This window comes from Escherichia sp. MR (assembly GCF_005280595.1).
In the GTDB taxonomy this organism is placed as follows: Bacteria; Pseudomonadota; Gammaproteobacteria; order Enterobacterales; family Enterobacteriaceae; genus Escherichia; species Escherichia ruysiae.
Genome location: NZ_SZVK01000012.1, coordinates 1 through 108,446 on the forward strand (window position 1 = coordinate 1; position 108,446 = coordinate 108,446).

Annotated in this window: 92 protein-coding genes and 2 pseudogenes; 28 read left to right on the forward strand and 66 right to left on the reverse strand. The window is 50.3% G+C overall.

From position 1 onward, the window contains the following. Window positions 1-5 precede the first annotated feature (5 nt). Complete coding sequence (locus tag FC814_RS23455) at window positions 6-62, forward strand: IS1 family transposase (protein ID WP_003032489.1); 57 nt, start codon at window positions 6-8, stop codon at window positions 60-62. Here the strand turns inward: FC814_RS23455 and FC814_RS07425 are convergent. The 9 genes and pseudogenes from FC814_RS07425 to tssB all read right to left on the reverse strand — a co-directional run bounded on the left by FC814_RS07425 (window position 56) and on the right by tssB (window position 12,154). Next, on the reverse strand, window positions 56-259 hold the full coding sequence (locus FC814_RS07425; protein ID WP_301546358.1) for a hypothetical protein: 204 nt from the start codon (window positions 257-259) through the stop codon (window positions 56-58). The genes FC814_RS23455 and FC814_RS07425 overlap by 7 nt on opposite strands. 2 nt (window positions 260-261) lie before the next feature. Further along, a complete protein-coding gene (locus FC814_RS07430; protein WP_137325744.1) occupies window positions 262-2,802 on the reverse strand; it encodes a type VI secretion system Vgr family protein in 2,541 nt (846 codons plus the stop codon). A gap of 236 nt (window positions 2,803-3,038) precedes the next feature. Beyond that, window positions 3,039-5,654 carry a type VI secretion system ATPase TssH gene (gene tssH, locus FC814_RS07435; RefSeq protein WP_137325745.1) on the reverse strand — a complete coding sequence of 872 codons (2,616 nt, stop codon included), beginning with the start codon at window positions 5,652-5,654 and terminating at the stop codon, window positions 3,039-3,041. A 177-nt stretch (window positions 5,655-5,831) separates the two neighbouring features. Continuing rightward, window positions 5,832-6,323, reverse strand: a complete 492-nt coding sequence (gene hcp, locus FC814_RS07440) for a type VI secretion system effector Hcp (RefSeq protein ID WP_001007319.1) — start codon at window positions 6,321-6,323, stop codon at window positions 5,832-5,834. Window positions 6,324-6,327: 4 nt separating this feature from the next. Continuing rightward, complete coding sequence (locus FC814_RS07445) at window positions 6,328-8,064, reverse strand: OmpA family protein (RefSeq protein ID WP_137325746.1); 1,737 nt, start codon at window positions 8,062-8,064, stop codon at window positions 6,328-6,330. Window positions 8,065-8,067: 3 nt separating this feature from the next. Continuing rightward, a pseudogene (gene tssL, locus FC814_RS07450) lies at window positions 8,068-8,723 on the reverse strand (type VI secretion system protein TssL, short form). Then, complete coding sequence (gene tssK / locus FC814_RS07455; RefSeq protein WP_137325747.1) at window positions 8,720-10,057, reverse strand: type VI secretion system baseplate subunit TssK; 1,338 nt, start codon at window positions 10,055-10,057, stop codon at window positions 8,720-8,722. The pseudogene tssL and the gene tssK overlap by 4 nt, the downstream one beginning before the upstream one ends. A gap of 18 nt (window positions 10,058-10,075) precedes the next feature. Beyond that, window positions 10,076-11,623: a type VI secretion system contractile sheath large subunit gene (gene tssC / locus FC814_RS07460; RefSeq protein ID WP_000930188.1), complete on the reverse strand. Its 1,548-nt coding sequence runs from the start codon at window positions 11,621-11,623 to the stop codon at window positions 10,076-10,078. Between the two features lie 33 nt (window positions 11,624-11,656). Continuing rightward, window positions 11,657-12,154, reverse strand: a complete 498-nt coding sequence (tssB, locus tag FC814_RS07465; RefSeq protein WP_001283990.1) for a type VI secretion system contractile sheath small subunit — start codon at window positions 12,152-12,154, stop codon at window positions 11,657-11,659. 593 nt (window positions 12,155-12,747) lie between these two features. Between tssB and FC814_RS07470 the strand changes: the two genes are divergently transcribed. From FC814_RS07470 to FC814_RS07505, 8 genes are all read left to right on the forward strand, one after another. Continuing rightward, window positions 12,748-13,221 (forward strand): hypothetical protein, encoded by a 474-nt coding sequence (locus FC814_RS07470; RefSeq protein ID WP_105289839.1) that lies wholly within the window; start codon window positions 12,748-12,750, stop codon window positions 13,219-13,221. After that, window positions 13,218-13,553, forward strand: a complete 336-nt coding sequence (locus FC814_RS07475; RefSeq protein WP_000789901.1) for a lysozyme inhibitor LprI family protein — start codon at window positions 13,218-13,220, stop codon at window positions 13,551-13,553. The genes FC814_RS07470 and FC814_RS07475 overlap by 4 nt, the downstream gene beginning before the upstream one ends. A gap of 809 nt (window positions 13,554-14,362) precedes the next feature. Next, complete coding sequence (locus FC814_RS07480; protein ID WP_137325748.1) at window positions 14,363-15,346, forward strand: SIS domain-containing protein; 984 nt, start codon at window positions 14,363-14,365, stop codon at window positions 15,344-15,346. 71 nt (window positions 15,347-15,417) lie between these two features. Further along, window positions 15,418-16,566, forward strand: coding sequence for a capsule polysaccharide export inner-membrane protein kpsE (locus FC814_RS07485; protein WP_000905918.1), 1,149 nt, complete (start codon window positions 15,418-15,420; stop codon window positions 16,564-16,566). Window positions 16,567-16,589: 23 nt separating this feature from the next. Beyond that, window positions 16,590-18,266, forward strand: coding sequence for a polysaccharide biosynthesis/export family protein (locus tag FC814_RS07490; RefSeq protein ID WP_137325749.1), 1,677 nt, complete (start codon window positions 16,590-16,592; stop codon window positions 18,264-18,266). Between the two features lie 9 nt (window positions 18,267-18,275). Next, window positions 18,276-19,016, forward strand: a complete 741-nt coding sequence (gene kdsB, locus FC814_RS07495) for a 3-deoxy-manno-octulosonate cytidylyltransferase (RefSeq protein ID WP_032256273.1) — start codon at window positions 18,276-18,278, stop codon at window positions 19,014-19,016. Then, the gene (locus FC814_RS07500; protein WP_032256276.1) at window positions 19,013-21,040 is read left to right on the forward strand and encodes a capsular polysaccharide biosynthesis protein; all 2,028 of its coding nucleotides are present in this window, start codon (window positions 19,013-19,015) and stop codon (window positions 21,038-21,040) included. Before kdsB ends, FC814_RS07500 begins: the two co-directional genes overlap by 4 nt. Window positions 21,041-21,074: 34 nt before the next feature. Beyond that, entirely contained in the window at window positions 21,075-22,322 is a 1,248-nt protein-coding gene (locus tag FC814_RS07505; protein ID WP_105906543.1) for a capsule biosynthesis protein, read from the forward strand. Window positions 22,323-22,432: 110 nt separating this feature from the next. Here the strand turns inward: FC814_RS07505 and FC814_RS07510 are convergent, their stop codons facing one another. From FC814_RS07510 to glcD, 25 genes are all read right to left on the reverse strand, one after another. Then, window positions 22,433-24,025: a WcbI family polysaccharide biosynthesis putative acetyltransferase gene (locus FC814_RS07510; protein WP_105906542.1), complete on the reverse strand. Its 1,593-nt coding sequence runs from the start codon at window positions 24,023-24,025 to the stop codon at window positions 22,433-22,435. A 162-nt stretch (window positions 24,026-24,187) separates the two neighbouring features. After that, window positions 24,188-27,529: a capsule biosynthesis protein CapA gene (locus FC814_RS07515; RefSeq protein WP_105906541.1), complete on the reverse strand. Its 3,342-nt coding sequence runs from the start codon at window positions 27,527-27,529 to the stop codon at window positions 24,188-24,190. 160 nt (window positions 27,530-27,689) lie between these two features. Then, on the reverse strand, window positions 27,690-28,385 hold the full coding sequence (locus FC814_RS07520; protein ID WP_105906540.1) for a CMP-N-acetylneuraminic acid synthetase: 696 nt from the start codon (window positions 28,383-28,385) through the stop codon (window positions 27,690-27,692). Window positions 28,386-28,478: 93 nt separating this feature from the next. Next, the gene (locus FC814_RS07525) at window positions 28,479-29,150 is read right to left on the reverse strand and encodes an ABC transporter ATP-binding protein (RefSeq protein WP_137325750.1); all 672 of its coding nucleotides are present in this window, start codon (window positions 29,148-29,150) and stop codon (window positions 28,479-28,481) included. Continuing rightward, a complete protein-coding gene (locus tag FC814_RS07530; RefSeq protein WP_000124281.1) occupies window positions 29,147-29,923 on the reverse strand; it encodes an ABC transporter permease in 777 nt (258 codons plus the stop codon). Before FC814_RS07530 ends, FC814_RS07525 begins: the two co-directional genes overlap by 4 nt. Before the next feature lie 1,143 nt (window positions 29,924-31,066). Continuing rightward, on the reverse strand, window positions 31,067-31,603 hold the full coding sequence (gene yghD, locus FC814_RS07535) for a GspM family type II secretion system protein YghD (RefSeq protein WP_137325751.1): 537 nt from the start codon (window positions 31,601-31,603) through the stop codon (window positions 31,067-31,069). 1 nt (window position 31,604) lies between these two features. Next, the gene (gspL, locus tag FC814_RS07540; protein ID WP_137325752.1) at window positions 31,605-32,783 is read right to left on the reverse strand and encodes a type II secretion system protein GspL; all 1,179 of its coding nucleotides are present in this window, start codon (window positions 32,781-32,783) and stop codon (window positions 31,605-31,607) included. Continuing rightward, a complete protein-coding gene (gspK, locus tag FC814_RS07545) occupies window positions 32,780-33,757 on the reverse strand; it encodes a type II secretion system minor pseudopilin GspK (protein ID WP_137325753.1) in 978 nt (325 codons plus the stop codon). The genes gspL and gspK overlap by 4 nt, the downstream gene beginning before the upstream one ends. Continuing rightward, complete coding sequence (gspJ, locus tag FC814_RS07550) at window positions 33,754-34,359, reverse strand: type II secretion system minor pseudopilin GspJ (RefSeq protein ID WP_137325754.1); 606 nt, start codon at window positions 34,357-34,359, stop codon at window positions 33,754-33,756. The genes gspK and gspJ overlap by 4 nt, the downstream gene beginning before the upstream one ends. After that, window positions 34,356-34,727, reverse strand: coding sequence for a type II secretion system minor pseudopilin GspI (gene gspI, locus FC814_RS07555; RefSeq protein ID WP_137325755.1), 372 nt, complete (start codon window positions 34,725-34,727; stop codon window positions 34,356-34,358). The genes gspJ and gspI overlap by 4 nt, the downstream gene beginning before the upstream one ends. After that, on the reverse strand, window positions 34,724-35,287 hold the full coding sequence (gene gspH, locus FC814_RS07560; RefSeq protein WP_105290624.1) for a type II secretion system minor pseudopilin GspH: 564 nt from the start codon (window positions 35,285-35,287) through the stop codon (window positions 34,724-34,726). Before gspH ends, gspI begins: the two co-directional genes overlap by 4 nt. A 3-nt stretch (window positions 35,288-35,290) precedes the next feature. Then, window positions 35,291-35,746, reverse strand: coding sequence for a type II secretion system major pseudopilin GspG (gspG, locus tag FC814_RS07565; protein ID WP_001087291.1), 456 nt, complete (start codon window positions 35,744-35,746; stop codon window positions 35,291-35,293). Between the two features lie 16 nt (window positions 35,747-35,762). Next, window positions 35,763-36,986 (reverse strand): type II secretion system inner membrane protein GspF, encoded by a 1,224-nt coding sequence (gene gspF, locus FC814_RS07570; RefSeq protein ID WP_137325756.1) that lies wholly within the window; start codon window positions 36,984-36,986, stop codon window positions 35,763-35,765. Further along, the gene (gene gspE / locus FC814_RS07575; protein WP_137325757.1) at window positions 36,986-38,479 is read right to left on the reverse strand and encodes a type II secretion system ATPase GspE; all 1,494 of its coding nucleotides are present in this window, start codon (window positions 38,477-38,479) and stop codon (window positions 36,986-36,988) included. Before gspE ends, gspF begins: the two co-directional genes overlap by 1 nt. After that, a complete protein-coding gene (gspD, locus tag FC814_RS07580; protein WP_000498820.1) occupies window positions 38,479-40,539 on the reverse strand; it encodes a type II secretion system secretin GspD in 2,061 nt (686 codons plus the stop codon). The genes gspE and gspD overlap by 1 nt, the downstream gene beginning before the upstream one ends. A 29-nt stretch (window positions 40,540-40,568) precedes the next feature. Next, a complete protein-coding gene (gene gspC / locus FC814_RS07585; RefSeq protein WP_137325758.1) occupies window positions 40,569-41,528 on the reverse strand; it encodes a type II secretion system protein GspC in 960 nt (319 codons plus the stop codon). Window positions 41,529-41,543: 15 nt separating this feature from the next. Next, window positions 41,544-41,954, reverse strand: a complete 411-nt coding sequence (gspS2, locus tag FC814_RS07590) for a type II secretion system pilot lipoprotein GspS-beta (protein WP_024165221.1) — start codon at window positions 41,952-41,954, stop codon at window positions 41,544-41,546. Between the two features lie 65 nt (window positions 41,955-42,019). Further along, on the reverse strand, window positions 42,020-42,829 hold the full coding sequence (gene pppA, locus FC814_RS07595) for a prepilin peptidase PppA (protein WP_137325759.1): 810 nt from the start codon (window positions 42,827-42,829) through the stop codon (window positions 42,020-42,022). 325 nt (window positions 42,830-43,154) lie between these two features. After that, window positions 43,155-47,717: a lipoprotein metalloprotease SslE gene (gene sslE, locus FC814_RS07605; protein WP_137325760.1), complete on the reverse strand. Its 4,563-nt coding sequence runs from the start codon at window positions 47,715-47,717 to the stop codon at window positions 43,155-43,157. Between the two features lie 495 nt (window positions 47,718-48,212). After that, window positions 48,213-49,895: a glycolate permease GlcA gene (glcA, locus tag FC814_RS07610; protein WP_000259282.1), complete on the reverse strand. Its 1,683-nt coding sequence runs from the start codon at window positions 49,893-49,895 to the stop codon at window positions 48,213-48,215. A 355-nt stretch (window positions 49,896-50,250) separates the two neighbouring features. Next, entirely contained in the window at window positions 50,251-52,422 is a 2,172-nt protein-coding gene (gene glcB, locus FC814_RS07615) for a malate synthase G (RefSeq protein ID WP_000005026.1), read from the reverse strand. A 21-nt stretch (window positions 52,423-52,443) separates the two neighbouring features. Beyond that, window positions 52,444-52,848, reverse strand: a complete 405-nt coding sequence (locus tag FC814_RS07620) for a GlcG family protein (RefSeq protein ID WP_000853256.1) — start codon at window positions 52,846-52,848, stop codon at window positions 52,444-52,446. A 4-nt stretch (window positions 52,849-52,852) separates the two neighbouring features. Continuing rightward, window positions 52,853-54,076 (reverse strand): glycolate oxidase subunit GlcF, encoded by a 1,224-nt coding sequence (gene glcF, locus FC814_RS07625; RefSeq protein ID WP_001194819.1) that lies wholly within the window; start codon window positions 54,074-54,076, stop codon window positions 52,853-52,855. 10 nt (window positions 54,077-54,086) lie between these two features. Further along, window positions 54,087-55,139: a glycolate oxidase subunit GlcE gene (gene glcE, locus FC814_RS07630; protein WP_137325761.1), complete on the reverse strand. Its 1,053-nt coding sequence runs from the start codon at window positions 55,137-55,139 to the stop codon at window positions 54,087-54,089. Then, on the reverse strand, window positions 55,139-56,638 hold the full coding sequence (gene glcD / locus FC814_RS07635) for a glycolate oxidase subunit GlcD (protein WP_137325762.1): 1,500 nt from the start codon (window positions 56,636-56,638) through the stop codon (window positions 55,139-55,141). The genes glcE and glcD overlap by 1 nt, the downstream gene beginning before the upstream one ends. 250 nt (window positions 56,639-56,888) lie before the next feature. Here glcD and glcC point away from each other — a divergent pair, with 250 nt between their 5' ends. Then, window positions 56,889-57,653, forward strand: coding sequence for a transcriptional regulator GlcC (glcC, locus tag FC814_RS07640; RefSeq protein ID WP_038808944.1), 765 nt, complete (start codon window positions 56,889-56,891; stop codon window positions 57,651-57,653). 82 nt (window positions 57,654-57,735) lie between these two features. Here glcC and yghO read toward each other — a convergent pair whose 3' ends face one another. Further along, the gene (gene yghO / locus FC814_RS07645; RefSeq protein WP_137325763.1) at window positions 57,736-58,860 is read right to left on the reverse strand and encodes a protein YghO; all 1,125 of its coding nucleotides are present in this window, start codon (window positions 58,858-58,860) and stop codon (window positions 57,736-57,738) included. 379 nt (window positions 58,861-59,239) lie between these two features. On the opposite strand from yghO, the gene FC814_RS07650 reads away from it, so the two are divergent. Genes FC814_RS07650 through FC814_RS07665 form a run of 4 tightly spaced genes read left to right on the forward strand, consistent with a single transcriptional unit; the run spans window position 59,240 to window position 63,324 of the window. Beyond that, the gene (locus tag FC814_RS07650; protein WP_301546359.1) at window positions 59,240-60,961 is read left to right on the forward strand and encodes a fatty acyl-AMP ligase; all 1,722 of its coding nucleotides are present in this window, start codon (window positions 59,240-59,242) and stop codon (window positions 60,959-60,961) included. Then, window positions 60,958-61,872 (forward strand): NAD(P)-dependent oxidoreductase, encoded by a 915-nt coding sequence (locus FC814_RS07655; protein ID WP_137325765.1) that lies wholly within the window; start codon window positions 60,958-60,960, stop codon window positions 61,870-61,872. The genes FC814_RS07650 and FC814_RS07655 overlap by 4 nt, the downstream gene beginning before the upstream one ends. Window positions 61,873-61,903: 31 nt before the next feature. After that, window positions 61,904-62,152 (forward strand): acyl carrier protein, encoded by a 249-nt coding sequence (locus tag FC814_RS07660; protein WP_000248097.1) that lies wholly within the window; start codon window positions 61,904-61,906, stop codon window positions 62,150-62,152. Then, on the forward strand, window positions 62,152-63,324 hold the full coding sequence (locus FC814_RS07665) for an aminotransferase class I/II-fold pyridoxal phosphate-dependent enzyme (RefSeq protein ID WP_137325766.1): 1,173 nt from the start codon (window positions 62,152-62,154) through the stop codon (window positions 63,322-63,324). Before FC814_RS07660 ends, FC814_RS07665 begins: the two co-directional genes overlap by 1 nt. Window positions 63,325-63,358: 34 nt before the next feature. On the opposite strand, the gene lptG is transcribed toward FC814_RS07665, so the two are convergent. Genes lptG through FC814_RS07700 form a run of 7 tightly spaced genes read right to left on the reverse strand, consistent with a single transcriptional unit; the run spans window position 63,359 to window position 69,827 of the window. After that, window positions 63,359-64,438: an LPS export ABC transporter permease LptG gene (gene lptG, locus FC814_RS07670; protein WP_137325767.1), complete on the reverse strand. Its 1,080-nt coding sequence runs from the start codon at window positions 64,436-64,438 to the stop codon at window positions 63,359-63,361. Next, window positions 64,435-65,505: an LPS export ABC transporter permease LptF gene (lptF, locus tag FC814_RS07675; protein ID WP_000779663.1), complete on the reverse strand. Its 1,071-nt coding sequence runs from the start codon at window positions 65,503-65,505 to the stop codon at window positions 64,435-64,437. Before lptF ends, lptG begins: the two co-directional genes overlap by 4 nt. 30 nt (window positions 65,506-65,535) lie before the next feature. Beyond that, window positions 65,536-66,093, reverse strand: a complete 558-nt coding sequence (locus FC814_RS07680; RefSeq protein WP_137325768.1) for a YtfJ family protein — start codon at window positions 66,091-66,093, stop codon at window positions 65,536-65,538. Next, complete coding sequence (locus FC814_RS07685; RefSeq protein ID WP_137325769.1) at window positions 66,093-66,929, reverse strand: hypothetical protein; 837 nt, start codon at window positions 66,927-66,929, stop codon at window positions 66,093-66,095. Before FC814_RS07685 ends, FC814_RS07680 begins: the two co-directional genes overlap by 1 nt. Next, window positions 66,929-68,278: a lipopolysaccharide biosynthesis protein gene (locus FC814_RS07690; RefSeq protein ID WP_137325770.1), complete on the reverse strand. Its 1,350-nt coding sequence runs from the start codon at window positions 68,276-68,278 to the stop codon at window positions 66,929-66,931. Before FC814_RS07690 ends, FC814_RS07685 begins: the two co-directional genes overlap by 1 nt. 45 nt (window positions 68,279-68,323) lie before the next feature. After that, a complete protein-coding gene (locus FC814_RS07695) occupies window positions 68,324-69,082 on the reverse strand; it encodes a hypothetical protein (protein ID WP_137325779.1) in 759 nt (252 codons plus the stop codon). A 31-nt stretch (window positions 69,083-69,113) separates the two neighbouring features. Further along, the gene (locus FC814_RS07700) at window positions 69,114-69,827 is read right to left on the reverse strand and encodes a dTMP kinase (protein ID WP_137325771.1); all 714 of its coding nucleotides are present in this window, start codon (window positions 69,825-69,827) and stop codon (window positions 69,114-69,116) included. 173 nt (window positions 69,828-70,000) lie between these two features. Here FC814_RS07700 and FC814_RS07705 point away from each other — a divergent pair, with 173 nt between their 5' ends. Then, window positions 70,001-70,693 carry a dTMP kinase gene (locus FC814_RS07705; protein ID WP_001190761.1) on the forward strand — a complete coding sequence of 231 codons (693 nt, stop codon included), beginning with the start codon at window positions 70,001-70,003 and terminating at the stop codon, window positions 70,691-70,693. Between the two features lie 48 nt (window positions 70,694-70,741). On the opposite strand, the gene pitB is transcribed toward FC814_RS07705, so the two are convergent. Both pitB and gss read right to left on the reverse strand, forming a co-directional pair. Continuing rightward, window positions 70,742-72,241: an inorganic phosphate transporter PitB gene (pitB, locus tag FC814_RS07710; protein WP_000933309.1), complete on the reverse strand. Its 1,500-nt coding sequence runs from the start codon at window positions 72,239-72,241 to the stop codon at window positions 70,742-70,744. Between the two features lie 290 nt (window positions 72,242-72,531). Next, entirely contained in the window at window positions 72,532-74,391 is a 1,860-nt protein-coding gene (gene gss / locus FC814_RS07715) for a bifunctional glutathionylspermidine amidase/synthase (protein WP_010347796.1), read from the reverse strand. 204 nt (window positions 74,392-74,595) lie between these two features. Between gss and yghU the strand changes: the two genes are divergently transcribed. After that, complete coding sequence (yghU, locus tag FC814_RS07720; protein WP_137325772.1) at window positions 74,596-75,462, forward strand: glutathione-dependent disulfide-bond oxidoreductase; 867 nt, start codon at window positions 74,596-74,598, stop codon at window positions 75,460-75,462. 132 nt (window positions 75,463-75,594) lie between these two features. On the opposite strand, the gene hybG is transcribed toward yghU, so the two are convergent. The 10 genes from hybG to yghX all read right to left on the reverse strand — a co-directional run bounded on the left by hybG (window position 75,595) and on the right by yghX (window position 83,740). Then, the gene (gene hybG / locus FC814_RS07725) at window positions 75,595-75,843 is read right to left on the reverse strand and encodes a hydrogenase maturation factor HybG (RefSeq protein ID WP_000334896.1); all 249 of its coding nucleotides are present in this window, start codon (window positions 75,841-75,843) and stop codon (window positions 75,595-75,597) included. A gap of 128 nt (window positions 75,844-75,971) precedes the next feature. Further along, a complete protein-coding gene (gene hypA, locus FC814_RS07730) occupies window positions 75,972-76,313 on the reverse strand; it encodes a hydrogenase maturation nickel metallochaperone HypA (protein ID WP_000544957.1) in 342 nt (113 codons plus the stop codon). Next, entirely contained in the window at window positions 76,306-76,794 is a 489-nt protein-coding gene (gene hybE / locus FC814_RS07735) for a hydrogenase-2 assembly chaperone (RefSeq protein WP_000134014.1), read from the reverse strand. The genes hypA and hybE overlap by 8 nt, the downstream gene beginning before the upstream one ends. Then, window positions 76,787-77,281, reverse strand: a complete 495-nt coding sequence (locus FC814_RS07740) for a HyaD/HybD family hydrogenase maturation endopeptidase (RefSeq protein WP_001221938.1) — start codon at window positions 77,279-77,281, stop codon at window positions 76,787-76,789. Before FC814_RS07740 ends, hybE begins: the two co-directional genes overlap by 8 nt. Beyond that, a complete protein-coding gene (gene hybC / locus FC814_RS07745; RefSeq protein ID WP_137325773.1) occupies window positions 77,281-78,984 on the reverse strand; it encodes a hydrogenase 2 large subunit in 1,704 nt (567 codons plus the stop codon). Before hybC ends, FC814_RS07740 begins: the two co-directional genes overlap by 1 nt. Further along, window positions 78,981-80,159, reverse strand: coding sequence for a Ni/Fe-hydrogenase cytochrome b subunit (gene hybB, locus FC814_RS07750; protein WP_000017694.1), 1,179 nt, complete (start codon window positions 80,157-80,159; stop codon window positions 78,981-78,983). The genes hybC and hybB overlap by 4 nt, the downstream gene beginning before the upstream one ends. Then, window positions 80,149-81,135: a hydrogenase 2 operon protein HybA gene (hybA, locus tag FC814_RS07755; protein ID WP_085461189.1), complete on the reverse strand. Its 987-nt coding sequence runs from the start codon at window positions 81,133-81,135 to the stop codon at window positions 80,149-80,151. Before hybA ends, hybB begins: the two co-directional genes overlap by 11 nt. 2 nt (window positions 81,136-81,137) lie before the next feature. Next, window positions 81,138-82,256, reverse strand: a complete 1,119-nt coding sequence (gene hybO / locus FC814_RS07760; RefSeq protein ID WP_000145410.1) for a hydrogenase 2 small subunit — start codon at window positions 82,254-82,256, stop codon at window positions 81,138-81,140. A 188-nt stretch (window positions 82,257-82,444) separates the two neighbouring features. Then, a complete protein-coding gene (gene yghW, locus FC814_RS07765; protein ID WP_001059138.1) occupies window positions 82,445-82,732 on the reverse strand; it encodes a DUF2623 family protein YghW in 288 nt (95 codons plus the stop codon). A gap of 120 nt (window positions 82,733-82,852) precedes the next feature. Further along, the gene (gene yghX, locus FC814_RS07770) at window positions 82,853-83,740 is read right to left on the reverse strand and encodes a YghX family hydrolase (RefSeq protein WP_137325774.1); all 888 of its coding nucleotides are present in this window, start codon (window positions 83,738-83,740) and stop codon (window positions 82,853-82,855) included. A 156-nt stretch (window positions 83,741-83,896) separates the two neighbouring features. Here yghX and gpr point away from each other — a divergent pair, with 156 nt between their 5' ends. Further along, on the forward strand, window positions 83,897-84,937 hold the full coding sequence (gene gpr, locus FC814_RS07775) for an L-glyceraldehyde 3-phosphate reductase (RefSeq protein WP_137325775.1): 1,041 nt from the start codon (window positions 83,897-83,899) through the stop codon (window positions 84,935-84,937). A 39-nt stretch (window positions 84,938-84,976) separates the two neighbouring features. Here gpr and FC814_RS07780 read toward each other — a convergent pair whose 3' ends face one another. Further along, a complete protein-coding gene (locus FC814_RS07780) occupies window positions 84,977-85,471 on the reverse strand; it encodes a TIGR00645 family protein (RefSeq protein WP_000439331.1) in 495 nt (164 codons plus the stop codon). A 190-nt stretch (window positions 85,472-85,661) separates the two neighbouring features. Here FC814_RS07780 and yghA point away from each other — a divergent pair, with 190 nt between their 5' ends. Continuing rightward, entirely contained in the window at window positions 85,662-86,546 is an 885-nt protein-coding gene (yghA, locus tag FC814_RS07785; RefSeq protein WP_000018751.1) for an NADP(+)-dependent aldehyde reductase, read from the forward strand. A 279-nt stretch (window positions 86,547-86,825) separates the two neighbouring features. Here yghA and exbD read toward each other — a convergent pair whose 3' ends face one another. Further along, window positions 86,826-87,251: a TonB system transport protein ExbD gene (exbD, locus tag FC814_RS07790; RefSeq protein ID WP_001240714.1), complete on the reverse strand. Its 426-nt coding sequence runs from the start codon at window positions 87,249-87,251 to the stop codon at window positions 86,826-86,828. 6 nt (window positions 87,252-87,257) lie between these two features. Next, window positions 87,258-87,992, reverse strand: a complete 735-nt coding sequence (gene exbB / locus FC814_RS07795; protein WP_000527844.1) for a tol-pal system-associated acyl-CoA thioesterase — start codon at window positions 87,990-87,992, stop codon at window positions 87,258-87,260. Between the two features lie 251 nt (window positions 87,993-88,243). On the opposite strand from exbB, the gene metC reads away from it, so the two are divergent. Beyond that, entirely contained in the window at window positions 88,244-89,431 is a 1,188-nt protein-coding gene (gene metC / locus FC814_RS07800) for a cystathionine beta-lyase (RefSeq protein WP_010347810.1), read from the forward strand. Between the two features lie 139 nt (window positions 89,432-89,570). Beyond that, window positions 89,571-90,230 carry a DedA family general envelope maintenance protein YghB gene (yghB, locus tag FC814_RS07805; RefSeq protein WP_000268433.1) on the forward strand — a complete coding sequence of 220 codons (660 nt, stop codon included), beginning with the start codon at window positions 89,571-89,573 and terminating at the stop codon, window positions 90,228-90,230. 39 nt (window positions 90,231-90,269) lie between these two features. Here yghB and yqhC read toward each other — a convergent pair whose 3' ends face one another. Next, window positions 90,270-91,169 carry a DNA-binding transcriptional regulator YqhC gene (gene yqhC / locus FC814_RS07810; RefSeq protein ID WP_000817719.1) on the reverse strand — a complete coding sequence of 300 codons (900 nt, stop codon included), beginning with the start codon at window positions 91,167-91,169 and terminating at the stop codon, window positions 90,270-90,272. A 193-nt stretch (window positions 91,170-91,362) separates the two neighbouring features. Here yqhC and yqhD point away from each other — a divergent pair, with 193 nt between their 5' ends. The 4 genes from yqhD to yqhH all read left to right on the forward strand — a co-directional run bounded on the left by yqhD (window position 91,363) and on the right by yqhH (window position 94,893). Next, window positions 91,363-92,526: an alcohol dehydrogenase gene (gene yqhD / locus FC814_RS07815; RefSeq protein ID WP_001058817.1), complete on the forward strand. Its 1,164-nt coding sequence runs from the start codon at window positions 91,363-91,365 to the stop codon at window positions 92,524-92,526. Window positions 92,527-92,631: 105 nt separating this feature from the next. After that, window positions 92,632-93,459, forward strand: a complete 828-nt coding sequence (gene dkgA, locus FC814_RS07820; RefSeq protein ID WP_000013137.1) for a 2,5-didehydrogluconate reductase DkgA — start codon at window positions 92,632-92,634, stop codon at window positions 93,457-93,459. Between the two features lie 199 nt (window positions 93,460-93,658). Then, window positions 93,659-94,585 (forward strand): YbjP/YqhG family protein, encoded by a 927-nt coding sequence (locus FC814_RS07825; protein ID WP_137325776.1) that lies wholly within the window; start codon window positions 93,659-93,661, stop codon window positions 94,583-94,585. A 50-nt stretch (window positions 94,586-94,635) separates the two neighbouring features. After that, complete coding sequence (gene yqhH / locus FC814_RS07830; RefSeq protein ID WP_000848539.1) at window positions 94,636-94,893, forward strand: lipoprotein YqhH; 258 nt, start codon at window positions 94,636-94,638, stop codon at window positions 94,891-94,893. A 42-nt stretch (window positions 94,894-94,935) separates the two neighbouring features. Here the strand turns inward: yqhH and FC814_RS07835 are convergent, their stop codons facing one another. The 7 genes from FC814_RS07835 to ygiW form a co-directional block, all read right to left on the reverse strand. Beyond that, window positions 94,936-97,155 (reverse strand): YgiQ family radical SAM protein, encoded by a 2,220-nt coding sequence (locus FC814_RS07835; protein WP_000095183.1) that lies wholly within the window; start codon window positions 97,153-97,155, stop codon window positions 94,936-94,938. Window positions 97,156-97,265: 110 nt separating this feature from the next. Beyond that, window positions 97,266-98,678 (reverse strand): cell division protein FtsP, encoded by a 1,413-nt coding sequence (gene ftsP / locus FC814_RS07840; protein WP_000059392.1) that lies wholly within the window; start codon window positions 98,676-98,678, stop codon window positions 97,266-97,268. A 72-nt stretch (window positions 98,679-98,750) separates the two neighbouring features. Further along, window positions 98,751-99,488 carry a 1-acylglycerol-3-phosphate O-acyltransferase gene (gene plsC / locus FC814_RS07845; protein ID WP_000965724.1) on the reverse strand — a complete coding sequence of 246 codons (738 nt, stop codon included), beginning with the start codon at window positions 99,486-99,488 and terminating at the stop codon, window positions 98,751-98,753. A 229-nt stretch (window positions 99,489-99,717) separates the two neighbouring features. Continuing rightward, window positions 99,718-101,976: a DNA topoisomerase IV subunit A gene (gene parC, locus FC814_RS07850; RefSeq protein ID WP_032226284.1), complete on the reverse strand. Its 2,259-nt coding sequence runs from the start codon at window positions 101,974-101,976 to the stop codon at window positions 99,718-99,720. Between the two features lie 137 nt (window positions 101,977-102,113). Next, entirely contained in the window at window positions 102,114-103,721 is a 1,608-nt protein-coding gene (locus FC814_RS07855; protein WP_137325777.1) for an ABC transporter substrate-binding protein, read from the reverse strand. Between the two features lie 109 nt (window positions 103,722-103,830). Then, complete coding sequence (locus FC814_RS07860; RefSeq protein WP_000183516.1) at window positions 103,831-104,313, reverse strand: GyrI-like domain-containing protein; 483 nt, start codon at window positions 104,311-104,313, stop codon at window positions 103,831-103,833. A gap of 52 nt (window positions 104,314-104,365) precedes the next feature. Continuing rightward, a complete protein-coding gene (gene ygiW / locus FC814_RS07865) occupies window positions 104,366-104,758 on the reverse strand; it encodes an OB fold stress tolerance protein YgiW (RefSeq protein ID WP_010347824.1) in 393 nt (130 codons plus the stop codon). Between the two features lie 150 nt (window positions 104,759-104,908). Between ygiW and qseB the strand changes: the two genes are divergently transcribed. The 4 genes from qseB to FC814_RS07885 all read left to right on the forward strand — a co-directional run bounded on the left by qseB (window position 104,909) and on the right by FC814_RS07885 (window position 107,950). Beyond that, window positions 104,909-105,568 (forward strand): quorum sensing response regulator transcription factor QseB, encoded by a 660-nt coding sequence (gene qseB / locus FC814_RS07870; RefSeq protein WP_137325778.1) that lies wholly within the window; start codon window positions 104,909-104,911, stop codon window positions 105,566-105,568. Next, entirely contained in the window at window positions 105,565-106,914 is a 1,350-nt protein-coding gene (gene qseC / locus FC814_RS07875) for a quorum sensing histidine kinase QseC (protein WP_085461195.1), read from the forward strand. The genes qseB and qseC overlap by 4 nt, the downstream gene beginning before the upstream one ends. A gap of 109 nt (window positions 106,915-107,023) precedes the next feature. Further along, the gene (gene mdaB / locus FC814_RS07880) at window positions 107,024-107,605 is read left to right on the forward strand and encodes an NADPH:quinone oxidoreductase MdaB (protein ID WP_000065430.1); all 582 of its coding nucleotides are present in this window, start codon (window positions 107,024-107,026) and stop codon (window positions 107,603-107,605) included. A 30-nt stretch (window positions 107,606-107,635) separates the two neighbouring features. After that, entirely contained in the window at window positions 107,636-107,950 is a 315-nt protein-coding gene (locus FC814_RS07885; protein ID WP_000958592.1) for a putative quinol monooxygenase, read from the forward strand. A gap of 216 nt (window positions 107,951-108,166) precedes the next feature. Here FC814_RS07885 and FC814_RS07890 read toward each other — a convergent pair. Beyond that, window positions 108,167-108,367, reverse strand: a pseudogene (locus FC814_RS07890) (MFS transporter); the annotation flags it as partial. Window positions 108,368-108,446: the final 79 nt, after the last annotated feature.

A 108,446-nucleotide genomic window follows, 5' to 3' on the forward strand; every position in this document is an offset into this window, starting at 1 on the left:
AATCGGTGGAGCTGCATGACAAAGTCATCGGGCATTATCTGAACATAAAACACTATCAATAAGTTAGAGTCATTACCCAAGTACTCAGCAAGCGTTTATCGATGTTAAAGACGTTATTCCCTGTACCATCAAAAAACATCCCGATAGTAATCGTAATACCTGGTACAGGTTTACGCTTACAGATAACTGTTTTCTCTGACACATTCACATCAGTAAAGTGCTCGCACTCACTGGCTTCCCAAGCATGGAAATCACTCATGCTTATTTGCTTCCTGCCGCAGAATTACCGGTTCCAAGGATCTCAATGTTTAATTTGCTGGGCATTGAGGTATAAATTGGCAACGTTTTACCATTGTCATCTGAAATACCATGAAACACCTGCCCGTCAGCTGTCGTCACTTTATACTCAGTCTGTGAGATAATATTCCCGTTTTCATCAGTCAGAGAATAAATACCACCGTATCCTTTCGGAAATTCAGGGGCTGGCGTATTCAGCGAAGCGGCTCCCATTTTCTGAGCATTAACACATTTCCACAGAATATTACCTTCACAGCCCAGAATAATATTTTTACCCTGCAACTGAATGAACGACCCGTCCAGATTTTTCAGCACGACACCTTTCGCGGCGGTGATTTCAACCCCTCCCTCTGTACTGGTCACGGTCACATCTTTTTTCGCTGCCGCTTCCAGCGCATCATCCTGCGCCTGGATTTCAACCTTTCCCTTCGCGGCGAACAGTTTCATCCCCGTCTTACAGGCCAGCATACTGATGGCTTCACCCGCTGCCACCGTAAAACGTTTCAGTGCACTGATATCGGTATTCTGTCGGGACATTATCCCCACGCTGGCACTGCCCGAGGAAACGCGCACACTTTCCGGACTGCTGATGCTGATGCCTTGCGGTGCATTCAGGACCATCCCCGGCTGTGCCAGGTCCGTCAGGGCATCCGTCAGCATTTTCTGACTCCGGATATCCGCCGGATACGCCTGCGCTGTTTCTGCCGCATCTGACAGACTCCGGGCAATACTCAGGGCATTTTCCAGCTGGGCAATTGCCTCCTGCATTGACAGCATCCTGTCGCCGGCAAATGCCTGTTTATCGGCGGTGATAAATACCCCTGCCCCACCACGAATGGATATATGCCTGTCCGTGCGCAGCTCTGCCCCTTCCCCGCGCAGTTCACGGGAGGCATCCACGTTATGCCCCAGATTCAGCTGCGTCTTTCCCCCGTACTCCGTACTGAGCTTGATATGCTCCTCACCGCACCTGTCCTCCATCCGCAGTTTGTTCAGGCCGGCTGTGCGGATTACATTGCGCGTGTTGTTGGCTTCGGTGACGGGGTCTGCGTGGCGCGAGTCGTGCAGCGCATGGGCGATATACGGCCGGTCCGGGTCGCCTTCATGGAACGCGATGGCAACCTCCGTCCCCTGTATCAGCGGGAAGTGAAAACCGTATTTATCCCCGCCGTACGGTCTGGCAAAGCGCACCGGCATACTTTCCATGCCCTGACCTTTGTCGTCACGGTCGGCATCGAACTTCACCCGGTACATCCCCGACGCATCCTGCCACGCGTGGATATCGTTGTCCCTGGCGCTGGTCACCCGCGCCGTCATTGTCCCGCTCACCACCGGCCGTTTTTTAGCCGCCGGGCGCCAGCAGCGGTTTTCGTAATACGGCATCCCTTCCCACGTCACGGTCAGGGCATCCTTACGGCTCGCACTGTAAACCGTGCGGATAATCACAATACCGTTGTCCGTTTCTGACGGCAGGGTCGGCGGAACAGCCCGTTCACTGATGGTCAGCACCTGAGCCGGGGAAAGCCGGGCATCATTACTGCTGCCGCTGACCATTGTCTGCCCGGACAGAAAGCGTTCATGCTCAAGCCGCGCCCAGAAATTGCCGGTTTCCGCCGCCGGGGTGATTTTGTCGCCCCGTTCAAGATGACGCGGCAGGTAATGGTACACATCACCGTAGGTGTTCCCTTCCCCGTCGCCACGGGTCATGTCCGCCGGCACCGACGTCAGGATGTTCTGCGCTTCACGGTGATTGTAATCATCCGCCGTCACTGAACGCGCCACCACATGATGCCGGACGTTAATCCCCCACACCGAATCCGCGCCATTGTCACTCATCCCCGACGGACTGCTGAGCGCCAGCGTTTTACCGAAGGTCCAGGCGCTCTGCCTGTCGGCAAAGTGCACCACTTCCGTCAGGGTGTCCGGCTGCAGGGTGAAAAAATAAAATATCCCCACTTCAGCCAGCAGGCGCTCAATAAACGCCAGGTCACTTTCCCGGTACTGGTTTATCTGCTCACGCTTCGGATAACCGGCTTTAAGAGTGAACTCATACTCCCAGCCTCTGAGACCATGCTCCTGCAGGACTTCGGTGACCACTTCCGGTACAGATTTATTGACGAAAAAACGGTGGGTGCGGTACTGCCTGCCCAGCAGGGACAGAAACGGCTCAATAATTATCCGGTACGTCGCCTGGTCACGTGAACCGCTGACACGACTGAAATCTGTCACCACCCCGTGCACCACTTTCTGCCCGCTCAGCCCCGTCAGTGGCCCTGTTCCCATGGTCAGCGTCGCCGGTTTACTCAGTAACTGCGATGCACTGATGTTCAGGTCACTGCTGGTAAACAGAACGGTGTACTGATACAGCCCGCTCATGCACTCCTCACCCCTGAAGGCCTCCACATCCGGCGATGCGGTACAGGACGGAATATCCAGACGGTAGCGGTTCAGCCCGCCTTCAGTTAATGCAGACAGGGCGTTATTCAGCGTATCTGTCAGACTCATAATATTGACTCCATGGGATAACCCGTTGTCCATGACGCTGTTACCGACGGGCAGGTTGCGGGATTAAATAAGGGATTCAGCCGGTAAGAAAAAGAGTGATTATGGCTCCAGCCCAACGGCACTAATAATGACCTTTAATAACAACAGTCTCATTTCAAAATACCCAAATTTTTGCAGTACAAAATTATCAGCAATAATCCGTGCCTGCTGTTCCATCGGATAATCACTTAACTCCTTTAGCCAGGTTTAAACTCCAGTCCAATCCCTTCATCATCATTCCAGCCCAGCGTCAGCGAAATCGGCTTTTGTTTCGCCGCCATATGAACCAGCAATTGCTGACTCAGTACCGGCAAAATTTGCTGGTTGAGCAGGTTGTCGATATTGCGCGCTCCGGTGTCCGGTAGCAGGCAGGCACTGGTCAAAGCGTCATACAGACTCTCGTCAACATATGTGGTCAGGCCATAGTGGCGATGCAAGCGCGTGCTGACCTGTAAGAGTTTCATTGCCACGATGGCACGCATCGCCGCTTCCGTTAGCGGGCGATAAATCACCGTCTGGAAGCGGGCAAGCAGCGCAGGCTGGAAGTGTTCGCGCAGGATCGGGCGCAGCAGTTCGTGCAGGTCGCCTTCACTGGCATCTGGCTGTTCATCAAGCAACTGCATTACATAGTCGCTGCCAAGGTTTGAGGTCATCAGAATGACCGTATTGCGAAAATCGATTTCACGGCCTTCGCCATCGCGCATAAAGCCCCGATCAAAAACCTGATAGAACAGATTCATCACGTCACGATGCGCTTTTTCGACTTCATCGAGCAGCACCACGCTGTACGGGCGCTTGCGCACCGCTTCGGTGAGGATGCCCCCCTGCCCGTAGCCGACGTAGCCCGGAGGAGAGCCTTTCAGTTGGGAGACGGTGTGCGGCTCCTGATACTCGGACAGGTTGATGGTAATCAGTGATTTTTCACCGCCGTACATGACGTCAGCCAGCGCCAGCGCCGTTTCGGTTTTCCCTACACCACTTGGGCCAACCAGCAGGAACACACCCTGTGGGCCATTCTCAGATGTGAGGCCTGTTTTCGCGGCACGCAGGCGCCGGGAGATGGCTTCAAGCGCCACATTCTGCCCGACTACGCGTTTGCCGATTTCGTTTTCCAGCGTCAGCAGTTCGATCTGCTCGTCTTTCATCAGCGACGACAGCGGGACGCCCGTCCAGTCAGCAATCACGGTAGCAACGGTACGCACATCCACATCGACTGAAAGTAACGGGTTGTTGTGCTGCATACCGTTCAACTCCTGTTGCAGTGAGTACGTTTTACTCTGACGGGAAATGTCCTGGCGGCTTTCCAGCAGTTGTTCGGTAAGTTTCAGCTCCTGACCGTACCGGGTTTCCAGTTCGTTGAGTTCAACGCTGAAGGTGTTCTTTTCCTGTTCTATTGCCGTCAGGCGTTCACCGTAGTTTTGACTACCGACAGCCATGTCTTCCTGTAGTGCCTGCCTCTCCATTTCAAGAGCGGTGATCCGGGAACGGATACGGGTCAGTTGTTCAGGCACGGTGTCGAGACTCATGCGCACACGGGCGCTTGCGGTGTCGAGCAGGTCAACGGCTTTGTCCGGTAGCTGGCGGCCTGTGAGATAACGTCGGGAAAGCGTAACGGCAGCGCGAACCGCATCGTCGGTGATATGCACATTATGGTGTCCGGCGTAGCGAGATTTCAGGCCACGCAGCATCAGGCAGGCGGTGTCATCGTCGGGCTCGTCCACTTTCACCATCTGAAAGCGGCGCTCAAGTGCGGCATCGCGTTCGAAAAATTGTTTGTATTCAGACCAGGTTGTAGCGGCGATGGTTCGTAATTCACCACGCGCCAGTGCCGGTTTCAACAGGTTGGCGGCATCCGCACCACCAGCCTGGTTACCCGCGCCAATGATAGTGTGCGCTTCATCGATAAACAGCAAAACTGGTACTGGTGACTGCTGCACTGCATCAATCACGTTTTTCAGACGCTGTTCAAATTCCCCCTTCACACCCGCTCCTGCCTGCAGCAGACCGAGATCAAGAGTGCGTAGCACGACAGATTTGAGCGACTCCGGCACATTGCCTTCAGCGATTCTGAGCGCCAGCCCTTCTACCAGTGCCGTTTTACCGACACCCGGCTCACCGACCAGAATCGGGTTATTTTTTCGGCGGCGAGAAAGAATATCCACCATCTGGCGGATTTCAGTATCACGCCCAAATACTGGATCGATTTTGCCTTCGCGGGCTTTGGCAGTGACGTCGAGGGTAAACTTATCCAGCACGTTTTGCAGTGCCGGGCTGAGTTCTCCCTCTTTTATCTCCGCGACAACGGGACTTCCAACAAACGCCAGCTCCGCTTCCTGTTGCACTTCAGGACGCTCGTCTGACTGAGCATCCAGTAACGGACGCAGGCGTTCCAACTGACTCAGACCCAGGGTCAATAATGGCCACAGACCATCGCAACGCACCAGGTTCTGCTTATCAACCAGTGCCATCATCAGGTGATGACTTCGGATCTGTGCCTCACCCGCCAGTGAGGCAATCAGCCAGGCTTCTTGCATCAGCGTCTGGATGTTTTCTGAAAGCTGTGGACGACGGCGCACTGAGCGCGGTTGTTTGTCGAGCCAGCCAAGCAAATCCTGCCAGAGGCTGTCCATGTCCCACTCGTAGCGACGAGCCAGCACAGTGAGATCGCCCTCGCCCTGCTCCAGCAATTTCAGCAGCCAGTGCTCCGGCAGAATTTCCGTATGCGCACGGGTCTGGCAGAGCGAAGCCGCCCCTTCCATCGCACGGGCACAGTAAGGGTTCAAACGTCGCAGCAGGATGGCTGGATTTTCCATGAATTTCTCTCTTTGTCGGTTCCTGGACACGCTACCGCCCCTCGCTGTTTCCCAGGAAGGAGACCAAAGCGCATACGATCAGGCTGGCAGATTGTGGGTTCTTTGCTGAAAGCCCGTTGACTTCAGACGTTCAGCAAAAACGAAAAAGCGGACAGAGAAGCTCTGCCCGCTCGTGACTTACGCGGTCGCGCGTTCGTTCCATGAATCGGAATGAATGATGTTGCCGTCTTTGTAGGTCCAGGTGATTTTTTCGTAGCGCAGTTCGATCTGCTCAAGGTGGTTGTGCTTCTCGAAAGAAGGATCTTTGATGTCGTGCATTACAGGGTTCACCTTCACCACTTTCACGTTCTCAAGTTTGGTGTTGAAGTACTCGACCTCCTGACCCGCATCGTTAATTTTGTACCACTTGAATTCTGCAGACTTGAGGGTCTGTCCGGTGGTCACCGCCTTGTACAGATATGGGCTGGAGGAATCGATTTCCTTGGTAAACAGGAACGGAGTGTGGATTCGGGTGCCGGTCAGCTTGCCTGTGTTGTTATCGGTCGGGATGTACAGGTTGTGTTCCTGAGCCACCACTTCGATGCTGCCTTCACGATCCTGAACGTCCACAGACCCTTTGATGTCCGCGCCGCCATCGTCCTTCAGCCAAAGATAAACAGGAATTGCCATGGAATTACTCTCTATTATGTTGTGATGCGCCATCATCCTGCGATGACGCCAGGGTGTGACCTGGTATCTGACAGGCATTAGCCTGTGATACCAGACTGATTTCGACACGGCGGTTTAGCGCACGGCCTTCCGGGGTGTCATTGGTTGCGAGCGGGCGACTTGCACCATAGCCCTGCACCGCAAAACAGCTTTCCGGCACGTCACCGGTGTCATGCATCCAGTCGCGCACCGCTTCGGCACGTTTCTGAGAAAGCGTCTGATTTCGTTGTGCGTTGCCGGTGTTATCTGTGTGACCGGCGACCACAATCAGCCAGCCAGGCCTTGCCTTGACGCCCACCAGCGAATTAACCAGCATTTTGGTGGACCCGGCTTTCAGCGCCGATTTGCCGGAATCGAACAGCGACATGCTGTCAAGGCGGATAGTCTTCGGCTCCTGTACGATTTTTTTGATAACCGTCTGCGGTGACGGTGATAGTGATGGTGGTAGCGGCAAGTCATTCACGGCGGCTTCAACAGCAGGTATCAGACGCCCCCCCTGATACAACCCGAAGCGATAACGCAGAGGTTCACCGCGCCGCTGCCAGTCTTCCAGCAGTGCGCCATCAGCGCGCAGACGCTGCTGTGCCTGGAGTTTAGGCGTGAGAGGGGCGTCGGAGAGACGGTGGTATAAGGCAAGATGGTCGCCGACATTGCGGATCAGACGCTGATTGTTAACCCAGGACGCCAGCATCGCCAGTGCAAGAAAAATGCCCCCCAGCAGCCCGGCATAGCGCCAGAACACCATCCGACGACTGACGCCACGACGACGCGGCAGCGCCGACAGCAGTAGTTCAGGCAACGGCAAAAGCTCACCGCTCTCCAACGTATCAGGCGGCAGCGCAGTAACAGAGGCAATGTGTTGTTGCCAGAGATTGCCGGCGAGACCGCTCACGGGAGCCATGCACAGCCCTTGTATACAGGGCTTCAGAGCTGGCAGTTCTCCCTGACGCTCCGACAGCAGACTGTTAACTGCGGTATTCAGCCAGGCAAGTCCACTGTCCAGCCATAGCACCTGGCTCAGGCGGGACAGCCACTCACCCGAAGTTGTTTCTTGAGCCCAGTCGGTCAGTGACAAATTCCCCTGACCAGGTTGATATACCTGGAGTCCTGCCCGTTGGCTGACAGTAGTAAACCAGACCGGCTCAGCTTCAACACAAGCGACTGGCGGTGACAGCCAGATAACGATCCACTGCGGCGGGAGTTGACCAAGTGAGATATGGCATTGCGCAGCAGCACGCTGCCAACCACGCAGACTCTGGGTTAACTCCGCATCCGAGGTGTGGCGTTCGGGTAAGATAGCCAACAATATCGAGATCTGTGACACCAGAGCCGAACGAATCTGACTCAGGTGTTGAGCCAACAATGGCAACTGCTCTGCATCTTTTACCCACAGATACCAGCCCTGACGGGTTTCACGATGCCGTGTCCCCGCAGCAAATAATGCGCTGTTATCGCCACACACCAGAATGACTGCACCCTGAAAATCTTCCGGTGGCAGAGACTCAACCACAATATCTCTGAGCGCCGGTGCCCGTATCAGTAATGTCCGATACTGACGCCAGAGCATTCCCCCACAGACCAAAATAATCAGCAGGCTGAATGCCGCACGGCTCCCGACCGACGGTGACCAGAATCCCAGGATAAGCCACAGTGCCAGTACGCCCGCCAGGACGGTTAACAGACTCCGGTAAACATCACGCATCCTTTACCCCGGCCTGACCGTCTGACTCACCAGTTCGGTGAGGGAGGAAGAGAAGAAGTACCACAGCGCAGCCAGTACTGCCGCCCCGATAATCCAGGAAAGCCAGTACAGTCGGCGACCGCTGCGCAGACTGGATACCCTGGCGACAATCGGCGCATCCTGAGCAAGCGTAAAAGCGGGCACTCGTTCCCCCAGCGCACGCACCACGTCTTCACGACGTTCGTCATTCTGCGCCCGGTACTGTCCGACAAATCCCAGTTGTAAAGTACGGTACATACAGGTCAGCACGGCCATGTCCGGTGCGGACTCTTTCAACAGGTTGCGGATACGCTCCCATAACACCTCACCTGCGTTCAAAGTACCGAAGAAATGCGCCTGCAACGGATCACGGCGCCAGGCCAGATAACCATCGTCAGAAGTGCCCCGATTGAGAACGCTTTCATCCAGCAAGGCGCACAGCGCGTATACCATGTGCTCCTGGCTGCTATCACTGTAGCCCGCATCCGAAAGCGATTTGCGCGCTTCCTGAACCAGACGACAGGCCCGGCGATAAAGCCCTTTTCCCCGTTCCGAACTTCTTGCCCGCCGCGTAGCTGGCTGGCCATCAACCAGCCTGGATAGAAAATCTGTTCAATCTGGCTGAGACTGGAATTATTCATGCGCGTAACACCGCAAACAGTTCAAGTTTCACCTCCCCCAGCGAGCACGGGGTGTAAAAGGTACAGCTACCCGCCTCCAGCATCGCCCGCGCCGCATCGGTACTCAGATCCAGAGAGAAGAACTGGTTTTCAAGGCGCAGAGGGATCGCCGCAGGCACATGGCTGAGTGGTTTTATAACCATGCCACTCAGCGCCACGTTCACGACATCTGAAACGTCATCGAGACTGCCCGCCTTACAAAGCTGCGGGAATTTCACTTGCAGTTCGTGATTCGGCATGGAGGAGCGAACGGAAAGATAGTAATCAGCCCCTTCACGCAAGCGGGCATCATGCAGCGATCCCTTCCAGAACTGATCGGCATGATCCAGTTGAATACTGATAACCCGGGAGGGCAGACTGGCTTCCAGCAATTTATCGAGCAGAGCCAGCAACGGCGGGAACACTCGTTCAGGCGTATCATGCTGATAAACAGGAATATCACTGGCATCGTGCTCCAGTGAAAACGTCAGCAGGCTGCCTGCCAGGCGGGTCAATTCACGGTAGAGCAACTCCGGGTGACGTCCCGGAGTCTGCATCAGTTCGGTCAGCACGGGCTCGGCGCTATTCAGGGCATTGAGTAGCCAGAACAGAGAAACATCAGCCACCGCAAAATCGGCCAGACGCTCGTTGCTTTCGCGACGCATCGCCATCAGACGCTTACGTCGTGCCTGCAGACGAACCAACAGATCGCTCAGTTCAGCCACAAGCAAAGGGCTTGCCGCAATCGAGAGCATCGGCGGGATAAAAGACGGATCACGATTCCACTGTCCCTGCGCATTACGTGCCAGACGAGCCACCGGACAAGTCAGGTAAGCGATATTTTCCTGCGTAGATAAACGAAGCGTGACGGCATTACGCAAAATGGCCAGTTCACCACTTTCATGCCCGGCAAGCTCCTGAACCACTAGGCGTTCAGATTTCCAGCGACGCGGGCGCTCACTGTCCTGACCATTATCCAGATTGCCACCACTGGCACTCAGCAAAGGCAGCGCCACAACGACTTCAACAACCTCAGAACCGTTTGCGACGGATAAATCACAGACCGGTGGAAGATTATCCGCCAGGTCAGTATCAACCATCGTGCCGTCCTGAAAACGTACCACCAGACGGGTAGCATTCAGGCGTGACAATACAAGGGCTGCGGTATCGAATTCAGCATTCACCACGCCCCAGGGATGGGAAATTCCCATTCCTGCAACAGTGTCGGCAATATGTTCGTCCCAGCGAGCCTGCTGCTGGAACTGTTGTGGGGCCAGCGCGGCCCCATCCTCCCAAAGTGGGCGAAAAATTTTCATCCCTGATTTCCCCTCGCCTTACGACTTGGCTTTCGGCATCTGGGAAACCAGTGAGAGATTGATGTCCATCCCTTCCACCTGAAAGTGCGGTACGGCGTAGAGTTTCACGCGGAAGAAGCCCGGATTATCATCAATGTCCTCCACCACAACTTTCGCATCACGCAGCGGGTGAGATGCCTGCAACTCATCACCCGGGTCGGTCATTTCAGTCACAAGACCACGAACCCAGGTGTTAAGCTCCAGTTCCAGCAACCGGCGATCCTTGGTGGTGCCAATGTTTTCACGTTGAATCAGCTTCAGGTAATGAGCGATGCGCGACAGCAGGAAGATGTAAGGCAGACGCGCATTGATGCGGCTGTTGGCAGTAGCATCCGCAGTATCGTAGAGAGCGGGTTTTTGCGTGGAGTTCGCCGAGAAGAAACACGCATAATCGCGATTTTTGTAGTACGACAGGGGAATGAAACCAAGATTCGCGAACTCGAACTCGCGGGTTTCCGGGATCATCACCTCTGAGGGGATTTTTACCTGGTTTCCGGTGCCAAGATCATACAGGTGAATTGGCAGATCCTGCACCGCACCACCCGCCTGTGGACCACGGATTTGTACACACCAACCGTTATTGATGAAGCTTTTCACCATGTTGGCCGCAAAAGCAAAGGTGGCATTGGTCCACAGGTATTTATCGTGATCCGGGCCTTTCACCTCTTCAACATAATTAAAACTACGCACCGGTACAGTGTCCGGGCCATACGGCAGGCGACCCAGCACGCGTGGCATAACCAGCCCCAGATAACGGGAATCGTCCGTATCCCTGAAACTTTTCCATTTAATGTACTCGGCGCGGTCAAAGTAGTTACCGATATCTTTGATGGCCGCAACGTCTTCCATTGACTCTTTCAGGAAAAATTTCGGACCTGCAGAACCGATAAATGGCATATGAGCCGCTGCGGACACTTTTGATAAATTACGCATCAGCGCCACATCCTGCGCAGATGCATCAAACTCATAAGCGGAAATCAGCGCGGCAATTGGCTCGCCACCCGGCGTGTCATACTCATCAATGTAGGTATGTTTGTACAAACCACTCTGGATAATTTCCGGGCTATCTTCAAAGTCCTGACGCAGGTCTTCTTTAGATATATCCAGCAGTTCAATTTTCACGTTCTGGCGGAAATCTGTTTTATCGACCAGCGATTTCACGCCGCGCCACAGACTTTCTACCGCCTGAAAGTCCTCATGATGCATAACGGCATCAAGCTGACGGCTGATCTGGTAATCCAGTTCAGCGATATGGTGGTCAATCAGATTTTTGTCGAGCTTTTCGACTTTCGATCCCGATTTTGTCAGACACTCCAGGAACACCTGCATCCCGGCCGTTAAACGTTCATCCGCAGTGGCATCCGACATCGCCTGTGCGTCCTGCCAGATATCCAGAGAACTCAGCTCAGAGACCGGGTTGAGATTAATTTTTTCAAACAGGGAAGCATAAACTCCAGCGGCAGCAGGATGTTCAAGCACCACACTCTCGCCACCAGCGGCATTCTCATTTTTTACAGACATCAACATTTTCCTTATTAATCCGTTAAATCGTCATGACCGTTACGGCTGTTTAGGTGCCAGAGCGGAAAGTTCTGCTCTGAGTTCTGCACTTAATGCCGGGTCCAGCAAAATGTTTTCCAGTTCTTTACGGAAAGTCTGGTTATCCAGAAGGTTCGCTTTTAAATCACGAAGTAAATTACGCATGGAAAGCATGGCTTTTAGCTGTGGTATTTGTCGGGAGACCTGTTCCGGGGAGAAATCCTTTATGCTCTGGAATGTTAACCTGATGCTGTCTTCACTACCGTCATCAGCAAGTGTGTTATTAACGATAAGATTTACTTTTGGGGAATATTCAGAAAGGACTGCATCAAAATTATTTTTGTTAAGATTAACTTTTTTACGTTCAGATAATGGCGCGGATTCCTGACCATTACTAAAATCACCCGCAACCAGTAACTTCAGGGGTAATTCTGTTTTCTTACTTGCTCCCCCGGTGTGCAGATCTAATTTCAGATTAATACGGGCCTTCGGTATCTCCCGCTGGAAGCTGTCACTCATAGTTCCCTCTCGTAATTCAATTAAAGTCAAATTAATCACAATACTTCATTAACTCGATGCTAAGGCAATATGGAAATAAAAAAAGCAATGTAGATCAACATATTGAGAATAAAAAATAATGGGAAAATTGCCTGACAATAAAAATAATCGCAGCCATATCAATTGATTAAAAACGTCTTTATAAATATTCCTAATTATATTTTTATTATGTTATTTTGTTTTTTATTTACCACAACATCTCTTAATAGACAGGCTATACATAGTGCAAAATACTGACTTACCCGCGCCTATGCCACAGATACTGTTATCTGATAGTTATGCCCATGTTGCCTAAGTAATTCATAAGTATTCGCCGTGTAATGACATTAAATTCTTGTCCGGCAATCAGGTCATCCCCGTATCCACAGGTCTCAATATCGGCGAGGAGATTTTATTTTAGGCAAGCGGAAATTTGCATTACAGCATATTCAGGCCTACACCCGAACGACCTGATTAACCATAAAAAATTGATTCAGCGCAGCATGTTAATTATTCCTGGATCTTACATTGTCATTGCACAGTAAATGTAGAAACTTATGCGTAACGGAGTATTTATGAGTTTTAAACGTTTGGTTATAATTACCGCAATATCCTGTATGTATACCGGATTTGCATTTGCAGCGAACGTCACATTGAACCCTGCCCAGGTAGAACACCTGAATAACGTCATTAATCACGAGGTAAAAGGGAAAGATGACCGTAATTTTGTCTATACCAACTGGACAGAAGCTCAACGTGTGGCCGAATTTATTTGCCGACCACTCGCACTGAAAGAACTACAGAAGCGGTATACCGACGTAGATAAGGTTATTTTCGATCAGGGAAAACATAATATGCAGCGTCTGATCTCACCTGCACTGCTGACAGGTAATGGTCAGTACCGTAGGGGGATTAACTGGACGACCTTTCACTTCGCCTGTGAACTGTCAGTGAAAACCGGAGAGGCGATGGCTTTCAGGTTGTTGAGAAATAAAACCCTGACCATGGCTCCGGGGCCCGTTATTCGCTCCGGGGAGATCGGCCAGTGAAAAATATTCTTACCGCGTTTCTCATCATCACTCTCCCTGCTTTCTCCGCCACGGCAGCCAGTTTTGACTGCCGCCAGTCCCGCAGTGCGGATGAAAAAGCAATTTGCTCATCACATAGCCTCAACGATTTGGATGTGGAGATGAGTGTTAAGTATCAATTTCTTCATGGGCTTTACGCGATGGGAGCCGCCGGGGAACTGCATGACTCACAGGTACTATGGCTGGCTGAACGTCGCCAGTGTGGTGGCGATACAACCTGCCTGACGAAAGCATACAAGCAGCGCCTGAAAACGTTGAACCATCTTTATGACGCGATTAATAAACCACTCTGAGTCTGGAGTGAACTGGTGGTTGTCGGAGACGCCTTCATACAAGGCACCTCCTTACCGGCGCGTGTAACGCAAAAAGAGCCTGATGATTGTTCTTCCATCGGCTCTTTCTCTGAAGTTAAGGAAGGCTCCGGACGGACGTACTCGCTGGCATATGTGGCTCCAGCTCAACCAATAATAATCACTATCGTTATTTTTTATTTAATAATAATCTCCTGAAAAATAGATATGGCCAAAATTCAATCCTGCCTGGTTTAATTCCGCATCAACCACCAGAAATAATCAATATCTCAACTATCATATCGTTTAATATTCACCGCCAAAATTTTATTATTTTCTTCTGCTTTACAGGGAAATTGTCAATCTGTTTATTATGCATGACTTAAATAGTTAATCGAAAAACATCATCACCATTACTGACGTGTTTTATTTATTGATAACAGTGTCATACGTTCTTTTTTTTACAATAAAACAATCAATTGCTAAATTGTTTTTTAACTCAATAGTTAAGCGCGAAACGTTTTAATAAATGATAAAAATCCTAAATTCCTTGTTCATAATGTAGGGGTGTGTTAAATAGGTGGGCAAAATTTGGTTCCCCCTTCTCGCCTGTAATATTGCAGCATCTTCGCACTCCTATGAGACATTGCGACTTAATAAGAAGGTGATAAGCCCTGCATAAGCGCATGGGCTGACCATGATTTTATATTCATAAAAATATTTCGTTATAACCCATTGATTTAATATCAATAATTTATTGTGGGTTCGGGTTTGTTGTGACTGTGGCATTATTTCCGTGCAAAGGAGCTGATATGTCTGAAAGACATTTACCTGATGACCAGAGCAGTACTATCGATCCATATTTAATTACCTCTGTTCGCCAGACCCTGGCAGAACAAGGCGCAGCATTACAAAACTTGTCTAAACAACTGGATTCCGGGCAGTACCAGCGTGTCCTTAATTTGATAATGAACTGTAAAGGGCACGTTATTCTTTCGGGAATGGGTAAATCGGGGCATGTCGGTCGTAAAATGTCAGCGACGCTGGCCTCTACCGGTACACCGAGTTTCTTTATTCATCCGGCAGAAGCATTCCATGGCGATCTGGGTATGATTACGCCCTACGATCTCCTGATCCTTATTTCCGCCAGCGGCGAAACGGATGAAATCCTCAAGCTGGTTCCTTCACTGAAAAATTTCGGCAACCGAATTATCGCCATTACTAATAATGGAAATTCCACGCTGGCGAAAAATGCTGATGCCGTGCTGGAACTCCATATGGCGAATGAAACCTGCCCGAATAATCTTGCACCAACAACGTCCACCACGCTGACCATGGCGATCGGCGATGCGCTGGCTATTGCCATGATCCATCAGCGCAAATTTATGCCAAATGATTTTGCACGTTATCACCCGGGTGGCTCATTAGGCCGTCGCCTGCTGACCCGCGTTGCGGATGTCATGCAGCATAATGTTCCTGCGGTGCAACTGGATGCGTCATTTAAAACCGTGATTCAACGTATCACCAGCGGATGCCAGGGAATGGTGATGGTAGAAGACGCAGAAGGCGGACTGGCGGGCATTATCACCGACGGTGACCTGCGTCGCTTTATGGAAAAAGAGGATTCTCTGACGTCCGCCACGGCGGCGCAGATGATGACGCGTGAACCGCTGACGCTACCGGAAGACACCATGATCATTGAAGCGGAAGAAAAAATGCAAAAGCACCGCGTCTCAACGTTATTGGTGACCAACAAGGCAAATAAAGTCACTGGCCTTGTGCGCATTTTCGACTAATTAAGCAACGGGGTGCGAGAGTTTAGTCTCTCATTGAGTTTGCGCCCCACCGAAACTTTGATAATCGTTACATGTTGATAAAAGTGAAGTCTGCCGTATCCTGGATGCGTGCTCGTCTGTCTGCCATCTCACTGGCAGATATCCAAAAACACCTGGCGAAAATCATCATTCTGGCACCGATGGCGGTGCTGCTGATCTATCTGGCTATCTTCAGCCAGCCTCGCTATATGAGCGAATCGAAAGTCGCCATTAAACGCTCAGATGATTTAAACAGCGGCAGCCTGAATTTTGGTCTGCTTCTGGGCGCCTCTAACCCCAGTTCCGCAGAAGATGCGCTGTATCTGAAAGAGTACATCAACTCGCCGGATATGCTGGCGGCGCTGGATAAGCAACTGAATTTTCGTGAAGCGTTTAGCCACAGCGGGCTCGATTTTCTTAATCATCTCAGCAAGGATGAAACCGCAGAAGGCTTCCTCAAGTACTACAAGGATCGTATCAACGTTTCGTATGACGATAAGACCGGATTGCTGAATATTCAGACGCAGGGCTTTAGCCCGGAGTTTGCGCTTAAATTTAACCAGACCGTGTTGAAAGAGTCAGAACGCTTTATCAATGAGATGTCGCATCGCATTGCGCGCGATCAGCTTGCCTTTGCAGAAAGCGAGATGGAAAAAGCGCGCCAGCGTCTGGATGCCAGCAAAGCGGAACTGCTCTCTTATCAGGACAGCAACAACGTCCTGGATCCACAAGCCCAGGCGGAGGCGGCGAGCACATTAGTCAATACGCTGATGGGTCAGAAGATCCAGATGGAAGCGGATCTGCGTAACTTGCTGACATATCTGCGTGAAGATGCACCACAAGTGGTGAGCGCGCGTAATGCGATTCAGTCATTGCAGGCACAAATCGATGAAGAAAAAAGCAAAATCACGGCGCCACAAGGTGACAAATTAAACCGCATGGCAGTGGATTTTGAAGAAATCAAATCAAAAGTAGAGTTCAACAGCGAGCTGTACAAACTGACCCTGACCTCCATTGAAAAGACCCGTGTAGAAGCGGCTCGTAAGCTCAAGGTGCTGTCGGTTATCAGTTCGCCACAGTTGCCGCAGGAATCGTCTTTTCCAAACATCCCTTATTTGATCGCCTGTTGGTTGCTGGTGTGCTGCCTGCTGTTTGGCACCCTGAAACTGTTGCTGGCTGTTATTGAAGATCACCGAGATTAACGCTGTCGCTGAATGAGTTTGTGATGAAATTATTTAAATCAATTTTACTGATTGCCGCCTGTCACGCGGCGCAGGCCAGCGCGGCCATTGATATTAACGCTGACCCAAACCTGACAGGAGCAGCGCCACTGCCCGGTATTCTGAACGGGCAGCAGTCGGATACGCAAAACATGAGCGGCTTCGATAATACCCCACCGCCAGCGCCGCCGGTGGTGATGAGTCGTATGTTTGGTGCTCAACTTTTCAACGGCACCAGCGCGGATAGCGGTGCGACAATGGGATTCAACCCTGACTATATTCTGAATCCGGGCGATAGCATTCAGGTTCGTTTATGGGGGGCGTTTACCTTTGATGGTGCCTTACAGATTGATCCCAAAGGCAATATTTTCCTGCCGAACGTTGGTCCAGTGAAAGTTGCTGGGGTTAGCAATAGCCAGTTGAACACTCTGGTTACATCAAAAGTGAAGGAGGTGTACCAGTCCAACGTCAACGTCTACGCCTCCTTATTACAGGCGCAGCCAGTAAAAGTGTACGTGACCGGCTTTGTGCGTAATCCCGGTCTGTACGGCGGCGTGACGTCTGATTCTTTACTGAATTATCTGATCAAGGCTGGCGGCGTTGATCCAGAGCGTGGGAGCTACGTTGATATTGTGGTCAAGCGCGGCAACCGCGTGCGCTCCAACGTCAACCTGTACGACTTCCTGCTGAACGGTAAACTGGGGCTTTCGCAGTTCGCCGATGGTGACACCATCATCGTTGGGCCTCGTCAACATACGTTCAGCGTTCAGGGCGATGTCTTCAACAGCTACGACTTTGAGTTCCGTGAAAGCAGCATTCCCGTAACGGAAGCATTGAGCTGGGCGCGCCCTAAGCCTGGTGCGACTCACATTACGATTATGCGTAAACAGGGGCTGCAAAAACGTAGCGAATACTATCCGATCAGTTCTGCGCCAGGCCGTATGTTGCAGAACGGCGATACCTTAATTGTGAGCACTGACCGCTATGCCGGCACCATTCAGGTGCGGGTTGAAGGCGCGCACTCCGGTGAACACGCCATGGTGCTGCCTTATGGTTCAACCATGCGTGCGGTTCTGGAAAAAGTCCGCCCGAACAGCATGTCGCAGATGAACGCGGTTCAGCTTTATCGCCCATCAGTGGCTCAGCGTCAGAAAGAGATGCTGAATCTCTCGCTGCAAAAGCTGGAGGAAGCGTCACTTTCTGCCCAGTCCTCCACCAAAGAAGAAGCCAGCCTGCGAATGCAGGAAGCGCAACTGATCAGCCGCTTCGTGGCGAAAGCGCGCACCGTGGTTCCGAAAGGTGAAGTGATCCTCAACGAGTCCAATATTGATTCTGTTCTGCTTGAAGATGGCGACGTCATCAATATTCCGGAGAAAACATCGCTGGTTATGGTTCATGGCGAGGTGCTGTTCCCGAACGCGGTGAGCTGGCAGAAGGGAATGACCACCGAGGATTACATCGAGAAATGTGGTGGCCTGACGCAAAAATCGGGTAACGCCAGAATTATCGTCATTCGTCAGAACGGTGCAGCCGTCAACGCGGAAGATGTGGATTCACTCAAACCGGGCGATGAGATTATGGTTCTGCCGAAATATGAATCGAAAAACATTGAAGTTACCCGTGGTATTTCCACCATCCTCTATCAGCTGGCGGTGGGTGCAAAAGTAATTCTGTCGTTGTAAGGAGTTGAAATGAGCAAAGCAGTTATTGTCATTCCGGCTCGTTATGGCTCATCGCGCCTGCCGGGTAAGCCGCTACTTGATATTGTTGGCAAACCGATGATCCAGCATGTTTACGAGCGTGCGTTGCAGGTGGCGGGCGTCGCAGAAGTTTGGGTGGCAACTGACGACCCGCGTGTTGAACAGGCCGTACAGGCGTTTGGCGGGAAAGCCATTATGACGCGTACCGATCATGAATCCGGCACCGATCGGCTGGTCGAAGTGATGCATAAAGTCGATGCAGATATCTACATTAACCTGCAGGGCGACGAACCTATGATTCGCCCGCAGGATGTAGAAACGCTGCTGCAAGGAATGCGTGACGATCCCGCGTTGCCGGTGGCAACGCTATGCCACGTGATATCTGCCGAAGAGGCGACTGAACCCAGCACAGTAAAAGTGGTTGTGAATACCCGCCACGATGCACTTTATTTCAGCCGTTCGCCGATTCCGTATCCGCGTAATGCTGAAAAAGCACGCTATCTGAAACACGTCGGTATTTACGCTTATCGTCGCGATGTGCTGCAAAACTACAGCCAGTTACCAAGGACGGCATTAAGTCAAATCGAGGAACTGGAGCAGCTACGGTTAATGAACGCGGGGATCAACATTCGCACGTTTGAGATTGCCGCAACCGGTCCGGGCGTTGACACCCCTGCATGTCTTGAAAAAGTGCGCGCTCTGATGGCACATAAACTGGCTGAAAACGCATGATTGGCATTTTCTCGTCTGGCATCTGGCGTATTCCAAATCTGGAGAAATTTCTGGCGCAACCGTGCCAGAAACTTTCTCTGCTGCGCCCTGTTCCGCAAGAAGTTGATGCTATCGCCGTGTGGGGACATCGCCCCAGCGCGGCGAAACCAGTCGCCATCGCCAAAGCAGCGGGAAAACCGGTCATCCGTCTGGAAGATGGATTTGTGCGCTCGCTGGATCTTGGTGTCAATGGTGCGCCGCCGCTTTCTCTGGTGGTGGATGATTGCGGCATTTACTACGATGCCAGCAAACCTTCGGCGCTGGAGAAACTGGTACAGGATAAAGCTGGAAATGCGGCATTGGCAGATCAGGCCAGAGAAGCGATGCACACCATCGTGACCGAAGATTTGTCGAAATATAACCTGGCACCTGCGTTTGTGGCTGATGAGTCAGAACATTCAGACATCGTTCTGGTTGTCGATCAGACATTTAATGATATGTCAGTGACGTATGGTAATGCGGGTCAGAATGAGTTTGCCGCCATGCTAGAGGCCGCGATGGCGGAAAATCCTCAAGCGGCAATTTGGGTGAAGGTGCACCCAGATGTACTGGAAGGAAAGAAAACAGGTTATTTCGCCGATCTGCGCGCCACGCAACGAGTACGTTTGATTGCGGAGAATGTCAGTCCGCAATCGCTGTTGCGACACGTTTCCAGGGTTTACGTCGTGACCTCCCAGTACGGCTTTGAAGCCTTGCTGGCAGGAAAACCGGTGACATGCTTCGGTCAGCCCTGGTATGCAGGCTGGGGCTTAACGGACGATCGTCATCCGCAGTCCGCTTTGTTATCTGCCCGACGCGGTTCTGCCACGCTGGAAGAACTTTTTGCCGCTGCATACCTGCGTTACTGTCGCTATATCGATCCGCAAACGGGAGCAGTAAGCGATCTGTTTACTGTGTTGCAATGGCTGCAATTACAACGCCGACATCTGCAACAGCGTAATGGCTATCTATGGGCGCCAGGCTTAACGCTGTGGAAGTCGGCGATCCTGAAACCTTTCTTACGAACGGCGACAAACCGGCTGAGTTTTTCACGTCGCTGTACTGCGGCAAGCGCCTGCGTGGTATGGGGTGTAAAGGGAGAACAGCAATGGCGAGCCGAAGCGCAGCGAAACTCACTGCCATTATGGCGAATGGAAGATGGTTTTCTGCGTTCATCCGGACTTGGCTCTGACCTGCTGCCGCCGTTATCGCTGGTGCTGGATAAACGCGGTATTTACTATGACGCCACGCGCCCCAACGATCTGGAAGTGCTGCTGAATCATAGCCAGCTAACGCTGGCGCAGAAGATACGAGCTGAAAAATTACGCCAGCGACTGGTTGAAAGCAAACTGAGCAAGTACAACCTGGGAGCCGATTTCTCTCTACCAGCCGAAGCCAAAGATAAAAAAGTTATCCTGGTGCCGGGTCAGGTAGAGGACGATGCCTCTATTAAAACAGGCACTGTCTCGATTAAGAGCAACCTTGAGTTATTACGCACAGTACGCGAGCGTAATCCGCACGCCTACATTATTTATAAACCGCACCCGGATGTACTGGTGGGGAATCGCAAGGGCGATATTCCGGCAGAAATGATTGCTGAACTTGCTGATTATCAGGCACTGGACGCAGATATTATTCAATGCATTCAGCGCGCAGATGAAGTGCATACCATGACGTCACTGTCGGGATTTGAAGCGTTATTACATGGCAAGCACGTACATTGTTACGGCCTGCCCTTCTATTCCGGTTGGGGTTTAACCGTTGATGAACATCGCTGCCCGCGTCGCGAGCGAGAATTAACGTTAGCGGATCTGCTATATCAGGCGCTAATTGCTTATCCAACCTATATCCACCCAACACGGCTACAACCTATTACGGTTGAAGAGGCGGCGGAATATTTGATCCAGACTCCGCGCAAGCCGATGTTTATTACCAGAAAAAAAGCGGGGCGAGTAATACGTTATTACCGCAAATTAATTATGTTCTGCAAGGTCAGATTTGGCTAAACAATTTCATAGTTGACTATTACACAAATTATTTATGCAAGGTAATGCACTAACCGTTTTATTATCCGGTAAAAAATATCTGTTATTGCAGGGACCGATGGGACCCTTTTTCAGTGATGTTGCCGAGTGGCTAGAGTCATTAGGCCGTAACGCTGTGAATGTAGTATTCAACGGCGGGGATCGTTTTTACTGCCGCCATCGACATTATCTGGCTTACTTCCAGACACCGAAAGAGTTTCCCGGATGGTTGCGAGATCTCCACCGGCAATATGACTTTGACACTATCCTCTGCTTTGGCGACTGCCGCCCATTGCATAAAGAAGCAAAACGCTGGGCAAAGTCGAAAGGTATCCGCTTCCTGGCATTTGAAGAAGGATATTTACGCCCGCAATTTATTACTGTTGAAGAAGGCGGAGTGAACGCATATTCATCGCTACCGCGCGATCCGGATTTTTATCGTAAGTTACCAGATATGCCTGCGCCGCATGTTGAGAACTTAATACCTTCAACAATGAAACGTATTGGCCATGCGATGTGGTATTACCTGATGGGCTGGCATTACCGTCATGAGTTCCCTCGCTACCGCCACCACAAATCATTTTCCCCCTGGTATGAAGCACGTTGCTGGGTTCGTGCATACTGGCGCAAGCAACTTTACAAGGTAACACAGCGTAAGGTATTACCGAGGTTAATGAACGAGTTGGATCAACGTTATTATCTTGCCGTTTTGCAGGTATATAACGATAGCCAGATTCGTAACCACAGCAGTTATAACGATGTACGTGACTATATTAATGAAGTCATGTACTCATTTTCGCGTAAAGCGCCGAAAGAAAGTTATTTGGTGATCAAACATCATCCGATGGATCGTGGTCACAGACTCTATCGACCATTAATTAAACGGTTGAGTAAGGAATATGGCTTAGGTGAGCGCGTCATTTATGTGCACGATCTCTCGATGCCGGAATTATTACGACATGCAAAAGCGGTGGTAACAATTAACAGTACGGCGGGGATCTCTGCGCTGATTCATAACAAACCACTCAAAGTGATGGGCAATGCCCTGTACGACATCAAGGGCTTGACGTATCAAGGGCATTTGCACCAGTTCTGGCAGGCCGATTTTAAACCGGATATGAAACTGTTTAAGAAGTTTCGGGGGTATTTATTGATGAAGACGCAGGTTAATATGGTTTATTATGGGGGAGTAAGCATTGGAGAAAAAAATAGGTATGAAAGTGATTACTCCTATTATTCAAAGAAACCGCATCATAATGACTAATAATCAGATAATCTACTAATTTTTTAATCAAAAAAATAATTATGTAAAACTAACTATATGGATTAATGTGTTCATTAGCTTTAGTTGCTAAAAATTAGCAAGTTATATATTTATTTACATCTATAATTTTCGGGTGATGACATTGCCCAGGTTACTCCAGAAGATATGGTGTTTGCCGGCGCCCCGGATATAACCTGATTAGATGTAAAAAATTTATTTTCCACAATACAACCGGCAGACACATAACATTCATCAGAAATATGTGTTCCTTTTAGCAACATCACACGTGGCCCAATCCAAACCCTATCCCCTATATTTATAGGTTGGCCCGGATTTAATAAGTAGCCATTGCTATCAAGAAGGGAATGCTCGTCCTGACAACAAATATTAACATCGCTACCTATAACGCAACCATCTCCTATTTTACAACAATTATCGCCATTCAAATAAATATCTAGCTGCTTATCAATAATGCATGAATTTCCAATAAATACTTTTCCACCAATATTATTATTCAATATTGATAAGTTATTATATTTTGAATTTCCTAAATGAACATAACCTCCACTATTTAATAAAATTGTAGAATCCTTGAAAGTGGCTCCATCTTCAATTACCACCATATTATTAACACCACTGAATTTCAACATTAAACCAGGAACAGATTGATATGTACCATCTGATGCATACTCTATTTTATTTCCATATATAATTGTATTCTTATTAACTTTAAAATCTTTATACTTATGAAATAATGAATATAACTCTTTAATTTTAGATTCAGATTTTGAACATTGCAAAAGTTTAATATCACCTGTAGAAATCTTGTTTATTTTTTCAATCCCAATGGAATCTTTCCCATAAATATCATATCCAGTTGCATGATCTATATATCGTTTTACGTACTCTTCAAAGTTTATAGACTCATTATAAAATGAATAACAATGATCAGCTTTGATAAAGTTAAGGTTCAAATGTTTTATTACACTAGGGTATAAGGGAACGTGAATATGATTTTTAGAAAAAGGATATATATCAATATTTCTTTTTTTATTAATTCCCAAACAATCAAGAATGCTATTTGTTAACCATAAAAAATAATCGTTTGTTGGGTGATTTACTGTCACCGACATATAATTACTGTAAATGGCATTTTTTAAATATGGTACTGACGGTATATCAACTTTATTTAAATTTTCGCGTTGATTTAGATCGTTAAGTGTTTTTGTTAAATTATCTGTTATTGTTTTTTCATCATAAAAGTCAGGATCAGAAACTATTTTTATGATATTTTCTGTGCGAACATTTGCTGACAGCAAAGAATTTATATTATTATCGCCATATGGAAATAATCCTGAAGGGGCTATTGAGTATTTCCTATTTGGTCTAATTACAGGGTTTTTTGCGTGCTGAGGGAAGTAAGCAGAGAGCCAAAAATTAGGAATTGATATCCGAATGCAATCCGGACGCAATTTACTACAAATATGATCTGTGCAAAAAAAAGGATCAAATGCTGGCGATACATGTTGATATATAAAAAGATCAATTTTGGATAATGTATCATCATCCAAATAAGATTTATCCTTTAGATACACATCTTTGACCTTAACCAAGTTGAAATAATTTATAAAGTCAGTTTGTTCAAGAAAATTTTGTAGATGTGTATGCTGGCAATTTCCATAAATCATACATAATTTTTTCATAATGCACCGCCTATATAATACTCATTACGTTTTTCCATACAATCCATCTCATATTTAAGGGAAGGACAAATAAGTTGTTTACTGTAGTTGCCCCCCCATAAATCTAATTACATCATTTTATATTTCATGGAGCCTTTAATACTTTAAACAACAACATTAGAATTAATTTAGACGTTTCAAATATAATTCACGACCCTTATCCCAAATCCGTTTTGTAATTTCATTTTTATAAAACTTACGTTTGAAATAGATAAAGGCATTTCTCTTCAAATCAACATCTTTTGGAGTTGACTCAGGAACAGGATTAGATATTTTTTTACTATTCTCTTTATTTGGAGCGATTTTTTTTACTGACTTCGTAGCAGTAACCGGCTTTTTAAGTGGTGGATAAATTACAGGGACATGTTTATCCTCATATAAGGGATCATCCGCAACATACTGATTTAATAACAATTGATCTGTAGTGTTACTGCAAAGATAAGATAATGGATATACAAATACATCCCGGGTTTGAGAGTTGATATATCCCCATTTATCTTTAAATAAAGAAATGTAATCTTTACAGAACTCCTTCATATATACTTGCGATTTTAGAGTTAAAAGAGAAGTTGCTGTAAGCTCAGACGGAAAAACAATTGGTTTTACTTCCGATTCTGATTTCTCATAGCCGTAGCAAGTGGATGTTAAGGCATCTGATAATAGGAGCTCATAAAACGATGGCATAAATACCCGGCGCCCCCGTCTAAAGGGGTTAAATGTATCTACTAAGTAGCTATTTATGTCATTTTCACATTTATGTTTCTTTTCTCTAAACATAAATAAAGGTATATCAACTCCCATAAGATCAGATAATATATCACGGCTAGTTCCTCTTGCCCCCAAGTCAAATACAGCAAATTTCTTATTTTCGGTGATACTAGTAATATATTCAATCAAATGCTTATTTTTTTTATTTACTTCATTATTACATTCAGCAAAATCATAATATTTATGTATGAAGTGAGAAATTTCATTTTTACTTTTATTACTATCAGAAGATAAATTCAATTTCAACTCTTGCACTAAGTTTTTAGCTATTTTGTCATTTGAAACGTCTATATTAAATACGTAATCTAAAAAACTTTTGACATTTAACTTTGAATTATAAAGAGACAGCAACGTACCTCTTAATGCTTTATTTTTATATGCTGATAATGTAGCTGTTCTGGATATATAAAAGTATATGCCTTTAGGTAACTGCTGATTATAAATCTCTTCATTTATATAATTATAGACATCAAAAATAACTCTCGAATCTCTTGATGAAAAAAGTATTTTTTCATAATTACTATTTTTGGTATTTTGTATAAGCCAGTGAGTTAAACTTAAAACTAATGGCCCGAAAATATAATAACCAAGAAGTGCACTTGAATTATTGATAGATGTTTTATGATCAAATGGAACAAATGGATTATCAAATAGCTTGTTAGCGATCATTCCTAGATGGAATAAAAAGTTCTCTTTGTAGACAAAACCTAATACATCAGGCTTAAACAGATTATTTTTCTTAAACTCATCGATGGCTTTAGGATAATGCTCTGCCAGTAATCCATTATCGACAGCTCGCTGAACATCAGATCTTAAGTTATCACCAATGAATAGAGTTTTAGACGCATCAAAACCTTCTTTCCATAATATGAGTTTGAATAAGGAACCATTATGTTTTACTTTATTATACTCACATGAAATGTAAACTGGCACTTTTTCGATTTCATACCCATTACTTATTAAAATATCTTTTAATAAGGCTTCTGGCAAGTACATATCCGAAGCAATGAATACATTTTTATGATGAATTTTAGCCAGTGAAAAATATTCTAACATCGTTTCTCTTGGAGTGAGTAACTGACGTTCCATTTCACATTCAATATTTTTTATTTTACTTATTACATCATCTGTAAATCCTGTACTTTCCTGTAACTTATTATATATATCATCTAGCGTTACTTCTATTTTACCTTGTCTAGCCAAGCTTTCAGCATGAATTCTTGTTGTCGCAAAACTAAAGCTCCTCAACTTTGTTATTTTATATACATCTTCTTCTATTAGATAGAATAAATCTGTTGGTTTAACCAACGGACGGCATAACAACGTATCAAAAATATCAAACCCAACATTTTTGATATTATCATTAATTAAATAACCAAGAATTTTTTCTAATTTGGTTTGTTCGTAATTTATACGTGGCGTATTATTCTGAAAAAGAAGTTGCTGTGACAATCTTGTTTTATATCCACGAATTGTCCCTAATTGCGGCAAATAGTTAATATAATCATTATCTTTAATATTTTTAATTATACTTTTTAAATATAAAAAACTATTTTTTTCATTGCGTAAGAAACGTATATTAACTTTATGTGTCAATACATACTTTATTAACTTATTACTGATATCAATATAATTAGATGGAAGAGTTACATTCGTAGATAAATAATCGTATATGTGGTCAATTGTATTAATTGAAAATTTGGCATTAGGACTATTTCCATAGCTGAAAATTGGTTTTCCTAAAAGCATGGCTGGCATATATATATTTGAATACACATTTACGACAGCGTCAACATAAGGAAGTATCCGTATAGAAATATCATTATCGATAGATGAAAGCTTATCGATATCGATTATTCTTTCATTATGATTGATGTAATGATCATTTTCCGACTTGTCTAACGAATGTTTTGAATAAACTATTGCACAGTCATTTGGGATTCGCTCTAAAAGAAATTGTAAAAAAGCCGAATTAGACGAGAAACCAGAATATTTTTTAAATCGTAAAGAAGGGAAATTTCCCGGATAAAAGATTAAATATTTAAACTTATTTTCAGGATCGAGAGTTTTTCTATTTATCTGAGTTTCGAATACAATATTATTTTGATAATATTTTTTTAAGTTTTGTATATCAACAATATCCTCCGGCGATACTTCAATTTTTTTTATAGACTCAAAAAATACATCTTCATATTTCTCATTTTTTGTCGATACATTAAATAATACATCAGGATTTTTATTTTCTAATCGCCAGAAACCAGTGTGCGACCCCTCAAGAAAAATACTATCTTTAAAAAGCTCAGAAAAAATATCAGAGCAATACTCCCAGTAAATGATAACATCAGGATTTAAGTTTCCTAGCTTATTCCTAAAAAATTCAGTCAGATGTTCTTTCAGCTTTGTTGAAATGTTATTATTAATAATCATTTCAACCGTTGTATCATAGTAATCCAATATATGTTTTATTTCTGAATCTGAAATATTAATTACTGTCACATTATTCTTTGTTAAATTCTGTCTTATTTCTCTTTTTTCCAAAACAGAATCCAGTGCTAAATAAGTGACTTTTAGGTCTTTTTCTTTTTTTGCATATCGCCCAAGAAAGTCAGCATTAAGATCAAACTTTGCTACAAAACTTCTTTCATCAATGCTTTTATCTAAATCGATAAAAACATCCATATAATAAAGAATCTGCATCTTATATCTCTCAATTATTTAATTAATACAAAGAAATGTGAATGCTATATAAAATTTACACATTCATTTGATAAGAAATGACTCAGCCTATTAAACACTCTATTAAAATCACTTTCAAGAGTTAATTATCCTCGCTGCGCTGCATTTGATTACAGTTATTTTAAAGTTTATAACCGTTATCTTTCTCATATTTTTTTCTAATAGAGTAAATTTCTGCAGCCAACTGGAAATCATCAACAGTATCAATATCGACCGTAGCCGTATTAGAAACATACAAATAAGGGTTTACGCCTATATGGTACTTATATGTTTCAATTGTTTCTCTTTTAAGTATAAAACAAGACCATAATACCTCATACCATGATGGTAAGTTTTGTGAGACTTTATGCCAATACCCGAAAGAATAATTTAATGGATTCCCTGACGCATCTATTAAATGACCTTTATATTTTTTAACTGCGACCATAGAATCAAACTCATTCCTAATTGATTCCCATTCGTTTATCATGCAGGAAAACTCATTAAACAATGGATTAGTCACTTGAACCCACATAATATCATCATTATCATTGCTATTTTTATTTATATCGTTAAGGATACCTCCGATTAATTCTGGTTGTTTAATCTCATTACCAGTTAATCTTTTGTCTCGAAGTAAAAAGTTCACGCCTTTCTCATCACACATACTTTTAACTTCTTGAGCTTCAGATGATATATATATTGTTTCTGGTTTAATACCAGAATTAAGAAGCTGTTCTATTTTTATATCAAACAAAGACTTTCCATTATAAAATGGAGTTATGTTTTTCTTTGGTACGCGTGTCGAGCATGTTTGGAGTGGGATAATTACTTTCATTTCTAATCCTTTTTGCTTTTTCTATTCAACTATTAATAACATTAATAAATTTTTATATTCTGTTAATTGTTTACGCTAACTATTTCTACATTTTTAAACGAAGATATTTTGATCTTTTTTATACTCCTCTACCCCCTCCTGAACATCATCAAAAAACCCAACCGCATTATCGTCTTTAAACACAATCGCCACATCACAAAACTCTTTCAATGAATTCAAGCTATGTGAAACCATCAAAAAACTAGACTCTTTATGCCTTTCTTTAAATAAATGAGCGCACTTCTCTTTAAACCTGGCATCACCGACTGCGGTTACTTCATCGACGATATAATAATCAAACTTAAATGCCATGCTTAAACCAAAACCCAGGCGAGATCGCATACCTGAGGAGTAAGTTTTGATCGGCATATCAAAGTACTTACCGAGTTCGGCAAATTCTTCAACAAACTCTATTTTCTCTTTCAGTTCTTCTTGCTTCGCGTATAACCGCGCAACAAATTTTACGTTTTCGCGTCCGGTTAAACTTCCCTGAAATCCACCGGCGAGGCCGACTGGCCATGATATCGTTTTATTGGTGATGATCTTTCCGCTATCGGGGCGGTCGATGCCACCAATCATTCTCAGTAACGTTGATTTACCTGCACCATTACGACCAATAAAGGCAACGCTTTTTCCTGAAGGGATTTCGATGTTTAAATCCTTAAACACATAGTGTCGCCCCGTTGGCGTGCGATATGACTTCGTCAAATTCTCAATCTTAATCATGATGTCAGCATTGCCTCCTCACGAGTTCGGTATAACGCCAGACCAATGAACAGGGTTATCAATGTGAACATTGCCAGGTAGTTCAGACTCACACCTTCGCTTATATAGCCAGGCATAACGGCCTCACGGCTTAGCTCCACCACATGTACTAATGGGTTCCAGAGTAGATAAGACCAATATTGCTTAGGAATTGAGTGCAGAGGGAACATGATGCAGGAGATGAAATAAAGAGGCTTAAGAAGTATCGGTAGAACCTTTTGCATTTCGGGGAAGGTTTTACCAACGACCATGAATATTAAGCCAATGCTGCATGAAAGTATGATCAGCAGACTCCAGGTAGCCACAAGTTGTAAAAAATTTGTTATCTCGAAATATTCGCCTGCCATCCTGACAATGAGCATAAGCAGAATATAAACAGCAACGTAAATCAGTGTCTCAAGCAGTGCACGTGCAATGATCGTATCGATGGGTTTTACTGGACGATAATTAAACAGCCCCTGGTTCGCTTCAATAGCGCCGACAGAACGTTTGCTGATACTGCTAAAGATAAAAAAGGGAATCAGGCCATTAAGTAAGAACACCGGGAACGAGATATCTGGCATCGTGCGGTGCATAATGTAACCAAAAATGCCCAACAGTATCAGCAAATGCGCAGAGGGTTCGAGAATCGCCCACAAATACCCCAGACGAAACTTACCAAAACGTGTTCGTATTTCTCGTAGAAATAATGCCTCTACGGTGACTTTCTGGACTTCAAATCCACTTCTTGCCATTTGATGATGTGATCCTAATCTCTTCAGGTACGCTACCGCCCTTGGCTTAACAGCTACCAATACACTGGAGGTAATACTTGTTTGTAATTGGATAAAATACGTTCAGACGGTTTGACTTTTTAATAACCGCAAACAATTTCAGCAGAAATTATTTCCGCAGGGATAAATTGATCTATTTCCGTCTCATTTTTTCTAATCCATTCTTCAGGCATGAATGTATTCGGTCTTCTGGTAATTTCAGAAAACTGGCCGTTTTAGAATGTAGAGTTAATTTCTCAGGAAATTATGCGTAACTCTTTTTGCTTAGCCTGTATGGGTAAAAAAGACGTAAAGCACCATGCATTCTGGATTACTCCGGAACACACTTATTCAAAATGAGCTTTTAATTTCGCAAGAAATTATTTTTGCTTTTACTGTTAACTACTGGATTATAACACCACCTATAAATTTTATGCGTAGCAACACCTGCAATCTGTTTCACACCAGAACGCACGAATTTATTACCAATCAATTGTTTACCGAGAAACTATTTCCCTATTTAAAATTCACTCATGTACTTCTTATTTATATCTTCAGTCCCATCTTTGCGGTCATATTTGTGATATTCATCACATTTAAACAATGTTATTTAAGTCGCAGGAATAATTCCGGCAGCAATTATTGTTGTCGATTAAAATATATGCCTTGATTATTTAGCGCGTTTATTTTAACCAGTGTTACAGCCAGCACTATCCCTCAGTAGATATACCTGAGCAGACATTGTTTCAAATCGACGGATAGTTTCTGTGGAAATTATTTTACTTACTTAAAATTTCCTTTCTGATTGTCTCCAGGAATTTTAGTAATTTCCAGGCTACACAAAATACAGATCACACAAGAATTATCCTATATGTTTTGACCTATCGATTGCCACCCAATGATTCATTACATCTATTAATGGTCATGATGTATTGCCACACTTAAGCATATTTATAGGACGCTGGGCTGTTTCAGGAGAGAACTCGTATCTGTTGTTTTGCAGAACATTCAGTGATGAGAGGAATGGGATATTTCTTATTGCAAAAATATTCAATTCGGTGAGTGGATAAGAAGATTATACACTCACCTTTCGGGCTGAATTTCACAGGGAATTTACTGGAACACTTATCCTCTTATCAACTCCAGTCGCTGCACATTCACCATCCCTGGCTTCTCACCTGCGCTGACGTCAATTTGTGTCACCCGCAGCGCATACTTTTCATCCAGCGCGTTTAACCAGTTCAGCAGGTCATTAAACACCACAGGATCTATCCAGACCTGAATATTCTCCCCGCGCTCAGCTATCCGCTTAATGACCACTGAATGCGCCGAAGCACTGTCACTAATGACCCGCGATACCTGCGCAGGCGTTGTTGTGGCGGATTTTCGCGCTGCGATAATATCCGGCGCGGCGCTCTTCAGTCGCGCGTTCATCGCCACCAGCTGCTGCAACATCGTCTCCTGTTGCTCAATCCGTTCGCTCAAAGGCTGCCAGATGAAGACGTAATATCCGGCGCTAAACAGAAACACCGCCGCAGCCAGTAACATGCCCTTTTCGCGCGGCGAACGCCCCGCGAGATGTTGAGCCAGCCAGTGTTCACCACGGCTTAACTGGCGCTCACGCCATTGCTGAAAATAGTGAATAAATTTATCGCGTAACATGTTATTTCCTCCGCAACGTTACGCCGCCGGAAACCGCCTCACCCTCTTTCTGTAACGCGTCCTGTTGCACAACATAATCTGCCGCCAGCGCGCTACGCAGTTTGTCGAAACTGGCAAAGTTTGCGGCCCGCAACTGGAGATGAAGCGTCTGGCGTTTTTGATCAAAGGTGAAACCACGCATCTCGATGTCGGAAAGTGACGCAGATTTCAGGGTGCTGGCTATCGCTGACAACTCTGCGAGCAGCCGGGTATCGTCGGCCTGCGGGCGATATTTTTTCAACGCCATCGTGACCTGAGAGCGTAAGTTCACAATCCGCTTCTGCTCCGGGAACAGTGTTAAGAACTGTTTTTCCGCCTGGGTGCGGCTTTGCGCCACCTGCTCGCTGACACTCCATAACGTCACGCCCCGTTCCACTGCCAGCGTAACCAGAATCAGCAATATCGGCATAACCATCACCCGCCAACGCGCCCACTGTTTTCGGTAGCTGACGCGAGGCTGCCACTGGCCGCTTAGCAAATTCCCTTCTGGTTCTCCGAATGTGGTAATGGCTGGCAGTGCCGTGATTGTCAGGCGTTCTGCGTCCGCATCAGCCCATGTAGATAGCTCTTCCGGCGCAATACCGACCACGGTCAACGAAAGCGGTAAATCCTGCTCATTGAGCTGTGCGCGTAACATGACCGGAGCCAGCGCCCGCCCGGCGCTCCATCCCCGGCACTCATTGATGCGGCAGATAACCCGTTGCGCATCGCCAGCCATATAACCACAAGGAATAGACATCCAGTCCGGCGCGACAGTAGCGCGGGTGATACCGTTTTCCTGCAACCATTGCGCAATGTTGCGCATATGCTGTTGGTGAATCACTGCCACGGTTGCCAGTTGCTGGTCGATTTTCAACGGCGCAAAATGCAGTTCGTCGATATCCTGGTTCAGTTCTTCTTCCAGTAAGGCGGGCAGAATAGTGGGTATCTGCTTGCGAGGGACATCAGGCAGTTCAACCTGCCAGACGCTGATCCATTCGCCGGGAATGTAGAGTCGAATCGCATCGGTTTGCAGCCATTGCTGAAGCTGTTCATTGTCGACGTCAGGCCAGATACCGCACTCCACGTCGGCGGTACGGCGCTGCCAGCGGATGGGGTCGGTGGCGCAAAGCGGGAAAAAAATCTCAAGCATGGAACTCACTCACTTTCTCCTGTCTGATGCCAGAGAACAGAAAAGTGTTGTGGCCCCATGCGGACAATTAACGAGTTCATCGTCAGTTCAATCTCATTCACGGTGATATCCGAACGCAGCCAGAAGTAATTGCTGTCCACGCTCAGGACGGTTTTTAGCTGTTTTTTAGTACGCTCATCGACGTCAGCAAGTAGCGGCTGCGCAAGAAACTGATCGACATCTTCCCAACCCTTTGCCGGACGTTGTTGTAATAACGCCCGCGCCTGAACAGGGCTTAACCACGGGTCAAACAGCGCCTCAAGAATCACGCTTTGCGTGACGTCTAATGTGTTGATGTTGATTTGCCGGCGGGTCATCGGCAGCGCACAAACCAGCGGTTTCAGTTTTTGATAGAGTCCGGCGTCCATTCCCTGCACCACGCGCATTTCGCTGATATCAGCCAGCGGTTGATTCGCGGCATAGAACGGCACCGAGCGGGCGAGATACTCGCTGTCTTCACGCCCCAGCCGCGTCTGCACGCTGCGATCCTCGTCAATAAACTCCCACAGGCTTTCGGCTATCAGTTCAGCTCGATAAGCTGGCACATCCAGGCGCGAGATCAGGGCAATCAACTGTTGTACCGCGAGCGGACGCGATGCCGTCGTCGGCTGAGCTAGAACATTCAGGTTAAAGCAGGCCTGTGCGTCACGCAGAGTGACGGCGATTTGCCCCTGCGGCAGTGGGAAAAAACGAGGGCCGGAAGCCCACGGCTGCGCCAGATGCACGCGCTTTTCATTTTTCAGGCTCAGACTGAGTGCGCTCAGCGCCAGGCTTTCAGCACTGGCGCTGTACCACAGCGCCTGCTGGTACTCCTGCTGGCTGCGCGTTCGCCCAAGTTGTTGCTGCATCCGCCCGGAAAGCGTGATGGTTACCAGCATTATGACCGCCAGCAATATCAGCACCACGACCAGTGCCATTCCGCGTTTTGGTGGTGAGGTGATCATGATAATTGCGGCCCGCGTAACAACCAGATGCGTTCAATCTCGCCCCATTGTGGCGAATGCAGGGTCATGCGCACCGCCACAGGGATCGCCTGCCCTGACGACCAGCTCTCCTGCCAGCGCGTGCCGTCGTAGAACTGCAAACGGAGCGAATCCGCCGGGATTAATTTTTGCGTTGTTGGCTTCACACTGCCTGCTGCATCGGTCAGCGGCCAGGCTAGCCGTTCGAGATAACCGTCATGAATGCGGTAACCGACGGTGAGCAGATTACTGCGCGGCAGGCGCATCAACGGATTAACCACACCGCCACGCACAAAGCGTATCCCTTCACTCTCAGACGCCAGCACGCCAGCGCCAGCCAGTAACGCCGGTTCCCGCTGCCCCTGCTCGCCTCTTACCGGGCGTGGCATCATTTGCGTCAGATCGTGGGTCAGAAAACTCATCGTTTGCTGCATGAGGTTTAGTTTTTGATCGTGTCCGGCGACGGCGCTATTCACGCGCGTAACGCCGTTTGTCATCTGCTGCGCCATAAGTGCCAGCGAGGCAAAAATGGCGATTGCCACCAGCATTTCCAGTAACGTGAAACCAGCGCGAGTCCTTCTCACTGTTGGCCTCCCACGGCGCTAAACCAGGCGCGCCGTGACTGAATCACCGGAGAAAAGTCTTCGTGAAGGCTGACTTCAATATCCACCGCCTGGAGCAGCGCGTTACCGGTATTCAGCGGTGTGGTTCGCCAGTACCAGCGGCTTCCTGCCATATCGCTCTCGCCCTGATGCCTGACAGCCCGTTGTTCGCGGGTCATCAGGTAGAGCAGTGCGGTCTGGTTTTCAGCTACCCAGCCCGCTACCGTTTTCTCCTCAAGAACCTGCTGATTACTCAGCGCACCGCTGGCGATCTGTAATACCGCCGTGGCAGCCAGCGCAAAAATCGCCAGTGCGAGCATCACTTCCAGCAACGTAAATCCGCGCTTCATGGCATCCTCTCATCACATTGATTGAGGGATAACGCGCCATCGTGCGCCAGCTTTACCGCCCAACATGCGTTTTGCGCCGCCGAGTAGAAGCGCAGCGTAAACGGCGTGGCGGGTTCAAAAGGCGAGAAGCGGATCTGCGGAGTCTTCTTTTTCGCCTCTTTTTGCAGTTCCAGTTCAATATCATGCAGCGTCAGGCGACGACGTTGCAGCTCCAGCGCATACTCTTTCTGCCAGATATCACTTCCGGGTTGTAACAGCATCTGCACCTGTTTCGGCACCGTAACCTGTGCCGATAACCGGGTCGCAGAAACGGGCAACCACTGCCCCTGACGACGTTGCATAAACTGGTAGCCAGGTGGGTCGATTAGCACACCGAGTGTTTTCCCTTCGATCACTGCCCTGTCCTTAAACTGCGCAAAGCGAGTCAGAAAATCCTGCGCCGCTTTTTTCGCAGGCGATTCAGAATCGGTCGCAAAAGTCTGTACCACGCCCACACTGGCAAGGCCGATAAGGAAAATCACCAGCATGATTTCCAGAAGAGTGAATCCGCGTTCAGGCACTGATTACTGAAACTCCTGCAAATTCCAGTTACCGATATCTGCGCCAGCGCCTTCCCCGTTTTCCTGACCATCCGCCCCTAAGGTATAAACATCAAACAGTCCTTTTTCACCCGGGCTGAGATACTGATAATCATTGCCCCACGGATCTTTTGGCAGTCGTTTAATGTATCCACCTGGACGGTAGTTGCGGGAATCCGCCATATTGGCCGGTTGCTGGATCAGCGCCTCAAGCCCCTGCTCGGTAGTCGGATAACGCCCGTTATCCAGTCGGTACATATCCAGCGCGTTTTCCAGCGCCACGATATCGCTGATGGCTTTTTGCCTGTCCGCTTTTTCTTTGTTGCCCAGCAGGTTAGGCACCACCAGGCTTGCCAGAACGCCAAGAATAACAATCACCACCATCACTTCCAGCAGGGTAAAACCTGCCCGTGGTTTTTGTGTGCGGGATAACGAATTCATGTGATAACTCCGTAAATTACATTCCAACCATATTGTTCAGTTGCAGCATCGGCTCGAGGATGGCAATGACGATAAACAGCACCACGCCCGCCATCATCACCACCAGAGCAGGCTCAAACAGCCCCAACGCCAGCCCCACCTGGGTATCAAACTCCCGCTCCTGGTTGACTGCGGCCTGTTCAAGCATGGTTTCCAGCTCGCCGCTCTGTTCACCGGAGGCGATCATGTACAGCATCATCGGCGGGAACAGGCGAAGCTCCGCCAGCGCGGCGCGCAGACTGCTTCCTTCGCGAACGCGATCTGCCGCTAGCAGCAGTTGTTGCTCGACATAGCGATTTGCCGACACGGCGGCAGCGGTCTGAATGCCTTCCAGCAGCGGAACACTGCTGGCGGTGAGGATGCTTAACGTGCGGGAAAAACGCGCCGTATTCAGCCCGCGCGCAACACGCCCCGTCACAGGCAGGCGCAGCAAGGTTTTATCCCAGCGCAGCCGCATAGCAGGATTTTTGAGTAGCCGTTGCCCCAGCACCAGAAGCCCCAGCAAACCTACCAGCCAGTAAACGCCGCTGGCCTGTAACGCGTCGCTCATGGCGATGAGCATTCGGGTGGAGGCGGGTAGCGCGTGTCCGAGATGATCAAACTGTTCGATAATTTTCGGCACTACCGCCGTCAACAAAATAGTGACCACGCCCGTTGCCACCACCAGCAATACCAGCGGGTAGAGCATGGCCTGCAACAGACGTGATTTCAGGCGCTGGCGCTGTTCGGTGTAATCCGCCAGGCGATTGAGCACCACGTCGAGATGCCCGGATTTTTCTCCGGCAGCCACCATCGAACAAAACAGAGAATCAAAGACGCGGGGATGTTCGCGCAGGCTGTCCGACAGGGTATAACCTTCCTGAATCCGGCTGCGTAGCGCCATACCGAGGCTTTTTACATGCAGTTTTTCACTTTGCTCACTGACCGCCTGTAAGCAGGTTTCCAGCGGCATTGCTGCCTGCACCAGCGTTGCCAGTTGACGAGTGAACAGCGCCAGATCTGCCGCCGCCACGCGACGATGTGCGTGTCGCCGACGCTGCAACATTCCCCCTGACGAAGCATTCAGCCGGGCTTCAATGTGCACGGGGATAAGCTCTTTACCGCGCAACAACTGGCGGGCATGACGCGCGGAATCCGCCTCAATCATGCCTTTGGTTTTGCGACCATTACGCTCCAGCGCCTGATAGTAAAACAGTGCCATTACGCCTCCATGGTTACCCGCAGCACTTCATCGAGAGAGGTTTCTCCGGCGAGCACTTTCTCAATGCCGTTGCTGCGGATACCCGCAGAGTGTTGCCGGACATAACGTTCCAGCTCCAGTTCCCCGGCCTGACGGTGGATCAAATCACGCAATGTGGCGTCCACCACGATCAACTCATGGATGGCAGTACGCCCGCGAAAACCTTTGTGATTACAGGCGGGACAGCCCTGCGGATGGTACAGAGTGACGGTACGCGCATCGGTAATCCCCAACAGGCGTTTTTCTTCGTCAGTGGCAGGCGCGGGCTGGCGGCAGTCGGGGCACAGCGTGCGAACCAGTCGCTGCGCCATCACGCCCGTCAGACTGGAAGAGAGCAGGAAAGGCTCAACGCCCATATCCTGCAAACGTGTGATCGCCCCCACCGCCGTGTTGGTATGCAGGGTTGACAGTACCAGGTGTCCGGTCAATGACGCCTGGACGGCGATTTCTGCGGTTTCGGTATCGCGGATTTCACCCACCATCACCACATCCGGATCCTGACGCAAAATCGCGCGCAGGCCACGGGCGAAGGTCATCCCGACGCGGGTGTTGACCTGCGTCTGACCGATCCCTTCAATCATGTATTCGATGGGGTCTTCAACCGTGAGAATGTTGCGCGAGTGGTTGTTCAGCTCCTGCAATCCGGCGTACAGCGTGGTGCTTTTGCCGGAACCTGTAGGCCCCGTCACCAGAAAGATACCGTGCGGTTTGTGTAACAGCTGGCGCAATTGCGCGGTCAGTTCATGACTTAACCCCAGACGTTCCAGCGTCAGGCGAGCCTGGTTTTTGTCCAGCAGTCGCAGCACCACGCGCTCGCCCCAGGCGGAAGGCATGGTGGAGACACGCACGTCAATCGCCCGACCGCCCAGCAGCAGCGCAATACGTCCATCCTGCGGTACGCGTTTTTCGGCAATATCCAGCCGCGCCATCACCTTGATACGCGATACCAGCAACGAGGCCAGTTTGCGCCCCGGTCGCAGCATTTCATGTAATGTGCCGTCAACGCGAAAACGGATCACCAGACTCTTTTCAAACGTCTCGATGTGGATATCCGAAGCGCCTTCTTTAATCGCCTCTGCCAGCATGGCGTTGATCAGTTTGATGATCGGCGCATCGTCGTCACTTTCCAGCAGATCTTCCGTTTCCGGCAGTTCTTCTGCGAGGGTAAAAAAGTCCTCGGCAGAACCGAGATCTTCCATCAGCTGGCGAGCCTCGGAAGAGTCACGCTGCCAGACCGCATTCAGCCGCTGTTCAAACTCGGCCTCATCGATTTGCCGCAGCGTAAAGGGCGCGTTCAGCCCCCGTTGCAGCTCCTGCAAAACAGAGAGCGACAGCGGATGCACATGGAGGATCTCCAGCGACGCTTCGCACCATGCCACCAGGCTAAACCGACGGCTGAAACTGTAGGGCAGACGCACGGTGTTAGCGGCGGTTTCCTGTGCTACAGGCACCATTAACGCGTTCTCCCGGCATTGAGGAATGCGCGTACTTCCGGCGGTAGGGCCTGGTTTTGCGCTGGCAGTACCGGCTGCGCGGTGTGCGGCATCAGGCTTAAGCCTTGCTCATCACGATAGATTTGCTCGGCGCGCATATAGTTATATTTGCGCTGCGACACGCCGTCTGCCGCCATACCGTCACGCAGAATGGTTGGACGGATAAACACCATCAGGTTACGTTTTTCTTTTTTATCCGCCGTCGATTTAAACAGGTTACCAATCAATGGGATATCGCCCAGCAGCGGCACTTTCGCCACGCTTTCTCCCGCCTGGTCGTCCATCAGACCGCCAAGCACAATCAGCTCACCATCGTTAGCCAGCACGGTGGTTTTCAGTTTGCGCTCACCAAACACGACGTCGAGGCTGGTCTGTCCTTCCACCTTCGAGACTTCCTGCTCAATCACCATCTGTACCGCGTTACCTTCGTTAATCTGCGGCGTGACTTTCAGCATGATGCCGACTTTTTTCCTTTCTACCGTGTTGAAAGGATTGCTGTTATTGGAACCAACGGTAGATCCGGTTAGTACCGGAACATCCTGCCCCACCATGAAGAAGGCTTCCTGGTTATCCAGCGTGGTGATGCTCGGCGTGGAAAGGACGTTCGAGCTGGAGTCGTTTTTAACCGCCTGTACCAGCGCCATCCAGTCGCCTTTCACCACGCCAACCGCCGTACCGCTAAAGCCAGAAAGAAGCTGGGCGAGCGTGGAGAGATCGCCGTTGGTGTCCGGGTTAATGGTGGTGGCGCCGTTTTCGCTGATCACCGTGGAGCCTTTCTGCGGTTTCGCCTGAGAAATCGCTGCCCCCAGCGTGCCGATAGGGATCTGCGTGCCGTTGGCAAACTGCATTAACCCGGCATCTTTCGACGCCCACTGCACGCCGAAGTTGATATTGCTACCTTCGGCAACTTCCACGATCAACGCCTCGACATGCACCTGAGCACGGCGAATATCCAGTTGTTCAATCACGCTTTGCAGCGACTGCATGATGTCCTGCGGCGCGGTAACAATCAGGGCATTACTGTGTTTGCTGGCGGCAATGGAGACAACCTCACGCCCGCTACCGACCGTGCCTTCCGCCTCTTCTTTAGCTGCCGTGAGCGTGCCGCTGACCTGTTTCAGAACATCGACCAGATCTTCCGCTTTGCTGTATTTGAGATAGAACACCTGGCTGTTGCCGCTGCGCTCCATTTCTGAGTCCAGACGACGGATCAGGCGGCGCATTTTGTCTCGCGTGGCAGGATCGCCGCTGATAATCACGCTGTTGGTGCGTTCATCGGCGACAATCTGTGATTTCAGCGTCGCTGGCTGGTTCTCGCCGCTGTTTTTAGTCAGGCTTTCCAGCACGCGAGCAATTTCCGAAGCCGAGGCGTTATCCAGCGGGATAACCTCTTCGGTGCGGTTCCCCGCATGATCCACGCGCTGGATCACTTCCGTCAGCCGTTCCACAACTGAGGCGCGTCCGGTGAGCATAATCACGTTGGAGGGATCGTAATTAACGACGTTGCCAGAACCTGCGCTGTCGATCATCTGGCGCAAAATCGGTGCCAGCTCGCGTACCGACACATTGCGTACCGGCACCACTTTAGTGACCATTTCATCACCCGCGTAGTTGTCGCTACCTTCACCGACCAGCGGCAGCGGCTCGACTTTCGCGGCACTGGATTTCACCACCTTCAGCACATCGTTTTCCATCGGTACGACGGCATACCCCTGCGCTTCCAGCAGGTTAAGGAATAGCTGGTAATACTGGCGTTCATTGAGCGGGGTCATGGTACGAATACTCACTTTCCCCTGCACACCCGGCCCCATAATGATGGTTTTATTAAGGTTAGCGCCGACGGTTTCGATGAACGATTTCAGGTCGGTATCTTTAAAATTGGCGGTGAAGGTGGCTTCTTCCGCCCAGACCGGTGAACTACATAATGCCGCTGCCAGCACCAGCGGCAGTAAACGCTTTTTTGTTTTGAGGCCAGTTGTCTTCTTACGCCAGACCGACAACGTAATATCACGCCAAAACACGATGAATGATTCTCCTGGATTAAATGCGGTTAGCGCAGCGCGATGGAAAGGTCGTAGCGCGCACCCTTGCGTAAAACCGTAAGTTGAATGGAATCCATTGAAGGTAACTGCCGCATCAGAGCAATCATTGCTCGTGGATCAGTAAAATCCTGCTGATTTAACGCAATGGCGATATCGCCTTCCTTGAAACCGCTGGCATCGAACAGAGAACGATCTGCCCCCGGTTTCACTGCATAACCGACAATCCCCTCCTTACGCACGGGCGTAAGCTGGATATAGTTAAAAATTTTCTGCGGATCTTTCGCCAGCGCCTGACGCACGGCAGCCGGGATCTCAACTGGCGCACTGGCAGCAGGCTCAACAACAGCTTGCTTTGCTTCGTCACTGACGGCTTTTTTGTTGGTCACGGCAACGGTGGAACGCTCCTCTTCTGCCAGGCTCAGGCGCTCTATTTTTCCCTGATAGCGCAGCATCACATGGTCGCGGTTGATTTCCTCAATCACCGCGTTGTGAGAGCCAAGTCGTTCACCCTGTAAATAGACCTGCTGTTTGCCGCCTTCTTCAATAACCGCGCCGGGTCTGGCACCAAAGGCGATCCCGCGCAGCACCACATTAAGACGCGTTTCTGCCACCGGCGCAGGTTCGGGTTGTTTTACCGGCGCGGCGACGGGCTGATATTTGCCAAACCAGTTTTGCTGGCTGATTAATTGCACGTCTTTTTTATCGAACGTTTTTGCATCCGCACGTGCCGGTTTATTCGCCGATGGGGAAACCGCCGTATATTCCGCAGAAAAGGAGATATAGCGCCAGAGTGAATACGCCATTTTTGCAGAAATAATAAGCAGCACCAGCCAGAACATCGCGCGTACAATTTTTCGCAGATGCTCTTTGTCTGTATTAAGAGATTGTCTCTGGCTAAGAGTGTGACGAATTTTAGTCAGCCACTGAATGAGATAAATTCGTGCGTCACGAAAAACAACCCGCGCCAATTTATATACCCGACGTTATGCTTTGACTATTCCACAGGTGGTACGATCCAGTTTCCTCTGATACTGGTTACCTGTACGTGTATCATTAATCGTTATGCTGTAATTAATTCCCTCAGTGATCATTAATTTCACCGTCGGGTCAGCGCACATTTGTCGTTGATAGCTGGTTAAAAAGGCGTCAGGCGTCTGCGTGGTTTGTGTACCCGCTTCGCTGATAATGGTCATTTTTACCGTCGCACCGCTACTTTGCGCCAGCACTAAGGTATATCCCGCAGATTTAATTGGCAGGTTTTGACTGATATTTTGCGCCTGTTTTTTCGCCAGTAAACTGGCGTTTTCATTATGGCTGGCGCAGCCACTTAATAATCCTGTAACGCTCAACAATAGCGATATTAATACCCTCCCTGGCATCTTTTTTATCGACATGGTTAATAATCTCTAAGGTTATTAATAAGAGTAAAAATGTCACTTCGATAATGACGCGGTTATCATTAAAGCAATGCCTGTAGATAAAGTGTTGCTATACCGCCCAGACTTAAACATGGTCCAAAAGGCAGCGTCGTTGATCCTTTTTTTGTAATAACGGCATATATCAGGCCGCAGCATGAGGCGATTAAAGCAACATTGGGCAGCGACAACGCCCCCACCCAGCCACCTAAAGCGGCGAAGAGTAATACATCGCCCATGCCTAATGCTTCTTTACGCAGAACTATTCCGGCTATCCAGCGCAGCGAGTAAAAAGTGATAAACCCCACCAGGACGCCGGTGACTGCGTCTTGTAGCGTTAACGGACTCTGCTGCGCCCATGCCGCAATCAGTCCTGTCCACAATACGCCCTGAGTAAAAACATCGGGCAGCCATTGGTGATCGAGGTCGATGACACTCGCGGCAATCAGCCAGGCGGATAATATCATCACCGCCAGCCCCCATCCACTTTCCGGCCAGACCAGACTCGCCAGCAAAAAAGCGAGTGCCGTTAATAACTCCACCAGCGGATAACGCTTGCTGATTTTCGCCTGACAGTCGCGGCAGCGCCCTTTGAGCATCAGCCAGGAGAACAGCGGAATATTGTCACGAACGCGGATGGTCTGCTGGCAATGCGGACAGTGCGAACGTGGCAGCGCCAGGCTTATTTTTGACTGCGCACTCGGCGTTTCACCGTGAAACTCCGCCATTTGTTGGCGAAGCATGATGGGGTAACGCCAAATCACCACATTCAAAAAACTGCCGATGATTAATCCTCCAACGGTTGCCAGAATGGGCATCACCGCTGGATATTGCTGAAAAACATCAAAATGCATGGTTAAAGGTTGTTTGTTGTAATTTGCCGGATGCGGCGTAAAACGCCTTATCCGGCATACAGGAGTCTGCCAACGCAAGTAATCGCGGCTTTTCCTGTAGCTCCGATAAGTTGGCACATCGGGCATATGTGTTAACCCGGTGCGCCTTATTTCATGCCGGATGCGGCGTAAAACGCCTTATCCGGCCTACGGGTGTCTGCTAACGCAAATAATCGCGGCTTCTTCCCTTCAGGCCCGATAAGATGGCGCATCGGGCACATGTGTTAACCCGGTGCGCCTTATTTCATGCCGGATGCGGCGTGAACGCCTTATCCGGCATACAGGCTTACTCGGCAGACATCTTATGCTCGGTAACCGTATTAATGGTTTCCGGCCCTTTTTCCGGTTTCGGCAGGCCAAGCGACGCCAGCGTCTTGTAAGCCGACTGGCTCACACCGCCCTCGAAGTTCATCTCGCTCACCCCCGGCAACTGGTAAGCATTCGCGCCCGGATTCCATTTCTTAAAGAACTCCGAAAGATCCGTCTGGGCTACCCAGGAGGCGCACAGCATCAGCGTGTCGGCAGCGTTACCGTTGGATTCAGCACAATAATTCTTGCCGCCGAAGGTGTTGTCGCCAACATCATCGCCGCGTGCTTTACGGTGCATCAACTGGAACAGGTTCCAGCCTTTCATCCCTTCACGATCGCTGTAGAACGCTGGCAGGTTGCCCTGCGGATACCACTTCGTGATATCAAAGTTTTTCTCTGCCCACTCTTTCAGCTGTGCGTACATCAGCAGACGGTCACCCGCACCGCCGCGTGCCCATGCCTGACCGTTGCTCTCGTTCAGATATTCCGGCGCAACGGTAATATCGTCAGCGACACGGTTCATCTTGCCGAGATAGCGATCCTGCATGTACAGCGCCAGCACGTTGTTCGCTACTTCAGTTGCGCCCGGTACAGTCAGCGGCGTTTCTGCAGCGTTGTGCCCCACTTCATGCCAGATCAGCCAGTCGTTCAGCGGCGTCGTCGGCAGCGTGGTGCTGTTCGTCGAGAAGCTGCTGTTCATCACCGGATAACCAGAGTGCGCATCACCGATGGAGATCTGCACATCGTTGGCGAAACGATGTTTATGCCCCGTCAATGCTTTATAGGTAAACATCCGGTGCTTACCGCTCGTTTCATCACGACCGTAGAAGTCATTCATCGAGCTGGCAAAGGTATCCAGATCTTTAGCGAATTCTGCTACACCACCAGTGAAATTGCTGGCCTCAAGGTTCTTCTTCGGCGTGGTATAAACGAAAGCGTCTGACTCCAGCTCGCCCAACGGCGCAGGGGATTTCAGATCGTTTTTCCATTTACCGTCTTTATAGAACGGCGCTTTTACCACACCGGTAAAGGTGAAGCTGGCAGATTTATTATTCTCCTTGCTGTCGCCCTTGATATAAATCAGACCACCGTAAGGAACCGTAAACTTCACCGTGCCATTAGCCTCCAGTGTATACGTTTTAGTCACTCTCGGCGGACGGTTCAGCGCGACCTCATGCTTCTCACGCCCGGTCAGGTCGTCGGCCAGCGCCACGGTGACAGTCACAGGAACGTTCGCATTGGACTTAATGGTGACCTCTTTCTGAGCCGGAGCCCATAGACCAGTAGACTGCATGTTACCCGCAAACCATTTGGTCGGATTCGAGTACAGGCTGATGGTTTCAGTAACATTCTCACCTTCAGCCGATACTGCTCCCGGATACTTCTCGACATCAACTTTGATGTTCAGATCCCACCAGGAACGCCCCAGCATCAGGCGAGTCAGCGGTTTTTCCATATAGTTGAGCGGATAGCTCGGGTTCATCATGCCCGCTTTGCCACTATTTTCACCGTAGATCATCTTGTTATCGACAAGCGATTGTTTCAGCTCTGCGGAGCACTGCGTGCCTTTGGTGTAAGCATCGTTGGCGTAGCAGTTCAGGAACTCGGTGAACGTTTTAAAGCCCAGCTCGTCATCCTTGCTGCTGTCATAGCTGTATTCAATTTCATTCCACAGCCAGACCGACATGTTCTGGTACAGACGTTCCAGATCGACGCTGCTCAGACGCTCACCTTTGCGACCATTGGTACGGAAATAAAGCTCGTGCTGATACAGGCGCTGAATGTTGGTGCCTAAATCCGCCGCCTGCACCATCGCTTTCGCGGTGTCGGCGCTGAGATTCAGTTGCGTATAGCGCGGAACAAACATGCCAGTATTATTCTCTGGCGTTACAGGAACCCCCGTGCCAGGACGATGTTCCAGACAGTTGACCTCGTAGTGGTAGTCAGGATCCTTACACACCTCTAATCCAGGAAATGCCTTAAGGATTTTTGCCTTTGCCGCCTCCAGGGACTCGTTTGTTTCATGCTCCGCCTCATCGATAAAGGCATAACGCTTGACCTGTTTGCCATCGACATCTTCCAGCCAGCTGGCCACTTCCAGTTTCGGCTTGTCATCAGGCTTGTTTTCTTGCTGGTATTTCCAGATAACTTCTTTCGTTGTTTCATCGATGGTATACGGCGGTTTACCGTCGACAAACGGATAACGTTCATATACCCAGATACCTTTTTCGCGCTGCTGACGAACGCGATCCGGATACCCTTGAGGATCGTTATTCACCACCGACTTGTTCAGTGCCATTGACAGGCCTGCGGCATCAAGCAGACGCACAAAGCCGGACGCACTCTCTTCCTTAAGATTGCTCATCACGTTTTCCATGATCAGCACCGATCCGCCTTTGTTCAGATAGGCGATCAGATCCGTCACATCCTGCTGAGTCAGCTTCGGTTTGCTGGTATCTGCACGCAGCGGGATTGCATAGGGATCGCCAGACCACTGAGTCACATACTCAAAGCCGTTGAGGATCAGCAAAGGAACTTCATCTGGATTCAGATTGCCATAACTGGTCAACGGTTTAACCGTGATACCTGCGAAATCCTTATGGAAAGCAAACGGTGCACTATTTCCTAATACCTGACCCGCTTTTTTGAAATAAACCGTATCCAGGTTAGTGCCCACGGTCATGCTGGTTTTCGCGTCCGGCAGCCAGCGTTCATTTGACAGATAGCGCAACACGTTCTCCATGAAGTTCTTCATGTCGTCCGGATCGCTGTCGAGCGTACACTGTCCGTCGCTATTAACCCCCCCGTTCCAGCTGTAACCGTTCGGGCAACGCAGGATGCTGTTGTAGTGCGGGTTACCGATAACCATCAGTTTGCCCTCACCAACTTGCCCCAGCGAGATAAACGGCAGGTTGAAGGTGGCAGTTTCGCGTGTCACGTTCTCCGGTCGCACAATGGAAGGCGCTTCCGTAATGTACGCCAGCTCGTTTTTATCCCAGGCGCGTTTTTCGCCAAACGCCAGCCAGTAGTTTTTATCATTACGCGCCATCAGAATCGGGAATGCCGCGTTGGAGATATTCACCACCGCCTGACCGCGCGCATTACCGGTGCTACCATAGAAGTTGGTAGAGTCATGAAAAACGTGGAATTTCGTCACTGATTTGTAATCTTTATCCACACCCCACAGCTTGTTGATAACGCCCTGAATCTGACCTTCGTTAACATTGCGAGCAGTCAACGAGAACCAACGTTGAGAGTTGCAGCCCCCAAGGGAGTCACAAATCGCCGTATCAATCTCTTTAGCCTGCCCGGATTTAAGTTGCTCAAGAAATTCGTTCTTCCGCTCAAAGGTTTGATCGCCTTCGCTCAACGTCTCGCCATTGGATAACGAGAGATTGATAATCTCGTTGATCACGTTGGGATACTCGGCAAAGACCTGGCGCACTACATCCGGCACTTCACGCTCATCATTTTTTCCGGCCTGGGAGTAACGATGAATAAGTTGATCGATATTTGCCCCGCGAACTTCATCGCCCAGTTCCGTCAGTGCAATAGTCGACTTATTGCCGCGTACTGAACCCAGTTCAAAGGTGTCGATACCAAAGGAGATGGTTTCACCCCAGCTGAAGTTGAATTTGCCGTTTTCGCCAGTTACGCCACGGCCTGAGCTGGTGTAGTAATTTACGCCAACCACACCATTGCCCATGCTGTCGACCAGGCGACCTTCAGAAAGAATGATTTCCGTAGGTTGATACTGATAAAACTGTTCCGCGTTAGCCGACACGAAGGAAGCGTTCAGATCCGGTTTTGTTCCCGGCGTCGTGACGGGCACTACCGGTGAAGTATGAGTGGATGGCGCCTTATCGGTCGCGGCATTGTTTTCCACCTCTTCATTGACCAGCTTTTTGAACGCTTCCGGTGCCAGATCGATTTGCTTATACAGCGAATCGAAGCGTTTACTCTCCATCACCGAGGAGAAGGTCAGGCAAACCTGTTCTGTATCCGCCGGACAACTGTTCATGGAGGTTACCAGCGAGAGCGCATTGCTTTTCTTATCGTCGGACTCCGCCAGTTCTTGCGAGTCCTCAAGGCTAAACGACACTTTTTCAACCGCACGCAGGCTACGCGCAGCTTCTGACTGAGTGTTGAAGGTGGCAATTGTCGTGTTACCCGCCACGCAAGTAACGTCCTCGCCAGGTGTAAAAGTAAAGCCGTCGCTGGATTCACCATTACATTTAGCACCGATTACCCGCTGGCTTCCGCCCAGGGTCAGATAACCCGTTTTCGTAGGAACAGGTTCTGGCTCCGGTTCTGGCGTTGGCTCTGGATCAGGTGTCGGATCCGGAGTAGGTTCAGGCTCCGGCGTCGGCTCCGGGTTTGGTGTTGGATCAGGTTTCACTTCCGGCAAAGACCCTGTTCCAGAATCTACAGGCGGAGTATCGGAGGACGATCCTGAACCACCGCCATCACAACCGGCTAACAGGGTTGCGCTCAAAATAGCCGCTAAAAGCGATTTCTTATATTTAAATTTCTTATTCATTAATAACGCAAGTGACAAAATAAAGTTAAAAGATTCGTAACTGGGGAAATAGTTTTATGCTTTATCTTCTCTAATAATTTCCTCCATTCTTAAGAAAACTGCATTATTGATAACAAAACAGGTGAAATTTATAAGAATATCCCCTATACGATGCCAGTCGGGGTATTTATCAAAAGATTTAACAAACAAAAAAGTAACAATTATTCACAATGTGACTATCTCAAGCTGTTGATATTTTTAACGATTGCGATTGCAAAAGCAACAGATAGCACGGTGTTTACTCATCAAGCGAACATAATTAATACAGACTTGTTTTGCGGGACAAAAAAATAGATATTCTCACGCACTTAATTATTTGGCGGGTTATCTGAATACAAAACATTATTGCTGCATAGATAATAAATCGGGAAATGATTTTTTAATTAATAAGACAGAATAATGTAACCAGCAAAGAATGAAGCCGGATGATATTGACGATCATCCGGCTTTGTTGACTTACGAGACTAACATTCCGGTAAACACATACGCCTGCAACAGCGTGATAATGCCGATAACGCTGGCAAAAATCAGACTGTGCTTCACGGTGTAGCGGAACAGTTCAGATTCTCGACCCACCATGCCCGTCGCGGCGCAGGCCACGGCGATAGATTGTGGGGAGATCATCTTGCCAGTTACGCCGCCGCTGGTGTTTGCTGCCACCAGCAGAGTGTCAGAGACGTTGATTTGCTGCGCCGTGGTCGATTGCAGTGAACCAAACAGGGCGTTAGAGGAAGTGTCCGAGCCGGTAAGGAATACCCCCAGCCAGCCGAGGAATGGCGAAAAGAACGGGAACATCACGCCAGTGCCCGCCAGTACCAGTGCCAGCGTGGTGGACATGCCGGAATAGTTGGTCACGAAGGCAAATGCCAGCACCATGCCAATCGACAATATCGGCCACTTCAGGCTAATTAGCGTTTCGGCAAAGACGCCAATGCCTTTCTTGATCCCCACGCCGAGAATGAAGATAGAGATAATCGCCGCAATAAAAATAGCGGTGCCGCCAGCAGACAGCGGGTCGAATTTAAAAACCGCATCCATCGGTGTCGGCTGGGCGACAATGGGCGCCGCTTTCAGTACCTGCTGATGCAAATGAGGGATCTGGAAATTAATCACCAGCGAATAAAACGCACCGCCCGGAGCAAATAACGCTTTAAATGGCTTCATCGTCCAGATGGTGACCAGCACCGTTAAGATTAAAAACGGTGACCAGGCGCGTATGATTTGCCCCAGACTATATTCTGAAGGCACGGGACCGCCAGAAGACGGTTTATTCACCACCATCGCACCTGCGGATTGCCCCATGCTGATTGCCGTTTCGGTATTTTTCGGCCGCCATACTTTAAGGAATAAAGAGAGTGAGACGATACTCACCAGCGCCGAAGTAATATCCGGCAGTTCCGGGCCAATATAGTTAGAAGTAAAGAACTGAGTAACCGCAAAGCTACCACCCGCAACCAGCGCCGCTGGCCACGTCTCTTTCACCCCTTTCCAGCCGTCCATCATCGCCACCAGCCAGAACGGCACAAGAACTGACAGGAACGGCAACTGACGTCCCGCCATTGCACCAATATCAAACGGATCGATTCCCGTTACCTGACCGGCGACCAGAATTGGCACACCCAACGCACCAAACGCCACCGGCGCAGTGTTGGCAATCAGGCACAGCCCCGCCGCGTATAACGGTTTGAAACCCAGCCCCACCAGCAACGCACCGGTAATCGCCACCGGTGCGCCAAAGCCAGCCGCCCCTTCCAGCAGTGCGCCAAAGGAGAAACCAATCAGTAACACCTGCAAACGCTGATCGTCGGTGATGGAGATAACCGAGCTGCGGATAATATCAAACTGCCCGCTGGCAACGGTTAATTTATAGAGGAATACCGCTGCGACAATAATCCACGCAATCGGCCATAAGCCATAAATAAAGCCATATCCCGCAGCAGCAAATGCCATATCGATCGGCATTTTAAAGGCGAATATCGCAATCAATATCGATAATATAAGGGTTATTGCTCCGGCGACATGTCCTTTCAGACGTAATACCGCGAGTGCAACGAAGAAGAATATTATCGGGATCAAGGCGACCAGAGCGGATAGCCCCAGTCCTCCCATCGGCATATACATTTGGGTCCAGGTAACCATATTGTTCAGTCTCTTATTATCTTTATATGCTTGATATACTTAAGGTTGTAATAAGCAAAAGAGGACCGAACTGTAAAATATAGGGGTTATACTTTACAGCAACAGCACGCTGCTAACGCAATTGCTACCTCTGGCATAACAAGTATATCGGGTAAGGGTTTCTGTTCCGCACACGCAGGCGCAGAGTATCGTTAAGATGTCCATATTGTTGTTTTAATCCCGCTAGTGATGCGCTACGGGTATTTAATATTGTTAAACCCTGATAATCGCTCCGGTTATTTCCGGGGTAAATGTACTACCGCAGTAACTATAATAGCCCCGACAATAAAACTTGCCGGGGCTTTTGCTATTGCTATTAATGACTTTCTTTTTCGCGTAAACGCCAGGCATGTAATAACGGTTCGGTATAACCGTTTGGCTGTTTCACACCGAGGAAGATTAAATCGCTGGCGGCTTTAAATGCACACGAGTTAGCGAAATTCCCCACCATCGGACGATACGCCGGATCGCCAGCGTTTTGCTGATCCACCACTTTCGCCATGTTCTCCAGCGACGCCTGCACCTGTTCTTTGGTCAGAATACCGTGACGTAACCAGTTGGCGATATGCTGGCTGGAGATGCGCAGCGTTGCGCGGTCTTCCATCAGCGCCACGTTGTGAATATCCGGCACTTTTGAACAACCAATCCCCTGCTCCACCCAACGCACCACGTACCCCAGAATCCCCTGCACGTTGTTATCCAGCTCTTGTTGGATCTCTTGCGCCGACCAGTTCGCGTTTTCAGCTACCGGAATAGTCAGCAGATCGTCCAGCAGAGGTTCAAATTCAGCATTGAACTCGGTCTGGGCAATGTTGGCTTGCACGCTCTGTACGTTGGTTTGGTGGTAGTGCAGCGCATGGAGTGTAGCGGCGGTTGGCGACGGAACCCAGGCCGTGTTTGCCCCGGCACGTAACTGATCGCCCTTTTGGCTGTACATGTCCGCCATCAGATCCGGCATTGCCCACATGCCCTTACCGATTTGCGCTTTACCGCGCAGCCCACAGAACAGACCAGACAGCACGTTATTGCGCTCGTAGGCTTTGATCCACGGTGTCGATTTCATCTGGTTTTTACGCAACATCGGGCCAGCTTCCATCACCGAATGCATCTCATCGCCGGTACGGTCGAGGAAACCGGTATTGATGAACGCCACGCGGTTGCGTGCCTGAGCGATACAGCTACGCAAGTTCAGCGAGGTTCGGCGTTCTTCATCCATAATGCCCATTTTCAGGGTATTCGGTGCCATACCGAGCATTGTCTCAACGCGGGTAAACAGTTTGTTGGCGAACGCCACTTCCTGCGGACCGTGCATTTTCGGTTTCACAATATAGACACTACCAGTGCGCGAGTTTTTCTGCACTTTTAAATCATAGAGGGCAATCGCGCCTGTCATGACACCATCAAGAATGCCTTCCGGGATTTCATTGCCTTCGCTGTCCCAAATCACAGGAATGGTCATCAAATGACCCACGTTGCGGATAAACAGCAACGAGCGTCCGTGCAGAGAAATTTCAGAGCCATCGGCGGCGGTGTACTGACGATCGTCATTCAGTTTACGCACGATTTGCCGACCGTTTTTCTCCATTTTCTCTTGCAGAGTGCCCTGCATCAGGCCCAGCAGGTTGCGGTACAGCAGGATTTTATCTTCCGCATCAACCGCCGCGACCGAATCTTCGCAGTCGAGAATGGTACTGATGGCAGCTTCGACGATAACATCGTTGATGTGCGCCGGATCGTCTTTGCCAATCCGCCCGTTGGCATCGATTTGCAGCTCAATATGCAGGCCGTTATTTTTCAGCAAAATGCAGGTCGGCGCAGCGGCATCGCCACGGTAACCGACAAACTGTGCTGGAGTACGTAACGTGGTTTCTTTACCATTTTTCAACTGGATGCGTAATTGTTTGTTGACCACGCTAAACGCCACCGCATCCTGATAGCTGCCGTTTTCCAGCGGCAGTGATTCGTCAAGAAAATGACGAACCCAGGCAATAACCTGCTCACCGCGCTGCGGATCGTAGCCGCTGACCATCGCCCCTTCCTGCGGGATGATGTCGCTGCCGTACAGCGCGTCGTACAGTGAACCCCAGCGAGCGTTCGCCGCGTTCAGCGCGTAGCGGGCATTCATTGCCGGAACCACCAGTTGCGGCCCCGCCTGGCTGGTGATTTCGCTGTCGATGCCCGTGGTTTCCACCGTCACGTGCTCCGGTTGCGGCACCAGGTAGCCCAGTTCACGCAGGAAAGATTTATAGGCCGCTTTATCTTTTACCGGCCCCGGATTGCTGCGATGCCACTCATCAAGCGCCGCCTGAATGCGATCGCGCTCTGCCAGCAACTGACGATTTTCTGGTGCCAGATCGTGAACAATCTCATCAACATTGCGCCAGAACGCGGCAGCATCCAGTTCCACGCCCGGCAAAACTTCTTCATCCACAAAACGTTTAAAATTGGCGTCAATGCGTAAACGGCCCTGGGTTATGGTTTCACTCATTATTTATCTCCTCGTTTTCGCTTATTTCGCCAACACCGCTGCTGCCGCTTTCGCGACCTGCGCATCCTGTGCTCCGGTTAAACCAGAAACGCCCACGGCACCAATAATTTGCCCATCCACAACAACCGGTACGCCGCCTTCCAGCGACGTCAGTAACGGCGCAGTCACGAACGCGGTACGTCCGTTGTTCACCATCTCTTCATAGCCCTTAGTTTCACGACGCCCCAGCGCGGCGGTACGCGCTTTCTCCTGGGAGATGTAAGCCGCAATCGGCGCGCAATCATCCATGCGACTTAACGCCAGCAGATGACCGCCGTCATCGGCAACCGCAATAGAAACAGACCAGTTATTTTTCTGCGCCTCTTCCTGACCTGCGGCAATAATTGCACTCGCCATTTGCTGGCTAAGAATGACTTTAGTTTTCATTTTGTTATTCCTTTTCAAGGGCTTGTTCTACAATTTCAATCCAGTGACGCACAGAGGTACGACCGGCGCTCGCCAGATGCGTCTGGCAACCAATGTTGGCGGTGACGATCATTTCCGGTTTGCCGCTTTCCAGCGCATTCATTTTGTTATCCCGTAGCTGGCGCGCCAGATCGGGATGCGTTAACGCATATGTTCCCGCCGACCCGCAGCACAGATGGCTATCGGGAACGTCGGTTAAGGTAAATCCAAGACGAAGTAACACTTTTTCCACTTCGCCGTTCAGCTTTTGCGCATGTTGCAGAGTACACGGGCAGTGGAAGGCCAGTTTTTTATCGCCGCGAATCGCCAGTTTTTCCAGCGGTTCCTCGCGCAACAGTTCGACTAAATCGACCGCCAGTTCACTGACCTGACGTGCTTTATCGGCATACAGCGCATCGTTTTTCAGCATCTGCCCGTACTCTTTGACGAACGCGCCACAACCGCTGGCAGTCTGCAAAATGGCCTCTGCACCTGCTTCAATCGCCGGCCACCAGGCATCAATGTTATTTCGCGCACGTGCTAAGCCCTTTTCTTGCGCATTAAGATGATAGTCCACCGCGCCACAACAGCCTGCTTCGTTAGCAGGCATGACGCTGATCCCCAGACGATCCAGCACCCGCGCGGTTGCCGCGTTGGTGTTGGGCGAAAGCGTAGGCTGGGCGCAGCCTTCCAGCATTAAAACCCGACGCTTATGGCGCAGCGGCGGACGCGGTTTAGCTTTCACCGTTTCGGCAGGCAGTTTTGCTCTGACCTGTTCCGGCAAAAACGGTCGCAGCACCAGCCCTACCTGCGTCAATGCGCGAAAGACCGCCGGACGCGGCACTACCTGGCGCAATCCTTCGCGCAGCATTCGCTCCGGCAGTGGGCGTTTCACTTTCTGCTCGACAATATCACGCCCGATATCCAGTAAATTGTGATAGCGCACACCAGAAGGACAGGTGGTTTCACAGTTGCGGCAAGTGAGACAGCGATCGAGATGCTCCTGCGTTTTAAGCGTAACTTCGTTGCCTTCCAGCACCTGTTTAATCAGATAGATGCGCCCGCGCGGCCCGTCCAGTTCATCCCCCAGAAGCTGATAGGTTGGGCAGGTTGCGGTACAAAATCCGCAGTGAACACAGGCGCGCAGGATGCTGTCGGCTTCCAGCGCGCGCGCGTTCTGACGCATCTCTTCGGTTAATCTGGTTTGCATAGCCTGCTCCTCAAAGTTCCGCGTACATGCGACCGGGGTTAAACACGCCGCAAGGGTCGAGCTGCTGTTTAAGCTGCTGGTGATAGCGGAATAAGGGAGCCGGTAGCGGAGCAAAGCCGCCATCTCCGGCACTAAAGCGAGTCGCATGACCGCCAGCGTTGCGGGCGATGCGGTGGATTTGATTGTCATCGGCTGTCGATTTCAGCCAGCGTAACGCGCCGCCCCAGTCGATCAGTTGCTCGCCGGGTAAATCCATCATCGGCGCATCGGTGGGTAAGGAAATGCGCCATAAAGTGCCCGGTAATGAGAAGAACGGCAATTGTTGTTCGCGCAATTGCTGCCAGAACTGACCAGCGACCTCTTCGCCACCCAGCAGTTCACGCGCTGCTTTTACCGATCCTTCACCGCCTTCAAGGCGGAGCCACAAGGCGTTGTCGAAATAACATAAGCCGCTAATGGGAAGTGGCTGGAGTTGCCACTGGGCGATTTCACTCATGGCTTCTTGTAGGCTGATTTCCCGCCGCAGGCTCAAGGTAGCGCGCGGTCGCGGCAACACTTTCATTGAGATTTCAGTGAGTACGCCAAGACAACCGTAGCTTCCGGCCATTAACCGCGAGAGATCGTATCCGGCGACGTTTTTCATCACTTCGCCACCAAAACGCAGATGTTTTCCAGCGCCGGTAATGATGCGCGTGCCGAGGACAAAATCGCGGACCGAACCGCTCCACGGGCGACGCGGCCCCGCCAGCCCGCAGGCGACCATCCCGCCCCAGGTGGCTTCTTCACCATAATGCGGCGGCTCGCAGGGAAGCATTTGCCCGGCGCTCTCCAGCGCCGCTTCAATCGCCACCAGCGGCGTTCCGGCACGCGCGGTTATCACCAGCTCGGTCGGGTCGTAATTAACAATGCCGCGATGACAACGCACATCCAGCGTTTGCCCGGTGACAGGGCGACCTAAAAAGGCTTTGCTATTGCTTCCCTGAATTACCAGCGGCGTTTTATCGCTAATCGCCTGATTCACCTGCTCCAGTAACACCTGGCTGTAATCACACTCGCGTAGCATCAGAAACGCTCCAGTTCAGGGAAAGGTAAATGACCGTGATGCACGTGCATGGCACCAAATTCAGCGCAGCGGTGCAGTGTGGGGATGTTTTTCCCTGGGTTCAGCAAACCATCGGGGTCAAACGCCGCCTTGACCGCATGGAAGGTCGTGATTTCATCGCTGTTGAACTGGGCGCACATTTGATTGATTTTTTCGCGCCCGATGCCATGTTCCCCACTGATGCTGCCGCCCACTTCAACGCAGAGTTCGAGGATCTTCCCGCCCAGCTCTTCCGCGCGGGCAAATTCACCGGGTTCGTTGGCATCGAAAAGGATTAACGGGTGCATGTTGCCGTCTCCCGCGTGAAAGACGTTGGCAACGCGTAAATCATATTGTTGCGATAAACGGGCAATGCCTTCCAGTACGCCAGGCAGGGCGCGACGCGGAATGGTGCCATCCATACAGTAGTAATCCGGCGAGATACGCCCCACCGCCGGGAAGGCGCTTTTGCGACCGGCCCAGAAACGCACGCGCTCCGCTTCGTCCTGTGCCAGACGGACGTCAGTCGCGCCCGCTTTCAGCAAGATGTCGTTAACCCGCTCGCAGTCTTCCTGTACGTCAGACTCCACGCCGTCCAGCTCGCACAACAAAATCGCTTCGGCATCAACGGGATAACCAGCATGAATAAAATCTTCCGCCGCGCGGATCGACAGGTTATCCATCATCTCCAGCCCGCCGGGGATAATGCCATTGGCGATGATGTCACCGACAGCGAGTCCGGCTTTTTCTACCGAGTCAAAGCTGGCTAACAGAACCCGCGCCACGGGCGGCTTCGGCAGCAGTTTTACCGTCACTTCGGTGGTCACGCCGAGCATACCTTCCGATCCGGTAAACAGCGCCAGCAGGTCAAAACCAGGCGAATCCAGCGCGTCCGATCCCAGCGTCAGCGCCTCGCCGTCCAGCGTTTGCACTTCAATTTTCAGCAGGTTATGCACGGTTAAACCGTATTTCAGGCAGTGGACGCCCCCGGCGTTTTCCGCCACATTACCGCCAATCGAACAGGCGATTTGTGAGGAAGGATCCGGCGCGTAATAGAGATTATGCGGCGCAACGGCCTGGGAGATCGCCAGGTTACGCACGCCCGGCTGCACGCGCGCGCGGCGACCAACGGGGTTAATGTCGAGGATCTCTTTAAAGCGCGCCATCACCAACAACACACCTTTTTCCAGCGGCAGCGCGCCACCAGAAAGCCCGGTGCCTGCACCACGGGTCACCACCGGTACACGCAGGCGGTGGCAGACAGCCAGAATCGCCGCCACCTGTTCCATCTGCTTAGGCAGAACAACCAGTAATGGACGCGTGCGATACGCGCTCAACCCGTCACACTCGTAAGGAATGATCTCCTCATCGGTATGCAGGATCTCCAGTCCAGGGACATGCTCACGCAGTGCCATCAGTACCGATGTGCGGTCGACATCGGGTAAAGCGCCATCAAGACGCTCTTCGTATAAGATGCTCATGAGTAGGCTTCGCTTTGTTGTGTTGTGTGGCAGCTGATTTTTGCGCGCTGCTTCTGTGAACAGTTATTAAGCGGGCTTTTTGTTTTCGTCTATCTCTTTAGCTACCGGTCAGACCATTTTTTTTCCAGCTCTGTGACCTTGCATTGGTTAACTTAATGTTAAATTGATGTAACATAATCACTTACGTGATGTGCGTGTTTTGCGAATTAAGAACAGAAAAATTGGTCCTACCTGTGCACGAGGTCCGGGAATGAAAGATGAGCGTCGCCCTATTTGCGAAGTGGTTGCAGAGAGTATCGAACGGTTGATTATCGACGGCGTGTTGAAGGTTGGGCAGCCGCTTCCTTCAGAGCGCCGACTGTGTGAAAAGCTCGGCTTCTCACGCTCCGCACTGCGTGAAGGACTGACCGTGCTGCGCGGGCGCGGGATTATTGAAACGGCGCAGGGTCGCGATTCTCGTGTCGCACGGCTTAATCGGGTGCAGGACACCAGTCCGCTGATCCATCTGTTCAGTACGCAACCGCGAACGCTGTACGATCTGCTCGATGTTCGCGCATTACTGGAGGGCGAATCGGCAAGGCTGGCGGCAACGCTGGGAACGCAGGCTGATTTTGTTGTGATAACCCGCTGCTATGAAAAAATGCTCGCCGCCAGTGAGAACAACAAAGAGATTTCGCTGATCGAACATGCGCAGTTGGATCACGCTTTTCATCGGGCGATTTGTCAGGCTTCCCACAATCAGGTGCTGGTATTTACTCTGCAATCATTGACCGACCTGATGTTTAATTCGGTGTTTGCCAGCGTGAATAATCTCTATCATCGACCACAGCAGAAGAAACAGATCGATCGCCAACATGCGCGGATCTATAACGCGGTTTTACAACGGTTGCCGCATGTCGCCCAGCGCGCCGCCCGCGATCACGTGATGACCGTAAAAAAGAATCTCCACGATATCGAGCTGGAAGGCCACCACTTGATTCGCTCGGCGGTGCCGCTGGAGATGAATCCGGGGTGAATGTGAGCCGAGTTTTCCTCCTCACCCTAACCCTCTCCTCGAGGGGCGAGGGGATCGCCCCTGCGCTTAATGGGAGCTGGTATTAAATGTGCTTTTCATACAATCGGTAACGTTTATACGGCTCCGCCCCAATGCGTTCCAGCATGTTATTCATGCCTGTATTGGTTTCGAGGATCCATGACATCTCCAGCGCATCGATCTTCCGGCGGGCAAACGGATCGCGTAAGGCTTCAATCAATAACAACGCAATCACCGGGCCGATGCGGCTGAACTGATACTCGTCCCGCACGCCCATCAGCGGTACTCGCGCAGTTCGCACACCGCTGACTTTTAAGCGCCACAGCAATTTTGCCCAGCCGAAGGGAAAGAGCGATCCATTCAGATCGGCAATCGCCTCGTTGATGTTCGGTAAGCCGACAATAAACGCGCAGGGTGCAGAATCAATCTCAGCGATGTAGATCATATCGTCCGGCACCAGATATTTAAGTTGGTCGCCCATGGTCGCGAATTCATGTTCGGTAAACGGCACAAATCCCCAGTTGTGCTGCCAGCCAGAGTTGAAAATCTCACGCAGGATCTGCATCTCTTCGGCAAACCGCTGACGATTGATGCAGCGAATGGTCACCTTCTTGCGTACCTGCTCCATCAGTTTTTTTAGCGCCGGAGAAAAAGTGAGATCGGTTCGCTGCATCCACCACGCCAGTAGATCAATGCCTTTGCGATAACCCAATTGTTCAATATGCGCGGCATACCACGGTTTACCGTGCGGCATCATCGCGCATGGCGGTGTATCAAAACCTTCAATCAGTAATCCGCTTTCCTGATTGATATTCAGGCTGAAAGGTCCGCTGATGTTGCGCGCGCCTTGTGACTTCAACCACGCTTCCGCTGCGCCAAATAAAGCGGCAAAAACCTGCGGATCATCAATGGCATCAATCATACCGAAATGACCAGTATCTTCACCGTAACGCTCACGGTGCAAGGTATCGATTTGCGCGGTAATGCGCCCGAGTATCTGCCCCGCTTTTTTTGCCACCCACGCCTGCCAGATAATATGCTTCGTCCCCGGATTCTTCTCTGACAAATGCTCGCTGCGTTCAATGAATAAAGGAGGGATCCAGTTTGGATCATCGGGATAAAGTGATGACGGAAAAGCGATAAATGCCTTAAGGTCATGTTTATTTATTACTTTTTCAATTTTAATCATCAGCGGCTCGCATTCCCTACCTCAATGGCTAACAAATAATTAACGGAGGGAATACGGACAATAACCGAGATGTTTGGCATCTAAATAATCCATCCGATGAATATAAAATACTGCTTTTAATTATTGCGATAAAACCATCACCTACATTATCTGAAAAATATTAATATTTAGTGCTTAATGCGGCCAGACAGGCCATTTGCTTAATATATTCACAAATCAAATATTATTCACAATAAAAACAAAAAAAGTTAAAATCATTATTTAAATCAATGTTCAATATCGCACCCGTGAAAATACTATCTCATTTATCTTTTATGCATATATAATCCACCGCATTATTGTCATTTTATTTTTGATATCCAATTTTCTCGTGGTGTATATGTCTAATAAAATTTTTACGTATTCCCTGCCTATGCGCTATGCCGATTTTCCAACGCTGGTTGATGCTTTGGATTATGCCGCTCTGGGCCGCGCCGGAATGAACTTTTATGACAGACGTTGCCAGCTTGAAGATGAACTGGAATATCACAATTTAAAAGCACATGCCGAAGCAGGCGCAAAGCGGTTATTATCGCTGAACCTGAAAAAAGGCGATCGCGTGGCGCTGATTGCCGAAACCAGTAGCGGGTTTGTCGAAGCATTTTTTGCCTGCCAGTATGCCGGGTTAGTCGCCGTCCCGTTGGCGATTCCGATGGGGGTCGGTCAGCGAGATTCCTGGAGCGCCAAATTGCAGGGCTTACTGGCAAGCTGTCAGCCTGCCGCGATTATCACCGGCGATGAGTGGTTACCGTTAGTCAATGCCGCGACGCATGACAACCCTGAGTTGCATGTGTTAAGCCATGCCTGGTTTAAATCCTTGCCGGAAGCCGACGTTACGCTCCAGCATCCCGTTCCAGACGATATCGCCTACCTCCAGTACACCTCCGGCAGCACCCGTTTTCCTCGTGGCGTCATCATTACTCATCGCGAAGTGATGGCCAATCTACGTGCTATCAGCCACGATGGCATTAAATTACGCCCTGGCGACCGCTGCGTCTCCTGGCTGCCTTTCTACCATGATATGGGACTGGTCGGCTTTCTCCTGACCCCCGTCGCCACGCAGCTTTCAGTGGATTACTTGCGCACTCAGGATTTCGCCATGCGCCCGCAGCAATGGCTTAAATTGATCAGCAAAAATCGCGGCACCGTTTCCGTTGCGCCACCGTTTGGCTATGAACTGTGCCAGCGCCGTGTGAATGAAAAAGATCTCTCTGAACTGGATCTCTCCTGCTGGCGCGTCGCCGGTATTGGCGCTGAGCCAATCTCCGCAGAGCAACTCCATCAATTTGCTGAATGTTTCCGTCAGGCTAACTTTGACGATAAAACTTTCATGCCATGCTACGGGCTGGCAGAGAACGCGCTTGCCGTCAGTTTTTCTGACGAAACCTCCGGCGTTGTAGTTAACGAAGTGGATCGCGACATCCTCGAATATCAGGGTAAAGCTGTTACGCCGGGTGCTGAAACACGCGCCGTATCGACTTTCGTCAACTGCGGTAAAGCATTGCCGGAACATGGCATTGAAATCCGCAATGAATCAGGTATGCCGGTTGCGGAACGTGTAGTAGGCCATATTTGCATCTCCGGCCCCAGCCTGATGAGCGGGTACTTTGGCGACCAGGTTTCGCAAGACGAGATTGCCGCGACGGGCTGGTTAGATACCGGCGACCTCGGCTATCTGCTGAACGGTTATTTGTATGTCACCGGGCGCATTAAAGATCTGATTATTATTCGTGGCCGCAATATCTGGCCGCAGGATATTGAGTACCTGGCGGAGCAGGAGCCGGAAATCCACTCTGGCGATGCCATTGCGTTTGTTACCGCCCAGGAAAAAATCATTTTGCAGATCCAGTGTCGGATTAGTGACGAAGAACGTCGCAGGCAGCTTATCCACTCGCTGGCGGCGCGGATACAAAGCGAGTTTGGCGTGACAGCGGCTATCGATCTGTTACCGCCCCACAGTATTCCCCGCACGTCTTCCGGCAAACCCGCCCACGCGGAAGCGAAAAAACGTTATCAGAAGGCCGTCGCCGCTAATCCCCCAGTGCAGGAATCTCTCGTATGAGCCAAACAGTCGCGGTGACGGGTGCTACCGGGTTTATTGGTAAATATATTATCGATAACCTGCTCGTTCGCGGCTTTCATGTTCGCGCGTTGACGCGTACTGCCCGCGCTCACGTCAGCGATAACCTCATCTGGGTGCGTGGTTCGCTGGAAGACACGCATTCGCTTAGCGAGCTGGTTGCCGGTGCCAGTGCGGTGGTTCATTGTGCCGGGCAAGTGCGCGGGCACAAAGAAGAGATTTTTACCCGCTGTAACGTTGACGGCAGCCTGCGCCTGATGCAAGCGGCAAAAGAGAGCGGCTTTTGCCAACGTTTTCTGTTTATCTCTTCGCTGGCGGCGCGCCATCCTGGACTCTCCTGGTATGCAAAATCCAAACACGTCGCCGAACAACGGCTTATCGCAATGGCTGACGAAATAACGCTGGGAATTTTTCGTCCGACAGCAGTCTATGGCCCCGGCGATAAAGAGCTAAAACCGCTGTTTGACTGGATGCTGCGCGGCCTGCTGCCACGACTTGGTGCGCCAGATACACAACTCTCTTTCCTGCACGTTACCGATTTCGCGCAAGCTGTAGGCCAGTGGTTAAGCGCCGAAACTGTACCAACGCAAACGTATGAGTTATGCGATGGCGTCCCCGGCGGCTATGACTGGCAACGCGTACAACAGCTTGCTGCTGCCGCCCGTCGTGGTTCCGTGCGGATGGTCGGCATTCCTCTACCGTTGCTCACCTGCCTTGCGGATATCAGCACAACATTAAGTCGTCTGTCTGGTAAAGAGCCAATGCTGACGCGCTCAAAAATTCGTGAATTAACCCATGCCGACTGGTCGGCAAGTAATAACCGTATTTCTGAAGATATTAATTGGTTTCCCGGGATTAGCCTGGAACACGCATTACGCAACGGGCTATTTTGATTGTCTTGTTTAAAGGTGTGTTAACGTTTCTATGGTAAATCGTGAAATAGTAATGGATTACATCCTTTCCTGTTTACAGGATTTGGTCGAAAACGGTGTGGAAATTAAGCCCGACAGCGATCTCGTCAACGATCTTGGCCTGGAGTCGATCAAGGTGATGGATCTCTTAATGATGCTGGAAGACAGATTCGATATTTCCATTCCTATTAATATTCTGCTGGATGTCAAAACCCCTGCGCAATTAATGGAAACACTACTTCCATGGCTGGAGAATAAATAATGGGGCTATACGATAAATATGCGCGTCTTGCTGGCGAGCGACTGCAATTTAGTGATAACGGTTTAACACCGTTTGGCACCTGTATTGATGAAGTCTATTCCGCCACCGAAGGGCGTATCGGCAATAAAAAAGTGATCCTGGCCGGAACCAATAATTATCTCGGTTTAACCTTCAATAACGAGGCCATCGCCGAAGGTCAGGCAGCGTTAGCGGCCCAAGGCACCGGCACCACCGGTTCTCGAATGGCTAATGGCAGCTATGCGCCGCATCTGGCGTTAGAGAAAGAGATCGCCGAGTTTTTCAATCGCCCTTCCGCTATCGTTTTTTCAACCGGTTATACCGCGAATTTAGGCGTCATCAGCGCACTTGCCGACCATAACGCCGTAGTGTTGCTGGATGCCGACAGCCACGCCAGTATTTATGATGCCTGCTCTCTCGGCGGCGCGGAAATTATTCGTTTTCGCCATAACGACGCCAACGATCTGGAACGTCGCATGATTCGCCTCGGCGAACGGGCGAAAGAGGCGATTATCATCGTTGAGGGCATCTACAGTATGCTCGGCGACGTTGCACCGCTGGCGGAAATTGTTGATATCAAACGTCGTCTCGGCGGTTATTTGATTGTCGATGAAGCTCATTCGTTTGGCGTGTTAGGCGCAACGGGGCGCGGGCTGGTTGAGGCCGTTGGCGTTGAGGACGATGTTGATATTATCGTTGGCACCTTCAGTAAGAGTCTGGCCTCTATCGGCGGTTTTGCCGTAGGCTCGGAAGCGATGGAAGTGCTGCGCTACGGCAGCCGCCCGTATATTTTTACCGCCTCCCCTTCTCCTTCCTGCATTGCGACCGTGCGCTCGTCGTTAAGAACCATTGCCACACAACCAGAGTTGCGGCAAAAATTGATGGATAACGCCAACCATCTGTATGACGGTCTGCAAAAATTGGGTTACGAGCTAAGCTCGCATATTAGCCCGGTAGTGCCAGTGATAATCGGTTCGAAAGAGGAAGGGCTACGCATCTGGCGCGAGCTTATCTCACTGGGCGTATATGTGAATCTTATCCTGCCACCTGCCGCGCCGGCAGGCATTACGCTGCTGCGCTGTAGCGTAAATGCTGCGCACAGTCGCGAACAAATTGATGCCATCATTCAGGCGTTCGCCACGCTGAAACAGTAATGTTAACCCGTCGTGGTATTACGCCACGGCGGGTTTAGTGTTGTCTGTCATACCAATACACCAGACTCAACGCCACCAGCACAAATGCGATTGGTAAACCGAGCGCAGTAACGGGGGCGCTCAACGCAAATAACAATCCCAGGTTGACTATGATTTGATAGCTAATCCAGGTAAGTAAGCCAACGATGACGCCCACAGCAAGACGGCTGCCCATTCCCGGCGAACGCGGGGCGCTAAAGGTAAAGGGCACAGCCAGTAAAATCATCGCCAGAGTTAAGATGGGGTGTCCCAGCTTTTCCCACAGTGCCAGACGATATTCACTGCTCGGTTGCCCGGTTGCCTGCAAATAATGGATGTAATGGTTGAGCTGGCGGACAGAAAAGCTATTACCCGGCATCGATAACTCTTCGAGATTCATACTGGTGAATGCCGATTGCCACGGCAGATTATCTAATGTTTCCAGCGTTTCTTTGCCGTTAAGCCATTTTTTATGATTCACACCGTGCAGGAGCCACGTTTTATCATCTTCGATGGTGGCGCTGCGCGCGTAAATGTAAGATTCGAGTGACAGATCGTCGCGGTAATGAAATATCTCCACACCTACCGGCTGGCCCTGTTCATTCAGCGATTTCACCGTCACAAATTCATTGTCACGTCTGGCCCACAACATGTTGCCGGTGATGTCATCGTCTACCCCTAACGCGGTGGCGGTCGATTTGATTTGCATCGCCTGTTGCTGCAATGGCGACGCTACCCACTCATCAATCGCGCCTAACGAGACTGTCCACAGCATTCCGGCGACCAGCGCCACCAGCGCGATACGGAAAATGGAAAATCCCGTGCTGCGAATGGCGGTAAGTTCACTGTTTTTCGATAACTGCCCGAGACCGACAATCCCCCCTAATAACGCGATAAACGGCGCAAGATCGACCAGTGTGCGCGGCAGGGTCATCACCACCACCAGCACCGCCTGAGTCCAGCGATAACCGCCAGGGCTGACATCATCCAGCTCGTTAATCAGGTTGAAGGTGGTAAAAAGCGGTAGCAGTAGCCCTGCGGCAGCGGCAAAACCGAGAAACAGGTGACGGATTAAATAGCGACTGAAGACATTCATCGGGAAAATTTCTGCAGTAAAGAGAAGTCGCGAGCAACCAGCACCAACAAACCAGTCAACATCAGTCCAGGCACTAACCACAAACCAGGGATAACAGGAATTGCACCGTTTGCCACCAGAGTGCGGCAAACGTCTCCGCCATAAAAAATGGCAATAAACAGTAACGTTAAAGGCAATAAGGTAGAAAATCGCCCCTGCCGTGGTTTTACCCGACTTAAAGAGATAGCCATCAATGCCATTAACAACGCAGTCACGCCACGGCTTTGTCGCCATTGCAATTCGGCATGATCGGCAGGAAATACAGAATGCGCCAGCTCCGTGACCGATTTCGCTTTGCGTTTGACGTTAGGGCTTTGATCCAGCGGATTCAGATGTAATTGTAGATTGCGGTAGATCTGTTCGTTGTCGTCATTGCCCTGATGATCGAGAAGATAGGCTGTGCCGTTATGCAACATGACGGTCGGTTTGTCCGGAGAGGGATCGATAACATCAACGGAGCGGGCACGAAAAATGCGGGTTCGATTGGCTGTAGAAGTGTATATCAGCGCGTCAGTCAGGCGATTATTGTCTTGATCAACCGTCTGCGAGAGGATCATCCGCCCATTATCGTTAGTATTAAATTTCTTTGCCCGTAGCTGGCGGACATCCAACTCCGACTGCGACTGTTGCTCCAGTTGATAAATCTGCGCATAAGCCCACGGCCGACCATACATCGACAAAACGGTGACAAAAATACTTAACGGTATTGCAAGGTAAAGAACAGCTTTATACAAACGCGCCGGGCTGCCTCCCGCCGCAGAAATTGCGGTAATTTCTGAGTCGGTATACATCTGCCCAAGCGTCACGCCAACCGACACATACAGGCCAACCGGTAACAACATCTCCAGTGCAATCAGCACCTTGTAGAAAACGATATCCAGCACAACGTTGAGAGCTAAAGTGCCATTTGCCGCTTCGGTCAGATAACGCTGTGCGGAATAGCTGGCGAAAATAAAGATCAGAAAACCGACGATAATCAGCACCAGACGGCGCGTACCGCGCATGATGTAATGTTCAACCAGCTTCATCTCACTAACGCCCTCAATCCTTTGAGTTTTTTATTCATTGATCAGCTTCTGCGCCAGCGCAATAACATGATCTACCTCTTCCGGCGTCAGGCTGCCGTCCTTTGCCCACTGAATTTGCCCGGCTTTATTCAATACCAGAATGGTTGAACTCTGCTCCGGTAATAGCCAGGCAACGCGTCCCAGACCATTGCCGTCAATAACGAATTGCGCCCATGGATAGCGGCGTTTATTTTTCTCGATTTTACCGCTCACAAAATAGCCTGTACCAAAGATAGCATCATCGGTATTCACAATGGTGGTGGGCTGAAAACGATCCTGCGGAAAGTTCGCCACTTCTACTGCTTTGATTAACAGTGAGTTCTTTTTCTTTGCCGACTTGCGCCCGGCGATATACTGGATAATGCGGACTTTTCCCTTCAGTTGCGTACTGTTCCACTTTTGGTAGTGAATTTCGTCGTTATTAAGCAGTAGCTCGCCGCCTTCCTGGATATAAACAGGCGTAACCTGCTTCCCATTGATGAAATTATGCGCCGCCGTGCCTGGTGCTAAGAGTGCGATAATCAGAGCGACAATCCGACGAGATGGCATTATTGCTCCGGATATAGCGGAAAACGCGAGATAAGCAGCTCTAAACGCTGGCGAATATCGCTATCCAGCGCCACCGGTGCGTCATATGACCGGCGGTTTTCCATATCATCCGCCACCATGTCGTCGTGCTTATCCCCCATCAGACCATTAATGGCAGCGAGGAAGCGAGAAATCTGTAACGCCTCTTTATTTTCAGGATCAAGCGATCTTAGGGTGTCGTAATAAGAAACCTGCTGACTGATGATTTTTCGCACATCATGAAATTCCCTGCCGGTTAGTCGCGGTTTGGCAATAATCTCTTTCAGGATATGCATTTGCTTTTGCCGATAGGCAATAAAACCGTTCACGCTTTCTAACTGGCTATGGCGTAATGACCAGTTCACTAACGGCCAGACCGGAGAGCTTAAATAAATCCGTAACAGGTTACCGTAATACGACACGATATTTTTCTTACCGTTACGAAAACCATCCTGAAAATGGCCCAGACATACCGTCGTTTTGCCGAATAAAAATCCGGCCTGATGCTTCTTTAAATACAACCGTTGAGCAAAACGTAAATGCTTATAGCGCGCTCGCATGTATTTAAATTGTTTGCGCTCGTCAGCCGTAAGTCCCTCGCCTTTGGCTTGTTTATGGATTAAACGCAGCAACTCCTTATGATCAACGCCATTTAGCCAGAATTGCAGGCATAACGCGTAATTATCATGGATGATTTCGGCGGTACAACCCAGGGCGATTGTCGGCGGCAAACTGACCTGCGCGTCAACAACATCATCTTCCTCAATCGCAACAAATAAACGCTCGCTCGCCTCAAGCGGGAAATATTTTCTCATCATCAGGATTTCTCTCCGGCTGCGTTATAAAGCAATGAATGGCGCTGAAAGAACGCCTTTAAGGTCGGAATTAGTGAGAGCGCCACGTCCAGACATTGACCGCCGAAATAAGCAAACGCTGCTCCCAGCACGCCAAACAGATGACAAAACATGAACAGCAAAACGATGTAGCCGATTGAAGCGATGGTTTGCGCCACGAGGAAGGCTCGCTGTTTACCCGCCATCAATAGCAATGACTCCTGCGGGAAGCCCAGCATCGAAATAACAATCGCGCCAAGCATCACCTGGATCAGGTCATATGCTTCGAGATATTTGACGCCAAATACCAGCGAAATGAGCGGCTTGCCGACGATTAGCACCGCGAGCGCCACCAGAACACCGATTCCGCCAGCCAGTAACCCTGACTTCACGCCTAACAACCACGGTCTGGCAGTGCGCGGATCTAAGCGCATTACTTCTGGATAAAAACTTTTACCCAGCAAACCCGCCGGCGTCCCGGCTGCGTCGAAGAATGTCATGGCAATTTTAAATAACCCGGCTGCGGCTGGCCCCAACACAATCCCCACCAGCACTGTGCTGCACGAGTTACGCGCCGACCAGATGGAGTGGGCAATGTTGGTTGACCAGACAAAACTCCACGCCCCTTTGATGTGTCGGGCAGACTCGAACAGATTCAATTTAAACGCGTTATGGATATTTCTGCGGCGCAATTCGCGCGCAGCAAACCACCAGTACATGGTGCCTCCAACCAGATTTGAGGCGTACCAGGCTATAACAAACCCCGCAAAACCAAAGTCAAAATACCAGGCGATTACGCTCCCCGCTGCGCGCAGAAAAGGCTTCGTCGCCTGCTGTACAGCAATCAAATCGAAGCGATCTACCGCACGCAGAATGCCGGTCGGCGTGGAGGAAGCCATTGAAGGAATGAGCGTGCAATAGAGCGCCGCCAGCCAAAAACTTTGGTCATCCAGACCTAATGAGTGAGAAAGAAATGGCAGTAAGGCAATGCCGCCGACAATCGCCACCGCGCCGCTGACGATATCCAGCGAAAAGGAAAACGAGACGACATTGCGAAATTGTTGGGGATTATTGTTGGTTAAGGCTGGCGTTCCGTACTGCACTACCAACTGCCATGTCTGAAACTTAATAAAATCGCTGATCGACTTGGCATACGATAGCACAATCACCAGTACGCCAAACATCGCTGGCGTCATCCCTTTACCAGCGCACGAGAGCGCCAGTAAGCCCAGCAAGGCGCTCACGACATTGCTGGAGCCTAACCAGGCGCTATTGCGAATAATGGTGCGAAAGGCTCCATCTGCAAACCAATGTTTGATGTTAAAACCCGCCAATTCAGCCAGACCTTATCGTTGATAATGAAAAATAGCCCGCCAGCCTTAAGTTAAACTTCGGCGGTCAGAAACGATGGCAACCAGAGAAACCGCTTTCTGCGCCTGTTCCAGCACTTCGCTGTAGGGCGCTCTGGAATCAATCTCAAGAATTTTTGTGCCGTTATAGCCAATCTTCGACATGACGCCGATTTTGTCCTGCAACTCGGCATAGTCGTGATCTGGCTTGCGGGAGATGGCAGTATCAATATCAATGCCCAGACGAATAATTAATTCAGGACGATATTGCGCCATTTGTTGATATAAGCGTCGCTCGCGCTGCGCCAGAAACAAGTTGATTTTGCCGCTGGCACGTTCGACGCCAATCCCCGGTCCGTCATAATAAAAACCGGAAATTTCAGCCTGCGGAAAGCGATCGCTGACCACCAGAACGCCACTTTGCGCCAGCCGCTGAACCTTGCGCAGATTCGTCATTCTTCGCAGCGAGAAGCAATACATAATCAACGCCGCCCATAGCGCCGGAGATTTGGTTTTCATGCTTTGGGTTTTCGAGGATTTGGCCGCCAGACGCCGTTCCAGCCAGACGCCAACGAGCGGCAAGCGTTTAATTTTGTCGCCGTCTTCGCCGGATAGCAGCCCCAGATAACGACGCTCAGTTTGCCAGTGTTGTTGCAGCGATTTAACCAAATCGGTGGTTAGCGTAGATTTACCGGTGCCATCGCACCCGACCACCGCAATCAGCCCTGGAATGTAGTTGGGTTGCGGCGCGGTTGTACTGTTAACAGTTTGCGTTTGTAGTGCATCCATTCGTTCAATCATCCCTTATCCATTTTGGTGATCAGAAAAGCGCGGCGTGAATCGCGCATAATGAGGCTTGCAGGATGTCATCAGCAGGTTGTCGCCCGTCCAGTTCCAGTATCTTTGCGCCATTGAACGTCAGTTGTGGCGTAACGGCGATTTTTTCCTGTAACGCCGCCAGTTGATGATCGGGTTTGCGGGAAAATGCCGTCTGTTCATCAATAGCAAGACGAATCAATAACACAGGCAAATAAGATGCCATCCACTGGTACAGTTTCAGTTCGCGTTGCCTTAACATTTTTATCCAGCCGTTACCGCCAGAGGTTTTTGCCAGTTGCGGACCATCAAAGCGAAAACCTGGCACTTCGACCTGTGGGTAACGGTCGGTAATCAACAGATAGCCCTGCTGGCTTTTACGCAACATTTTGCGAAACTTGTAGGCTCGCCAGCAGGAAAGCAAATAAATAACCAGTGCGGTAATATTGCCAGGCGGCGTTGACGGCTTTTCATGCACATGTGCCGCTTTACCCCGCAGATAACCCCCAAAAGGTGCACCAATAATGGGGAGCTGTGATATCCATTCGCCAATTCTCCCGGAAGACTGCCCGAGATAAATGTGTTCTGTTGGCATTTTTGTTGCCAGTTCATTCACCAGACTTGCTGTGAGAGTCGATTTACCTGAACCATCACACCCCACAATGGCAATAACACGCACTGGCGTGGAATTAATTATTGACATATTACGTTGATTCACGAAAAACCCGGCAGCAAATAATGTATTGAATATTACGTGGTCCGTGCTCAGAATATCTGCTCAATCTTATTGTGACAATGGTTAATTGTGGTATTGACCTGAATTACACTTTCATAAAAACATATTAATCAAATAAATATTTTGGGTGGATATTTAAATTTAAGGATATATTCATGCAGTCAATAACCCCTCCATTAATTGCCGTTATTGGTAGCGATGGTTCAGGCAAGTCAACGGTGTGTGAACATCTTATTACCGTTGTCGAAAAATATGGTGCCGCCGAAAGAGTTCATCTTGGAAAACAGGCAGGGAATGTCGGACGCGCGGTGACAAAACTACCGTTGATGGGAAAATCCCTGCATAAAACCATTGAAAAAAATGAAGTGAAAACGGCAAAAAAATTACCGGGGCCGGTTCCGGCGCTGGTAATAACGGCGTTTGTTGCCCGTCGCTTACTGCGCTTTCGTCATATGCTCGCCTGTCGTCGTCGCGGGTTAATTGTTTTAACCGACCGTTTTCCGCAGAACCAAATTCCTGGCGCTTACGATGGTACGGTGTTTCCACCTAACGTTAAAGGCGGTCGTTTTGTCTCATGGCTGGCAAGCCAGGAACGTAAAGCGTTTCACTGGATGGCAAGTCATAAGCCTGATTTGGTTATCAAACTCAATGTTGACCTTGAAGTTGCCTGCGCGCGTAAACCCGACCATAAACGGGAATCGCTGGCAAGGAAGATTGCCATAACGCCACAGTTAACCTTTGGCGGAGCACAACTGGTTGATATCGATGCCAACCAGCCGCTGGAACAGGTACTGGTTGACGCAGAAAAAGCAATTACGGATTTTATGACAGCACGGGGTTATCACTAATCAGAGATGAAAATGCCCGATCGCCAGTACCGGGCATTTTCAGGAAGGTTAAATCAACTGCAATGCTATCCAGTACAAACTACCAGACAGAAAAATCGCCGCCGGTAAGGTAAACACCCACGCCATCAGGATGCTGGTTACCGTTTTACGCTGTAAGCCTCCACCATCCACGACCATCGTCCCTGCTACCGCCGAAGAAAGTACGTGTGTTGTGGAAACTGGCATCCCAATATAACTGGCAAGGCCAATAGATACCGCCGCCGTCATCTGCGCCGCCATGCCTTGCGCATACGTCATGCCACGCTTACCAATCTTCTCACCGATGGTCATCGCCACACGACGCCAGCCAATCATGGTGCCAATACCCAGCGCCAGTGCCACCGCCATAATGATCCACACCGGAGCGTATTCAATGGTACTTAACATATCGCTGCGCAGTTTTTTCAGCAGGTTCTGGTCTTCTTTACTGACGCCTGGCAGTTTCGCCAGCTTCGCGGAAGTATCAGAGATGCAAAGCATAATGCGGCGCAGCTGACTGCGCTGAGTCACGTTTAACGGCTCATAGCTTTCCATATTGCCCGGCAACATCGTTTTAACGCGCGCGATGGCATCAAAGGTATTTGCCGGATGACAGTGAAACTCCGTCACTTGTGTGCCATCCGTCTGAGTCGCAGGCAGCGGGGGTTCCATCGTAATCAATTTCTGCGGCAATTCAGGATGCTGTTGCAGATAATGTTCAAAGTTAGTGACAGCATCGCGGGTACGGGTAATTTCATAGCCGGAAGCGTTCATATTGACGACAAACCCGGCGGGCGCAATTCCCACCAGCACCAGCATCACCAGACCGATCCCTTTTTGTCCATCGTTCGCACCATGCGAAAACGCCACGCCCGCAGCGGAAACAATCAGTGCAATACGCGTCCAGAATGGCGGTTTACGTTTGCCTTTTTTCTTTTTGCGATCTTCAGGAATGCGGTGAATACGGTCACGCTTTTTCGTGCCGCTCCAGAAGCGACGCAGCAGGAAAATCAGTCCTCCCGCAATCACCAGCCCCACAATTGGGGAGACAATCAGTGAGGAGAAAATCTTGGTCACTTCACGCAGATTTAACGCGTCCATCACCGATGAGCCGGTTAACATCGCATTAGTTAAACCGATGCCGATAATCGCGCCAATTAAAGTATGCGAACTGGAGGCCGGTAAACCAAAAAACCACGTTCCCAGATTCCAGATAATCGCCGCCAGCAGCATGGAAAAGACCATCGCCAGACCGTGGGTTGACCCCATATTCAGCAGCAAATCGGTTGGCAACATATGGACGATGGCATAGGCGACGCTAAGTCCGCCAAGCAATACGCCAAAAAAGTTAAAAAATGCCGCCATCACCACAGCAAGTTGTGGTTGCATGGCTCGGGTATAAATAACGGTTGCCACCGCATTTGCCGTGTCATGAAAACCATTGATTGCTTCGTAGAACAACACAAATGCCAGAGCAAGTAATAACAAAAGCCCCGTATATATATCAAGGCCAACAAATAAATTTAGCATATATTAGATTACGCCATTTTGAATTTACGAACGGAGGCATTATCAGTGACTTTCACGGCGCGGGCAAAGTGAAATATCATTTTTAACGATAAAAAGAGTGTTATTTCTTGTGTATCAGACAATAAGCATTCATTCAAAATTATTAGATATAATTAATACACAGACATTTCGCCAGTCCATATATTCATGCATGAAATGAATAAATAATAAAATATATAAACATTAAATATTTTGATTAATCCCCGTACTGATTACTCTTTATAATCAGTACGAGGTTGCTACAACATGTATTACTCTTTCACCACAATTAACGGTTCAATATCACTCTCTTTTTTGATGACCAGTGATTCATCGCCGCGCAAGCAAGTCCCGCCATAGTTGCCGCCAACGGTGAAGGTACATACCTGGATGTATTTACCGTCCACTTTCGGCAAGCACCACAACTGTTGATAGATGTTTTTCTGCTCGGCAAATTTACCGCTGGTCTGATCAAGCACCTCTTCATGATGGCTGACGAGGTCAATATTGCTGCCACAGCGACCGGCAATCGGCTTCACGGCATAACCGGTTTTCACCAGTTCATCATTAACAGTGAAATCAGTATCCAGCAGATAGCGATGGTGCGGGAACAGCGACCAGAGGATCGGCAGAATCGCTTTGTTGCCGGGGATCACCGTCCACAGCGGCTCAAAGACCAGCACTTCCGGGCGCAGCAATACGTCGATAAGACGCACTTCATTTTGCGGATGCCCGGTACGAATCGGCACCGCAGCAAACTCACGGTCGCTGACTTCACGAATCTGATCAAACGCCGTTTCCCACGCCCAGGTTTTCCATACGCAGTTAACCAGTCGCCCTTCCCCATCAATCAGTTGCCCGGCAGCATCCCAGCCCAGTTCATCCAGCCCGCGCAAGATACGCGTTTCAAAGCCCGCCTGTTGCAGCGCCTGCTCCATAAACTGCGCGTGATAGTTCTCCTCGATATCTTTGTCCTGCATGATATGGACAAATGGACGTGCACGACTGTGTTTCCATGCGCCTGCCAGTTCGTTAATCAGCCCTTCCGCCGGATTGAAGCCGTTGCCTTTATAGCCTTGCTCCGTCCAACGTTCGAGGATCAAGCCCGCTTCAGTATGACAAGAGGCGGAATCGGCATTGTATTCGTAGACCTTCAGGCCACGCTCATCCATACAGAAATCCATGCGACCAGTGATCATATGGTGCCGGCGACGCTGCCAGGAGAGGCGCAAACGCGGCCAGAGGATTTTTGGAATATCGAACAATGCCAGCAGGTTGTCATCTTTCAGCACCTTATCGGTAGCGTGAAGATACATCAGGTGCAGCTCGTTGGTAGCTTTAATCAACTCCTGCTCGGCACTCTCGGTAATGGTGTAATAATGATATGGATCCTGATTGATCACCTGACCGTTGGCCTGCACATAGGCGTTTTGCAGCGGATCTTTTTCATCCAGCCATTTACCGTCAAACTGGCCTTTGTTTTCCAGGCGCGCTCCGCTGATTTTCAGCAGCTCGCCTGCAATTTCCGGCTGCGGTAAGCTGTATTCAGTATCTTCCGTCTGGATCATCCAGCCCAGAATGGTGGTGTCATCAAACGTGTCTTTGAGGGTATAGCAGCCGTTTTCGACCACCATCTCCAGTTCGCGTGTCCACTGCTGTCCTTGCGGCAACGGGGAATGAATCACGTTTTGTTCAGCAATGCGAACTTTGTTGCCATGCAATTGGGTAATGATGGCGACATGGCCGGTGTCTTTAAATTCTCCGCCTTTATCCCAGATAAGAAGCGCACCCGCGACTGGCGCACGCGGCGAACCGTTAGGAAATGCCTGCAACGGCAGGATGTTGTCGTTAACCACTTCACGCAGGAAGCGCAGCGAGAAAATCTCCCACGCCATACCCACGTCTGTGAAGACCACACCGTAATTCAGAAAGAGAAAACGGCGAGCAAATTCAACGCATTGCCATTTGTGGCCCATATATTCGTCATCGATATAGCTACGGAATACGGCGTCATCTTCATATTCCTGCGGATCGAGAGAACTGTAATCTGAAGAGTAGATTGCTACACCACCTGGGGCGTAGCCCAATAATGTCCCGAACGGGGCATCCTGGCTGGTCGTTCCTTTGCTCATCACTTTACCTTTAACAATACAACCTAAGCAGTTGGCGTAATTGTTGTGCTCTGATTACCTGCTCAGCGACATTAACCGGACAGAGGTCTGACTTATCATACACCTCAACGCAGCGGCTGGCGCAAAGGGTTAAAAAATTCACAATCTGTATAGCAATCGAACTGCTACACTGCTTCAACACTACCACTCAGAAGGCAATTCAGTATGACAGACAATACTTATCAGCCCGCGAAAGTCTGGACGTGGGATAAATCTGCTGGCGGCGCATTCGCCAATATCAATCGCCCGGTTTCTGGCCCGACGCATGAAAAAACGCTGCCGGTTGGTAAGCACCCGTTACAGCTCTATTCTCTGGGCACGCCAAACGGTCAGAAAGTAACGATTATGCTTGAGGAGCTGCTGGCGCTGGGCGTTACTGGTGCAGAGTACGACGCCTGGCTGATTCGCATTGGCGATGGCGATCAATTCTCCAGCGGCTTTGTGGAAGTGAATCCGAACTCGAAGATCCCCGCGCTGCGCGATCATACGCATAATCTGCCAATCCGCGTGTTTGAGTCTGGTTCGATCCTGCTTTATCTGGCAGAGAAATTTGGCTACTTCTTGCCGCAGGATTTGGCAAAACGGACGGAAACACTGAACTGGTTGTTCTGGTTACAGGGCGCTGCGCCGTTCCTCGGCGGTGGTTTTGGTCACTTTTACCATTACGCGCCGGTGAAAATTGAGTACGCCATCAACCGCTTTACCATGGAAGCCAAGCGCCTGCTCGACGTGCTTGATAAGCAACTGGCGCAGCATAAGTTTGTTGCGGGCGATGAGTACACCATTGCTGATATGGCAATCTGGCCGTGGTTTGGCAACGTGGTGTTAGGCGGCGTATATGATGCCGCAGAGTTTCTTGATGCGGGCAGTTATAAGCACGTGCAACGCTGGGCGAAAGAAGTGGGCGAACGTCCGGCGGTGAAGCGTGGGCGTATTGTTAACCGCACCAACGGACCGCTGAACGAGCAGTTGCATGAGCGCCATGACGCCAGTGATTTCGAGACGAATACGGAAGATAAGCGCCAGGGGTAAGGGTTGGTGTTCGTCGCAGCAAGCCATAAAGGCCGATGTAGACCGGATAAGGCGTTTACGCCGCATCCGGCAATCGAGCACAATGCCTGATGCGACGCTGCCGCGTCTTATCAGGCCTACGAAAGCTAATTTTCACGCGCTGGTAATGTCGTAATCCATTTGGCGCAGTGCGTCTAATGTGGCTTTGGCTTCGTCTTCGTCGATGATACTCATGGCAAATCCGACGTGCACCAGTACCCACTGGCCCAGCAGATCGGCAGGGTTACCTTCGCAAATCAGCGCGATATTCACGTCGCGCTTGATACCACATACTTCAACCTGCGCAAGCTGGTGAATATCTTCACCGACAGCCAGCACCTGGCCTGGAACGCCAATACACATTGTTAACTCCGGTTATTTCGATTGCAGACAAACGCGAAAAAAACCTTTGGGTGTTTCCCCTCACCCTACCCCTCTCCCCGGAGGGGCGAGGGAACCGTCCGTGCGCTTTTCAGGCATTGTCCGCAGTCTTATTCAACTTCAATACTTTTGACGATCAGCGAATCGCCGGTATCGACACGCAACCGCTCGCCATGACAGAGCGGGCACTGCGCATCGTGCTGATGAATCTCCACTACCTGGCTGCAATCCCAACACCAGGCCTGGGCGGGTTTATAGACGATATGTAAATCGCACCCTTGCGCCACCGTTCCCTGGCAGACAATTTCAAAACTAAAACGGACGGCGCTCTCCTCAACGCAGGAGAGCGCGCCAATTTCCAGCCACACGGCGGTGACGCGCTTAACATCGTGCTGCTCCGCCTGCCGTTGGATAATCTCAACGGCGCTCTGGCAAAGCGACAACTCATGCATTTTCGCCACTCCTGCGACCAAACAGCAGGGCGCGACGCCCTGCGTGTGGTACATCCGGATTGGTGACCGGCAGCGAAAGGATCATTCGCGCACAGTCATCCGTCAGGCGTTGACCCTCTTCAATCGACATGCTGTGCGAAAGCGGCGACATCAGCGAGCAGGAGAGGTATTGCGAAACACCGTCCAGTTCACCAACGGTAAAGGTCATAGTGCCATACGGCAGTTGCAGACCGATTTTTTCACTCACTTTGCGCAGCGGCCAGAGTTGATCCGGGCCGGGGAAGATAACTGCACTCAGCATCCACGGGGTGATCACACACCCCGTCCACTGACCTTCGAACAGCGTAAAGTCGGAAACATACACCGGCATTGAAGGATGCAGAAAAGAAAGATCGTGCATCGAACGCCGGGCAATTTCTTCAAACGCTGCCTGTACTTGCGCCTTCGGGGAGGTCTGGAAACCTGCTATCTCTTCAGTCATGAGCAGCCTCCCGTGGGATAGCTTCCACGCCTGATTCGCGCAACGCAGCCAGAACCTGCTCAAGCGCAGGTTCAATCATCGCTTCTACCGTCGGCGTCAAGCCGATGTGCGGCTCCAGCGATTCCGGGATCACGCCGACCAGCGTCAGCTTTTTCGGGAACTCGCCGGTGAAGCGCAGGGCCGACAATACGTCGGCCAGGCCAAGCTGATGCGGAGAGATTTTGTTAGTAAACAACGCCGGAACTTCTTCATCCCGCAGGATCATCATCGTTCCCGGCGCGTTCTTTTTCGACACAATGGCATCCGCAATGATCAGATGATCGCGATTTGCCATGTCGCCAAGCAGCTCCATTCCCGCCGTGCCGCCATCGAGGATTTCAACATAATCCGGCAGAATGTATCGTTGCTCTAACGCTTCGACAATCCGCACACCGATGGCTTCATCGGTCAGCAAAATATTGCCGACCCCTAAGACTAAAATACGCATTACAGAACCTTCACTGAAACCACTTCGTTGCCGTCGGCATCCACTACGTGTACCGCGCAGGCCATGCACGGGTCGAAGGAGTGAATGGTACGCACCACTTCCAGCGGTTTATTCAGATCAGCAACCGGCGTGCCTACCAGCGACTGTTCGTAAGGGCCGACGTCATCATTGAAGTTACGCGGGCCAGAGTTCCAGGTTGACGGAACAACTGCCTGATAGTTGCTGATGATACCGTCTTTGATCACCATCCAGTGAGAGAGCATACCGCGCGGTGCTTCAAGGAAGCCAACGCCTTTGAACTCACCCGTTGCCGGAATGTTCGGCTTCACGAACGTGGTGTGGTCGCCTTTGCCGATATTGGTGATCAGTGTACTGTATTGATTTTGCAGGATATCCTGCAATTCGCAGCAGTGAACAGTACGACCAATAATACGCCCCAGCGTGGAGTGCAGTTGCGCCACTTCCAGCGTGTTGCCAGTCAGTTTCTGATAAATTGCAACGATTTCATTCAGTTTGTTCTGGGTAGACTCGCGTCCTGCCGCCAGTTTCACCAGCATGTTCGCCAGCGGACCCACTTCTACCGTTTTGCCGTAGAAAGTCGGTGATTTCACCCACGAGTATTTACCGTCGTCAGACCAGCCATCATAAGCAGGAATGGTTGTGCCTTCCCACGGTGCCTGCGGTGCTTCGTCTTTATACCAGGAGTGCTTCGCGCTCTCCTGAATGCCTTTGATCAGGTATTCATCGGAATGGGAAGTGATCGGACGATACGAGGACAGATCCGCATTCTCAATGTAGCCGCCCGGGAACAGGAAGCTGCCATTTTTGCTGTCGGTCGGGAATTCCGGCACACTCAGGTAGTTCACTGCACCTTTACCGCGTTCCAGCCATTCAGGGTAGAACGCGGCGATAACTGCAGTATCAACCTTGTAAACCTGCTCAACAAAGTCGCTCAGCTTGTCGATGAAAGACTTGATGTACATCAGGCGCTCAAGGTTCAGCACGCCCAGACCGTCGAGGTTGATTGGGTTAGCGACCCCACCTACCGCCAGGTTCTGAATGTGCGGCGTTTTACCGCCCAGCAGAGCCACGACGCGGTTAGCGTCACGCTGGCACTCCAGCGCCTGCAGGTAGTGAGCTACCGCAATCAGGTTCACTTCCGGCGGCAGTTTCATCGCCGGGTGACCCCAGTAGCCGTTGGCGAAAATACCCAACTGACCGCTGGCAACCAGCTCTTTGATCTTGTTCTGAACTTTGGTGAACTCTTCCGGACTGTTCAGATGCCAGGTCGAAACGCCTTTCAGCATTTCGGAGGCTTTGGTTGGGTCAGCTTGCAGTGCAGAAGTGATGTCCACCCAGTCCAGCGCCGAAAGCTGATAGAAATGAACGATATGGTCATGCGTGGTGTGCGCAGCCAGAATGATGTTACGGATGTATTGCGCGTTAACCGGAACGTCGATATTCAGCGCACTCTCTGCCGCACGAACGGAAGACAGCGCGTGAGTGGTAGTACATACGCCACAGATACGTTGCACAATCATCCATGCATCGCGCGGATCGCGGTTTTTCACGATCTCTTCCATGCCGCGCCACATGGTTCCGGAAGCCCATGCTTTCGAAACGACGCCATTTTCGATTTCGCAATCGATGCGTAAATGCCCTTCAATACGGGTTACCGGATCAATAGTAATTCTCTGGCTCATGCTTTGCTCGCCTCATGACGATTATGATCGTTTTGTTTTAAAGGAGGAAGTATCGGCAGTAGACGAATGAGTACGATGTAAGCGCAAATCTCAATAGCCACAAAACCAATAGAAATCAACAGTTCTTCCCAGGTCGGGAAGTAGGCGTAACCGCCGCCTGGGTTAAATGCCACCAGCGAATAGGTCAGACGCCAGGTTGCACAACCTAACAGCGCGCTCAGTGCTGACAGGAACAGCATACGGGAATCATTGCGCAGCTTCGCCACACGCAGAACGACCAGCGGGAAGAGCATCAGCAGGACTTCAATCCAGAACATCACGGAGTAGAAGTCACCGGCAAACGCTAAGGACAGCTTGTCACGATAGATTAGCTCACCAAAGCGCAGCACGATGAAAATCGCCAGCAACACACTGATGGTGTTGGTCAGCTTGACGAACAGGCTCTTCTCATCCGGACCATTGCCGCGCAGACCCGCCTGCACCAGCGAACCTTCAAAGATGACAATCGAGAAGCCCATGATGAACGCCGTCAGCAGCGAGAACAGCGGCAACATTTCATAGCTCTGCCACAGCGGATGCACCTTGTAGCCCGCCGAGATCATCAGCGACCCCATTGAAGACTGGTGCATGGTCGGCAGCAGCGCACCAAGCGCGATGATGAAGAACATCACCTTGTTCAGACGTTTGAGCGACACCTTCCAGCCCAGACGTTCAAACAGTGCCGGAGCAAACTCCAGTGCCATCACGCCGATGTAGATAGTCATACAGACCGCCGTCTCGAACAGTACCGAGTTCACGTTGAAGTGACCCGGAATGTAGAAGTACGGCAGGTTCCAGTAGCGACCCACGTCGATAGTGATCGACAAGCCACCCAGTGAGTAACCAAACAGACTCGCCAACAGCGCCGGACGCACCAGCGGATGGTATTGCCCACGGTTAAAGACGTATACCGCCCACGCCAGCGCCCAGCCGCCACAGGCAAAGCCGGTGCCGATCAGCAGGTCAAACGCGATCCACACGCCCCACGGGAAGCCGCCGTTCAGGTCGGAGACAGAGCCCAGACCGAACACCAGACGTTTCACAATCAGGAGCATACAGATGACGATTAACGGTCCAAAAATCATGACCGGTTTACTGATGATTTTGCCGCCCAGCGGTTGTGGATCATGACTCATGATCGTCTCCTCCGTCGTGATGGTCGTTTTTGGTGTTGCGACGAACCAGCACGGTTAAGCCCGCCAGCACAGCCAGTGGTAGCATCATGCCTTTATACAGGGTGTGTTGAATATTTTCGGAACGCGCACCGGTAGAAAGATCGTCCAGCTTCGGTAGGTCGAGATTTTCATAAGGAACACCCGTCAGTACCAGAACCTGAGTACCGCCGCCCTCTTTCTCGCCGTACAGATGCGGATAATATTTCGGCACCATGTGCAGGTAAGTGTCGCCAGATTTCAGCGTCTGACGCGGATAGTGGTATTCGCTGCCTGGCTTCAGTGCCAGACGTTTTTTCGCCTCAGCCATCAGCTCTTCACGAGTACCAAAAATCACCGCGCCCGCCGGGCACACTTCTACGCAGCCAGGCAGACCGCCTTTATCGAGACGTTCCACACCTTTCTGGTTGCACAGCTCGCACTTATGCAGCGCACCAAACGGGTTGTTGTAGTCGTACTTCGGCACGTTGTACGGGCAGGCAACCATGCAGTAACGGCAGCCGGTGCACACGTCTTTGTCGTAATGGACAATGCCGGTTTTCGGATCTTTTTTCAGCGCGGAGACCGGGCACACAGAGACACAGTTCGGATCGACGCAATGCATACACTGTTTCTTAATGTACGCGTAGCCGTTCTCTTCCTGGTCTTTGTTGACCCCCGTGCCGCTGGTCCACACCTGAATGATGTTATTGGTGTATGGCGACAGTTTGTCGTTGTTCGACCAGGTCTGTTCCCCTTGTGGGTTACGTTCAGGGAAGTTGATATCCTGACACTTGGTGACGCAAGCCTGGCAGCCTACGCACAAGGTCGAGTCATACAACATACCCAGCGATCCCGGAATTGGCGGGCGGTTTTCAGCAGCCGCATGGCTGACCGACGGCAACGCGCCCGTCAGCAATGCCCCGCAGGAGGCTGCTTTAATAAAATTACGTCTGTTCACGGTTATTCTCCCCGTGAGTCAGCGTTATCTTTCTTTTGCTGACGACCCAGTTCACGCACCGCCATCACGCTGACACCGGCAACCAGCCCAACCACGCCGCCAAGCAAACCGATAGCGCCCGCAGAGACGTTGCCGCCTTCTTTAGCATTCACGTCCGGTTTTTGTGAGCGTGGCGTCTGATTTTCGACGTTGGCAAGCTGATGGATGCCTTTATGGAAGCCGATACCTTCTTCGTTACAGCCATAGCACGGGTGACCAATCGCCACCGGCCACACGCCGCCAACGTCGCAGAATTGCAGCGTTGAGCAGTTGCCGTAAGTTTCAGGGCCTTTACAGCCAAGGTGGTACAGGCACCAGCCTTCGCGGTGGCCTTCATCACCGAACTCTTTGGCAAAACGACCAGCATCGAAGTGCGGGCGACGTTCGCAGTGTTCGTGAATCAGACGGCCATAGGCGAAGGTCGGACGATTTTTGTCATCCAGTTTCGGCGGTTTGCCGTAAGTGATGATGTGCGCAACGGTCGCAAGGAAGTTGTGCGGGTTCGGCGGACAGCCTGGAATGTTGATAACGGTTTTGCCCGGTAGAACTTCTTGCAGGCTGACCGCGCCGGTGGGGTTAACCCCAGCTGCGGCGACACCGCCCCACGCGGAGCAAGAACCGATAGCAATAATGGCTGCTGCGCCTTCCGCCGCTTTGCGGATGTGATCCACAATCGGCTCACCGGCAACCATGCAGTAAATACCGTTATCTTTTAATGGGATGGAACCATCCACAACCAACACATACTGCCCTTTATACTTCTCAAGCGCGTTATGTTTGTTCTCTTCAACCTGATGGCCGAATGCGGCGGAAAGGACTTCGTGATACTCCAGAGAGATGGTCTCCAGCACGAGGTTTTCTACCGTTGGATGCGTTGCACGAAGCAGAGATTCCGTACAACCGGTGCATTCCTGCGCGCCAATCCAGATAACCGGCGGGCGCTGCGGGTTAGTGACCGATTCGGCCATCTCTGCGGCGGCTTTGCTACTCAGCCCCATGGTGGCGGCTAATGCTGCACAAAGCTTCATGAAATCACGACGATTAATGCCGTGAGAATGGATGAGGGTGTTATCTCCAGTCATTTATAGTTATTCCGTTGCGAAGACCTGGCATATATTTTGCCTCAACCGCAAAATCAATAATGCGATCGATGCGCCATTTACCACACATTTATTATGGTTATCATTGTCATGATACTGCGGCGGGGCGCTAAAACGAAGGGAAGAAGCATTAGTGTAATTAATTAAAGCAAGATAATACGTATGTTTGATCAATTTTCGAGGCGATAACCAGCCATAAAAAATCGTAATGTAGAACAGGAATTATTCTCACGAAAGAAATCCATTACCATCTCTTTATCCAGTCCATAACGGCGCGTCAGAATACCCGCTTCCCAGGCGCTGAGCTGGCGGTCACCGGTCTTTTTATACATCCGGTGCGAATAGCCTAATACAAATCCACGCTTATAATCAGCACAGAATTTAGTCACATTAACCGCACTGTCGGCATGTGTTGCTTTTAATCCCGCCATTAAGCCTTTACCAAAATGGTTATTCATCGTTTTGCCCTTAAACGTTATATATGAACCTATATAGCGATATTTTAGGCAAAGAACGACTTTTGCGCACGCTATTTTTTTCAGCATGTTAAGAATGTTATCCAGAAAGAGATAAACCCATCAGGAGAGATATTTGTCGAACCATTTCAGCGTCCTTTGCCAGGCAAGATCGGCGGCAGATTTGTCATAACGGGGCGTGGAATCATTATGGAATCCGTGATTAACCCCCGGATAAATATACGCCTCATAGACCTTATTATTCGCTTTCAACGCCGCCTCATAAGCAGGCCAGCCTTCGTTGATTCGGGTGTCCAGTTCAGCGTAGTGAAGCAGTAAAGGTGCGTCGATTTTCGCCACATCAGCGGTGGGTGCCTGGCGACCATAAAACGGCACCGCGTAGGCCAGTTCCGGATATGCCACCGCAGCCGCGTTTGAGACACCACCGCCATAGCAAAATCCAGTAATACCCACTTTGCCTGTGGCTTGCTGATAGCGTTGCATAAACTCAATTGCGGCAAAGAAATCATTCATCAACTTAGTCGGATCGACCTGCTGTTGCAGCTCACGACCTTTATCATCGTTCCCCGGATATCCACCCACGGAGCTTAAACCGTCTGGCGCCAGGGCGACGTACCCCGCCTTCGCCACTCGCCGTGCCACATCTTCGATATACGGATTCAGTCCACGATTCTCATGCACCACCACCACGGCTGGCGTTTTGCCGCTCATCTTTGCGGGCTTCACCAGATAACCCCGTACCTCGCCGTGACCATTTGGCGAAGGATATGTGATGTACTCAGCAACAATCTCCGGGTCGGTAAACTCTACCTGAGTCGCCAGCGCATAATTTGGCTTGAGCAAATCAAACAACGCTAATGCCGTCATCCCGCCCACCGCATACTTCGCCGCAAGGTTGAGGAACTCACGTTTCGAGATTTTCCCATGAGCGTAATAGTCGTAGTAATCCAGCAACTCTTGTGGGAAATCTTTGGCGGTTAAACGCGGCATCGTTGCACTCCTCAACTGGTGTTTTTTTAAGCAAAGCATAAGCACGTATTTTTGCCCAGTTTTTCGTCACTCTGTGAGCCACACTACGGGATACACGCTGGCGAATCGCTAAACTAGAAACATTGTTTCGAAATTGAACGGTTGAAAGGAGAGGTCATGGTCTGGTTAGCAAATCCCGAACGTTACGGGCAGATGCAATACCGCTATTGCGGAAAAAGCGGTTTACGCCTGCCCGCGTTATCGCTCGGTTTATGGCACAATTTCGGTCACGTTAACGCGCTGGAATCACAGCGTGCGATCCTGCGTAAAGCGTTTGATTTAGGCATTACGCACTTTGATTTAGCCAACAATTACGGGCCGCCTCCAGGAAGCGCAGAAGAGAACTTTGGTCGCCTGCTGCGGGAGGATTTTGCCGCTTATCGCGATGAACTGATTATCTCAACCAAGGCTGGCTACGATATGTGGCCCGGCCCTTACGGCTCTGGCGGTTCACGTAAATACCTGATCGCCAGCCTCGACCAAAGCCTGAAGCGTATGGGTCTGGAATATGTCGATATTTTTTACTCTCATCGCGTCGATGAAAATACGCCGATGGAAGAAACCGCCTCTGCGCTGGCTCATGCTGTGCAAAGCGGTAAGGCGCTTTATGTCGGGATCTCCTCTTACTCGCCAGAGCGGACGCAAAAAATGGTCGAGTTGCTGCGCGAGTGGAAAATTCCGCTGTTAATTCATCAACCTTCGTACAATTTACTGAACCGCTGGGTAGATAAAAGCGGCCTGCTGGATACCCTGCAAAATAACGGCGTGGGCTGCATTGCCTTTACTCCTCTGGCTCAGGGATTGCTGACCGGAAAATATCTCAACGGTATTCCGGAGGATTCACGGATGCATCGCGAAGGTCATAAAGTTCGTGGTCTGACGCCGAAAATGCTCACCGAAGCCAACCTCAACAGCCTGCGCTTATTGAATGAAATGGCACAGCAGCGTGGACAATCAATGGCGCAAATGGCGTTAAGCTGGTTGCTGAAAGATGAGCGAGTGACGTCGGTATTGATTGGTGCCAGCCGTGCGGAGCAACTGGAGGAGAACGTGCAGGCGCTGAATAATCTGACGTTTAGCACCGAGGAGTTAGTGCAGATTGACCAGCATATCGCCGATGGCGAGCTGAATCTGTGGCAGGCGTCGTCCGATAAATGACCTGTTAATAACGGGCGCGAGAACCGCGCCCGAATCAGATCAGTGATTATGACGAGTCAGTCGGTCAAGATAGCCCATCACAAATGCAGAGAGCACAAACGTCAGATGGATAATGACGTACCACATCAGTTTGTTATCAGGGACATTTTTCGCATCCATAAAGACGCGCAGTAAGTGAATGGAAGAGATTGCCACAATCGACGCTGCTACTTTGTTTTTCAGCGACGTTGCGTCCATTTTCCCCAGCCAGTTCAGCTTCTCTTTGTTCTCGGAGATATCAAGCTGCGAGACGAAATTCTCATAACCGGAAAACATCACCATCACCAGCAAACCGCCAACCAGCGTCATATCCACCAGCGACAGCAACACGAGGATCAAATCAGATTCCGCCATCGAGAAGATATTCGGTAGTACGTGAATAATCTCCTGGAAGAACTTCAGCGCCAGGGCAACTAACGCCAGCGAAAGGCCAAAGTACACGGGGGCAAGCAGCCAGCGAGAAGCATACATTGCATTTTCAAGAAAACGTTCCATACATTCCTGTCGTGTAGTTAAAACGGGCAACAGTATATCGCAATTGAGTAAACAGCGCGCAACAGCAAATCAACATATACGTTAAACCTTTGTCGCATAATTCTGAGGTTTAGGGATCTTCCTGGTTCCCTGATTAACGCATCGAGAGCGTCTACCCTTAAAGGACGTTGAACCTGAAGGGAGAAAAGCGATGTCTCATTTAAAAGACCCGACCACGCAGTATTACACTGGTGAATATCCCAAACAGAAACAACCGACGCCAGGCATCCAGGCGAAGATGACGCCGGTGCCGGATTGTGGCGAGAAAACTTATGTTGGTAGCGGTCGCCTGAAAGATCGTAAAGCACTGGTGACAGGGGGCGATTCTGGTATCGGTCGTGCTGCCGCCATCGCTTACGCGCGTGAAGGCGCTGACGTGGCGATCAGTTATCTTCCGGCGGAAGAAGAAGACGCCCAGGATGTGAAAAAGATTATTGAAGAATGCGGACGCAAAGTCGTTCTGCTGCCGGGCGATTTAAGCGATGAGAAATTTGCCCGTTCGCTGGTTCACGACGCGCATAAGGCGTTAGGCGGGCTGGATATTATGGCGCTGGTCGCCGGGAAACAGGTTGCCATTCCTGATATTGCAGACCTCACCAGCGAACAGTTTCAAAAGACCTTTGCCATTAACGTTTTCGCGCTGTTCTGGTTAACCCAGGAAGCGATTCCCCTGCTGCCAAAAGGTGCCAGTATCATCACCACTTCGTCAATCCAGGCGTACCAGCCAAGCCCGCATTTACTGGATTACGCGGCAACGAAGGCGGCGATTCTGAACTACAGCCGTGGTCTGGCAACACAGGTCGCGGAGAAAGGTATTCGGGTGAACATTGTCGCACCTGGTCCTATCTGGACGGCGCTGCAAATTTCCGGCGGACAGACGCAGGATAAGATCCCGCAGTTTGGTCAGAAAACGCCGATGAAGCGTGCCGGGCAACCGGCGGAACTGGCTCCTGTTTATGTTTATCTGGCAAGTCAGGAGTCGAGCTACGTCACCGCAGAAGTGCACGGCGTATGCGGCGGCGAACATTTAGGCTAAAAAAATGCCCGGTTGTGTGAAGCAACCGGGCATCATCGTACTTTTAACGCTTGCCGGGTGCGGCGTGAACGCCTTATCCGGCCGACAAACTCATGCAAATTCAATATATTGCGATATATTTTGTAGGTCTGATAAGACGCGCCAGCGTCGCATCAGGCATTGAGCACCTAATGCCTGATGCGGCGTGAACGCCTTATCCGGCCTACATGTCATGAAAATTCAATACGTTGCGATAGATTTTGTAGGCCTGATAAGCGTAGCGCATCAGGCAATTCTGCTTTACTTCGCTTTGGCAGTTTCTTCGCCGACCAGACCTATCTTCAGATAACCAGCCTGATGCAGCGTATCCATGACCTTCATCAACGTCTCGTAATCAACGGTTTTATCCGCACGGAAGAAGATGGTGGTATCTTTCTTACCTTCGGTTAACGCATTCAGCGCCGTAACCATCGTTTCATCGGTGACCGGATCGTTACCGATAAACATCGAGTTGTCTGCCTTCACCGACAGATAAACCGGTTTTTCCGGGCGCGGCTGCGGCGTGCTGGTAGAAGCAGGCAAGTTCACCTTCACATCTACCGTCGCTAACGGTGCCGCCACCATAAAGATAATCAGCAAAACCAACATCACGTCGATAAACGGCGTCACGTTGATATCATGCATTTCGCCGTTATCGTCGAGGTTTTCGTTAAGATGCATTGCCATAGCGCATTACCCTGCACGTAATTTCTGTGCGACACGAACCGGATGCGCAGCGGCGCTGGCTTCCAGATCCAGGTCACGACTTTGCAGCAACAATACCTGCGCTGCAACATCACCCAGCATCGCTTTAAAGCCGCCAATTTGGCGCGCGAATACGTTATAGATAACGACCGCCGGAATCGCTGCCACCAGACCGATTGCTGTTGCCAACAATGCTTCTGCGATACCCGGCGCAACCACCGCCAGGTTGGTGGTCTGCGTTTGCGCAATACCGATAAAACTGTTCATGATGCCCCAGACCGTACCAAACAGCCCCACAAACGGCGAAATCGCGCCAATGGTTGCCAGATAGCCGTTACCGCGTCCCATTTGACGCCCCACAGCGGCGACCCGACGCTCCAGGCGGAAGCTGGTACGCTCTTTAATACCTTCGTTATCGTCGCTGCCTTCTGACAGTTCCAGCTCGTTCTGCGCTTCATTGAGCAAATGCAGGCTTAAGCTTTTGCTACCAAAATCAGCGGCGATATCGTTGGCCTGGTTTAGGGAACGCGCTTCAGCCAGCAGTTGCTGCTCGCGCTTAAGACGGCGCTTCTGATTGAAGAACTCTACGCTCTTACTGAAGAAGATTGCCCAAGTGACAACGGAGGCCAAAATAAGCCCAATCATCACGCACTTAACGACAATATCGGCGTGCTGATACATACCCCAGACGGAAAGGTCCGTCTGCATTAAATTATTACCCACTGTGTATCTCCAGGACGCAAGTCACAAAATCTGCGCATAATAATATCAAAACGACGTCGAATTGATAGTCGTTCTCATTACTATTTGCATACTGCCGTACCTTTGCTTTCTTTTCTTTGCGTTTACGCAGTAAAAAAGCCACCAGAACGCCATTTGCGAAAATTTTCTTCTTTATGCCAATTCTTCAGGATGCGCTCGCTGTTATTCATGCTAGTTTAGACATCCAGACGTATAAAAACAGGAATCCCGACATGGCGGACAAAAAGCTTGATACTCAACTGGTGAATGCAGGACGCAGCAAAAAATACACTCTCGGCGCGGTGAATAGCGTGATTCAGCGCGCCTCTTCGCTGGTTTTTGATAGCGTTGAAGCGAAAAAACATGCGACGCGTAATCGCGCCAACGGCGAATTGTTCTATGGACGGCGCGGAACGTTAACCCACTTCTCGTTACAAGAAGCAATGTGCGAACTGGAAGGTGGCGCCGGCTGTGCACTGTTTCCTTGCGGTGCGGCCGCCGTTGCCAATTCCATTCTTGCTTTTGTCGAACAGGGCGATCATGTATTGATGACCAATACCGCCTATGAACCGAGTCAGGATTTCTGTAGCAAAATCCTCAGCAAACTGGGCGTAACGACATCGTGGTTTGATCCGCTGATTGGCGCGGATATCGTTAAACATCTGCAGCCAAACACTAAAATCGTCTTTCTGGAATCGCCAGGCTCCATCACTATGGAAGTCCACGACGTTCCGGCGATTGTTGCTGCCGTGCGCAGTGTCGTGCCAGACGCCATCATTATGATCGATAACACATGGGCTGCCGGGGTGCTTTTTCAAGCTCTTGATTTTGGTATTGATATTTCGATTCAGGCGGGAACCAAGTATCTGATAGGTCACTCGGATGCCATGATCGGCACCGCAGTATGCAATGCCCGTTGCTGGGAGCAACTACGGGAGAACGCTTATCTGATGGGACAAATGGTCGATGCCGATACCGCTTATATGACCAGCCGTGGCCTGCGCACATTAGGTGTGCGTTTGCGTCAACATCATGAAAGCAGTCTGAAAGTGGCTGAATGGCTGGCAGAACATCCGCAAGTAGCGCGAGTTAACCACCCTGCTCTGCCGGAAAGTAAAGGTCACGAATTCTGGAAACGAGACTTTACAGGCAGCAGCGGGCTATTTTCCTTTGTGCTTAAGAAAAAACTCAACGATGAAGAACTGGCGAACTATCTGGATAACTTCAGTTTATTTAGCATGGCCTACTCGTGGGGCGGTTATGAATCGTTGATCCTCGCGAATCAGCCGGAACATATCGCCGCCATCCGCCCACAAGGAAAGATTGATTTCAGCGGCACATTGATTCGCCTGCATATTGGTCTGGAAAACGTCGACGATCTGATTGCCGATCTGAACGCGGGATTTACCCGAATTGTGTAACATTGCCAAATTTGGACAATTTTGCAGACATTTAATTGTGAATAGTCTTAAATTGTTGCGTCCGGGATCAAGGCGTCCCGGACAATTCAGGAGTACAATAGGCAAATAAAGGCTTAAACGCTGTTCCACAGGAAAGTCCATGGCTGTTATTCAAGACATTATCGCTGCGCTCTGGCAACACGACTTTGCCGCGCTGGCGGATCCTCATATTGTTAGCGTTGTTTACTTTGTCATGTTTGCCACGCTGTTTTTAGAAAACGGTCTGCTGCCCGCTTCATTTTTGCCAGGCGACAGCTTGTTGATACTGGCTGGCGCACTGATTGCCCAGGGGGTGATGGATTTTCTGCCAACAATCGTGATTCTGACTGCCGCAGCCAGCCTGGGCTGCTGGCTAAGCTATATTCAGGGGCGTTGGCTAGGTAATACCAAAACGGTGAAAGGCTGGCTGGCACAGCTTCCGGCCAAATATCATCAGCGCGCCACCTGTATGTTTGACCGCCACGGTTTGCTGGCTTTGCTGGCTGGACGTTTTCTTGCATTTGTCCGCACGCTGCTACCAACCATGGCGGGAATTTCCGGGTTGCCAAACCGCCGCTTCCAGTTTTTCAACTGGTTAAGTGGATTGCTATGGGTCAGCGTGGTGACCAGTTTCGGCTATGCCTTAAGCATGATCCCGTTCGTTAAGCGCCATGAAGATCAGGTGATGACGTTCCTGATGATCCTGCCGATTGCCCTGTTAACCGCAGGCCTGTTAGGCACGCTGTTTGTGGTGATTAAAAAGAAATACGGTAACGCCTGACGTTTTTCTCCGTTCCCGGCGACTTGTCCGGGAACACATTTAACTCCCTTGCATCGCCCGCATTCTTGCCGCATCTTCCCCCGGCGTCACACCGAAGTAGCGTTTAAACTCACGGCTAAATTGCGACGCACTTTCGTAGCCAACGCGCATCGCCGCCGCGCTGGCCTTCATTCCATCATGGATTATCATCATCCGTGCCTTATGCAGTCGGTAGTTCTTCAAATACTGCAACGGCGAGGTGCTGGTGACAGACTTAAAATTATGGTGGAACGCCGAAACGCTCATGTTGGCTTCTGCCGCCAGTTGCTCGACGCTCAGGTTTTCAGTGTATTTATTCTCAATCCGTTTCAACACGCGGCTAATCAGGCTGAAATGAGTCTGCCGACTGACCAGCGCCAGTAACGCACCGCCGCAAGGTCCGGTCAGCACGTAGTAAAGAATTTCGCGAATGATCTGTTTACCGAGAATGCGCGCATCCAGCGGTCGCTCCATCACATCCAGTAACCGCTCCGCCGCGCATAAAATCTCTTCTGACAACGTAGCGGAGTTTATACCACTGGCAGCCATCGACGGCTGGAAATGCTCATCCTCACCAATGTCCATCAACAGTTCCTGTAACTGCAAAATATCAACATTGAGACGTAAACCCGCTAATGGCACTTCCGGCGTGGCATAGGTTTCGCACTCAAACGGTAACGGCACCGTCAGCAGCAGATATTCATTGGCATCATAACGAAACACGCGCTCATTGATATAGCCGATTTTATGCCCGGAAAAGAGAATTATGATGCCAGGCTCATACATCACCGGCGTACGTGCGCCGGGGTTCTCGCCATACAATAAGCGCACATCGGGCAGCAATTCAGACAAACTATTTTCTTTATTTTTCAGATTATTAATTTTGTCCGTCAGCAGGCGGCAAATCTCTTCACGTTTCATATCGCGTAATTTCTTAAGAATAATGCGTCAATTTGATTGTGCGCAATTTTGTACTATTTCTCCAGTGCTCTGGAGAAATAGGCAAGACATTGGCAGAAATGAGCATTGAGAGCAGCGACGCTGGCGACCACAATGAAAAACATCAGGCAGACCGATCTCTGCCCTCATATTGGCCCAGCAAAGGGAGCACGTAATGAACAACTTTAATCTGCACACCCCAACCCGTATTCTGTTTGGTAAAGGCGCTATCGCTGGTTTACGCGAACAAATTCCTCACGATGCTCGCGTATTGATTACCTACGGCGGCGGCAGCGTGAAAAAAACAGGCGTTCTGGATCAAGTTCTGGATGCGCTGAAAGGTATGGACGTGCTGGAGTTTGGCGGTATTGAACCAAACCCGGCTTATGAAACGCTGATGAACGCCGTGAAACTGGTTCGCGAACAGAAAGTGACTTTCCTGCTGGCGGTTGGCGGCGGTTCCGTACTGGACGGCACCAAATTTATCGCCGCAGCGGCAAATTATCCTGAGAACATCGATCCGTGGCACATTCTGCAAACGGGCGGTAAAGAGATTAAAAGCGCCATCCCGATGGGCTGTGTGCTGACGCTGCCAGCGACCGGTTCAGAATCCAACGCAGGTGCGGTTATCTCCCGTAAAACCACCGGCGACAAGCAGGCGTTCCATTCTGCCCACGTTCAACCTGTATTTGCCGTGCTCGATCCGGTTTATACCTACACCCTGCCGCCGCGCCAGGTGGCTAATGGCGTAGTGGATGCCTTTGTACACACCGTGGAACAGTATGTTACCAAACCGGTTGATGCAAAAATTCAGGATCGCTTCGCAGAAGGCATTTTGCTGACGCTTCTCGAAGATGGTCCGAAAGCCCTGAAAGAGCCAGAAAACTACGATGTGCGCGCCAACGTCATGTGGGCTGCGACTCAGGCGTTGAACGGTTTGATCGGCGCCGGCGTACCGCAGGACTGGGCAACACATATGCTGGGACACGAACTGACTGCGATGCACGGTCTGGATCACGCGCAAACGCTGGCTATTGTCCTGCCTGCTCTGTGGAATGAAAAACGCGACACCAAGCGCGCGAAACTGCTGCAATATGCTGAACGCGTCTGGAACATCACTGAAGGTTCCGACGATGAGCGTATTGACGCTGCAATTGCCGCTACCCGCAACTTCTTCGAGCAATTGGGCGTGCCGACCCGCCTGTCCGACTACGGTCTGGACGGCAGCTCCATCCCGGCATTGCTGAAGAAACTGGAAGAACACGGCATGACCCAACTGGGCGAAAATCATGACATTACGCTGGATGTCAGCCGCCGCATTTACGAAGCTGCTCGTTAAGCTTTTTCCTCCTCAAACTTTCGTTTTTGGGTATTTCGTCCAGACTTAAGTTCACACCAACTCACCGGAGCAGGCTCCGGTGAGTTCATATAAAAGGAGGAACGTATGGCTAATCCAACCGTTATTAAGCTACAGGATGGCAATGTCATGCCCCAGCTGGGACTGGGCGTCTGGCAAGCAAGTAATGAGGAAGTTATCACCGCTATTCAAAAAGCCCTGGAAGTGGGTTATCGCTCAATTGATACCGCTGCTGCCTATAAAAACGAAGAAGGTGTCGGCAAGGCGCTGAAAAATGCCGCACTTGCCAGAGAAGAGTTGTTCATTACAACCAAGCTGTGGAACGACGACCACAAACACCCCCGCGAAGCACTGCTCGACAGCCTGAAAAAACTCCAGCTTGATTATATAGACCTTTACTTAATGCACTGGCCCGTTCCCGCTATCGATCACTATGTCGAGGCGTGGAAAGGAATGATCGAGCTGCAAAAAGAGGGATTAATCAAAAGCATTGGCGTCTGTAACTTCCAGATCCACCACCTGCAACGTCTGATCGACGAAACTGGCGTGACGCCTGTTATTAATCAAATCGAACTTCACCCGCTGATGCAGCAACGCCAGCTTCATGCCTGGAATGCCACGCACAAAATCCAGACCGAATCCTGGAGTCCATTAGCGCAAGGTGGGAAAGGCGTTTTCGATCAGAAAGTCATTCGCGACCTGGCGGATAAATACGGCAAAACACCGGCACAAATTGTTATCCGCTGGCATCTGGATAACGGTCTGGTGGTGATCCCGAAATCGGTCACGCCTTCACGCATTGCCGAAAACTTTGATGTCTGGGATTTCCGTCTCGACAAAGACGAACTTGGTGAAATCGCAAAACTCGATCAGGGTAAACGTCTCGGTCCCGATCCCGACCAGTTCGGCGGCTAACGGGCAAATTCTCCCGGTAGCGGTAATGTTCCGCTACCGGACTTTTCAGAAATCATTTATTCCCCTCACCTCCCGCCCGTTGTTACTCTCCCCTGCTCAGAAATGCCAAATTTAAGGACATCATCATGCAGAGCTGGGAGCTCTTTAATCAACAAAGCATCTACAATATGGATAAACACGACGGTGAGGTCAAAAACAGATGAAAATAATACTTCTGTTTTTGGCGTTTTTTGCAAGCTTCACTACTCAAGCCCAATCATCCTCGCTGACTGTAGAACAGACAGTTCGCCAGATTTATCAAAACTATAAATCTGATGCCAGCGCGCCTTATTTTGGTGAGACAGGAGAGCAGGCGATAACGTCTGCACGCATACAAAAGGCACTTACCCTGAATGATAATCTCACGCTGCCGGGCAATATTGGCTGGCTGGATTATGATCCGATTTGTGATTGTCAGGATTTTGGCGATCTGGTGTTAGAAAGCGTAGTGGTTACTCAAACGGATATCGTTCAAGCGGATGCCGTTGTGCGTTTCCGTACCTTTGACGACGATAAAGAAAAGACCACGCAAACGCTGAAAATGGTGGCAGAAAATGGTCGTTGGGTCATTGATGATGTCATCAGCAACCATGGTAGCGTCTGGCAGGCAGTTAATAGCGAGAATGAAAAAATCCTGGCAACACTGGCTTCATTACAAAAAGAAGAGCCTGAAGCCTTTGTCGCTGAACTGTTTAAACATATTGCCGATTATAGTTGGCCCTGGACATGGGTTGTTTCCGACACCTATCGCCAGGCAGTCAATGAGTTTTATAAAACCACCTTCAATAAAAACGGCAATTTCGATCAAGAGATGCAAATAGAACGGCAATTTATTTACGACAACCCGATTTGTTTTGGTGAAGAGTCGCTATTTGCTCGTGTTGATGAAATTCGTGTCCAGGAAAAAACCGCCGATTCCGCCCGTATTCATGTTCGTATTGCGCTGAACAATGGTAACAGTGAAGAGCAGGATTTAGTTTTACATCGGCGCGAAGGAAAGTGGGAAATTGCCGATTTTATCCGTCCAGGCAGCGGTAGCTTGCTTAAACAGATTGAAACGAAAACCGCCACCAGATTAACGCAATGAACTGAATAAAATAAAAATTAGTCGGAACAATAAATAAAAGGGAGCACGATATGAAAACGATTTTCACCGTGGGAGCTGTTGTTCTGGTAACCGGCTTATTAAGTGGTTGCGTCAATGAGCAAAAGGTCAATCAACTGGCAGGTAATGTACAAACATTAAATGCCAAAATCGCCCGGCTAGAGCAGGATATAAAAGCATTACGCCCGCAAATTTACGCCGCCAAATCCGAAGCTAACAGAGCCAATACACGCCTTGATGCGCAGGACTATTTTGATTGCCTGCGCTGCTTGCGTATGTATACGGAGTGATAAAAATATCCCCGGTAGCATTCAGTTACCGGGGATGTTTTTTTAACGTCCAGTCGCCGCTTTAGGACGTTTCTTCGCACCGGCATTCATCGGGCGAGGTTGCGCAGACGGCGCTTTCTTTGCTCCGGCAGGCGTCTGGCGCTGGGTCGCCATCGGCGTATGTTTGGTCAACGCCGGACGGGTATTACGGTTCTGACGGCGAGCTTCGCGCATCTCTTCAATGGTTGGCGCAGGCACTAAGCAATCGCGACGACTGCCAATCAGATGCTTTTTACCCATCGCTTCCAGCGCCTGGCGGATTAACGGCCAGTTTGCCGGATCGTGGTAACGCAACAACGCTTTATGCAGACGACGCTGTTTGTCACCCTTCGGCACGAAAACGTCTTCGCTCTTATAACCAATCTTCGCCAGCGGATTTTTGCCGGTGTAATACATGGTGGTTGAGTTAGCCAACGGCGACGGATAGAAGTTCTGTACCTGGTCGAGACGGAAGCGATGTTTCTTCAGCCACAGCGCCAGATTCACCATATCTTCATCGCGTGTACCGGGGTGCGCGGAGATGAAATATGGGATCAGATACTGCTCTTTACCTGCCTGTTTCGAGTAGGTGTCGAACAGCTCTTTAAAGCGGTCATAGCTGCCCATGCCCGGCTTCATCATCTTCGACAACGGCCCTTCTTCGGTATGTTCCGGGGCTATCTTCAGATAACCACCAACGTGATGGGTTGCCAGCTCTTTGATATAGCGCGGATCTTCCACGGCGATGTCATAACGCACGCCGGAGGCAATCAGGATCTTTTTAATGCCTTTCAGATCGCGCGCGCGGCGATAGAGATTGATCGTCGGTTCGTGGTTAGTGTCCATATGCGGACAAATATCCGGGTAAACGCACGATAAACGACGGCAGGTTTGCTCGGCGCGTGGCGATTTGCAGCGCAACATATACATGTTGGCAGTTGGCCCGCCGAGATCGGAAATCACGCCCGTAAATCCAGGAACGGTGTCGCGGATCGCTTCAATCTCATTGATGATCGAATCTTCCGAACGGCTCTGAATAATGCGCCCTTCATGCTCGGTAATAGAACAGAAAGAGCAGCCGCCAAAGCAGCCACGCATAATATTGACTGAGAAACGGATCATTTCGTAAGCCGGAATACGGGCATTACCGTAAGCCGGATGCGGCACGCGCTTGTACGGCAGCGCAAAGACGCTGTCCATCTCTTCGGTAGAAAGCGGAATAGCAGGCGGGTTGATCCACACATAGCGGTCGCCATGTTTTTGCATCAATGCGCGAGCGCAGCCTGGGTTGGTTTCGTGGTGCAAAATACGCGAAGCATGAGCGTACAGCACTTTATCGCCCTTCACTTTCTCGAAAGAAGGGAGCAACACGTAGGTTTTTTCCCACGGCTTCGGACGCGGCGGCTGCACGGTTACGGCTTTGGCTTCTTGTTTTTTCGGAGCCACCGGTTTGTTATCCGCACACGGCAAATCTTCGCCATACGGATGCGGAATCGGGTCAATTTTCCCCGGTGTATCAAGGCGAGTAGAATCCACGCCGCTCCAGCCAGGCAGCGCCTCTTTCACGATAATCGCGGTATTACGTACATCGCGGATTTCGCTAATCGGCTCGCCCATCGCCAGACGGTGTGCCACTTCCACCAGCGGACGCTCACCGTTACCGAACATCAGCATGTCGGCTTTCGAATCCACCAGCACGGAACGGCGCACGGTATCAGACCAGTAATCATAATGCGCGGTACGGCGCAGGCTGGCTTCAATACCGCCGAGGATCACCGGCACATCTTTCCACGCCTCTTTACAACGCTGGGTATAAACCAGTGTGGCGCGATCCGGTCGCTTACCCGCGACGTTATCCGGCGTGTAGGCATCGTCATGACGTAAACGGCGATCGGCGGTATAGCGGTTGATCATCGAGTCCATATTGCCTGCGGTCACGCCGAAAAACAGATTCGGTTTACCCAGACGCATAAAGTCGTCTTTGCTGCTCCAGTCCGGTTGGGCGATGATCCCGACACGAAAGCCCTGCGCTTCCAGCATACGACCGCAAATCGCCATCCCAAAGCTTGGGTGATCGACATACGCGTCGCCAGTAACCAAAATGATGTCGCAGCTATCCCAGCCAAGTTGATCCATCTCTTCACGAGACATCGGCAAAAACGGTGCCGGTCCAAAACAGGCGGCCCAGTACTGCGGCCAGGAGAACAGGTCGCGATCCGGTTGGATCAGGGAGATAGAGCTCATTTTGCTTCCAGAAATGATAAAAAAATAATCAAAGGCCGGGGATTATAAGCCGGAACGAAAGAGAAATCGAAAGGTATTCCATACTTGCCCTCCCAGGGCGAGTATGAAGATTACGGTACTGGATTGACCAGCAACTGCCCAATAGAGCCGCGATCCGCCATTTCCAGTGTCTGGCTACCAAAGTAAAACGGGAAATGCGCCCAGGAAGGCTGGCCGTAATAAACAAGCAGTTCCACTTGTCCATCAACCCAGACGGTATCTTTCCAGCCTCTGTCTTCCGGGAATGGCATTGCGCCGTTAACGTTACGGATCTGGAACATCACACCTTCAATATGGAATGATTGCGGTTCATCCGCGCGTACCGTCCAGCGTTCCCACGTTCCCTGCTGGGCAGCAACGTCAATGCGGTTAACGTCCCATAGCTGCCCGTTAATGCCAGGATCATCACCCAGGCTTATATCACGGCTGCGAATCGGCGAACCAGCCATTATTTCGGTCGGCAGCAGGCGCATCGGCAGGCTGTCAGTCACCAGCGGCAGAAGGCCGGTCGGGCGCAGCGTTAGCACCAGCGTGGAAACCAGAATGCTGGACGGCTCAAAGAAGCCGCGAATACGATCAACAATGCTCGCCGCTTCGCCACAGGTGATCGACACTTCATCACCGTTGCTCATATCCACCAGTATTTCGCGGCGTTCACCCGGTGCCAGCGAAAGCTGCTTCACCGATACAGGAGCAGGCAGGAATCCCTGATCGCCAGAAATCACGTGTAACGGGCGACCATCGCTCATCTGTAGTTGATAGCGACGGGAGTTCGATGCGTTCAGCAGACGCAGGCGCACCCAACCGCGCGAAACTTCAACGTACGGGCTTTGTACACCGTTGACCAGCAGCGTATCGCCAACAAAGCCGCCGCTTCCCGGTTCGTTGTATTCTGGCGTACCAAAGTTATCCAGCCGTTTATCCTGGATAATGACCGGAAAATCATCCACACCATAATGGTTAGGAATGGGCAGCGACTTGCTGACTTCATCTTCCACCAGCCACATCCCGGCAAGGCCGTTATAGACCTGCTGCGCCGTGCGGTTGGGGGTATTGGCGTGATACCACAAAGTCGCAGCATTCTGGCGAATTGGCAGCACAGGCGCCCAGTCAGCGTTTGGCGACATCATGCGTGCCGGGCCGCCCATCAGTGGGCCTGGCACTTGTAATCCAGCCACTGTCATTGAGACGTTTTCTGTCAGTCGGTTGCTGTAAATCAGCTTAACATCGTCGCCCTTCCAGACGCGGATAGTCGGCCCAAGGTAGCGACCATTGATACCCCAAACCGACGCGCGCGTTCCTGGCGTAAATGACCAGTGCGCGCGCTGTACTGTCATAAATAACGGTTGCCCACGGCGAGATTCAAGCAGCGGCGGAACGGGCAGTGGTTGCTGTTGACCGGCTGCGCTTGCCTTCAGGGGGACAGCACCTGCACACAGTGCAATCCCCGATGCCTGAATGAACTGACGCCGACTGAGTGACATATTTGCTCCATGTAAAACTGGCTAAAGTAATACCGTGCAGGAAAACATCCCCGCAAAAAACAGATTGCCGACTTAAACTTTTCCGGCGGCTTCGCGCTCTGCGACTTCTTTATCGAGCTCGGCGATTTTTTGTTCCATTATCGAACGACAATGAGCAGCCAGCTCGCGAACCTGATCTTTACCATATTGACTGATGTCAATCGGCGGCAGCATTTCTACGATCACTAAACCATTATTCAGTCGATTAAGATTAATCTTATTCGAAGTCGTGGAAACACACACGGGAATAATCGGGACGCCTGCCGCAATTGCCGCATGGAATGCCCCTGTTTTAAACGGCAGCAGGCCGCGACCACGGCTACGCGTTCCTTCCGGGAACATCCAGATGGAAATACGGCGCTTTTTGAAGTGGTTCACGACTTCCGCGATGGTGCCATGCGCCTTAGTACGGTTGTTTCTGTCGATCAATAAGTTGCCGGTTAACCAGTACAACTGCCCAAAGAAGGGGATCCACAGCAAACTCTTTTTACCCACTGTGACCGTCGGTGGCTGCACGATGTTCGATGCTGTCACCATGTCATAGTTGTTCTGGTGGTTAGCAATATAGATAGCATTACCATAGCTTTCAGCATCAGCAGGTTTGCGGCACTCAACTTTCAGCCCATATAGCGGCGCAAGGCGCCCAAACATATGCCCGAAGGTGGCTACATGCTTTGGATTTCGCGGGCTGAAAAGGCAGTAAATGGAGCCGAAAACACAGACTAAGATGCTGTAAATAACGGTAATAATAAGACGAAAGATATATAGCATAACACCCTCTGAAGATCTGAGAGACTGGCATTGTACGTCACCTGAAATCAGGTTAGGGCATTGTTAAAAGCCGCTCTCTGGAAAAGCGTATTGTTAATCGCAACGCATGAATAAACAACGGTTTCAAGGGAATTTTTATCGTTTCCGGGGGTTGAATACGCTGCCGGATGACGACTTAACGTTTCATCCGGCATTCCTTGCAAACGGGAGAAAGCCCCCCTCCGGCATATTACTCTTCGCTATCGCCGCTGCTGGCGCGGTGAGGGGAGTCAATCTCGACACGGTCGATACGCTGTAAACCGCGCATCAAGGTGCCACGGCGACCACGCTCACCAGTCACTTTCAGCAACTCTTCCGGGCGCAGTTTAATTTTGCGTTTCCCGACATGAATAGTCAGAGTGCTCTGCGGCGGCAGTACATACAGGTGTGCCAGACCATCCTCGCCTCGCGCGGCTTCTGCCGACGGGATGTTGATGATCTTGTTGCCTTTACCCTTCGACAGTTGCGGAAGCTCGCTTACCGGGAACATCAACATGCGTCCTGCCAGGGTGATAGCCAGTAGCATATCAGAAGCATCTTCAATCACTACTGGCGGCATAACATGCGCATTTTCAGGTAAGGTAATCAACGCTTTACCAGCACGGTTACGGGCAACAAGATCGTTAAAGGTGCAGACGAATCCGTAGCCAGCATCGGAAGCCATCAACAGTTTCTTATCGTCGCTTTCCATTAGCATGTGATCAACTGTGGCACCTGGCGGTAACGTCAGTTTACCGGTGAGTGGTTCGCCCTGACCACGCGCCGACGGCAGCGTAATCGGGTCGATGGCGTAGCTACGGCCGGTAGAATCAACAAATACCACCGGTTGGTTGCTCTTGCCTTTCACCGCCGCTTTGAAGCTATCGCCCGCTTTATAGTTCAGGCCTGGTGCGTCGATGTCATGGCCTTTGGCGCTGCGTACCCAGCCCATCTGTGACAGCACAATGGTAACGGGTTCAGACGGCAGCATGTCGTGCTCGCTCATCGCTTTCGCTTCTTCACGTTCCTGCAACGGCGAACGGCGATCGTCGCCGTAGGCCTGTGCGTCGGCCTGTAGCTCTTTCTTCAGCAGGTTATTCATCTTGCGCTCGGAAGCCAGAATGCTCTGCAACTGGTCACGCTCTTTTTCCAGTTCGTTCTGCTCACCGCGAATCTTCATCTCTTCCAGTTTGGCGAGATGACGCAGTTTCAGTTCGAGGATCGCTTCCGCCTGGGTTTCCGTAATGCCAAAACGCGACATCAGTGCCGGTTTCGGTTCATCTTCATTACGAATGATCTCAATCACTTCGTCGATATTGAGAAACGCCACCAGCAAACCTTCAAGAATATGCAGGCGCTTGAGGACTTTCTCCAGACGATAATTGAGACGGCGGCGCACGGTATCGCGACGGAACACCAGCCATTCGGAGAGGATTTCCAGCAGGTTTTTCACCGCCGGACGCCCATCCAGACCAATCATATTGAGGTTAATACGATAGCTCTTTTCCAGATCGGTCGTGGCAAACAGATGATTCATCACCTGATCCATATCCACACGATTAGAACGCGGCACAATCACCAGACGGGTCGGATTCTCGTGGTCAGATTCATCGCGCAGATCGTCAACCATCGGCAGCTTTTTGTTGCGCATTTGCGCAGCAATTTGCTCCAGTACGCGAGCGCCAGAAACCTGATGCGGTAAGGCGCTGATCACTACCGCGCCATCTTCTTTCTTCCACACCGCGCGCATACGCACAGAACCACGACCGTTCTCGTAAATTTTACGGATTTCGGCGCGGGAGGTGATGATTTCCGCTTCAGTCGGGTAGTCTGGGCCCTGCACGATATCCAGCAACTGGTCGAGCGTGGTTTTCGGCTGGTCGATTAACGCGATTGCCGCCTGTGCGACTTCACGCAGGTTATGTGGCGGAATGTCCGTCGCCATCCCGACAGCAATACCGGTGGTGCCGTTAAGCAAAATATTCGGCAGGCGGGCAGGCAGCATTTTCGGCTCCTGCAACGTGCCGTCGAAGTTTGGCACCCAGTCCGCCGTCCCTTGCCCCAGCTCACTCAGTAACAGCTCAGAATATTTCGACAGGCGGGATTCGGTATAACGCATTGCCGCGAAAGATTTCGGATCGTCCGGTGCCCCCCAGTTTCCCTGCCCATCAACCAGCGGATAACGGTAAGAAAACGGCTGAGCCATTAGTACCATCGCTTCATAGCAGGCGCTGTCACCGTGCGGATGGTATTTACCCAGTACGTCACCCACAGTACGGGCCGATTTTTTAAATTTGGCGGTAGCATTCAGACCCAGTTCTGACATCGCATACACAATGCGGCGCTGAACAGGTTTCAGACCATCACCAATAAACGGCAACGCACGATCCATGATGACGTACATGGAGTAGTTTAAGTAGGCGTTTTCCGTAAATTCATGTAGCGCAAGGCGCTCTGCCATATCGCTCATTAATTCTGATTCCTCAACTTATTCGCCAGCCTTCAAAGGGGCAATATTGCCGGAGATACTACATTATCTGTCGCGTCGAGTCACAGGAGATCAGTGTGAATAGTGCCGCCGGACGTGCTCCGACGGCGATAAAGGCATCAATGTGCCTTGATATACAACTCTTTGCTGTAGACATAATCCTGGGGATTATGCAGCGGGAAACCGCCAACGTAGGGTTTAAGCAGTTTGATTAGCGGTTGATAGTAGATGGGGATGAGCGGTGCCTGCTGGTTGATGATCTCTTCTGCCTGCTGATACAACGCATTACGCTTTGTCGCGTCAGTGGTCTGAGCGGCCTGGTTTAGTAACGCGTCATACTTTGCGTTTTTCCAGTGACCGACGTTCTCTTCACTATCGCTTTTAAGCGTGTTCAGGAAGCTGGATGCATCATTATATGTCGCATCCCACGACTGCCGCGACAACATGAAATCACCACTACGCCGGGCATCGAGATACGTTTTCCACTCCATCATTCGCAGCGTCACCTGTGCGCCAAGCCATTTTTTCCATTCGGAAGACAAGGCTATCGCCGTTTTTTCATGCAGATCGTACTTGTTGTAGAACAGTTCAAAGCGTAGCGGATGAGAGGCGTCGTATCCCGCCTGTTTCAGCAAGGCTTTTGCCATCGCAACGCGCTCACCCATTGGCTTTTGCAGTTCCTCAAACGTTGGCGCACGAAACCCTTCTACCTCTGCCGGCGTCAATGTTGTTGCTGGCGTTCGTAGCCCAAGTATCTTTTGCGCGATTAGCGGCCTGTCAACCGTAAGATACAATGCCCGCCGCACACGGGCATCATCAAACGGCGGTTTCCGGGTGTTGAAGTTGTAATATTCGCTGTTCAGGCGAGGGATTATCCGCAGCTCGCCAGGCAGTGATTTTTCGATTGCAGGAATTTGCTGCGCCGGAACCCAGGTGAGATCAACCTCTCCCGCGCGATAGCGGTTATAACCGGTGACCGAATTATCCAGCGCCAGATACTCAACCTGCAGTAAGACAGTATGCTCGGCATCGCGGTATTCCGGATTTTTTCGGGCTGTAATCTTTTCGTTAACTACCCATTTATCAAGCACAAAAGCACCGTTGTAAACCATATGTTCTGGCTTACTCCAGCTATCGCCATACTTCGCAATCACATGATGCGGAACCGGAAACAACGTCGGCCAGGCGAGCATGGTCGTGAACCAGGGAACGGGCTGCTCAAGCGTGACTTCAAGAGTGCGGTCATCGGTAGCCTTCACACCCAGCGATGCAACATCCGCTTTGCCTGTCACAATAGCCGCTGCATTTTTAATATGCGCCTGCGCCAGATAGCCGGCAAAAGGGCTTGCCGTTTTGGGGTCAACCGCGCGCTGCCAGCCGAGGACAAAATCCTGTGCCGTTAAGGGCTGACCATCAGACCACTGTAAGCCGTGACGTAAATGGAAAACATAGCGTTTGCCGCTATCTGCCACCTCCCATGATTCGGCCTGAGCGGGTTGCACTTTGCCTTCACTGTCTATCCATACCAGACCTTCAAACAGATCCAGCACAATCTGCGCAGCAGTATTCTCCTCAACCTTTTGCGGGTCGAGCGTACCGGGGTCGCTATGATTGTTGTAACGAAAGACTTGCTGTGGGGCGAGCGGTGTGTTGGCGGGAATGTCAGCAGCATAGAGAGGAGCCGCACTTACCAGGCTGACCAGCCATAATAAATTTCGCGTATACATGGTATTCCTTACCGAAGAAATTATAAGCCCGACAACAATACGCCTGTGACATTGTTAGCTCAAACTTATCGCGAGTGATTTGGCTCACACTCCGGTAAAGATTCCCCCATCACGCCAACGGCACATAGACATCCGTTTCCAGCCGCTGCTCTGACATCCCTTCAGCCAGATTAGTGTAGTGAAACAGTATCGGCGCTTTACGTATTTTCTCGCCGCTTTCAGGCAGCCACTGACGAATGATGCCCCATACCGTGCGCGAAATATCGTCCAGTTCGCCAACGTGACGAGCCACGGCATAACGTCCTCCACCAAGCTCACTATTACTCACGCCATAACGATTCTCCGGAATCGCTTCGCTAACGCTGCCGCAGATATCAAAGCGAAACGCTTCCGGCGCGGTGCTTGTAGGATCATCCCAGGCGACGCCAAATGTCTGGCTTTGGTTAACAGGAGAAAGCCCCGTCTCTTTGCGCCACATGATAAATTTCGCCACGCTATAGTTGAGCAACTCAGGGCTACAGCGATGCGGCAACAAAGCCACGCGGGTTGAAGGGAAATTGATGATGTTCACGTCCAGTGTCAGGTTTGTCATTTTGCCTCCCTGCGAAATTATTCCCGGGAACGCGTCCCGGGAGCGGTAACAATTACGGATTCACTTTACGAATCTGTTTAACGTCGATCTCAACAGAGTTCCAGTCTTTATCAACCTCCCCCTGAATCTCAACCGTATCTTTCGGAGTCACCGTCACACCGTTCCAGCGTTTGTGGTCGATATCGACATTGATAGTACCGCTGGCATCTTTGAACACGTAGAGATCGTCAGAGATGCGTTCAACGATATTGCCGCGCAGGGTTACCCAGGTATCATCACGCAGGGATTTTGCGTTTTCTACGTTAGTTACACTGCCGTTCGGCCCCTGGAATCCTCCGGTCTGACTTTGTGTTGCCGATGGGCCAGAAAAACCACCCTGCTCTGCTGCCATAACTGGTGCGCTACACAGAGCCATTACTGCAATTACTGCTGCTAATTTTTTCATGTTTGTTACTCCCTTTAATGTCTGTTTTCGAGCATTAAACAAGATACTCCTTAACAACTTCTTAAGAAAAAAAAGAAAATTTAGTACTGTACAGAGCACGTTACAACACGGTTTACTGGCAACGAATACAGCTATCGCAGGGATGAAAAGATGCGAATTTTACTGATAGAAGATGACATGCTGATTGGCGACGGCATCAAAACAGGTCTTAGTAAGATGGGCTTTAGTGTTGACTGGTTTACGGAAGGTCGTCAGGGAAAAGAGGCGCTTTATAGCGCACCTTATGACGCAGTAATCCTTGATCTAACCTTACCAGGAATGGATGGTCGCGATATTTTGCGCGAATGGCGGGATAAAGGTCAGCGTGAACCGGTACTGATCCTGACCGCGCGCGACGCCCTGGCGGAACGCGTAGAAGGTTTGCGTCTGGGCGCCGACGATTATCTGTGTAAACCTTTTGCCTTAATAGAAGTCGCTACCAGGCTGGAAGCACTGATGCGTCGAAGCAACGGGCAAGCCAGCAATGAGTTACATCACGGTAACGTAATGCTCGACCCCGGCAAACGTATTGCCACTCAGGCTGGCGAACCCTTAACGCTGAAGCCAAAAGAATTTGCCCTGCTGGAATTACTGATGCGTAACGCTGGTCGGGTACTGCCGCGCAAATTGATTGAAGAAAAACTGTACACCTGGGACGAAGAGGTCACCAGCAATGCCATCGAAGTGCATGTGCATCATCTGCGACGTAAGCTCGGCAGCGACTTTATTCGCACCGTTCACGGTATTGGCTACACATTAGGTGAGAAATGAAATTTACCCAACGCCTTAGTCTGCGAGTCAGACTGACGCTGATCTTTTTGATTCTGGCCTCGGTGACCTGGCTTGTCTCCAGCTTTGTCGCCTGGAAACAAACAATGGATAATGTCGATGAGTTATTCGATACCCAGTTGATGCTGTTTGCCAAACGGTTAAGTACGCTCGATCTTAACGAAATCAATGCGGCAGATCGTATGGCGCAAACACCGAATAAATTAAAACACGGTCACGTAGATGATGATGCGCTGACCTTTGCAGTCTTTACTCACGACGGCAACATGGTTCTTAACGATGGCGATAATGGAGAAGATATTCCCTACAGCTATCAACGGGAAGGTTTTGCTAATGGGCAACTGGTAGGTGAAGACGATCCCTGGCGTTTTGTCTGGATGACGTCACATGATGGTAAATATCGCATCGTTGTTGGCCAGGAGTGGGAATACCGTGAAGACATGGCACTGGCGATTGTCACTGGACAGCTCATTCCCTGGCTTATCGCGCTGCCTATCATGTTGATCATCATGATGGTACTACTGGGCCGTGAACTCTCGCCACTAAACAAACTGGCGCTGGCGCTACGTATGCGCGATCCTGACTCGGAAAAACCGCTCAACGCTGACGGTGTACCCAACGAAGTGCGTCCGCTGGTTGAGTCTCTGAATCAACTTTTCGACCGTACACATGCGATGATGGTTCGTGAACGACGCTTTACCTCCGATGCCGCTCACGAACTGCGTAGCCCGTTAACGGCGCTGAAAGTACAAACCGAAGTCGCACAGCTTTCCGACGACGATCCGCAGGCACGGAAAAAAGCACTGATACAGTTACATTCCGGGATCGATCGCGCCACCCGCCTTGTTGATCAACTGCTCACACTATCGCGGCTCGACTCGCTGGATAACCTTCAGGACGTCGCGGAGATCCCACTTGAAGATCTCCTGCAATCGTCGGTAATGGATATTTACCACACGGCGCAACAGGCGAAAATTGACTTGCGGCTGACGCTCAATACACAGGGCATCAAACGCACCGGACAACCGCTATTGCTAAGTTTGCTGGTACGAAATCTGCTGGATAACGCCGTGCGCTACAGTCCACAGGGCAGCGTGGTGGACGTCACGCTGAATGCCGATAATTTCATCGTAAGGGATAACGGTCCCGGTGTAACGCCAGAGGCACTGGCGCGAATTGGCGAACGTTTCTATCGCCCACCAGGACAAACCGCCACCGGCAGTGGGCTTGGGCTGTCGATTGTCCAGCGGATCGCCAAATTGCATGGCATGAATGTTGTGTTTGGGAATGCGGAACAAGGTGGATTTGAGGCGAAGGTGAGCTGGTAGTGGTGATATTGTTGCAAAATTCGCAAAAGACTTTGCACATTTTGCTAATTTCACCGTACCGCTCTGTGACGTACTATAGTCGACAAACTTCTCACCTTGAGGATAAAAAATGAGCAATATCCTGATTATCAACGGCGCGAAGAAATTCGCCCACTCCAATGGTCAACTGAACGACACCCTGACCGAAGTCGCGGATGGCACGCTCCGCGACCTCGGGCATGATGTCCGTATCGTTCGCGCCGACAGCGACTACGATGTCAAAGCCGAAGTACAAAACTTTCTCTGGGCTGATGTGGTTATCTGGCAGATGCCTGGCTGGTGGATGGGCGCGCCGTGGACGGTGAAAAAATACATTGATGATGTGTTCACCGAAGGTCACGGTACGCTGTATGCCAGCGATGGTCGTACCCGCAAAGATCCGTCGAAAAAATACGGCTCTGGCGGCCTGGTACAGGGCAAAAAATATATGCTCTCTCTGACCTGGAACGCACCAATGGAAGCCTTCACCGAAAAAGATCAGTTCTTCCACGGCGTCGGCGTTGACGGCGTGTATCTGCCGTTCCATAAAGCAAACCAATTCCTCGGTATGGAACCGCTGCCGACATTTATCGCTAATGACGTGATAAAAATGCCTGATGTTCCCCGCTATACTGAAGAATATCGCAAGCATCTTGTGGAAATTTTTGGTTAACTAGAGCTCTGGCTTTAGAAGGAGTTAACCATGCTTACAGTAATCGCTGAAATCCGTACTCGTCCTGGCCAACATCACCGTCAGGCAGTATTGGATCAGTTTGCTAAAATCGTTCCAATCGTACTGAAGGAAGAAGGTTGCCACGGCTATGCGCCGATGGTGGATTGCGCTGCTGGCGTGAGTTTCCAGTCTATGGCGCCGGACTCTATCGTGATGATTGAGCAGTGGGAAAGCATTGCCCATCTTGAAGCGCATCTGCAAACCCCGCACATGAAAGCATATAGTGAAGCCGTAAAAGGCGACGTGCTGGAGATGAATATTCGTATTCTGCAGCCGGGGCTTTGATGTTCCTGAAAAGAGGCTGGTAATTTTTATCGGCCTGAGACTGATGGCAAACGTAAGATTGCCTGATGCACTACGCTTATCGGGCCTGGCAGAGGATTGCAATATATTGAATTTGCACGATTCTGCAGGCCGGATAAGGTGTTCACGCCGCATCCGGCATGAACAACGCGCGCTTTGTCAACAAGTTAAGGTCAGTATTGCTACCGACTTTTAGTTTCATACTTCCGCCGTCTCTAAACGCGCTTTAATCTGTTCGTAATATTCATTATTAATCAGATAAAAGCGCATGATAAGTCCAGTTATCAGGTTGAGCACCGCTGGAACTATCGTCATTAATAAGCAGATCCCCCACAGCGCCTTCGGTGTTTGCTCAATGCCTGGTTGGTAGCCCATACAGGATAAAGCAATACCTATAAAGCGGCTTTGTTGAATAAATCGAACTTTTGCTGAGTTGAAGGATCAGATCACGTATCTTCCCGACAACGCAGACCGTTCC

Bases quoted from the DNA above. Each gene is read 5' to 3' on its own strand.
- FC814_RS07425 (WP_301546358.1), bottom strand. From the start codon at position 259: ATGAGTGATTTCCATGCTTGGGAAGCCAGTGAGTGCGAGCACTTTACT.
- FC814_RS07430 (WP_137325744.1), bottom strand. From the start codon at position 2,802: ATGAGTCTGACAGATACGCTGAATAACGCCCTGTCTGCATTAACTGAA.
- tssH (WP_137325745.1), bottom strand. From the start codon at position 5,654: ATGGAAAATCCAGCCATCCTGCTGCGACGTTTGAACCCTTACTGTGCC.
- hcp (WP_001007319.1), bottom strand. From the start codon at position 6,323: ATGGCAATTCCTGTTTATCTTTGGCTGAAGGACGATGGCGGCGCGGAC.
- FC814_RS07445 (WP_137325746.1), bottom strand. From the start codon at position 8,064: ATGCGTGATGTTTACCGGAGTCTGTTAACCGTCCTGGCGGGCGTACTG.
- tssK (WP_137325747.1), bottom strand. From the start codon at position 10,057: ATGAAAATTTTTCGCCCACTTTGGGAGGATGGGGCCGCGCTGGCCCCA.
- tssC (WP_000930188.1), bottom strand. From the start codon at position 11,623: ATGTTGATGTCTGTAAAAAATGAGAATGCCGCTGGTGGCGAGAGTGTG.
- tssB (WP_001283990.1), bottom strand. From the start codon at position 12,154: ATGAGTGACAGCTTCCAGCGGGAGATACCGAAGGCCCGTATTAATCTG.
- FC814_RS07470 (WP_105289839.1), top strand. From the start codon at position 12,748: ATGAGTTTTAAACGTTTGGTTATAATTACCGCAATATCCTGTATGTAT.
- FC814_RS07480 (WP_137325748.1), top strand. From the start codon at position 14,363: ATGTCTGAAAGACATTTACCTGATGACCAGAGCAGTACTATCGATCCA.
- FC814_RS07485 (WP_000905918.1), top strand. From the start codon at position 15,418: ATGTTGATAAAAGTGAAGTCTGCCGTATCCTGGATGCGTGCTCGTCTG.
- FC814_RS07490 (WP_137325749.1), top strand. From the start codon at position 16,590: ATGAAATTATTTAAATCAATTTTACTGATTGCCGCCTGTCACGCGGCG.
- kdsB (WP_032256273.1), top strand. From the start codon at position 18,276: ATGAGCAAAGCAGTTATTGTCATTCCGGCTCGTTATGGCTCATCGCGC.
- FC814_RS07500 (WP_032256276.1), top strand. From the start codon at position 19,013: ATGATTGGCATTTTCTCGTCTGGCATCTGGCGTATTCCAAATCTGGAG.
- FC814_RS07505 (WP_105906543.1), top strand. From the start codon at position 21,075: ATGCAAGGTAATGCACTAACCGTTTTATTATCCGGTAAAAAATATCTG.
- FC814_RS07510 (WP_105906542.1), bottom strand. From the start codon at position 24,025: ATGAAAAAATTATGTATGATTTATGGAAATTGCCAGCATACACATCTA.
- FC814_RS07515 (WP_105906541.1), bottom strand. From the start codon at position 27,529: ATGCAGATTCTTTATTATATGGATGTTTTTATCGATTTAGATAAAAGC.
- FC814_RS07520 (WP_105906540.1), bottom strand. From the start codon at position 28,385: ATGAAAGTAATTATCCCACTCCAAACATGCTCGACACGCGTACCAAAG.
- FC814_RS07525 (WP_137325750.1), bottom strand. From the start codon at position 29,150: ATGATTAAGATTGAGAATTTGACGAAGTCATATCGCACGCCAACGGGG.
- FC814_RS07530 (WP_000124281.1), bottom strand. From the start codon at position 29,923: ATGGCAAGAAGTGGATTTGAAGTCCAGAAAGTCACCGTAGAGGCATTA.
- yghD (WP_137325751.1), bottom strand. From the start codon at position 31,603: ATGTTACGCGATAAATTTATTCACTATTTTCAGCAATGGCGTGAGCGC.
- gspK (WP_137325753.1), bottom strand. From the start codon at position 33,757: ATGATCACCTCACCACCAAAACGCGGAATGGCACTGGTCGTGGTGCTG.
- gspI (WP_137325755.1), bottom strand. From the start codon at position 34,727: ATGAAGCGCGGATTTACGTTGCTGGAAGTGATGCTCGCACTGGCGATT.
- gspG (WP_001087291.1), bottom strand. From the start codon at position 35,746: ATGAATTCGTTATCCCGCACACAAAAACCACGGGCAGGTTTTACCCTG.
- gspF (WP_137325756.1), bottom strand. From the start codon at position 36,986: ATGGCACTGTTTTACTATCAGGCGCTGGAGCGTAATGGTCGCAAAACC.
- gspE (WP_137325757.1), bottom strand. From the start codon at position 38,479: ATGGTGCCTGTAGCACAGGAAACCGCCGCTAACACCGTGCGTCTGCCC.
- gspS2 (WP_024165221.1), bottom strand. From the start codon at position 41,954: ATGTCGATAAAAAAGATGCCAGGGAGGGTATTAATATCGCTATTGTTG.
- pppA (WP_137325759.1), bottom strand. From the start codon at position 42,829: ATGCATTTTGATGTTTTTCAGCAATATCCAGCGGTGATGCCCATTCTG.
- sslE (WP_137325760.1), bottom strand. From the start codon at position 47,717: ATGAATAAGAAATTTAAATATAAGAAATCGCTTTTAGCGGCTATTTTG.
- glcA (WP_000259282.1), bottom strand. From the start codon at position 49,895: ATGGTTACCTGGACCCAAATGTATATGCCGATGGGAGGACTGGGGCTA.
- glcB (WP_000005026.1), bottom strand. From the start codon at position 52,422: ATGAGTGAAACCATAACCCAGGGCCGTTTACGCATTGACGCCAATTTT.
- FC814_RS07620 (WP_000853256.1), bottom strand. From the start codon at position 52,848: ATGAAAACTAAAGTCATTCTTAGCCAGCAAATGGCGAGTGCAATTATT.
- glcF (WP_001194819.1), bottom strand. From the start codon at position 54,076: ATGCAAACCAGATTAACCGAAGAGATGCGTCAGAACGCGCGCGCGCTG.
- glcE (WP_137325761.1), bottom strand. From the start codon at position 55,139: ATGCTACGCGAGTGTGATTACAGCCAGGTGTTACTGGAGCAGGTGAAT.
- glcD (WP_137325762.1), bottom strand. From the start codon at position 56,638: ATGAGCATCTTATACGAAGAGCGTCTTGATGGCGCTTTACCCGATGTC.
- glcC (WP_038808944.1), top strand. From the start codon at position 56,889: ATGAAAGATGAGCGTCGCCCTATTTGCGAAGTGGTTGCAGAGAGTATC.
- yghO (WP_137325763.1), bottom strand. From the start codon at position 58,860: ATGATTAAAATTGAAAAAGTAATAAATAAACATGACCTTAAGGCATTT.
- FC814_RS07650 (WP_301546359.1), top strand. From the start codon at position 59,240: ATGTCTAATAAAATTTTTACGTATTCCCTGCCTATGCGCTATGCCGAT.
- FC814_RS07655 (WP_137325765.1), top strand. From the start codon at position 60,958: ATGAGCCAAACAGTCGCGGTGACGGGTGCTACCGGGTTTATTGGTAAA.
- FC814_RS07660 (WP_000248097.1), top strand. From the start codon at position 61,904: ATGGTAAATCGTGAAATAGTAATGGATTACATCCTTTCCTGTTTACAG.
- FC814_RS07665 (WP_137325766.1), top strand. From the start codon at position 62,152: ATGGGGCTATACGATAAATATGCGCGTCTTGCTGGCGAGCGACTGCAA.
- lptG (WP_137325767.1), bottom strand. From the start codon at position 64,438: ATGAATGTCTTCAGTCGCTATTTAATCCGTCACCTGTTTCTCGGTTTT.
- lptF (WP_000779663.1), bottom strand. From the start codon at position 65,505: ATGAAGCTGGTTGAACATTACATCATGCGCGGTACGCGCCGTCTGGTG.
- FC814_RS07680 (WP_137325768.1), bottom strand. From the start codon at position 66,093: ATGCCATCTCGTCGGATTGTCGCTCTGATTATCGCACTCTTAGCACCA.
- FC814_RS07685 (WP_137325769.1), bottom strand. From the start codon at position 66,929: ATGATGAGAAAATATTTCCCGCTTGAGGCGAGCGAGCGTTTATTTGTT.
- FC814_RS07695 (WP_137325779.1), bottom strand. From the start codon at position 69,082: ATGGATGCACTACAAACGCAAACTGTTAACAGTACAACCGCGCCGCAA.
- FC814_RS07705 (WP_001190761.1), top strand. From the start codon at position 70,001: ATGCAGTCAATAACCCCTCCATTAATTGCCGTTATTGGTAGCGATGGT.
- pitB (WP_000933309.1), bottom strand. From the start codon at position 72,241: ATGCTAAATTTATTTGTTGGCCTTGATATATATACGGGGCTTTTGTTA.
- gss (WP_010347796.1), bottom strand. From the start codon at position 74,391: ATGAGCAAAGGAACGACCAGCCAGGATGCCCCGTTCGGGACATTATTG.
- yghU (WP_137325772.1), top strand. From the start codon at position 74,596: ATGACAGACAATACTTATCAGCCCGCGAAAGTCTGGACGTGGGATAAA.
- hybG (WP_000334896.1), bottom strand. From the start codon at position 75,843: ATGTGTATTGGCGTTCCAGGCCAGGTGCTGGCTGTCGGTGAAGATATT.
- hypA (WP_000544957.1), bottom strand. From the start codon at position 76,313: ATGCATGAGTTGTCGCTTTGCCAGAGCGCCGTTGAGATTATCCAACGG.
- hybE (WP_000134014.1), bottom strand. From the start codon at position 76,794: ATGACTGAAGAGATAGCAGGTTTCCAGACCTCCCCGAAGGCGCAAGTA.
- FC814_RS07740 (WP_001221938.1), bottom strand. From the start codon at position 77,281: ATGCGTATTTTAGTCTTAGGGGTCGGCAATATTTTGCTGACCGATGAA.
- hybC (WP_137325773.1), bottom strand. From the start codon at position 78,984: ATGAGCCAGAGAATTACTATTGATCCGGTAACCCGTATTGAAGGGCAT.
- hybB (WP_000017694.1), bottom strand. From the start codon at position 80,159: ATGAGTCATGATCCACAACCGCTGGGCGGCAAAATCATCAGTAAACCG.
- hybO (WP_000145410.1), bottom strand. From the start codon at position 82,256: ATGACTGGAGATAACACCCTCATCCATTCTCACGGCATTAATCGTCGT.
- yghW (WP_001059138.1), bottom strand. From the start codon at position 82,732: ATGAATAACCATTTTGGTAAAGGCTTAATGGCGGGATTAAAAGCAACA.
- yghX (WP_137325774.1), bottom strand. From the start codon at position 83,740: ATGCCGCGTTTAACCGCCAAAGATTTCCCACAAGAGTTGCTGGATTAC.
- gpr (WP_137325775.1), top strand. From the start codon at position 83,897: ATGGTCTGGTTAGCAAATCCCGAACGTTACGGGCAGATGCAATACCGC.
- FC814_RS07780 (WP_000439331.1), bottom strand. From the start codon at position 85,471: ATGGAACGTTTTCTTGAAAATGCAATGTATGCTTCTCGCTGGCTGCTT.
- yghA (WP_000018751.1), top strand. From the start codon at position 85,662: ATGTCTCATTTAAAAGACCCGACCACGCAGTATTACACTGGTGAATAT.
- exbD (WP_001240714.1), bottom strand. From the start codon at position 87,251: ATGGCAATGCATCTTAACGAAAACCTCGACGATAACGGCGAAATGCAT.
- metC (WP_010347810.1), top strand. From the start codon at position 88,244: ATGGCGGACAAAAAGCTTGATACTCAACTGGTGAATGCAGGACGCAGC.
- yghB (WP_000268433.1), top strand. From the start codon at position 89,571: ATGGCTGTTATTCAAGACATTATCGCTGCGCTCTGGCAACACGACTTT.
- yqhC (WP_000817719.1), bottom strand. From the start codon at position 91,169: ATGAAACGTGAAGAGATTTGCCGCCTGCTGACGGACAAAATTAATAAT.
- yqhD (WP_001058817.1), top strand. From the start codon at position 91,363: ATGAACAACTTTAATCTGCACACCCCAACCCGTATTCTGTTTGGTAAA.
- dkgA (WP_000013137.1), top strand. From the start codon at position 92,632: ATGGCTAATCCAACCGTTATTAAGCTACAGGATGGCAATGTCATGCCC.
- FC814_RS07825 (WP_137325776.1), top strand. From the start codon at position 93,659: ATGAAAATAATACTTCTGTTTTTGGCGTTTTTTGCAAGCTTCACTACT.
- yqhH (WP_000848539.1), top strand. From the start codon at position 94,636: ATGAAAACGATTTTCACCGTGGGAGCTGTTGTTCTGGTAACCGGCTTA.
- FC814_RS07835 (WP_000095183.1), bottom strand. From the start codon at position 97,155: ATGAGCTCTATCTCCCTGATCCAACCGGATCGCGACCTGTTCTCCTGG.
- ftsP (WP_000059392.1), bottom strand. From the start codon at position 98,678: ATGTCACTCAGTCGGCGTCAGTTCATTCAGGCATCGGGGATTGCACTG.
- plsC (WP_000965724.1), bottom strand. From the start codon at position 99,488: ATGCTATATATCTTTCGTCTTATTATTACCGTTATTTACAGCATCTTA.
- parC (WP_032226284.1), bottom strand. From the start codon at position 101,976: ATGAGCGATATGGCAGAGCGCCTTGCGCTACATGAATTTACGGAAAAC.
- FC814_RS07855 (WP_137325777.1), bottom strand. From the start codon at position 103,721: ATGTATACGCGAAATTTATTATGGCTGGTCAGCCTGGTAAGTGCGGCT.
- FC814_RS07860 (WP_000183516.1), bottom strand. From the start codon at position 104,313: ATGACAAACCTGACACTGGACGTGAACATCATCAATTTCCCTTCAACC.
- ygiW (WP_010347824.1), bottom strand. From the start codon at position 104,758: ATGAAAAAATTAGCAGCAGTAATTGCAGTAATGGCTCTGTGTAGCGCA.
- qseB (WP_137325778.1), top strand. From the start codon at position 104,909: ATGCGAATTTTACTGATAGAAGATGACATGCTGATTGGCGACGGCATC.
- qseC (WP_085461195.1), top strand. From the start codon at position 105,565: ATGAAATTTACCCAACGCCTTAGTCTGCGAGTCAGACTGACGCTGATC.
- mdaB (WP_000065430.1), top strand. From the start codon at position 107,024: ATGAGCAATATCCTGATTATCAACGGCGCGAAGAAATTCGCCCACTCC.
- FC814_RS07885 (WP_000958592.1), top strand. From the start codon at position 107,636: ATGCTTACAGTAATCGCTGAAATCCGTACTCGTCCTGGCCAACATCAC.